Consider the following 115,343-nt stretch of genomic DNA (forward strand, 5'->3'; position numbering starts at 1 on the left):
AAAGGGTTACAAAAAAGAAAACAGCGCTCTGCCGATGTAGAACCTGTGTTCGCACATCTCAAACACAATAACAATTTTAAGAGGTTTACTTTAAAAGGACTTGAAAAAGTAGAATTAGAGTTCGGATTAATGGCCTTAGCACACAATCTGAGAAAGAAAATAGCGGCGTAAGCCACTTGAAAAATATCCTGACCTGAAAAATATAATAGCCTAATATAATAATGCTAAAAATGAAAAAACCGCCTCAATTGAATATTGAGACGGCTTCTTACTACTATTTATTATAAACGATTATCGTTTCATTGCAAAGTGAGCTTTAAACTCTCTTACTGTATCTCCATCAGGGAAGGTAACAGTAAACCAGTAATCATCTGATGGTAGTGGGTTACCATTAAAGGTACCATCCCATCCTTGTCCTTCTTCAGGGTTACTGCCCGGAGCTAATTGTTTAAGCAATTTACCATATTTATCAAAGATATAGATCCTTGATGATGGGAAGTTAGCAAGCCCAATTATATTCCAGTAGTCGTTATAACCATCACCGTTTGGTGTAAAGTATTTAGGATAATCTATAGTACTTACATCACTTATTGTAATAGGGTCACACGCATCGTTACCGTTAGTAACATCCCTAACGTATATGTTATGGTAGCCTACGCTAACATTTGTAAATACGTTAGAGTTTTGCCAAGGGCCGTCTACATACATGCTGTACTGGTAATCGCCGTACCCTTCAACCAATACAGTTATTGTCTGGCTGTCAGAGAAAGCATTGCTTACTACATACCCATCGCCTATAAGGCTTGCAGGTCCGGACATTGTTACGTCCCATCCCGGTATAGCGTCAGACACACAGAAGTTTGGCGCACCACCAGTTACTACTACAGTGTAAATACCAGACTCAAAAGCCGAGTAATCTGCCGATGTAGCACCTGCTATGGCTACCCCATCTTTAAACCACTGGAAGGTATTATTTGCAGGCGCAACATTACTGTGAAGCACCACATAGCGTAATACAGTATTAGTCTCAAAATCAACACAGCTTGTGTGGCTGTCGTTATCGCTCGATATAACCGGAGCAGGCAATAGGTCTATTGTAACCGGTACAGCTGTGTAAGCAGGACAACCGTAAGGAAGTGTACTCCTTATTGCAGCCCACAACACTGTAGTTGCTGTAGGGTAAGCCGATGGATTTGTAATCGCATTCTGGCCTGCCCTTGCATCAGCTTCAGTCAAGTAATATGTAACTACGTAAGTGTAGGTATTATCTATTGGCACTTGTGTACCTATTATTACAGCATCAGCTTCGGTAAGGTCTACCGTTGTAATACCATCATTAACACCATCATAATCACATTCCCTTATAACGGTATCGTCTACAGGATTAGCGATAGTTTGTGGCTCTACAGATAATACAAGTGGCAATACCACATCACACTCTGTATCTAAATTTTGTGCATAAACCCATATTGTCTGTGTCCTGTATACTGTATTAGTGTAAAGGAATGGCAGCGATGGGTTACCATTAGCAGATCCCGGAGGTGTTACCCTTGGGTCTATTGCATAGAAACGAACAGTATAATCTGTAAGAACAGCACCTGCCGGTAGTATGGTACTACGGTAGTTACCAAGGTCGAACTGTGCAAAACCGGTAAAGTTAGTCTGGCATATTCCGTAAGGTGCTATAGACGTTGCCGGTAACGGGTTCACTATAAGCTCTAACGGCACTACCACTGCACATACAGGGTCTCCCGGTTCACTGCCTGCAAGCTCTGCACGTACATAAATTGTAGTACTCGTACTAAAGTGGCTTGTAAAGTCTAGTATTGGGTTAGTTCCTGCTAATGCATCACTCTCTAACACATAATATTTTAATGTAGTTAGAGTAGAGTGCTGTAATATATTAGCATTTGCCTCAGTAAGGTTAAACTCTGCTATACCATCGCCACTCACGTCATCACACTCTTCAAGAGGATCTGGCGTTGGGTTAGGTGTAGGCAACGGTATTACTTTTATAGTAAGCGTTGTATAACTCTTACAGCCGTTTATAGTTGTAACAACCACCTGTAATGTTTGCGGGTTACTTGTATTAGTATAAGCTGTAAAATCAGGAATAGGGTTATTATTCGTAATATCGGTTAATGTTTCATAGTACTGAACAATGTTATCCTGCCCCTGGCCTGTAGCACCCAATATCTCCTCGTCTTTTTCAGTAAGGTCAAATACATAGCTCTGGTTATTACTTGCATTTGGTGGTGTGGCAGTCAGCTGCTCATAATCACACTTAACAAGTGCTGTAGGCTGTGCTACATCTACAGGAGTATCTATCAACAGTTCAAAACTTGTAACTGTATAACATTCCGTAACCGGATTCTCTATGCGTACCCAAATAACCTGCTCGTTTGTACCCTGGTAAGTAGTTGGCGAGATAATTATTGGCGTGCCCTCTTCTGCTTCAGCTTCAGTGGCATGATATGTTATAGTCAATACAGGGTTAGCCGGGTTTAATGCGCGTATAGCAGCCTCATGGAACGTTAAGTCAAATTCGGCAATACCGTCCTGGTCATCCTGGTCAAGTTCATCATCACACTCCCTTAGTGGCGCAAGAGCAATAGCAGGAAGCGTAGGTGCAGCGTTAAATATAAGATCTAACGGATACACCTGAGAAAGACATCCTGTAATTGTATTTTCTGCCCTCACGTAAACCGTCTGGCCCATTCCCGGGTTTTGGTTTACAAACTCGGCAAGGTTAGTAATTACGCTATTAGGGTTGTTATTCTCGGCACCTATTTGTGTCATGTAAAAACGAACCACAATATTAGCACCACCATTATCTATCATATCTTCAATAAGATCTTCAAGATTAATTTCGCCATAACCATTACCATCGCTGTCGCAAATTGTGCGATCATCGGCTGTAGGCATTAATAGTGTAGGCAAAGGTTCTACCCTTAAATCCATAAGCACTATGCGGTAACAACCACTCGTACCATCTTCTACCCTTACAAAAAGTGTCTGTACTGTAGTTAAGTTAGTATAAGCACGGCTATCTGCATCAGATATTGCATTGTTGTCTGTATCGGCATCCTGGAAACTTGTGTGGAAAGTTACCACCAAGCCATTAACGCCATTAGTAATCTCCGCAATTTTAGTAGTAAGGTCAAACACTTCCCTTTCATCCGGAGTGGTACCCACAGTAGTATCATCACATAGCATGTATGGCGTAGGTGTTACTACCGCCGGCATAGGGTTTACTATAAGTTCAAGTTCTACAATATCATCACAACCTGTAATAATATTAAATACTTTAATATACACTATTTGTCCTGTCGACTCAAAAGTACCCGGATTAGCTATCTCATCTGTAGCCGCAGCATCTCTGTAGTAAGCAACATCAAACTGAGCCGGGTTTAATGTACCAAGCACCTGAGACTCGTATGTTGTAAGATCAAATACTCCAATACCATCGGTATCGCTCACACCATTATCGCAAATGCTGTAAGGTGCTGTAGGCACTATAGCCACCGGCCTTGGATCTACAATAAGCCTTACTTCTACGATAGAGTAGCATTCTACACCACGGGTAGAATAAAGCCTTATGTATAACGTTTGGGTAGCTGCACGAACACTCCTGTAAGCAGTAAGGCTTGTAATAGCATCATGATCAAACTGGGCATCCTCCATTGTTTCATAAATACTCGCAGCAACGTCTGCCTGGTTGTCAAGTGCTTCTGTAAGTGCCGGAGTAAGATCAAAAATACCCTGATTGTTAGCATCGTCTATGGCACATGCATGTAATGCCTGCGGCACTATACCCCTTGGCCTTGCAATAACTTCCACCTCATAGGAGCTTTCATCAGTACAGGCAGGTGTAGTTGCCGTAACACCATATATATAAATTGTGTTTATACCTACAGTAGTAATTGCATCTCCCGCAAACAATGGAGTACCTCCACCATTAGGAGCCGTAAAATAATTACCTATTGTTAATGCAGGTAATGTATAGCTTTCGCAAGCCAAAACATCTGCAGGTTCCGGCACTTCAATACTATTAATTGTAACAGTATAGCTATCTTCTGTAAAACACTGGTTATTGCCGGTAGAAGCATAAAGCCATAATGTCTCTGTTCTTGTTGTATTTCCTGTTGCCGTAAACTCTGTACCTACACGTATAACAGTACCAGTACCGGACGGACCTCCCGGTTGTGTATAATAAGCAGAGGTAACACCAGCGTCTGATGCATTAACGAGTGCAGGAAGCGACGGAACCGTGTATGAAAAACATACACTTTCATTTGCCACATCAGGAACCTGAGGCGTACGGTAAACTGCAATAGGCACTTCTACCACGCTTTCGCACTGGTACCTGCCCTTAAGCTGCTGATAAATATAAACTGTAGTATTTATAGCATTTACAGTAGGGGCTTCGTTAGCAATGTCAAATGTGTAACCTACAGGCAATGGGTTTGATGTATCTCCGGTTACTACAGGATTTGTAAGATAATAATGCTGTGTAAAATCATCTCCGTCAAGGTCTATAGGATTTCCTGATATACCGTTAACTGGAAGCGTAAAGCTATCACAAGCAGTTATACCTGTTTGGCCTGGTGTAAGTATTGTATCTGCATTGGCAGCATAAATATTTACCTGGAAGCTGTTTTCGCTGTAACATTCCGGTCTGTCTACCGGGTTAGGCGATGCACCAAAAATATAAATTCTTTGAGAAGACCTTATTGGGGTACCTGCCGGGATTACAGTGCCACCACCATCTGCAAAGGAAGCTGTGCGGTATTCACCAGTTGTTAAATTACCTAAAACAAATTCATCACACTGGTCTACATTAGAGCGGCTGTCTATCATTGGCCTTGGCGTAATGATTACTTCAAAAGCAGCCTCAACTGAACAGTTAGGGAATGTATTTGTCTCTGCATATACATAAACCGTTTTTGTATAGAACGATGTTGTACCGGCAGGAGCTGTTATAGGCACCGTAATATCTATCAATCCTCCTGTAGCATTCGATCCATTATAATAATTACCTACAGTTAACGCAGGAAGGTAATATTCATCGCACACACTTATCGGACTAACAGGAGCAAGTATTGGTGTATTATTTATCGTTACAGTAAAGAATGAGTTAACTGTACATGCGGCAGCATTTTGTATAAAGTAATAAATATCCTGTGTTGTCCTTATTTCTGTACCGGCTGGTATAACGTTCGCCGATCCTGTGTTTCCACCAGGGCCGTCATAATAAAATTGTCCCGGCAGCAGTTCAGGCAATACATAAACGTCACATATAGTAACTGCATCCGGTGCCTGAGGGTTAACTGTTATATTAAAATCAAGTTCGCTGCTACAGTTAAGGGTACCTCCGCCTTCGGCATATATATAAATAAGCTGAGAAGAATCTATTATAGCACCGGCAATTAATTGCTGTCCTTGTCCGCCACGCTCTGTAAAATAGGCACCGGGGCCGGTTAGCGCAGGTAATGTATAGTTGCCACAGCTAAAGCCCTGTGCAACACCATCTGCATCAACCGGTTCCGGCGAAATAATAGCAGGCGATGGTGTAACCCTAACTTCAAAGCTTGTTTCATCCGTACATAATGGGTTTGACCCTGATGCTTCTGCATAAACATAAACTGTTTGCGGAGTATTTAATACCGTACCAACAGGTATTAATGTACCGTTACCAGCAGGTCCGCCAGTTGCGGTGTAGTAAGTACCCACTTCTAATTGCGGCAGTACATATCCCTCGTTTTCGCAAACAACCCTATCCTGAACAGGATCTATAGTTAAAGGAATGATCTGTACCCTAAATGAACGTTCGATAGGGCAATCTACATTATTATTATGGACATAAATAAAGCGCGACTCTGTAACCACATATCCCGCAGATACAGGTGTCTGGCCGGTAGCGTTAGGGCCACCAGGTAAAAGGTAATAAAAATTACCTGCCGGAAGAGCCGGAAGCGTATAGCTTTGGCAGCGCCCAAGTACATTTGGCTGGTTATTTACTCTGACTACCTGTATAATATTAACATTAAAGTTTGCATCTGCAGTACAATTAGTTCCGGTGGTTACAGGAACAAATACATAAATTTGCTGTGTAGCAGTTATACGAGTACCTACAGGTAATATAGTACCTCCACCATTACGGGCAGTACGGTATTCGCCTATTGGCAGTGCCGGGAGAACATACGCAGCACAAGTAGGTGGAACATCGGCCGGAGCTACACTCCCTGTAATTATAGTTACTGAAAATGCCACTTCATTAACACATGTAGGTATAGGGTCTGTACCCGGGATACTTGCAAAAAGATAGATATCCTGCGTACTCGTTACAGTATAGTTATCAGGCAAAATTGTTGCAGCCTGGCCGCCCGTTGCCGAATAATAATGTGAACCGGCAGGGGGGGCAGGAAGCGTATAGCTTGTACAGACAGTAACATTTGACATATCCGGAAGTACAGGAATAGGCTGTATGGTTACAACAAAGTTATCTTGTGCAGTACAAATTTCGTTTGTAGCATAAACATATATAGTGCGGCTTTGCGTTATCTGTGTTCCGGCAGGCAGCCTTCGCCCACCGCCATTTATCTCTGTAAAATATTCTCCCACAGGTAATTCAGGCAACCCATAGCTATCACAGGCATACTGGTCAGGGCCGGCATCCAGGGTAGCTTCAATAATCTGTACTTTAAAAGGCCTAACCCCTCTGCATCCCTGGGCATTTGCAGGAGTAGTTGCATAATATATATCACTTACAGTCACAAAACTATTAGGCTGATATTCAGTCCCTGTAGCATCAGGATTTGTAAAGTAAGTAATCCCTCCGCCTAAGTCAGGAAGCTGGTACCTTAAACAGGATATAACATCATCAATAGCAGGAACTGTAGGTATTGGATTTATAGATACCAGAAAACTTGCCTCGTTTGTACAAGCAGGGTTATTAGGAACAGATGCATGTACAAAAATTGTTTGCGTTGTATTGATAACCGTACCGGCAGGTATAAGATTGCTTGCATTTCCTCCAGATGCAGAATAGTAACTACCAACATTTAATGAAGGTAATGTATAAGGACCACATGAATTTACAGGAGCAACAGGGTCAAGAGTTGTATTTGTTATAACAATATTAAAATTATTTTCTACAATACACTCTGCATTTAAATTTCTATTATAAATATATATAGTTTGGTTAGAAGAAATAATGGTGTGTGGAGGAATCTCACCACCTGCGGATCCCGCCCTTGGAAAATAACGTGCGCCACCCTGAAGTTCAGGAAGTTCATAAGGACTACATACATTTACCACCCCATTTACAGCTGCAGCAGGTATATTTGCAGTGGTAATTGTAATTGTAAAACTTGTATTTGCAGTACATGCAGCCGCAGCAGGCATATAAAAATATACTGTTTGCGATTCTGTTAAAACATCCCCAGCCTGCAATTGACGCCCACCACCATTAGCAGCAGTACGATATTGCTGTCCTGCAGGCAATACCGGTAATATATAACTTACACACGTATTTACATTTTGCGGCACAGTACCGGGCGCATTAACCGTTACCACAAAGCTTGCCTCGTTAGGACAAGAAAGCGTAGTATTTGAAGCTGCGTATACATATATTGTTTGCGTTGATGTAACTACATAATTTGCAGGAAGCGGGCTTAGGCCTCCCGGCTGACTGTAATAAGCCCCGCCATTAGTTAATGCCGGCAATGTGTAATTAGTACATACAGTTTGGTTTCCGGGTACAGGCCCAATAGGAGGAAGCGGCACCACGGCTACAGTAAACGGGGTCGTTGCAAAACAACCGGGGTTTAAAACACTTTGTACCCTTGCATATAGTGTAGCACTTGCCGATGGATATGTACCTGCACCGGTAATTGGTGCGGTGTTTGTATTTGCATTATCTTGTGAGGTAAAGAACGAAACCGTAAAATCGTTAGCATTCTGGCTACCTAAGATAGCAGGCCTTAACTGTGTAAGGTTAAAACTCGCAGAACCGGTATTTGCCGTACTCTCGCACGCAGATAATGTAGCCGGCCTGGTAGCCGTAGCTGCAGGCAGTGCTAACAAAGTAAATGAAACCACGGTATAACAACTGCTGTTATGGCTTTTTACCCTTGCATAAATAGTTACACCCCCGGTGCTTGTATAACTTAGGGGTAAAGCCGCCCTGTTTAAATCAGCGTCTTCCTGTGTTGCATGGTAGGTTACCGTAGTAGCAGGGTTAAGCCCCAGTTTAATAACCGGGGTATTTTGAGAAAGGTCGTAAACATAACTGTTAGATGAGTTTGTACACGCATAAAGGTTGTTAGGCGTACCAGGCACTAATGCCGGGGCAAACTCTACAACTTCTTCCTGGGTATCTACGCAGCCTGCGGCCGTTTCTATCCGTAATTGATATCTACCCGGCTGTGTAATATCTATGCTCGAAACATCTCCTGCAAAATTTGCTCCATCTTTTGTCCAGCTTAATATATAATCATTAGCATCAAGGTTAGAGTTTAACCTGTAGGTTTCGCCCTGGCAAAGAGCGTTGCCTCCCTCTAAAGTTAGGCCGCCTTCTAAAATATTTTGTCCAAGGTTAAAACCGTCTTTAGGAAAAAACACGGCAGAGTCATACTTTCCGTCGTTACCATTCAGGTTATTTGGGTTACCATTACCATCATCGGCAATAACAATTTTTATATGGTATGTTGTACCGGGAACCAGAACGGCAGATGCGTTCATCACAACTGTTTGCCCTTCATAATTAGTAGCCGAAGGATTTGCAGGGTCTTGTGTACCACCATTAAAGCTGCCAAAATAAGCCTCATTTTGTGAGGTACACCCCGCCGGCGCACTATTTACATAAGCATTATTACGAATAGTGGCAACAGATACGGCATTTGAAGTAGATGGCACAAGGGCTAAATTTCTGTAAGCGCCATTGCCCGTTTTTAAAAGTATGGCAAAACCATCTTTAGAGTTACACTGAAACTGACCATACTCTTCAGATGCAAAAATATAGTCTATAGACAATGTGCTTGTTGCAGCAACAAAATCAAACTCAAGGTATGTTGCATTCATAGAGGTCATGGTTACACCACCTGCTGCAAGGGCAGCTTCAAGATCGGCATCACCTGTCCACGCTATATTTTCGTCGCTTGATACCGTAGTATTAGGTCCTGCAGCATTTATAGCCCTGCCCGTACTAAGTAAAACTCCTCTCGAAAACGCAAAGTTTGGGTTAGCATTAGTAAACGAACCTATACTTTCATAGCCATAGCTAAGCCCTGTAGACTTGGTCATGTTAGATGTCTGGGCAAGACATGAACTACTAATTAGATTGTCACTAACCCACTGGTTAAGAACAGTTCCTGTAGTAGGTGCCGGTGCCGGTGCTACCACAATTGTGTTTTGCGAAAATCCTTTTATTGTAAATAACAGGACTAAAAAAAGTAAATGTTTTTTCATAATACAACTAACTAGCAATCTTTTTGACTTTGGGGCTCAAACTATAAAAACTTAATATACAGTATTTTAATACAGAGGGCAAATATAGAATAAATGTTTATTCGTTAACAAAAATTTATAACAATTTTGTATTGCGCAACCAATTTTTATAACTATTCAAGATTTGGAGGCAATTTACCTAAAAAAACAACGAATGATACACCTATAAACATATAAACGTTATAACATTATTAAAATTAGACAAAATGCAACCTAAACGTAATTTGCGGCAAAAATACACGAATTTCCGGTTTATAAAAGTTCATTATAATTATATAATGTAACAATAACAGGCAACACCATTTTTACCCTAAATATTTAACAGTCGTTGAACATGCGGCCCGTTCTTTACTCCTTATTTTTGTATAAAACACTCCTATATATGTATGACAGGATAAGGGAAAAGCTAAATATATTAGCCGATGCAGCAAAGTATGATGTTTCCTGTTCGAGCAGTGGCGGAAACCGTAAGAACGACAACAAAGGTATAGGCGACAGCAGTAACGGTATATGCCACACCTATACCGAAGATGGCCGTTGTGTATCATTATTAAAAATACTGCTTACTAACCATTGCATTTACGATTGCGCTTTTTGCGTATCGCGGGTAAGCAACGACGTTAAACGCGCTGCCTTTACCGTAGACGAGGTGGTAGACCTTACCATGAGTTTTTACCGCCGCAACTATATTGAGGGCCTGTTCCTTAGCTCTGGTATATTTAAAAATGCCGATTTTACTATGGAGCGCCTGGTGCGCATTGTTAAACGCCTTCGACTCGAAGAACGCTTTAACGGTTATATTCATTTAAAGACCATACCGGGCGCAAGCCAGGAACTGCTAACCGAAGCCGGCCTTTATGCCGACCGTATGAGCATTAACCTTGAAATGCCTACCGAAGCAGGACTGAAACTTTTAGCCCCCGATAAGTCGCACGAGGATGTTAAGAAACCGCTTGCATTTATACAAAGCGGCATTACACAATATAAGGATGAGAAGAAAAATGGGCTTATAAAAAGTGTGCCCAAGTTTGTACCCGCTGGCCAGAGCACCCAGATGGTGATAGGTGCTACGCCCGAAACCGATATGGAAATTATGCACAGTGCCGCCCAGTACTATAAAGATTACTCGCTTAAGCGGGTGTATTATTCGGGGTACATACCTATAAGTTATGATGAGCGTATGCCCGTTATAGGTAGCCAGCCTCCGCTATTGCGCGAAAACCGCCTGTACCAGACCGACTGGCTTATGCGCTTTTATGGGTTTAACGTAAACGAACTCCTTAATACTAAGAACCCGCATCTGGATACCGATATGGACCCGAAACTGAGCTGGGCCTTGCGTAACCTGGACCAGTTTCCCATAGATATTAATACTGCCGAGTACCGTATGATCATGCGGGTGCCGGGTATAGGTGTAGGGTCGGCACGTAAAATTGTAGAAGCACGAAAGTTTGGCAGGCTGCGAAGCGACCAGTTGCAAAAAATAGGCATTGCTTACAACCGTGCAAAGCATTTTATCCGCTGTGCCGATAGCCCTATATTGCTTAACGAACCCGATGCGCCGCACCTTAAAAACATTATCCTGGCCGACAGCAGCAGCAAGTACCTTAAAGTGCCGCAAAACCAATTAAGCCTGTTTTAAAAGGAACGCGGATTACACCGATGCTGCGCAATCGCGGATTTACACGGATTTCTCCGCAAGCGGTCATTGCCAGGCACGAAGCAATCTTTGTTATAGTGGTGATGTTCCATTTCGACCGAAGCGCAGCGGAGTGGAGGGATCTCCTTGTAAAAAAGGCAGCGCGGATTTTGAGTGTGAGTGAAGCTGTTCCCCTCTTGAGAGGGGTTAGGGGTGTGTTTCAGGCAGAAAGTAAAATAACAATACAGCCTCAGCCCCCAACACTATAAACATACTGAATAAAATATTGCTTCGTACCTCGCAAAGACGATACGTGAAGAAAAGACTGTTAGAAATAGGCAGATTGGTCACTGCGAGGCACGAAGCAATCTTTATTATAGTGGTGATGTTCCATTTCGACCGAAGCGCAGCGTAGTGGAGAAATCTCTTTATAAAAAAAGGAGCGCGAATTCTTTTGAGCATGAGTGAAGCTGTTCCCCTCTTGAGAGGGGTTAGGGGTGTGTTATTTTTAAATAATATACTATTTTGCGCAAGACACACCCCCAGCCCCTCTCAAGAGGGGAGCCAGCCCCAAACGCCGAAAAAGCGTTCCGAAAAAAACTTTGCTACTCTGCAACTTTCAAACTTTAGACTTTAAAAATTATGACAACCTATATTTTCGACGGTACTTTTGAAGGCATCCTTACCGCCCTTTTCGAGTTTTACGACCGGAAAGAAACGGCGGTCGATCTTGTTTGGGACAGGTATTACCAACCCGTTATGCTACAGGAAACCGTTGAAATTATAAATGATGAAGCTAAAGCCAAACGTGTATGGGCCGGTTTGCGCAAAAAATTGAGCCCCCAGTGGCAGCAGATGTTTTACAAAACCCACCTTAGCGAAGACCCGCAGGCGTTTAACGATATGTTTAATTTTGCACGCTATATTTTTGACAGCCCCTCCGGTGCCGAAAACAACTTTGGCAACCCACACGTTATGGCTGTAAATAAATGGGAACGCAAGGTAAGCCGCGAACGCCACCGCATGAAGGCGTTTATACGGTTTCAGCAAACGGCAGATGGAATGTATTACTGCCCCATAGAACCCGACTTTAACGTGCTGCCCCTTGTGGCCTCTTTTTTTAAGAACCGCTATGCCGACGAGCAATGGATTATTTATGACGTAAAGCGCAAGTATGGCCTGTACTACAATACCCACACCGTTGAAGAAATTACCTACGACTTTGTTGCCGAAATTGACACCAAGAAAATACTCCTCCCCGCTGCCGTTCTCGACCCTAAGGAGGAACTGGCCTCTATATTATGGAAGGACTACTTTAACAGCACTAACATTCCTGCCCGTAAAAACATGAAGCTACACATTCAGCATGTGCCCAAACGGTATTGGAAATATTTGAATGAGAAAGAGGGGAAGAATTGAGGTATAATGCCAACTTATTTAATCACCAGATAATAATTTATTTGATTTGTCCCATCGTATCTTTTCTCTTCTTTAGGGACTAATACATAGCTATCTAGTATATTATAGTTAAAATTATTTTTTTCTAAAAACCATTTAAAAGATTCGGGCGATTCAAATTTAACACCTGAGAATGTACAATTGGCGAAAAAATTATCTGTAATTACATTATTTTTGTAGAATTCAGATCCTTCGAATTCGGTTTGAATAAATTTGTTTCGTTGTATAAAGCAGGACGAAAAGTTAGCTCTTATAATACAGTCTTCAAAAACATTATTAGATAAATCGCAGCTTGTAAAATCACACAATAAATGGCAATCTAAATATTCATTAGAATCAGAATATCTAATATATGTTGGATCATTTGCAAATATTAAATTTTCAAAAACATACTCTGCGGAAAACATAAATGTAAATGAAAAAAGAAACTCTTCCAACCTTTCACTAACTTCTATAACATTTCCTCTTGATAAATTAGACTTATAATAAAATGTCCAAAAAAGTTCAAAAATTGATATTGATTTTTGGACCGCGCTTATTTGATCGTCTTTCTTCCTATATTCAAGTATAAAATCATCATTTAATAAACTGAGAAAAAGACCATCAGATTGTTCTGCAATCAATATTTTAATATCGTCATCTTCATGACTAATTATATCGACTAAATTTTCATAAACAGCGTAACTTAGAGTTTTGTTACCAATCATCTTTCTCAGATGTTCAAAATATTGCTCGTTAGTTACTTGTAAGAAATCTCCATCTTCATCCTTTTTCAATAGAATTTTTTTGTTTTCCTCCCATAAATATTCAGCCGTTAAATATTCCCAAAGCGAATTATGAAAAAACTCAATAGCAGTATCACTTGACGTATTATTAGTTGACTCCTGAAAATAGAAGCTTATAAGTAAATACTTGCTTATATCTTTTAACTTTTCTGGTGAATTAATCAAATCATCGTTGAAACATTTTTTCACAAAGTTGTTAGTGGAATCCAAACCAGCTAATTTAGTTAAAGTAATATATAGCTTAGGTGATTGATAAACCTCAAATGCAATATTTCTAATGTACTCTCTTAAATATTTTTCATATAATATATGATCTGATTTTACTTTTGACTTAATATAATCAAGCTGCCCGTTTCTATCCCATCCTCGTTTTGATAAAACACTAAATAATTTATCGTAAATTATTGATTTAGAATCCCCTGATTCAACATCTATATCAGCGATCGCAATGAAATAGATGACCACAGCCTGTTTAAGCAATTCTTTTATATGAGAGTACTGATTATCTTTTAATATTGTACTGACTTTTTTTATAAAATTATTCTGAGGATAAAATAATTTAAATTTCTTTACATATTGCCCAATTTGCCTGTCACTAAACGACTCTAACTTTATTACTAAAGACCCATCTATACAAGCCTCGTTCGCATTTAAATAACTTAGTCTTGAAGTGAGTATAATTTTTAAATGTACATTACTGCGACAAGTTTTATTTAGTCTGTCGTATAAGTTCCTCAAATCATTATCGCTGATCCCTCCTCCCATATATGCCTCATCCAGTCCATCGAGTATTAATAATACTTTTGAATTATTAAAATCATAATTAGTTTTTAAATATTTATTTATTTCATCAAAGGGTGTATTTATAAAATCGCTTGCTACTAAATCTCTAATTTTAACAAAACATAAAATTTGATTGGGTAGTCCATAAGAATTTATTAGAATATCATACACCACTTTGTAACATAAAGAAGTTTTACCCTGACCTGGTTGACCCAAAAGAAAAAGCATATTGTAACACTTTTTTAAATCTGGGTGCGCTTTACCTTGCAAGAAATATTCATTAATAAATTCGTGAGCAGTGACACTTTCGTTTCTAAATTCAAAAAAATCTTGGTAATAAGTCGTAAATGAAAGATTATTTGAATAAACTTTGAAATATGGATCTATATATAAATCTTTTAACGTTTCATTTGACTCGCCATCTTGTCTGAGAGGTAAAATGAAATTTGTTTTAATATCTGAATAATATTTAAACAAAGCGTCCATTTTAATATTTTGCTCTCTTACAGGATTATTAAAATGCATTTGTAATTCATCATATTTAGATCTATTATTGTGATATTCTTCACTTAATTTAGATCTGAACGTTTTGTAATAACTATATTCAAAACTCTCTGGGATTTCGATTTTTAAAAGCCTCAAATATTTTTTGAATAATAAGTAAGACTTTTTAAGATAGTCTGGATTATGATTAATTATATCTTCAAAAAAATCAGGCGTGATTGTTATCTCTAGTTCCAAGAAAGATTTAAGTTCATTTTCAATCTCTCTATTAATTGAAATATCACTATTAAGATTTACTTTATCTTGATCTAACTCCTTTACTAATTCAGTGATAGTAGTTTTAGCAGTATTATACAACAAAGTAAACGCTTTCATCTCAATTGATGAATCAATTGAAATCATATCAGTGATCGCTGAGCCCACATTAAAATCGAAGAAGTTCTTAACAACCTCTTTAAAATTTAGTTTATAATTATAATCTGAACTTTTCAACTTGATTTCCATATGATTGGTTTTAATAATATAAATCTAAACTATTTAGATAAATTAACCATAAAAAAACTACACGATTGTTTTGATTTATTTCATTCAGCCCCAATCATCCTATACAAAGTTTTAATTCTCCCGCCCACCCTACCACATTATCCCTTACCTTTACGTAGCCTAAAAACAACCTCGTAAATGGATAATTTAGATGCCGCACGAATGCAAATGGCATTCACCCTTATTTTTCATATTGTGTTTGCCTGTATAGGTATGGTAATGCCTTTTTTTATGGTAATAAGCCACTATAAATGGCTAAAAACCCGCGAGCACGTTTATTTAACCCTAACCAAATCGTGGCAAAAAGGTGTCGCCATATTTTTTGTAACCGGTGCAGTATCGGGTACGGCGCTGTCGTTTGAGCTTGGCCTGCTGTGGCCCAACTTCATGAAGTATGCCGGGCCTATTATAGGGATGCCATTCTCGCTGGAGGGTGCCGCCTTTTTTATAGAAGCCGTGGCACTGGGCTTTTACCTGTACGGCTGGAACAAAATATCAGAGCGTTTTCACCTGTTTACAGGTATCATAGTAGGAGTATCCGGAATACTTTCGGGTATCCTTGTGGTATCGGCAAACAGTTGGATGAACGCCCCTTCGGGTTTTGATTACGTAGATGGTAAATTCATAAACATAGACCCTGTAAAAGCATTCCTTAACGATGCGTGGTTTAGCCAGGCACTACACATGACGCTTGCCGCCTTTGCTGCGACCTCTTTTGCAGTGGCAGGAATCCACGCCTGGCAGATCTACAAAAACCGAAACCCGCAGGTACACAAAAAAGCTTTTAACATTGCCATACTGTTTGGTGCTGTTGCTGCAATGCTGCAACCGTTAAGTGGCGATATGTCGGCTAAAGATATTGCCGCACGCCAGCCCGTAAAACTCGCCGCACTCGAAGCACATTATGAAACCGAGAAAGGCGCTCCGCTATACATTGGCGGTATTGTAAATAACGAAACCCACGAGGTGACCCATAAAATTGCCATTCCTAAAGCGCTTTCGTTTCTTGCCCACGGCGACTTTAATGCCGAGGTAAAAGGCCTTAATGATTTTCCGGTAGAAGACCGCCCTAATGTTGCTATTACACACTATGCTTTTCAGGCAATGGTAAGTTTGGGCATGCTGCTGGTATTGGCTTCTGTAATTTACTTTATCAGCCTTAAAAAGAAACACTGGCAGCTGCACCGCCGCTACTGGCTGTACTTTGCCATCATGGCTCCCGTTGGCTTCCTTGCCCTTGAGGCAGGCTGGATCGTTACCGAAGTGGGCCGTCAGCCATGGATTATCCATAACGTAATGCGCACTAAAGATGCCGTTACGCCCATGCCGGGCATGATATATAGTTTTTATATGTACGTATTTTTATACGCCATACTATCTGTGGCGGTTACCTGGCTTATGGCACGCCAGATAAAAGTGCTTAACAACACCCAAACATTGTAACGTTATGCTGTATGTAGTGCTGTTTTTTGTTGTACTCTCCTTCTTTTTATATGTGCTTCTTGGCGGTGCCGACTTCGGTGCGGGTATCCTCGAGCTCTTCTCCTCTGCCGACCATAAAAAGTCGATCAAGAAAACTGTTTACAGTGTGCTTGGCCCCGTTTGGGAGGCTAACCACATCTGGATCATTATACTTATCGTAATCCTGTGGATTGCGTTTCCCATTTTTTATAACGTGATTATTGTGTACCTGCACATACCCCTCACATTGGTATTGCTGGGTATTACGTTACGTGGGGTTGCTTTTGTTTTTAGGCACTATGATGCCGTTAAAGACAAAACACAGTTTTTGTATGACCGCATGTTTGAGTTTTCGTGCCTTGTAACCCCCATATTTTTAGGCATGACCTTTGGCGGACTTGTTAGCGGTAATATAATTTTACTTGAAGACAATCCTAATGCAGGCTTTGCCGATGTGTATATTCACCCGTGGCTGCAATGGTTTCCTATACTTACGGGCTTCTTTTTCAGCGCGCTTTGCACGTTCCTTTCGGCTACGTTTTTAATAGGCGAAGCCAAAAATTATGAAAAGCGTATGTACATGCGCAAGGCCGGTATTGCAACTATAGTGGTGGTAGTTTTAGGTATGGCAACACTAAGTGCAGGTTATTTGGCCAATAATAAATTTACCCATGACTTTCTTAATAATTATTACGCCTTGGGTGCTGTGGCATTATCTGGAATACTATTATATCCGTTATGGAGGGTTATACAAATAGGCCGTATTATATGGTGCCGCTTCCTTGCCGGTATGCAGGTGCTGCTTATATTATTTGCCGCGATTGGTACACATTTCCCTAACCTTATAATTACAAAAAACGAACAAATAAGCCTGCTCGACGGCCGTGCCCCCGATAATGTTATCAGCGTGCTGGGTATCTCATTAATTATTGGTGGGGCATTGATTATTCCCGGATTACTGCACCTTTTAAAATCGTTCAGAATGATAAAGGTATTGGAGGAAAGGGAATAGGTTTTAATTGAACGCGGATAACAAGCAGACGCGGATTAAAACGGATTAGCTACATTTAGTAAAATATAAAATCCGTGTAAATCCGCGCTTAAAATCCGCGTTCCAGATATATAATTTAGAATTTAAAATTTGTCTTTTGGAATTTCTCCCTAATAACTCATTATAAAATTCTCGCGGTTTAATCCATCGGTAACATAAAGCCAGCTCACACTTAATACATCGGCCATAATTTTTTTAAGAGAAAGAAAATCATCCGGCTTTTTAATGTAAATATTTGCACCTGCAACAAAGGTACCCTCTATATCTTCCGGCGAAGAAGATGTACTGTAAATAGCTACGGTAAGATCGCGAAATTGCGGATTAGCCCTTATTTCGAGCAAACATTCTAAACCGTGCTTACCCGGCATATTAAGATCCAGAAAAACAACATGAGGTGGCTCCTCGGCAGTAGCAAGGTACTCCATAAGCTCGTAGCCATCTTCAAACATAAGCAGTTCGTGCTTTATCCTAAGTTGTTCGAATGCATTTTTAAAGAAAAGGCGGTCATCTTTATCATCATCTGCCAATACCACATGTAATTTTTCCCTATGCATAGTGTTTCCCATAATTGATAATATTAAACAGAATTCTATATAAAATTACGGTAATAGAAAAGCTATCCAAGTAATATTGGCAAGAATATAACAGTTAATTTTTAACTAAATAGCTCAAGAATAGCATTACTACACAGAGTACAACCACTATCAATTTCAAATTAAAACAAAAAGTTGTTTATCTGTTATATAACAAACAATAAACAAAATATATTTAGACAGAATCTTTTATAAAGTGGGTTTTGGCGTCTTCGGGTATAGGAATGTAAAGACGGTGCCAGCTATCGCCTTCCAGCAACAGCCATGTATGCCCTGGCCCGTGAATATCTTCCGCTATGAGCAATATTCCGGGTTCTATTATAAACGAGTCGCCATTGGTAACCGTAAACTGTAGCTTGCCGGTAAGTGTAACCACAAACTGTTTTCGCGGCGCAGGGTGTGCCACCTTTTGATACGCCTCTATATGGGTCTGGGCAAAAAAACCTGTAACAGGTATGTGTGTGGTATTTGGCACAATACCAATTTGAAATGTACAGCTACCATCGGGCAGGTTGTACAGCCGTATGGTTTTTATATGAACGGGGGTATCTAAATTCATAAGTAGGGGGAAAACCGATTATTTAAAAGCTACCGTAATATCTTTTAGTAACTGGTTATCTATAATATTGGTTGGTAATTTAACGTGCAGTATGTTATTTTTTATTGTAGCTGTTCCCGCAACTAAGCGGTACGTTCCTGCTTTACCCCGGCAAAAGCATCTCACGGTAAAAAAAATATCATGCTCCCCTTCGCCTGTAAGGTTAGAGAGTTGGTTATCTGTTTCTACAACAACCTCTTCGCTGTAAAAATCATCCTGGTAAGCTGGGTTTTTTATCTTGTTGTAAGCATACACAAGCACCATTTTGCCCAGAGCATCCTGAAATTCATAATACGTACGGTTAAAACTATCGGTTTTAACAAGCAGGCTTTTGTCTTTCAACACTTTAAAAGTACAGGTGCCATCGGGCGGGCATTCACTCTCTATAGTATGTCTACCAGTTATGCCAGTATTGCCACCCTTTTGAGAAGAGCAGGCAAAGAGGATAACAGGGAGGATAATTAGCGCAAGCTTTTTCATAGCAATGGTTAAGCTGCTAAAATACGAATTTCAGTTTGGGTTGCAGCAAAGATTCCACTTTCTATTTTCTCAAAAATCGAACATGTAATAATCCGGTAGTCCGGATTATTTGCCGTTAAAATTACTCATAGTATCGGCCAGGCCCGATAACGTGAAGGATTTTATAGCCTCTACTGCCTTATCAAGCCTTTCGGGCAGTTTTGTTTTTTCTTCGTCTCCCCATTCGCCAAGCACGTAGCTTATCTGTTGGCCCTTTTTAAACTCGTCGCTTATACCAAACCTAAACCGTGGATAATCGCTGTTACCTAACAACTGCTGAATGCTTTTAAGCCCATTATGGCCACCATCGGTACCGCGGGGTTTAATGCGTATAGTACCAAACGGAATATTAAGGTCATCAGTAACTACGAGCAGGTTCTCTACCGGGATATTTTCTTTATCCAGCCAGTATTTTATAGCCTTACCGCTAAGGTTCATATAGGTATTAGGCTTAAGCAAAATAAGCGTTCGGCCCTTAAGCTTATAATCTGTTACTGCACCCAGTTTTGCCGTTTCAAAACTAAGGCCTTCCTGCTGTGCCAGGCGATCGAGTACTTTAAAGCCTATGTTGTGGCGGGTATTTACATATTCGGCGCCAATGTTGCCAAGGCCCGCAATAAGGTATTTTTTCATGGGGTCAATAGGTTCTGCTTTTTTAGTTGCAAAAAGTTGCGTAAGCCATTTCATGCCACAAAAATAAGATTTATTTTATAAGTAAGAATAGCTATAAAATCAAAAAAGCCCTCCAAACAAATGGAAAGCTTTTCATTGGTCTAACTACTAAACCTACCGCTCTCGCGGCATAAACAACACAACTGCGTTAAAGGCTTTTAAAAACCTTATTGGGGCAAAAAAGCCTTTCTTACGAAAGGCTTCTCCCAATTTAAGCGGTCTGGACGGGACTCGAACCCGCGACCCCGTGCGTGACAGGCACGTATTCTAACCAACTGAACTACCAAACCAGTGCTTTATTGCGGTTGCAAATATACAACACATTTTGAATCCTGCAAACGTTTTTGAAACAAAAACAGAACTTTATTTTATAAAATTATCCAAACTTTTGTTTTTCAACAAGGTACGTAGTTAATATTTTTTCAAATTTTTCATCTACCGATACCGGAACATACTTAATTTGATACTGCATACACGTTTCGGCTACCTTTTTAAAATAAACCGAAACAAGCTTTTCGTACTCTTCTTTTACATTTTCAGCAAAAAGGTTCACCTCTTCTCCACTTTCTATGTCTATAAACTTGCGGGGGGCGTTATCAAAATCAAAACCCAGCTCGGTTTTTTTATCTATCACATGAAACAATACTACTTTATGCTTGTTGTGCTTTAAATGTTGCAGGGCATTAAACAACGCCTCATCATTACCGGGCTGAAACATATCTGTAAATAATATGATCATAGACCGGCGGTGCATTTTTTGCGCTATCTGGTGTAAAAACGTAGTAGTATCGGTAGTTTTATTGTTTTTGGGTGCCGCCAGCATTCCTTCCAGCTTGTCTATAAGCATGCGGTGATGCCTGCCACTGCCTTTCTCGGGTGCATAATACTCGTACGTGTCAGAGTATATGCTTAACCCTACGGCATCGCGCTGGCGTTTAAGCAAATCCATAAGCACTGCCGAAGCCAGTACAGAAAAGCCTATTTTGTTTTCGTAAAACGGCTGCCCATCCTTTAGCTTAGGGTAATGCATAGACGATGAATTATCTATAATAAGGTGGCAGCGCAAGTTCGTTTCCTCCTCATAACGCTTAGAATACAACCTGTCGGTGCGGGCATACAGCTTCCAGTCGATACTCTTAGTGCTCTCGCCGGGATTGTATACTTTATGCTCGGCAAACTCAGCAGAGAACCCGTGAAACGGACTCTTATGCATCCCGGATATAAAGCCCTCCACGATTTGGTTGGCTAAAAGCTCCAGGTTTTTAAAAGCCGATATTTTTTCTAATTGCGAATCAATCTTCATAATTTCAAATGTAACGATTTTGCGCGAATAATTATAAAGAGGTGATATTTTGCGAATCCATCTAATCGCATTTTTGTTGTAGCTATGCTATCAATTGAATTTTCGAAACTATTTCGGCAACAGTTGTCATTTTCGAGGCACGAAGCAATCTTTTTAAGGCTTGAACTTTTTAGATTGCTTCGTGCCTCGCAATGACCAAACAGACCCTAAAAAGTTTCGGCTTGTTGTTGTTTTTCTATGTTAATATTTTTTTTTAAGCCGGCTCCCATAGTTCAATCTTATTTCCTTCAGGATCCAGGATATGTACAAACTTACCATAGTCGTAAGCAACTATATCGTCAAGCACGGTTACTCCGCTTTCTTTAAGCTGGCTAACAAGCCCTTCGATATTTTGCACCGTGTAATTAATCATGAATTCCTTTTTAGACGGCGCAAAATAATCGCTGCCCTGTTTAAAAGGGCTCCATTGCAGTGAATTTATTTGCTCAGAATTATTAATATCTCTCGACTCAAAAGTTGCGCCCCACTCATTGGTTTGTATACCAAGGTTCTTGCTGTACCAATCTCTCGTTTCTTTTGGGTCATTAGTAAAAAAGAAAATCCCTCCAACACCTGTTACTTTTGGTGTTGCATCATGAGTAGAAGCTGTGCTTGCCGTTTCGTTGTTTTGCTCTTCCATAATATTAAATTTTAGATTGCTGTTTTTCTCTTTAAAATTAATGAACTTATTAAGGTTACTATCAACCCGACAGGTAAGATTTCCATATACGTCATCATCGCATTAAAGAACGGGTTTTTATACATCTTTGCAAACTCTGCCATCTCCTGCGTTTCCTGTTTTATTTTTAGCTTGCTTGCACCGCTCGCCCTTAGTTCTTCGAGCGCATGTGCTGAATATTTCTCCATAAAATCAGGGATGAAAAAGAAATAATAAATAAGCCACGCCACTACATAAAAAGTAGAGGCAATTAAGGCAATCATAACCCCCAATTTAAATGCTTTCCCAAAGCTTATGATCCCGGCATTATACTTATCCCTGTAGTTACGGATGCCAACAAATACCAGTGAGAAGGCAATGAGCATTGAGGCATAACCAATGAGCATGCTCGAATTGTAATCGATACCGCCTTCGCAATGGCTTAAATTGTGCATACTAAACAGCATTAAAACAGAAACTATAATTCCTGCAATGACCCCGTAAATGATAATAGTTTTCTTCATTACTTTTTAATTTTGCATGCCCAAAAGTAGAAAATTCATAAGCTTTGCAGGTCATACTTTCGGCTATTTATAGATATACGACTGCTTATTTCATACTAAAGTATGAGACATTACGAAATGAGATGTAGCCGTTTGGCTTTCTCTACGGCCTGTATGCGCCGTTTAACATCTAACTTTTCGAAAAGATTTTGATTGTGTGTTTTTACAGTGCTTAACGACACAAAAAGTGTTGCTGCAATTTCCTGGTTGCTGTGCCCCTGTGCCAGTAAGTTTAATATTTCTAACTCTCTTTTAGTTATTTCGAGTTGAGATATTAGCGATACATCAGGAACAATGTTTTCATTGCTGTTTACACGAACTTCTTTTTCTACTACTATGGTTTCAATTTTTGGCTTTGAAAGTTTTAAGGCAAGCCATATTCCTAAAGCTGTAAAAAGAACCGCAATACATCCTGCGTAAATTTCGAATGAATGTGTAAATATTATATAACGAAGCTCTAACCATTTAAGAAAAAACAGGAGTATTGCCAAACTGATACTGTAAAGTATAGTGGATCTTTTCCTTTTAAATGTATTCTTAAAGTTAGTCATGTATCTATTTGCTTACCCAAATATAATTATTTTACCTTAAAAGAATCAGATTGCTTCGTGCCTCGCTATGACACTTTACCTGATATATATTTCGTGTAATTTGTGGCTAAAAACAAAAAGCCCCAACTTTCGTTAGGGCTTCTGTATAATATATCAGGTAGCTGATTATAGTAATGCGTCTATTGCAGCAGTGTAAGTTTGTTTTGGAGCAACACCTACCTGGCGGCCTACTACTTCTCCGTTTTGGAAAACTAATACAGTAGGAATGTTCCTTATACCGTATTTTGCAGCAAACTCCTGGTTAGCGTCTACATCTACTTTACCTACTACAGCTTTACCTTCGTATTCCTGACCTATTTCTTCAATGATTGGGCCTACCATTCTACATGGTCCACACCATGCAGCCCAAAAATCTACTAATACAGGTTTATCTGATTTCAATACTAACTCTTCAAAAGTAGCATCTGTTATTGCTTGTGCCATTATCGTTGTATGTTAATTGTTGTTGTAAAATTACATACAAAATTAAACAATTATATCTAAATGTAAAGTTAAACCTATTGCTTTTGCTTATAGCACCATAATTAAAAGCAATTTACTAATTCAGCTTAAAGTTAACCTGCAATCTGTCAAGCTCATGCAAAAGGTCTGTCGAAATTTTCACTTTCATTTTGCGGCTTGGCATTACAAGCCTGGTTACTACCTGAACATCTTCTACATCAGTCATTACCGGTTCGTTAACCTCTTCATCGTAATTCTCATCGTTTTCATCGTCCGACACCTCTTTTACCGGAGCCGCAGCCGATTGTACCGCCACCTGCTTGGTAATTTTATTAAGTTCCATAACCTCAAAAGTAATTGGGTTATCGCCGCGGTTTACATTAAATAACTGATGCAAACTGGCAACAAGCTGTTCCTGCAATTCAGCCACGTTAAGCATTATGGTTAGCTTCTTGGCAGCAGTTTCGAGCACATCCTGAAGCTGGCTGATGCCAATAAACTGCAGTCTCGGCTCTCCTTTTTTACCTTCCTGGTTTGTCCAGCCTTCACGCACCATTAATTTGATATGCGCAAAGTTGCTGTTTATTAAAAAATGCCTGAATTTTAGGTATTCCTCCCCATATATTTTAAACTCGTGGCTCTCGTCATAACCTTCAAGCAGGAATGTAGCCCAGCCTTTATTATTCTTGGTTACCCTGTGTTGCACATTAGATATTATACCCCCAAAACTTAAACTCTTGTTTACCTGTTGCTCCAGGTTTTTAAGGGCTTCCAGCCTTGCATTGCAAAAATATTTAATCTCGAACCTGTAATCATCCAGCGGATGGCCCGATATGTAAATACCTACCACATCTTTTTCGCGGGCAAGTTTTTCCATCGTGCTCCATTCTTCACACGGCGGCACTACAGGTTCGGGTATCTGCACATCGCTGGCCTCGCCAAAAAGGCTTACCTGAGATGAATTCTCGTTTTCCTGAAACTTAGAACCATAGCGTATTGCCTTTTCTAAAAAGGTAATATTCTCGCTGTTATCCATGTGGAAATACTGCGCCCTGTGCGTATTGTTAAAACAATCGAAACCACCGGCAAGCGCAAGGTTTTCAAACGCTTTTTTATTAGCTGCACGCAGGTCGAGCCTTTTGGCCAAATCAAATATAGACTTGTAATGGCCGGTCTTTCTGCTCTCTACAATTGTTGCCACCGCTCCGGCACCCACACCTTTTACAGCACCCATACCAAAACGTACGGCATTATAATCGTTTACGGTAAATTTATAGAACGACTCATTAACATCGGGGCCTAAAACCTCAAGCCCCATGCGCTTACACTCTTCCATGAAGAAAGTAACCTGTTTAATGTCGTTCATGTTATTACTCAATACCGCTGCCATATATTCGGCAGGGTAATGCGCCTTAAGATAAGCAGTTTGGTAAGCTACCCATGCATAACAGGTAGAGTGGCTTTTGTTAAAGGCGTAACTTGCAAACGCCTCCCAGTCTTTCCATATCTTTTCGAGCACTTTGGCGTCATGCCCTTTTTCTGCTGCCTGGGCAACAAACTTGGGTTTCATTTTATCCAGTACATCCTTTTGTTTTTTACCCATTGCTTTACGCAAAACGTCGGCCTCACCTTTGGTGAAACCGGCAAGTTTTTGCGACAGGAGCATCACCTGTTCCTGATACACTGTAATACCGTAAGTTTCTTTAAGGTATTCTTCGCAGGCATCAAGGTCATACTGTATGGGCTCCTCGCCATTTTTACGGCGAACGAAGCTTGGTATGTATTCTAACGGACCCGGGCGGTACAGGGCGTTCATGGCAATAAGGTCGGCAAATACGGTAGGCTTAAGGTCCTTCATGTACTTTTGCATACCGGGCGACTCGTACTGGAAAACCCCTACTGTTTCCCCCCTCTGGAAGAGTTCGTATGTTTTTACATCATCAATGGGAAAAGTTTCCGGATCGAGATCTATGTTTCTTTTATATTTTACCAGCTTTACGGTATCCTTAATAAGGGTTAATGTTTTTAACCCCAGGAAGTCCATCTTAAGCAGCCCCGCACTCTCTACCACCGAGTTATCAAACTGGGTAACATAAAGATCTGAATCTTTGGCAACCGAAACCGGAACGAAATTTGTAATATCCGAAGGGGTAATGATAACCCCGCAGGCGTGGATACCGGTATTACGTAAGGACCCTTCAAGCACTTTTGCCTGCTGTATGGTTTCGCCGGTAAGGTCCTGGCCGGTAGCCATAGCAATAAGCTCTACCACCTTTTCATATTCTTCAGATCGCAGTGCCGCCTTTAAGGCATTGGTATCTAACGAAAATATTTTTGCCAGCTTAAGGTTAGGGATAAGCTTGGCTATTTTATCAGCTTCAAATAATGGTAGATCAAGCACACGGGCGGTATCACGAATAGACGATTTTGCCGCCATGGTACCATAAGTAATAATCTGTGCCACCTGGCTCGCGCCATATTTATTAATAACGTAGTCCATTACACTGCTGCGGCCCTCGTCATCAAAGTCGATATCAATATCGGGCATCGATACACGGTCAGGATTAAGAAAACGCTCAAAAAGGAGGTCGTACTTAATAGGGTCAATGTTGGTTATCCATAGGCAATAAGCCACGGCGCTTCCTGCCGCCGACCCCCTGCCCGGCCCAACCGATACGCCCATTCTTCGCGCTTCGGCAATAAAATCCTGTACAATAAGGAAGTATCCGGGGTAACCGCTGTTCTCTATTGTTTTTAGTTCGAAGTCGAGACGCTCCCGAATATCATCGGTAATTTCGCCATAGCGTTTTTTAGCTCCCTCATAAGTAAGATTTCTCAGGAAATTGTTTTCCCCCCTTTTACCACCATCAGCCTCATCTTCAACTACTAAAAATTCTTCCGGAATATCAAATTTAGGGAGCAGTACATCACGGTACAGCGAATACGTTTCTACCTTATCTACAATATCCTGAATATTTACAATAGCATCCGGCACATCGGCAAAGAGCTTTTTCATCTCGCCGCCCGGCTTAAAGTAATATTCGCTGTTGGGCAGCCCAAAACGGAAACCACGGCCGCGCCCCTTAGGGGTAGCCAGTTTTTCGCCGTCTTTTACACACAATAAAATATCGTGGGCATGGCTGTCTTCTTTATTAACGTAATAGGTATTGTTTGTAGCTACAAGTTTTACATTGTTCTTACGTGCCAGCTTTATCAGTGTTTCGTTTACACGGTTCTCGTCTTCCTGTCCGTGGCGCATAATTTCCATGTACAGGTCGTCGCCAAATTCAGCTTTCCACCATAGCAGTGCTTCTTCGGCCTGGTTCTCACCCATGTTAAGCACCTTGTTAGGCACTTCACCATACAGGTTACCGGTAAGCACCATGATATCTTCTTTATACTGCTGAATAACAGCACGGTCTATACGCGGTACATAATAAAAGCCCTGCGTATAGGCTATAGACGACATTTTTGCCAGATTGTGGTAGCCCTTTTTGTTTTTGGCAAGCAACACTACCTGGTAGCCATTGTCTTTACGGGATTTATCTTTGTGGTTTTCGCACACAAAAAACTCCACACCCACAATGGGTTTAACTACAGTCTCCGTAGGCTGTTCTCCAGCCTCTACCGCAGCTTTGTTTTTAGCTTCTGCAGCTTTATTATGATTAAAAACAGCACTCACAAAATGGAATGCCCCCATCATGTTGGCATGATCGGTCATGGCAACGGCAGGCATGCGGTGCTTTGCAGCCGCCTTAACAAGGTCGGGCACGCTAATGGTACTTTGCAGTACGCTAAATTGTGTATGGTTATGCAAATGCACAAAGTCTACATCAGCAAGATCCTGCTTAACAACAGGCGCGGTGTACTGTACGGCTTCGGCTCCTTTAAGTTTTTCAAGTCGTTTACGAACCTCTTCAGATGCCTGCTTAAGATTAATGTGCTTAAGCCCTATAAGCTGTATAGGCTGTGGGTTCTTTGTCCTGAAATCATGAAAATATTCAGGATAGGCATCCAGTTCTTTATGAGTATAGGTTTCCCTCTTTACCAGTTCAAGAAAGCAACGGGTGGTTGCCTCAACGTCGGCAGTGGCATTGTGCGCTTCAGAGAAAGGTTCGCTAAAAAGGTATTCGTGCAGCTCTGTAAGCGTAGGCAGTTTAAACCTGCCGCCACGACCTCCCGGAAGTTTTAGCATCTCGGCAGTAATCTCAGTACAGGTATCCAGCACTTTCATAGCAGCCAGCGGACTATCTACACCATGACGGTGAAATTCGCTACCCATAATATTTACGTCGAAGCCTACATTCTGGCCTACAATAAATTTAGATTTACTAAGCGCAATATTAAATTTCTCCAGCACTTCAGCTAAAGAAATTCCCTGTTCTAATGCAAGATCGGTAGAGATACCGTGAATACGTTCGGCATCATAGGGTATATTAAAGCCGTCCGGCCTTACCATAAAATCGTAGTTCTCTATAAGGCCGCCCATCTCGTCGTGCAGCTGCCATGCTATCTGTATACAGCGGGGCCAGTTATCGGTATCGGTAATTGGGGCATCCCAGCGCTTGGGTAATCCGGTTGTTTCAGTGTCAAATATCAGGTACATACAACTATGGATTTTTTATTATGTAGTAAACAAAAATCAGGCTATAAAGCCTGACATCAAAAATACGATATTTTACAGAAACAGGGAAATTGAATTATGAACAAAGATATAAACCCATGATTGTTTAGTGGACGATTTCACATTCCAGCATTTGTGCAAAACTAAATGCTCTTATCTTTTCATTGCCCTTATTACAGCATTGGTTCGCCTGTCAGCATACATTCTGTTGAGTGCTGTAACAGCCCATATAAAAGCAGGTATCCACCCTATTAGGGTAAGCTGTAATATAAGGCATATTATACCCGATAGTATTTTACCCTGCAAAAACAACGACAGCCACGGGAAGAAAAATGCAATAATGTACCTCATTTGATTTTTTGTTTTGATGATGATCGCTAATGTAGAAAATAAAATGACAGGTGAATTAATCGTAAACAAAAAAATGCCCCGCTGCGAACGGGGCATTTTACTATAACCAAACCTTTTTATTTATCGCGCTGCAACAGCCTCAACAAACGTTTTGTTGTTGTACTTAGTTACAAGCGTGAAATTTTTAGCCGTTGTAGACTTAATGTTGAACCTTTTTGCAAGTGTTTGCTCACCGTTTACAGTTTCGCTGTACACTTCGTTATTGTTATCATCATACATTTTTATTTCTACGGGCGATTTTCCGTTGTTTAGGATGCTTACTGTTACAATACCATCTTTAGTAAATACTACCGGTTTGTAAGTTTCGGCAACTACAGTACCTGCAACCGTAGCAGTAGTACCATTAATTGTAATTTCATGACGTGAAACTTTAGTTGCAGTTTCAGTCTCTAAAAAATAAGTACCTGCAGGTAAAGCAGTAAGATCGTAAGTCCTGGTAATTTTACCGTCTTTGCTTTTTAGTGTTTCGTTAAAAACCTCTCCACCATCAGTATTAAAGATAGAAACATGTACGTTTTTAGCCTCGTTAATTGCAAAGCTTATTACTTTACCAGATTTTACACTTACAGAGAAGTTACCATCATTAGCGCGCATTGTAAACGCAGTAAAAAACACTACCAATGCTAAACCGAATTTCATTACATTTTTCATATCTATATTCTTTATGTTGTTTTCTAAATTTCTATACTGTAAAGTTACACACATACACTCTTTACCAGCACATCTATATTTTCATATATCTATGCTATATTAACTTTACGAAAACGTTTTTTAGTTAAATTAAGTCAATTTACGTGTTATTTAAGTATCTTTGTAGTGCAAATCAGGGAGTAAAATGAAAACATTAAAGCCAAGTTTTGAGGTAATTGAGCCATCTTTTGGCAGTTCGTTTACCTATACAAGTTATGTGCAAAATGCAAACATACGCTCGCATGTATGGCATTACCACCCGGAAGTAGAGTTAGTATTTGTAAACGGAGGGGCAGGCAAACGACAGATAGGCAGCCATATATCCTATTATAATGATGGCGACCTTATACTTATAGGCAGTAACCTGCCCCACTGCGGCTTTACCGACGATACTACCGGCAACACCCACGAAACGGTTATACAAATGAAACCCGATTTTCTTGGTGAGGGTTTTATGCAATTACCGGAGACTAAAAATTTAGCTGGCATTTTTGAACGGGCCAAACGTGGCATTGCCTTTAGCCCCGAAACCCGCAAAGCCGTAGGAGAAAAACTGGAGGCAATGGAAGAGATGATGCCCTTTGAAAGGCTGCTGGGAATGATACATGTGCTTAACGAACTGGAACAGGCAACTGATTATAAAGTACTTAATGCTGAAGGGTTTGCCCTGGAAACACAGGTACAGGATAACGACCGTATTAATATGGTATTTAATTATGTAAAAGATAATTTTAAGAACCCAATTACGCTCGATGATATAGCCGAAAGGGCGAGCATGACCGTGCCTTCTTTTTGCCGCTACTTTAAAAAAATGACACGTAAAACCTTTGTGCAGTTTGTGAACGAATACCGAGTGGTACATGCCTGCAAACTATTGGCAGAAAATACTATGAGCATTGCCGATGTATCTTATGAAAGCGGGTTTAACAACTTTAGCCATTTTAATAAATCGTTTAAAGAAGTTACCGGCAGGAATGCCTCGCAATACAGGCATGAGTTGCGTAATGTAGTGGCAGATTAAAGAAGTGATCAGTATACAGTCGCAGTATTCTGGCAGCACTCAACACCAGCCCTATCCTTAGGAGACATTGCGGGTAAGTTGTCTAAAAATCCAACAATCTAATATCCAATAATCCTTCTAAACCACCTTTAACCCTAAGTCGCGGTAAGGCTGTAGTTTTTCGTTATCGCTGTCGGCCTCCGTTATTAATACGTCTACTTTAGTAATAGGGCAAATAAAGAACGATTCGGCAGTATCAATTTTTTCGAGGGTAGATAGCGCAATAATTTGTTGCGAGTTCTCTACCATATTCCGCTTTACAAGGCTGTCTTCATAACTGCGTGCCGTAAGGCCTATAGTGTGAATGCTGCTTACCCCAAAAAAGTAAATATTAGCCCGCACATTCCTTATAGTATCTATAGCCTGCTGACCTATAGTAGTAAAAGCCGTTTTATAAAGGCGCCCACCTGCAAATATTACCTCGGCGTTAGGGTGGTCTTCCAGTACATCAGCTACCGGGAAACTGTTTGTTACAACCTGTATCTTTAAATCCCTGGGTAGCATTTGCGCTACCGCAAGTACAGATGTACCCCCATCCATAAAAATAGTCTGCCCGTTTTTAAGGAACGGTATTGCCTTCTCTGCCATGCGCAGTTTATGGCTTACATCATATTTTTCGCGGTCGCGGTAATGCTGCGGTATGGTAGATGTGGGAATGGCACCACCCCTTACTGCTTTTAGTAACCCCTGCACATCCAGCTCTTTAATATCGCGGCGCACCGTATCTTCAGATACGTTAAGTATGCGACTCATCTCTGTAAGCTGCACCTTATTATCTTTTGTAAGTTGCTCTAATATTAACTGCAGGCGTTCTTCTTTAACCATGACCCAATATATTTACGGCAAAGATACAGAAATTTAATATTGCAAAACTTTGCAATTTGTTGCAATATATTGCGACTATTGCGTTATCTTTGTTGCAAAATATAGCAATTATGAAATCAGGTAAAAAAACCATCGCAATTGATATGGACGGTGTAATAGCCGATGTTGAGAAACATTATATCGATTGGTACGAAAGAGATTACGGTGTACGAATAGACCGAAAGACAATGGAAGGCTTAATGGAGCATGAAGCTATGCCCGAAAAAGGAGCTATTATGAAATTTTTAACCACGCCGGGATTCTTCAGGACTGTACCGGTTATGGAAGGAGCAGTTGAAGCTGTAAAGGACCTTATGCACGATTATGAAGTGTACATAGTATCGGCAGCAATGGAGTTCCCATTATCATTATACGAAAAACACCAATGGCTTGCAGAGCATTTCCCATTCATCAGCTGGAAGAACATTATTTTTTGTGGTGATAAAAGTGTTATTGATACCGACTTTTTAATTGATGACCACCTCAAAAATCTTGATTTTTGCAAAGGCAAGGCACTTATGTTTACTGCTTTTCATAACGTTAAGCACAATACTCACCAAAGGGTAAACAACTGGAAAGAAATACCAACTGTAGTGCGCGACCTTACCGAGATACGATCTAAGGTTAAAAAAATTGCTGTGCCGCCAGTTCCCGAAAACAGGCCAAGATGGTAATAGCGTAATTACCCGTTAGGACTTTTTATACCGTATACCTTTAAATCTTTATTAAAGTATACCAAGTTGTTTGCTCTTTATTTTGTGTTTATAAGTATTTACTTAAATTTGGTAAAAATATAAACCGAAATGAAAGAGCAGTTTAAAAAGTTCCTAAACGAAGAGCAGGATCCTAAGGCAATAGAGAAAATTACCACTAAGCTTAACGACCTGCTGATGAAGAATGAGGAAGTAGGCTACATCGGTGTACAAAAAAGGCCTGCCATAAATGTTTTTCCGGATAGTATTGTGCTTACCAATAAGCGCATTATTATGTGTAAACCCAAAAACCTGGGGCTTTCTATGGATTTTACAGATTATCCGTGGAGCCTTATATCCGGGGCTTTTGTAAAAGAAAACATTTTAGGTTCTGAATTTTCATTTACTACAAATACAGATATTACGGTATCTATAGAATATATCCCTAAAATACAGGCACGCAAAATTTATACGTTTGCCAAGGAGCAACTGGAGTTACTTAAAGAACCCCAAACGCCTCCTGCTGCTGTTATACCGGAACCTGTAAAGGCTGTTGAAGAAGACCGCGAACTACAAAAACCGGATCCGCTTCCCTTAAATATTAATGATGACATTGCAGATGATGGCGTTGAAGAAGTAGAAACCGAAGAGGTTACTAATTTTGCAGAGATAATTAACTCCGGTTTACAGCCATCGCAGTCTTACTATACCGAAAAGCCTGAACCACCTGTTGCCGAAGAAAAGCCCGCTGCCAAAGGCGGCCTTGCCGAACTGAGCAAGGAAGAGCTTTTTGAAAAACTGCAAAACTATAAGAAGTTATTAGACAACGGCCTTATACTGCAAGGCGAATATGATACTTTTAAGAAAGAAATATTAAGCTATTTGTAATTCAAACATTTTAGAGTAGGCATGTTTGAGTGAAGCTAAGGCCTTAAACTTCGTTGCGTTAAACAAATTACAAGTTGAGGTGTTAAAAATCATTTGCTGTTTGAGCGTAGCGAGTTCAAATGATTTAGCCGAAGCTTATAATTTGTAGCATAAGAAGTTAGAGCCTTGAATTTTTGCTTCTTTTGTTTCAAGACAAAAGAAGATATAAAACATTTCAGGTAGCTAAAGTATAATCAAAAGCACAAAACCAAACAATGGATGCATTTGTAACATCAACCATAAAAAATGGCATAGGTACCATTACCTTTTTTCACCCGCAGGGTAACTCAATGCCATCGGCGCAATTAGCAAAACTTACTGCCGAAATTGAAAAACTGGGTAACGATACTACCGTAAAAGTTATTGTATTAAAAAGTGAAGGCGACAGGGCTTTTTGTGCCGGAGCCTCTTTTGATGAACTTACTGCTATTACAGATATAGAAACGGGTAAAGCCTTTTTCTCCGGCTTTGCCAATGTTATAAATGCCATGCGCAAAACACCTAAATTTGTTATTGCCCGAATTCAGGGTAAGGCTGTAGGCGGCGGTGTGGGCATTGCTGCGGCTGCAGATTATACCTTTGCAACAAATGCCGCGGAGGTTAAGCTGAGCGAGCTTACTATAGGCATAGGCCCATTTGTTATAAGCCCTGCTGTAGAGCGCAAAACAGGCACTACAGCTTTTATGGAAATGTCGCTTAATGCAACCGATTTTTATCCTGCACAATGGGCACAGCAAAAAGGCTTATTTGCAGAAGTTTTCGACTCTGTTGCTGAAATGGATAATGCTGTTGATACACTCGCAACAAAACTTGCCGGTTACAATCCTGATGCCATGCAGTTATTAAAACAGGTTGCCTGGGAAAATGCCAGCCATTGGGATATCCTTTTACAGGAAAGAGCCGAAATGAGCGGCAAACTTGTGCTATCAGATTTTACGATAAAAGCATTAGAGGCTTTTAAGGCAAAATAATTCAACTGGATTTAGCTTAACAATAAACACAAACAACCCCTTATCTAAAATTTAAATAAGGGGTTGTTTGTATAGGCAAAGAAAGCATTATATTATTGTTGCAGTAAAGTAAGTATTTTTTGGTTTACCGCCTCACTGTCCCAAATATGCTCTATATCTTCCATTTTCATAACCTCATCCATAATTGCCTTTTGCCTGTCGCCAAGCGCCAGTGCCTCGCTGTATGGGCGAAAGCTAAACGTAACGCGGCTGTAAAGCGGCAGCCATTTATCGGGGTATTTTTCAGAGAAGTGTTTTTCTATCTTTTTTTGCAGGTGAAATTTATCATCGGCAGTCTTAGAGCTCATTTCCATAAAATTGCGGTATGACAGCTCTGCAATAGCATCGGCATTAGGCTTACGGCTCTTTTCATATTCTTTAAATATGGTAGTCCAGTCGTCGCCATACTGCTGTATCATTTGGTTTAGTATGGTAATATCTTCAAAACCGGCATTCATACCGTGGCCATAAAAAGGCACAATAGCATGGCATGCGTCGCCTATCAGGGCAACCTTATCTTCAAAAGTCCACGGGTAGCACTTCATGGTAACCAGGGTGCTGGTAGGGTTTTTAAAAAAGTCTTCTACAAGGTTAGGTATTACATCAAGCGTAGACGGAAAATGCTCTGCAAAAAAGTCTTTAAGAGTGTCTTTATCTTTTAAGCTGTCGAAAGAATTCTCACCCTCAAAAGGCATAAAGAGCGTACAGGTAAAACTGCCGTCTGTATTAGGCATGGCAATAAGCATAAAAGCCTGCTTGGGCCATATATGAAACGAATTTTTATCAAGCTTATGGGTACCATCTGCATTGGCTGGTATATTAAGTTCCTTATATCCCATATTTAAAAATTCCTGAGAATAGTTAAACATGCTCTGGCGCTGCATGCGGTGGCGAACGCGTGAGAATGCGCCATCTGCCCCAAAAACCTTATCGTATTTTAAATCGCTCCATGCCCCTTTTTCAGTTTCACCGGTTTGTAATGTAGCATTAGGCATGTCTACGTCCCAAACGCGGGTTTCAAAAAAGAACTCTACACCTTCCTCTTCAGCAAGGTCTACCATTTTACGGTTAAGCAGCCCGCGGGATATTGAGTAAATACTCTCACCCTCTTTACCATAATACTGGTAATTAAGTGCCTGCCCCACGTGTATGGCCCGTTTATCCATAGGTATGGCAAGTGGCCTTATTGCGTCGCCCAGGCCTACTTCATCCAGCGCGCGCCAACCGCGGTCTGACATGGCAAGGTTAATGGAGCGTCCTGAAAATTGTATTTTCCTGATATCCGGGCTACGGTCGTAAACATGAACGGTATGGCCCGCTCTTTTAAGGTATATTGCAAGTAAAGATCCTACTAAGCCCGATCCTACAACTGCAATTTTTAAGGAAGTCTGCATGAATGTAACAATTCTGTAAAGCCTTACAAAAATAGGTATTTAATTTTGAGGGGGCTTTTTTTTACCCATTTATTTGCAACATTCTAATTAAGAAAACTTTGGCTATTAAAGGATTCTTAATTAATTAACAACCGTTCCTGCTAATAAGTAATTTTACTGAACTAACTTTTAAATATAAAACATCATGAGAGATTTAATCTGGTTAATCGCTGTAATCCTCCTTATTGGCTGGGCAGTTGGGTATTTCGCATTTGGACAAGTTGTAGGTAGCTTTATCCACGTATTGTTAGTATTAGCTATTATTGCTGTTCTTTACAGACTTGCTACAGGTAGAAGGCCGTAAACATAAATACGCATTACACCTTTAAAACCTTGCACAAGAAAAGACAAAAAATCCCCGATTGGGGATTTTTTTATGAAATCAGGTTACAAAAAAAGCCGCCTCGTGTTGGGGAAACACTAAGGCGGCTTTACGAACAATACAATTAACAAAAACTTTATTCCATTAAATTCTGGTGCTTTTTACGCATTGCCCAGTAAAAGAAGTTGGGGAATACCAACAGTGTAAATACCGTGGCCGTTACTAACCCGCCTATAATGGCTATTGCCAGTGGCTTTTGCGATTCAGATCCTATTCCGGTAGAAAGTGCTGCCGGCATAAGCCCTATGGCTGCCATTAAGGCTGTCATGACCACCGGCCTTGTTCTTGATTTTACACCGTTTATAATAGAATCTGTAAGCGACATCTTTGTCTTAAGATTATTATGAAACTCCGAGACGAGTATTACCCCATTTTGTATACAAATACCCAGCAGCGCAATAAACCCTACCCCTGCCGATATACCAAAGTTTATACCTGTTATTTGTAACGCAAGTATACCTCCTATAATTGCAAACGGCACGTTTATTAGTACTAATAGTGAGTCTTTTATATTGCCAAACATTATAAACAGCAATACAAATATTAATATAAGCGATATAGGCACTACCTGGGCAAGCTTGGCACTGGCTCGTATCTGGTTTTCATACTCACCTGTCCACCCTACAGAGTAGCCTTCGGGCAGTTTAAGTGTTTTTACCTTTGCCTGAGCATCTGCTATGGCACCACCAAGGTCGCGGTCGCGCACAGAGAATTTTACCCCTATAAAACGCTTGGTATTATCCCTGTAAACAAACGCAGGGCCTGTCTCGGTAGTTATACTCGCAATTTCTTTAAGCGGTACTTTAGTGCCGCGCATGGTAGGTACCATAATATCCATAATATCCTGCTCGTCTTTGCGGTACTCGTGCTCATAACGCAGCCTGATATCAAATTTTTTCTCGCCTTCATATTTTTGCGTAGCGGTTTTACCGCCTATAGCCATCTCTAAGATGCTTTGTGCATCGTTTTTTTGCACACCATAAAGTGCCATTTTTTCTTCGTCAAACTTAACACTTATACCCGGCTGGCCAAGGTTGCGAAGCACTCCCACATCTTTAATACCGTCTATGGGTTTTATCTTTTCCATTACCTCATTGGCAATCTTATCTAAAACATTAAGGTCGTCGCCATAAATTTTTACAGCGTTAGATGCCTTAAAACCGGCAACAGCCTCGGCAACGTTATCTATAACCGGTTGCGAATAATTATAAGTAATACCCTGGTACTTGCTAAGCTTTTTATTCATTTGCTCTACAAGCTGGTCTACCGTTAATTTGCTTTTCCATTCTTCATGGGGTTTAAGGTCTACCTGAAACTGCAGGAATCCAAATCCATTAGGGTCGGTACCATCGTTACTACGCCCCGTTTGGGAAAGTACATCGTTAACCTCATCAAAAGTTTGCAGTTCCTTTCGGATTATTGCAGCCATCTTAACACTCTCTGTAAGCGAGTTGCTTATAGGGAGCTCTGCAGTTACCCAAAGGGCACCTTCGTTAAGCGGAGGTAAAAATTCTGTTCCCATAAATTTTGCCGAGAACAGTGTAAGCACTAAAATAACCATAGATATTATTATTGAGGCTTTCTTGTTACCAAATGTTACCCTAAGTCCTTTGCCCACTATCCTGTTAAAGAACTCTACAATAGGGTTGTGTTTTTCCTTAACGTTTTTGTTAAGCAGGATAGAGCACAGTACCGGCACTAATGTAAGTGTAAATATAAGGGCTCCAAGTAGGGCAAAACCAAGTGTCCAAGCCAGTGGCGAGAACATTTTACCTTCTACTTTCTCGAAAGAGAAGATAGGCAGCAGGCCCGATATGATAATTAATTTACTGAAAAATATTGCCACGCCCAGCTTAGTACCTTCTTTGCGAATTAAGCCAAGTTTAGATAATTTATTATACCGCTCCGGGCCTATTTTGTGTTGAAGGTGGTCTAAGGACACAAAGAGCCCCTCGACCATTACGACCGCCCCATCTATTATAATACCAAAGTCTACCGCCCCCAGCGAGAGTAAGTTGGCACTCATGCCCTTTAACTTAAGGCACAGAAACGCAAAGAGCAGCGCCAGCGGAATGATGATGGAAACAATAAGCGTAGTACGCCAGTCGGCCATAAAGAGAAATACAATTACCGTAACTAAAAGTATACCCTCTACAAGGTTATGTGTAACAGTATGTGTACAAAATTCCATTAACCTGTCGCGGTCATAAAATGTTACCAGCTTAACATCTTTAGGCAATACATTTTCCTGGATATCCTTTATCTTCTCTTTAAGCCTGCCCAATACTTCCGACGGGTTTTCGTTCTTGCGCATTACCACAATACCTTCTACCACATCATCATTACCATCAAGCCCTACCTGCCCTACGCGTGGCACGTTAGAGATATTTACCTTAGCAATATTTTTAACCAGTACGGGGTTACCATCTCGCTCTGCCACAATAGTATTTTCTATATCCTGTGTATTATCCAGCAGGCCAATGCCTTTTACCACATATGCCTGCCCGTTCTTTTCTATAACGTCGCCGCCCACGTTTACGTTTGCCTTGCTCACGGCTTCATAAACTTCGGGCGAGGTAAGCTCATATTTTTGCAGCGCAATAGGGTCTATCGCTATCTCATAGGTTTTTTCGCGGCCACCAAAGGCAACAACATCGGCAATGCCGGGCACTGCCCTTAGCTGCCTGTCTATAACCCAGTTTTGCAGGGTTAAAAGGTCGCGGGTATCTTTAGTATCGCTGTGCAGGGTATACCTGTAAATCTCGCCGGTAGGGCCATAAGGCGGCTGCACATCGGGCTCTACGCCATCGGGCAGCTGCACATTGCGCAACTGGTTGTTTACCTGCAGGCGTGCAAAAGTATCGTCTACATCATCATCAAAAATAATTTTTATGATGGATAGCCCAAACATGGTAATACTACGCACATTGGTCTTTTTTTGTACCGAGTTCATGGCTATCTCTACAGGCGCTGTAACAAAACGCTCTACCTCTTCGGCACTACGGCCGTTCCATTCGGTTACAATAATTATCTGGGTATTAGTAACGTCCGGGAACGCCTCTACCGGAATATTTTTATAGCTTATAATGCCCGCTATAACCACTATGCCTACCCAAAAAAAGGTAAACAGCTTATTGCGCAGCGAAAAGCCTATTATGTTTTTTATTAACTTGTTCATCTTCTTTTACGTTTAATCGTTTATAGCATCATAGATTAACAAATTGCTTTTTACTATTACTTTCTCGCCCTCTTTAAGCCCGGCAGATAAGTAAGTAGTTTTATCGAGTGCCCTGTACACCTGTACCTCGCGGGTCTCTATATTATCTTTAGACTTAAACACCATTACAAAATTCTTGTTCTTATCAAACACTACTGCCTCGCTTGGTATAGCAATATATTTATCGGCATCGGCATAATTAATGGTAACGGTAGCATTCATCTCCGGTTTAAGGGCAATGTCATGGTTGTGTACTTTTATAAGTGCTTTAGCAGCCCTTGTATTTGGGTCTATAACATTAAACACCTTATCTATTTTACCGGCAATATTTTTATCGGGGTATGCAATGGTTTGTATAGTGGCTTCCTGCCCTTGTTTTACTTTGCTAAGGTCGCTCTCGTTTACGTTAGCCAGTACCCACACATCGTCAAGCTTGGCAATGGCAAATACACCATCTTCACGGTTAGTAGACAGCAGCTCATTAGGGCTAATGTCTTTAGATACCACATAACCGCTTATGGGCGCATACATATTGTAAACAGAGCCGCTTTTAAGCTTATAGATGTTGTTTATCTCGCCCATCCTTGCTTTTTCTGCCTTTGCTTTTTGCAGTTCTTTTTGTGCCATAACAAGCTCTTTTTCAGATGCCAGTTTGCCCTCATACATATCTTTAACGCTTTGCAGGTTACGCTCTGCAATAGACACATTAGCATCGGCATCGCTGGTCTGGCTCTGAAAACCCGCCACCTCGCTACTGCGAATGCTTGCCAGCAACTGGCCCTGTTTTACAAAGTCGCCCAGCTCTACATTAATTTTTATTACGTTGCCGCCCACAGCCGGGTACACCTGCGCTATGCTGTTATTATCGGCGGTTACCTTACCAAACAACCTAAGCTCATTTTGTGCCAGCTCTGTTTTTGCCGTTGCAAAGGTGCTTTCGTTATACATGGTATCGGTCATTACAAATTTCTTTGCTATATCTTCTTCAACAGCCTCCTTCTTTTTTTCACAACCTGTTAGTACAAAAAGAGAAGCCATTGCTATAAGGAATATATATTGTGGAGTTTTCATTTTTTAAAAGTTTTTAGTTCCGGTTACATAATTAATCTGCGCGGCTGCAAGGGCAAGTTGTTCTTTTACCCTTTCTACCTCTGTTTGTGCCTCATTATATGATTCAAAAAAATCGGCAAACTCTATCATCGATACATTCCCTTTCTGGAAATTGTTTGTTATCCCGGTATATACAGCATCAAAATCCTGATTAATAAGTTTGGTAATACGCTTGTATTCATCTACACTGCGTGTATAATTTTGATACGCCGCCAGTACTTCATTAGTAATTTGCAGTTGTTTGTAGTCGGCATTTTTAAGGCCCTGCTCTACCTGTATTTTTGCAGTTTGTATATTACCCCTGTTCCTGTCGAAAATGGGAAGCGGTATACCAATACCTACATTTGCCTGGTGAAAAAAGGCATCACCCTGCTGGTTGTAACCTGCACGTAATGTAATATCGGGTATGGCAAGTTTTTTTTGTAACGATACATTAAGCTTAGCCGACTCTATTTCCAGTTTTGCCTGGTTAAGGTCTGGCCTGTTGGCTAACGATTTGGCTAAAACATCATCATATAAAATGCCGTTGTTCGCATAAGCATTGGCCTCATCTGTAGTATAAATTGCCTCTGTATTTGCACTAAGCCCCAATAATATATTAAGCTTTTGCTGCTGCTCTATAAGTACAGCGCTTTCTTCAGATTTGTCGTTGTTTATCTTTACATAAACCGATTTTAAACGCACTAAATCTTTTAAGGCAATGTTGTTTTTATCTACCTGTACCTGGTAACTTGTAATAAGATAATCCAGCTTATCCAGCAACTTGTTGTATTTTTCTATAACTTTTTGCTGGTTGTGCAGGGTGTAAAAAGACTCCCATATTTGCAATTGTAAATTGCGGGTAATATCTGTAAGCTCAGCTTCTGCCAGTTTTTTATCCAGTTTGGCAAGTTCTATCTGGGCTTTGCGTTTACCGCCTAAAAGGATAAGCTGCTCCAGGCCTGCGGCAAAATTGCCGTTTTTACCCGTAGGGAAATACTTGTTGTTCTGCCCTTCAAAACCTATCATATCGGCAGTAACCTCAGGGTTAGGGTATACCTTGGCCTGTATTATCTGGGCACCGGCCTTATCTATGTTATATTGCTGGGCAAGCAGAAGGAAATTGTTTTTAAAAAACAGCTCTTCGGCCTGTTTTATTGTAAGTGTAGCCGGCTGTGGGGCCTGCGCTACAGCAACTGCCTGTAATAGCAATAGTGCTATCCAGACAGAGAATTTTTTAAATTCCATGATCTTATTTATTAAATACTATTAAGGATATGGTTTTGCACAATGCAAAACATAACAATACCAAAAGCCGGTAAATGCATAGCACATACAGCACATAACCTTTTAGAAAACTAAAAAGCTACACGTATTGATAAAAAAATAGTATTTAAGCCTGCGGAGGCGGAGAAAATAAAGTGAGTAACGGGGAATTGTAAATTTGGTGCGAATAAAAAGTAGCACTAAAAGCAGGCTTGTAGTTTACCGCTATTGTTTTTTTAAATTGCAGGGGCTGGTATTGCTCAAAAACCCAAACCACTTTTTTAGCATTAAATTTATTTGTAATGGGAGTTTTAGAGTGGTGCTCCGGTATTGCGTTTTCTATATTCAATACATCTTCAAGCACTAACTCTACAACACTGTCTATCTCGTTAAAGTTAGCCTGCACCTTATTGTGCTCAAATAAAGTATGCGGATTATCTATACTAAAATTGAGTATGTGCAAAGCCATAAGCAAGCACAAAACACGATTTCCTATATGATTTTTTATATACTTCATTTTGTAAGCATCCAAAAGTAACTACAATTATGTTAAAGACAGCATAAATCCTGCCAAAAAAAACTGAAAGCCTGTTTTAATAAGAAAAAATATTAACTATAATGTTTTCGTTAACCAATACAGGTTTAATTTAGTTGGCAAAGGTGCTCGAATGCTGACGCTTTCAGGGAAGGCTAAAAAGCAAAAACCCGGTTTGCAAATGCAAACCGGGTTTTGTACTATTATTTTTTCTTGTTTTTAGATTTCGCTTTCTTTTTAGCTTTAACCTGTTTTTTTGCTTTTGCTTTTTTCTTTGCTTTAGCCTTATCTTTTGCTTTTTGCTTTTTTGCGTTGTCTTTCTTTTTAGCCTTTGCTTTCTTAGATTTATTGTTCTTAGATTTTTTAGCTTTTTTCTTTGCCTGGGCTTTAAGCTTATTTTTTTTAGCTTTTTTCTTAGACTTTTTCTCTTTAACAACAGCAACTACTTCATTAATCTCTAAAACTGCTTCTTCAGCAGGAGTTTCTGTAATTTCTGCTACGGCTGGAGTCTGTTCTGCCCTTTCTTCAGTAGCAGGGGCTACTTTAGCAACCGGTTTACGTGGGGCTGCCGGTTTGCGTACAGGTTTAGGCTTTTCTGTAACAACAGGTGCAGTAGCCTCTGTAGTTACAGCAGTTTCAGGAGTTGCGTTTTCTGTAGTTAAATTGTTTTCTTCAGTTTCAGGGTTTGTGTTAACAGGTAGTTCCATTTGTAAATTGTCTTTATTAGTATACTTTCTTCTCTAGTGGGACGATAACTACTGCTTAATTAATAACTTCATCAGTATTAATTAATTGTAAATTTATCATTAACAAAAATACTCAATAAACACATTCGCCAATGTTAAGTTTTTAGTGTTAAAAGCGCACTACACAACCCACCTTAGTATTTGCATTACAAGCGTTTACACTTAAAAGCATACTACACTTTTTGCATGATCTTTTCAATCTGCTCTGCAGATATCTCCGGATTGGCCCCTGCCTCCCCTGCAACCAAAGCACCTAAGGCACAGGCAAAATCCACCGTTTTTTGTGGGTCGGCGCCAGTAAGTAAGCCGGTTATAAGTGCAGCAAGAAAAGAATCTCCCGCCCCTACAGTATCGGCAACGGTAATTGTATAACCATCGTTGCGGTACATAGTCCCGTTCCACAGTAACGTAGCCCCATGCTTACCCTTAGTTACACAAACACCTTTTAACTTAGCTACATTGGCAACAAATACCATATTATCTTCGGGCAATGTGTGCTTAGAACCAAGGCTAACTGCAATTTCCAGCAACTCTTCGTCATTAAACTTTACAAAATCCGAAGCCTGCATAAGGTCTTCAAGCCCGGCTGCGGTATAGTTAGGCTTACGCAAATTAACATCAAAGACTTTATATACATCACTTTTAAGCAATTCTTCGAGCGATTTTTTAGATACCGTATCCCGGCATACGAGGCTGCCGTATATAAGCACATCGGCATTAGCCACAAGGCTGCGGGCATGATCGTTTAAGGTTATTTTATCCCACGCCGACGGATATTTTATTTCGTAAGTGGCACTTCCCCTTTCATTTAATAAAACCTGAACCACTCCTGTAGGATAATCATTATTTATTGTAATAGCGCCGGTATCCAGCCCCTGGTTACTTACATAAGCAATAATATCTTTGCCGTCGTTGTCATTACCCACACAGCTTATCATTGCCGCATTGCAACCCAGTGCCTGCATCCGCAAGGCTACATTAAGCGGTGCGCCGCCTATTTTTTTATCGTTGGCAAAAACATCCCACAGCACTTCGCCATAACATACAGCATTAAGCTTACCTTGGTTATACATAGTTAGTTGGTTTTTATTTTGGCAGTGCCGTTACTACAATTTTGGTAATATGAAATCAAAGTCTAAAGTTATATAAACTCTTACACACAAAAATGTATCCAACTTATATATAGCGTTAACTTAACCTGTAATTTTTGTCTTTTTAACATAAAAAAGCGCAACCGGATTTCCGGTTGCGCCAGTGTATATTTTATATTAGGTTCATGCAATGATTAATTAAATGTTTGCCTAAACTCTAACGGCGATACATTCATTTTCTTTTTAAATAGCTTATTGAATGACTGTGGATATTCGAAACCCAGATGATAGGCAATCTCTGCCACAGAAAGGTTTGTTACAGAGAGGTATTCTTTAGCCTTCTCTATAAGTTTATCATGAATGTGCTGTTGTGCACTTTGTCCTGTAAGCGATCGCAGCATATCGCTTAAATAATGTGGCGATACATTAAGTTTACTTGCTAAAGCTTCAACAGTAAGCAGGCCGTTTTTAAGGGTTTGTTCCTCTTTAAAACTATCATTAAGCAACTGTTCCATTTTAGTGAGTAAATCGTGATTTACGGCTTTGCGCGTAATAAACTGCCTTTCGTAAAAACGGTTGCTGTAGGTTAACAGTAAATCTATTTGAGAGAGTATTACGCCCTGTGTGTGCTTATCTATATGCTGGTATTCTTCATCTATTTTTGTAAAGATATCGGCAATGTTCTTCTCTTCTTTATCCGAAAGGTGCAGTGCCTCGCTAACGCTGTAAGAAAAGAAACCATAGTCTTTAATAGCTGTGGCAAGCGCGTGGGCATATAAAAAATCGGGATGGAACAAAAGGGCAAGCCCAATACCGGAATCCGGGGTAGTATCATCTGGCGTGTCAAGCGCCTGAATTTGCTTAGGCGCAATAAAAGTCATGAGGCCTTTATCATAATCATAATAGCGCTGGCCATACTTTACCTTTCCCACGATCCCTCTTTTTAAAGACACGCAATAAAAATCCAGCGAAAACTGCTCCCTGAAAGTGTCATTGTTAAAACGCATGTCCTGAACACGCACCACACTAACTAACGGATGCAAAGGTTCCGGTAACGATACCAACCTATGAAATTGTGATATGGAATTGATGGTTCTCATTTCAATTTTTTTATAAAGTTACAACAGGCAAATGTTTCTCAATCCAATTGCCTGTACTTTTTAATGCTACCCAAGTATCATTGCCCTTATCTCTTTCCTCGATTCCTCACTGCCTATTTCAAGCCGCCTTGCGTAGGCCGCCTTTGCATCATCTCCTGCTATATAGCGTACCTGGTCTTTACCATCGGTTGCAGCCTCATAAACCACAGATGCAATAGCCTCAACGGGAGATGCTGCTTCCATCATTCCGTCCATAATTGTAAATAGCTTGTCTTCTAACTCTTTATATTCAGGCATAGAATTCCTGTCCAGCGACCTGCCTAAAAAATCGGTAGCAAAACCACCCGGTGCAACGGTCTTAATTTTTATATTGTGTAGGCCAAGCTCGAACGACATACTCTCTGACCAGCCTTCTACACCAAATTTTGTAGCATGGTAAAGGGAATGCAACGGAAACGCCAGCAGCCCGCCCATAGATGTTGTGCTTATAAACACACCATTCCTCTTTTTCCTAAAGTGTGGAATAAATGCCTGCGTAACCCTTAACACACCAAGCAGGTTTGTATTTATTTGCCTTAAAACCTGTTCATCGCTAAAGGCTTCCAGAGCGCCCATCAGTCCATAACCGGCATTATTAAACACCACATCTATACTGTGCTGGGCAATAGCTTTTGCTGCCGTGGTTTTAATTTGCTCCGGGTTTGTAACGTCGAGCGGTAAAAGGGTAACGTTTTCTAATTGTATAAGTTCTGTTTCTTTTTCAGGGTTGCGCATGGTAGCGAGAACATTCCAGCCCTCAGACTGAAACAACTTTGCTGTAGCTTTGCCTAAACCTGAAGATGCTCCTGTAATAAAAATTGTATTTGCCATTTCTTTGTTGTTAAAAATTTACACGACAAAGTTGCAACAAGTAAAACCGCTGCGTGTTTCCAAAACGGGGTTAGTTGTTTCCAAACTAAAGACGGCATTCTCAATTAGGCTACTTAAACCCTCATTTAGGCTAAAAGCAAGACCATGTATAACCAGACCTTTGTTATGTTATTAATTTAAAACATACAACATGTCTAATAGTAGTAAAACAGGAAAAGTTTGGTTCATTACAGGTGCATCGCGCGGTTTTGGCCGTGTGTGGGCAGATGCCGCACTTAAACGCGGCGATAAAGTTGCTGCCACAGCACGCAGCCTTGCAAGCATTGCCGGCCTTAAAGAACAATATGGGGATAATGTACTTACGCTGGAACTTGATGTAACCAATGCAGAACAGGTAAAGGCAACCGTAGCGCAAGCCCACGCCCACTTTGGCAGGCTGGATGTTGTTCTTAACAATGCCGGATATTCGCTCGTGGGTACCATAGAAGAGTGCAGTGCAGATGACATAAGGGCACTGTATGAAACAAATATATTAGGTCCGGTTGCCGTAATACAGGCTGCTTTGCCACTCTTAAGAGCACAGGGCTACGGGCATATTATGGGCACATCGAGCAACCTGGGCCATGTAACGCTGCCGGTTATAGGTTACTATGCCTCTTCTAAATGGGCTTTTGAGGCCATACACGAAAGCCTTGCTACAGAGGTTAAAGCCTTTGGCATTAAAGTTACCATTATAGAACCGGGTGCTTATGCTACCGAGTTTGGCAGTGCAGACTCTTTAAAGTTTGCCGCAGGCCTTGACATTTACACTGATTTTAAAGAAAACTTTTTTAAAGATTTAAGCAATCTTGAAAGAGGAAACCCGGAGGCCACGCCAAATGCCGTCTTTGCAGTTGTGGATGCAGAGAATCCGCCTTTACGTATACACCTGGGCAGCCATAACCTGCCGTGGGTAAAAACAGCGTATGCCGAGAGAATGGCAGAATGGGAAAAATGGGATGATGTGGCATCTGCGGCGCAGGGTATTTAAAAAACAAAATAATATGCAGGATAACCGGTAAATCAATATCGGTTATCTTTGTTATAAAAACCTATGAGATGAATAAGGAAGAAAACATCCCGTTAAATTTTGCCTCATTAACAGAGGCTGCACGTGCCTTTGGCCTGGCACAGCCCCAGCATCCGCTTATAACACTTATAGACAGCGAAAGCAACAAGGTTGTAGAAACTGCCGTACACCAGCCTCATGTACTAAACTTTTACAAAATATCCTATAAGCCAAGCCTTAGCGGCAAGTTAAAATACGGCCAGCATTACTATGATTTTGATGAAGGTGGGTTGCTTTTTGCCGCACCTAACCAAATTATTGGGCCGGATGTTGCCGGTAACGGCAAAATATGTTCGCTTTACACGCTGCTCATTCATCCTGATTTTTTATTGTCGTATCCGTTAGCAAAAACCATAAAACAGTATGGCTTTTTTTCCTATTCGGCTAACGAGGCATTGCATTTATCTGACGCTGAAAAGGACACTATAATCTCTTTATTTAAAATTATTGAAGACGAACTTAACAGCAGGATAGACGATTTTAGCCAGGACGTTATTATATCTCAAATAGAGTTGCTGCTTAACTATGCCAACCGATTTTACAAACGCCAGTTTATTACCCGCAAGGCAGTAAGTAATACCATGCTGCAAAAACTGGAAGAAATTTTAGAAGAGTATTTTAATACCGAAAAATCTGTAAACCACGGAATACCTACTGTACAATACCTGGCCGATACTTTAAATATATCTGCAAGTTACTTAAGCGATATGCTACGATCCCTTACCGGGCATAATACACAGCACCACATACACCATAAATTAATAGAAAAGGCTAAAGAAAAACTATCTGCCACAGAACTTTCTATAAGCGAGATTGCTTATGCCCTGGGTTTTGAGCATCCGCAATCGTTCAGCAAGCTATTTAAAACAAAAACAAGTGTATCGCCCTTACAATTCAGGCAGTCGTTTAACTAATTACAAATAGCTTATCAAAGCTTTAATAATAGCATCTGTTGAAGCTCTTTTACTTTTCCCCGCAGATTGCCCTGCCCATAGTGCAATAAAATCTTTTATATTATTTTGCTGGGCAAAGCTCCTTACAGGTGCCATTAACTGATTTTGCAAAGTATAGTATGGGATTTCAAGACCGGCGGCATCCATCTCTTTCATAAATTCGTTTGCAATGCCCCTTGCCCAACGTCCGGAAAATGCCCTTGTAAGAACTGTAGCAGTATCATCTGCATTAAGCACGGCTGTTTTATAGGCTTCGCTGGCAGTACTTTCGTGTGCTGTGATAAATGGTGTGCCTATTTGCACACCAGATGCTCCAAGCGCAAGCGCAGCATTAATAGTCTTACTGTCATAAATACCTCCCGCTGCAAGCAGCGGTACATTAACCTCATCGGCTATTTGAGGCAAAAGCGAAAACAGCCCAACCTGTGGCAGTACCTCATCGTGCAAAAAAGTGCCCCTGTGCCCCCAGCCTCTATACCCTGCACAGCTATAACATCTACCCCGGTAGCTGCTAAAACCTTAGCTTCGGCAACAGTTGTGGCGGTTCCTGCTAAAATAGTACCTTTGGCTTTTAAGGCGGCAATTACTTCTTCTTTAAGCTGTCCAAAAGTAAAACTTACTACAGGAATGTCTTGCTGCAACAGGATGTCTATTACATCTTCGTAGTAGTAAAAGCGAAATTCGTCAATGTCCTGCCTTTCAAATGGTATTGTATACTTCGCACAAATGCGTTCCAGGAAATCCTGCATTAACGCTAACTTATGGGCCTGTACTTTAGCGGCCGGCAAATGCGCAAACAGGTTAACGGCAAACGGTTTATCTGTCAGGCTTTTTGTTTCTTTAATTAAGGAAGACACCCTATCGGGCGACAGGCCACCTGCAGGCAGCGAGCCAAGTGCCCCTGCATTGCAAACTGCAGCAACCATAGAGGGCGATGTAACCCCAAGCATAGGCGCCTGAACAATAGGGTATTTTATATTAAAAAGCCTTGTAATTTCCTGCATAGCTGTATTATTTGTGCACATACACTCCTTTACTATAAAGTTACAAATAAATGGCATGCCTGCATTTTAATTTTATAAACATAAAAAACGCAACCCAAATTATTGACGGGTAAATAATTACAGTAATTAAATAGCAACGTTTGCTGTAGCTTTCAGGCAGTCGTTTAACTAACACAAATAAACCTATATGCTCATTACATACGCTATGTAAACAGCTCTATTATTTTTGATAATCCCTCCTGAGAGTGCATCCAGTGGGTATTATCTAACGATTCTTGCCCCACCTCTGCAAACCTTTTAAACATTTCCTCTTCATAGCCTGCAATTGCCGATTTTAAATTTGTAAAACTGTTTCCCGTTAGGCTATCACTTAACTGTAGCGCATCAAGCATTGCTATATTTACCCCTTCGCCTGCATAAGGCGGCATCAGGTGGGCGGCATCACCTATCAGGGTAATATCCGGTTGCGCTTTCCAGTACTGGTTTAATGGCATGCAGTATAATGGCCTTGGTGTAAAATAGCTTTCGGTATATTCAAATAGTTCCTGCCACGAGTCATCCCATGCAGCATATTCGTTTTTAAACCATTCTAAAATCTTTATATTGTCTTTAAAATCAGTGCCACTTTCTTTAACCCAGCCATCAACTGCTTTAAAACCTATATAAAAATCCAGGCTGCCATCGCCCTTGGCACTCATGGTTATTGTTTTGCTGTCGCCAAAAGCCATGATCTTGCCCCCCTGTAGCAGCTTGTAAATTTTTGGGGCGTTGTTTTTAGCGTCATAAATATTGCGTTCTAAAATAGTAACGCCGGAATAAAAAGGTTTAACGGGTGTAACAAACGGTCGAATTTTAGAGTTTGCGCCATCGGCACCTACAATAACATCTGCAATGGCAGTAGTCCCGTTTTTAAAAATTATTTGCCAGGCATCGTCAACTTTTTTAAGCGACACAATGTGGCTGTCCCATATAACGGTATCGGGCTGTAACGAATTCAGCAACAGGTCCCTTAATGGCGCACGGTCAATTTCCGGCCTAAACCATTCGTCGCCAAAATTGTCCGCAGGCTCTTTGCCATGTTCGTCAAAAAAAATAACACCATCTTTATTAAGAATACGAATCTTATCGGCACCCGGCCTGTAATTTTCTTTAAAGGCGTCCATTAGTCCTGCTGCTTCGAGCGCCTTAAGGCCCGATTGGTAATGCAGGTCGAGTGTTGCGCCCTGCACGCGCACGTCTCTGCTGCTGTCTCTTTCATATACTTTTACAGTAACTCCTTTGTTTTGCAAAAGCCTTGCAAGTGTTAGCCCGCCGGGGCCACCGCCTATTATAGCTATACTCTTATTATGTAACAACATATTTTTATTATTTATATTACAAAATTAAAAATACCTTTACAGTTAAAATAACCTATTTAGATACTAAAATAGTCGTAAATGAAAATATCGCTTATTGATAAAGGTTTGGGCATCATGTCTCAATTTGCCCAGGCAATTGGGGCAACCGTTAGCGGCCGGTTTATTTACATACCTAAAAGTAAAGGGTCTGGTTATATTACGGGCTTTAACTGGGATAACGGCATGCGCATGCTGCTGCGCAATTACCACCTTAAAGAAAATGTTATTATTGAGCGCACAAATGAACTGACAGACGATCAGGACGACATTGTTTTTATGCTAAGCGGTGTGTTTTCATCGCATATTCAGCCCGAAAAACAGCTATATACAGAACAGGCAAATGTGCTTATATGCAGGCATGCCGTTTCATCTGTAATAGAAATGCCGCCGGATACCATTTTTGGGAGTATTACAATTGCAGTACCAAGACAGTACCTGCATAGATTTTTTAGCGAAGTAAACCACCCTGTAATTAAAAGCATTCTGGAGGCTAAGAATAATTTTGTATTTGAAAGCGGCATATCGTCCGAAATAATAAAAACCGCTAACGACATATTGAACCAACCCGTGCCTGAAAACCTGGAAAACTATTACTACAGGTTAAAATGCGAAGAGTTATTATGCAATGTTTTTAACTTGCTCATGCAGCGTGAGGCTGTGCCGCCAAGCAGTATGCACATAAACGATATAAAAGCTATATATGCTATAAAAGCGCATTTACAGTCTTACCTTAATGAGCCGCCTAATATTGCCTTACTCGCTAAACAGGCTAATATGAGCCAGCCAAAATTGCGCAAGCTTTTTAGGCAAACCTTTGGCAAAGGCATTTTTGATTATTACCAAACTGCCCGTATGCAGGAAGCTGCAAGGTTACTAAAAGAAATGCGGTTATCTGTTTCAGAAGTTGGCTACCAATTAGGCTTTACAAACCTTAGCCACTTCTCAAAAGTTTTTGAAAAGCATATTGGCATGAAACCCAAGAAATATTCGGCCAGTGAAAACTAAAAAAGCGCAACCAAAAACTGATTGCGCTTGTAGCAGTAAAGCCTTGCTATTTAAAATTTTGCAGCAAATTCTTTAGCAAATTCCTCCAGTTTAATTTTTCCTGTTACCGGTGCATTAGTTTTAAGAAAGTGCGATGCAACACTGCCGTTACTAAGCCCTGTTCCCATTTCTGTATATAATCCGGCAATTTCTTCGGGTAATCCTGCCTGTAGCATGCCCTGTAAAGACTGCTCATCTGTAAATTCAACCCAGGGTAGTTCAGGCTTGTTTATGGCAACACCCAATGCTTTTGCAACTGCCCCGGCCTGCACAACATCGCTTACAATATACCTTATGTAATTTCCGCTGGCAGCTTTTTGTAATTCTTCTGCTGCCGCTTCTGCTATATCATTAGGGTGTACTAATGGCAGTACTGCCGTATCTGGAAAATTACCGCCCATAATATCCATTCCTTCAATAAGGGGAATATCATTATAAAAGTTAGTGTAAAAATATCCTGCCCTAAGGTAGGTAATAGCTACACCATTTAGCTGGTTAAACAATTGCTCTATATTGTATAAACCTGCTATTGGGCCATTGCCTGTTGGTAAATCTCCACCTATGCTGCTTAGCATAACAACCCTTTGCACCCCCGATTGTTTTATTGCCTGTGCAAAAGCTTCTCCTGCAAGGGTGGTGTTTTTAATAATATTGCTGCCGCCCATATTAGGCGGGGTCATAGTAAATACAGCATGGGCACCCGTAAATGCATCATTAAGAAATGCACTATCGTTTACATATCCTATTGCTGCTTTAGCGCCCAATGCATTAATATCTGCTTCCCGTGCCGGGCTGCTGCTTATAACGGTTACGTCGTGCCCTGCCTTTACAAGATTCTGGGTTAATGGCCTGCCTATGTTTCCTAACGACCCTGCTATTGTAATTTTCATGATTATTGTTTTTATAATTATAATAACAAAGGTATATTTGTACTTACTTTTATACAAGTACTTACCCTAAAGTATGCATCATGACAGCAATTAAAGACAGCTCTACTATTCAGGAAAACAAGAAATATGCGTTAGATAATTGCCCGGTAACCTATTTAATGGAAAAAATAGGCGGGTACTGGAAACCCATAATATTGTACCACCTTGCCGCCGGCGGTAAAAGGTACAGCGAGTTGAAACGCACGATACCCGCCATAACCGAGAAAGTACTTATACAGCACCTAAAGCAACTGGAAGCGGACAAACTGGTAATCAGGGAAGCAAAACCTGTTGTACCACCCCACGTTACCTACACCCTTACTAAGGCAGGTTACGGGCTGCAGCCCATTATACACGAAATGGCACAATGGTCTTTTAAGGACATAAAAGGCGAATTTGATGCGGAGCCCGGCAAACTATAATACAAAAGCGCAACCAATATTGATTACGCTTTTAAAATAGTGAGGTGTTTAAGCTATTGGTTATTGTTCTACCCTTTTCCATGTAAGCCTATGTGTTACCAGCCTGCCGCTTGCCATAAATGGTTCGCCGCTTTCCAGATGTAAAAAACCGTTAGTAAAATGAACAATGCGGCTTTGTGTATGGCCCATCCAGTCAGAAAATAATGAAACATACATGGTATGACTTACTACTTGTTTGTTATCGTCGGCATGAAAAGCACCTGAGTAAGCAAGATATGTTGCATTACCGTGGGTAAATCCATCTAAGGCAGATGCACCGCCAGATACCTGGCTAAGGTTAATTTTCATTATTTGTGCCGACATATATCCGTCAGGATTATACATAATAACTCCCTTAGGCTCCCTGCCCATAGGGTATGTAATTTCTGTACCATCTACAGGCACTTCAATTAATTCTGTTAAAGTCCACGACCCTATAAGCTGCTCACGTAATGTGATTTTCATAATTACAGGTTTATACGTTAAGTACCAAGTGGTATAAAAAAGCTACGATTAGAACGGTTGGTTATATTTGCCGGTTAACGCTTTGTTCTCTATGCTTTTGGCAAAATTTGGAGTTTCTTCATGATTATGAGCATCAGATGCTGCCTGCCTTGATGCAGCTGCATCGGCAAGGTTAACGCCGTGCTCTTTTAAATACTCAAACATTTGGGGTGTTGCGGTAGCATGAATTTCGTTAGTGTACAGAGTGGTTTTATCGTCAATTTTAGTTGCTTTAAGCTCCCATAAAACCTGAACTTTAGTACGCCCGTTTTTAGTAATAGAGTCAGATATAGATAACATACGGCAATAATCCGGCCTGTGTACGGTAGCCACATAATGCTGTACCATTAAATCATCGCCTATAGTTTCTACATTTATAGACATTGGCTCACCTTCATAAGTAGTGGTAATACCCGCACCAAGGTGTTGGGTAGAGCAGCGTTGGTACTCTGCGTCCGGCAGGTTTAGCAACCAGTCTGCAATATTTACTTTTTCTATTGGGGCATTAATAATAGCAGTTACTGTTGAGTGAGACAATGCATTTTGAGATGTTTGTTGAATTTCCATGATCTTGTTGATTTATTCTGTTATTGAAGCAAATCTACACGGTATGGTTTTCAGCAAAAATCAGAAATAACTAAACAGGCAAAAACTATCGTTAAAAAGGTATATACTATCGTTAACCTATTATACCCTGAAAAACTGGCAAACCGGTTATAACAAAATATAAACCAACACAATGTTGTTACCTACCAATGCATTAAACAAAAATTAATTGTAACATATTTACGAAAATCTAAAAAAGAGCCATCTCAAAACAGAGACAGCTCTTTTATAGGAATGTGTCAGACCATGTCCAGGACAGCTTTTTAGTATTTTATAGAAAACCCTGATTATCAAAAATACCCTGGTTTAGTGTTTCTATATAGCCTAACACAGCATCGCGCCCGGTAGCCTCTGTAGATGAGGTAACAAAATACTGTGGCATCTCTTCCCAGTCGCCTTCGGTCATTTTTTTGCGGTAAGCATTTACATGTGCATCTATTTTACCACGGCTTATTTTATCAGCTTTAGTAAATATTATGCAAAACGGCACCTGTGCCTCGCCCAGGTAAGCCATAAATTCAAGGTCTATTTTTTGGGCTTCATGCCTAATGTCTATTAGTACAAAGGCACATACAAGCTGTTCGCGGCGCTCAAAATAATCGGTAATAAACTTCTGGAAAACCTCTTTGGTAGATTTAGATACACGGGCATAGCCATAGCCCGGTAAATCTACAAGAAACCAGTTGGCATTTATTTTAAAGTGGTTTATAAGCTGGGTTTTTCCCGGCCTGCCAGATGTTTTTGCAAGGCTGTTGCGGTTAGTAAGCATATTAATGAGCGACGATTTGCCTACATTACTCCTGCCGATAAAGGCATACTCCGGCAGTAGCTCCTTAGGGCACAGGCTCGCATCAGAATTGCTTACTACAAATTCGGCAGTATTTATTTTCATGGTATTTGTTATTTTGAGGCTATTGCCGGTAAAGCGGCAAAGATAAGGATTTTTAAATTAGGGCATAAACGGCTTAGAAAACGCCTGTAACCAATTGGCTTTAAATAAAAAACCTGACAGGCATAAACGCGTCAGGTTTTTTTGTTTCAATATATTTATAATGGTAATCAAATTTGAGTGCAGTTCAATCTAAAATCTTAATTCTGAAATTTAATGGTTAGGCCCTAATCCTGTTTTAATAAGCCACTCGTGCATTAAGCGGTTAAACTCATCGGGGTGCTCCATCATGGCGGCATGCCCGCATTTATCTATCCAGTACAATGTGCTGTTAGGCAAAAGCTTGTCAAACTCTACGGCTACATCGGGCGGGGTTACAGTATCGTTCTTGCCCCAAATGATGCCCGTAGGAACATGCATTTTAGGCAGATCCTTAGCCATATTGTGCCTTATGGCACTCTTTGCAATGGTAAGCGTTTTAATAAGTTTAATACGGTCGTTAGCCATGGCATATACCTCGTCTACAATTTCGGGGGTAGCAATGGCAGGGTCATAAAATACCGCTTCGGCCTTTTTTTGTATGTACTCTTTATCGCCGCGGCGTGGGTAGCTGTCGCCCATAGCGCTTTCATAAAGCCCGCTGCTGCCGGTAATAACCAGCCCCAGCATTTTTTCAGGATACATTTTAGTGTGGTATAACGCAATATGCCCCCCAAGAGAGTTGCCCAGCAGTATAACCCTTTCAAACCCTTTATAAGTAATAAAATCTTTTACCCAGCGGGCAAAAGCCTTAACATTTGTTTTAAGTAAGCTTTGTGTATATATAGGTAATTCTGGTATTACAACCTTATATCCATGTTCCGGAAAATATTTTGCAACACCGTCAAAATTACTAAGCCCGCCCATAAGGCCGTGCAGTATAATTATAGGTGTACCTTCGCCGGCTTCATAATAGTTGTATTTGCCTTCTTTTTGAGTGCTCTGCATGATAATTGGTAAACGTTCAAGTCAGCACAAATATATAATATTATATATAAAGATAGGTTTTGGGGCTTATTATTTGGCTTAAATTTCATATACAGTACTCAACAACCTGTAATACAATTCCTGTTTTTAATTATTATTGGTAAATGGCCTTTTAAATCTAAAATTTTCAGGATTATAAAATTTTTCAGGCTTCGATATTTTAAATGTTAAGAAGTCTTAAAATTTTATGGAAATAATATTCAGATTTTTTTTAACCCGAAAAAAATTTAAACAACTCTTACAGCAAAGCTGCACACTTGTGTTATGCGAGTGGTAAAAAAGTGTAAAACTTATCAACAAAGTGGGGTGCGGTGGTAACAAGTGGTAAAAAAATTCTATATTTGCTTTAATAAGACTAAAAACCTAACTACTTGAATACCATTATAGGCACATACGAATGTAAGGCTGATTTAAAGGGAAGGCTCATGCTGCCTGCTCCTTTAAAGAAGCAATTGCATGAAGGCCTGGAAGAAGGTTTCGTGTTAAAACGTTCGGTTTTTCAGCCCTGCCTTGAGTTATATCCTATGGCAGAATGGAATAAAATGATGGAAAAAATAAACAAGCTAAACCGCTTTGTAAAAAAGAATAACGATTTTATAAGGAGGTTTACCGCGGGGGTTAAAGTGGTAGAAATGGATAGTGCCGGAAGGCTGCTTATACCAAAAGACCTTGTGGTTTTTGCGGGAATTAAGAATGATATTGTGCTCTCGTCGGCAGTGAACATAGTAGAAATTTGGGATAAAGATAAGTATGAAACGTCAATAGACGAATCTGCAGATGATTTTGCTGAACTGGCCGAGGAAGTAATGGGAAATTTAAATGACGACGATGGAATATCATAACCCTGTGTTGCTGAAAGAAACGGTAGACGGACTTAATATTAAGCCCGATGGGGTGTATGTAGATGTAACCTTTGGCGGTGGCGGGCATTCGAGAGAGATAATGAGCAGGCTGGGGCCTAACGGTAAACTGTTTGGGTTTGACCAGGATGAAGATGCACAGGCTAATATAATAGATGACGAACGTTTTGTACTGATTCCTGAAAATTTCAGGTTTATAAAAAGGTACCTGCGCTTTCATGGTATTAAAGAGGTAGACGGTATACTGGCAGACCTTGGGGTGTCATCACACCAGTTTGACGTGGCAGAACGTGGTTTTAGTACCCGTTTTAACGCCGACCTTGACATGAGGATGAGTAAAAAAATTGACCTTGATGCCTTTAAGGTGGTTAATGAGTATGACGAGGCCGAGATAAAAAGGGTGCTGTTTGATTATGGCGAACTTAAAAATGCCGGTGCTATGGCACATGTTTTAGTTACTGCCCGTGTAGAGGGTGCTATTAAAAACAGTGAGCAGCTTAAACAGGTGCTTGCGCGTTTTTTACCGGGGCATAAGAGCAATAAGATCATGGCGCAAATATACCAGGCCATACGCATAGAGGTTAACCAGGAAATGGATGTGCTTAAAGAATTTTTAGTACAAACGCTGGAAATCCTTAAGCCGGGCGGCAGGTTAAGTGTTATTTCTTACCACTCGCTGGAAGACAGGCTGGTAAAACGCTATATGCGCAACGGCATGTTTGAGGGGGAGCCTGAACGTGATTTCTTTGGCAACTTCGAAGTTCCGTTTAAAAGCATCGAGAAGCTTATAGTGCCATCTGACGCAGAGATAAAAATAAACAACAGGGCCCGCAGTGCTAAGCTAAGGGTGGCTGAAAAGAAATAAGTTATGAAGGGCGAAAGCGGAGTATACAGTTTACTTAAAGCAAAGTATTTAATAGACCAGGGGTCTATGAAAAACTGGCGATTTATTGTATTTCTCATCCTGGTATGTATACTCATGATTGCAAACACACACAATTATGAGCAAAAAATTTACCGGATAAGCGACCTGAAAAGTGAGATAAAAGAATTACGGTCAACATTTGTAGACCGCCGGAGCGAGTTAATGGGGCTCAAGATGGAAAGTACAGTGGCAGGAAAAATGGAAGAACGGGAAATTTTTCCGTCTACCGTCCCGCCAAAAAAAATAGAGGTCGCCGCGCCTAAAGAAAAAACAATGTGGCAAAAAATATGGGATTAGTAGCAGACGATAAACAAGTTTCTTACAGGATTTACCTGGTAGCCTTTGCAATAGTTGTGATGGCTATACTTGTTTCTATAAAGCTTACTAATATACAGTGGGTAGAGGGTGATTACTACCGTGAACTTGCCCGCCAACGATCTGTAAAAGATTTTACTATACCCGCAAACCGCGGTAATGTTTATTCGGCAGATGGTAGTTTGCTTGCCACGTCTATCCCTAACTATGTTATAAGGTTTGATGCCGTAGCACCTAAAGATGAAGATTTTGAGGAGCATTTAACGGGATTGGCAGATTCACTTTCGGTTATGCTGGGTAAACCTGCAAATCACTATTACCATGAGTTACGCAAAGCACGCAAAACTAAAGACAGGTACCATTTAATTACAAAAGGTCTCACATATACCGAGCTGCTTCGCATAAAAAGTTTCCCGCTGTTTAAACTGGGAGCTTTTAAAGGCGGCATTATTACCGAACAAAAAACAGTGCGCGAGCACCCTATAGGCAGGATTGCAGAGCGTACTGTGGGCTATGAGCGCATAGACGATAGTGGCGAAAAGCTATATGTAGGTATAGAAGGTGCTTTTGCAGATTACCTTAACGGTAAAGACGGCCGCCAGATGATGCAAAAAATTGCAAGGAACCACTGGAAGCCTATAAACGATATTAATGAAGTAGAGCCGGTAGATGGCTATGATGTTATATCTACCATAGATGTTTATATACAGGATATTGCCCACCACGCACTTTTAAAGCAACTGGAATATTATGAGGCAGACCACGGTTGTGTAGTGGTTATGGAAACTAAAACGGGTTATGTAAAAGCTATATCTAACCTGGGCAGGGCAGAGAACGGGTCGTATTACGAAACCGTAAATTATGCAGTGGGAGAATCGGCAGAGCCGGGATCGAGTTTTAAGCTTGCCGCGCTTGTTGCCATGCTTGAAGATAAAAAAGTAGATACCAGCCAGGTGTTTGACAGCCACGGTGGCGATGTAGGTTATTTTGGCCGCCATGTACGCGATTCGCATCATGGAGGGTATGGTAAAGTAACACTCGCCAGGGGTTTTGAACTGTCTTCTAACACAGTTATGGCGCAGGCAGTATATAACAGTTACAAAGGCAACCCTAAGCAGTTTATAGACCGCCTAAACGGATTTGGACTTAACAGCAGGCTGGGTGTGTCTATAAAAGGAGAAGGTAAACCGCGTATACCGCAGCCACAAGACAAAACGTGGTCGCGCACTACCCTTCCATGGATGGGCTTTGGGTATGAAGTAAGCTTAACGCCGCTACAAACACTTACGTTTTATAACGCTGTGGCAAACAATGGCGAAATGGTGCGTCCGCTTTTTGTAAAAGAAATTAAAGAGTGGGATAAAACCATAAAGAAGTACGATAAAGAGGTAATAAACCCTAAAATATGTTCTCAGGAAACAATTAATAAGGTTAAAGCCATTATGGCAAACGTAGTTAAAAAGGGTACAGGCAGCAAGCTGTATTCGCCTAATTTTTCTATGGCAGGTAAAACAGGTACTGCACAGGTTAACTATGGCAAAGGCGGTAAGACCAATGGCGATATGTATTATGCATCTACGTTTGTGGGGTATTTTCCTGCCGATGAGCCCCAGTATTCATGCGTTGTTATTATTAACAAGCCGCACGTTGCAAAAGGGTATTATGGTGCCGATGTTTCGGGGCCGGTTTTCCGCAGGGTAGCACAAAAGATATTTACCGATGTGCCCTCTACCAACAGTATTAAAAAGCTTGATGCCAAGATAAAAGACCAGGAGCAACTCTATGCTTCTTATTATGACAAGGCAAATACGGTAAATAAAAATATGATTCCTAATGTGGTTAGCATGAGCGGTATGGATGCCGTTGCATTGCTGGGTAACATGGGGCTTAAAGTACAGGTTATAGGTGTAGGCAAAGTAAAAAAACAATCGCTTAAGCCGGGAGATGCCTTTAAGAAAAACCAATCTATAATACTCGAATTATCGTGATGTTATTACGCGACATACTATATAAAGCAGCAATAGAAGTGGTTAAAGGCCCTACGGATATTGCTATTGCTAAAATTGAGTTCGACTCCCGCCTTATAAGTACAGGCGATGTCTTCGTGGCCATAAAAGGCACACTTAGCGATGGTCATGACTATATAGAAAAAGCCATTAGCCTTGGTGCAATTGCCGTAGTATGCGAAACAATGCCTGATGTTACTACCGAGGGTGTTACCTACATTGGGGTAAAAAAGGCGAGTTCGGCACTGGCGTATATGGCGTCTAACTATTATGGTAACCCGTCGGCCAGTTTAAAGCTGGTAGGCATAACAGGCACTAACGGCAAAACAACTATTGCAACGCTGTTGTACCAACTGTTCAGGAATGCCGGATTTTCGGCAGGGTTATTAAGTACGGTAAAAATAATGGTTAACGATAAGGAGTATCCGGCAACGCATACCACACCCGATTCGCTTACCATAAATAAATATTTACAGGAAATGGTGGCTAATGGCGCCGAGTATTGCTTTATGGAAGTAAGCTCGCACGGCATACACCAGCACCGTACCGAAGGGTTGCATTTTGTGGGCGGGGTATTTACAAACCTATCGCACGACCACCTGGATTATCATGCAACATTTGCAGAGTACAGGGATGTTAAAAAATCGTTCTTTGACAATTTGCCAAAATCGGCTTTTGCCGTGGTAAATGTAGATGATAAAAATGGCCTGGTAATGCTGCAGAATACCGCAGCTAAAAAACTTACCTACGCCCTTAAAACATACGCTGATTACAGGGCACAAATACTTGAGAACCAATTATCGGGCCTGTTGTTAAAAATTAACGGCGAAGAAGTATGGGTAAAGCTTATAGGCACTTTTAATGCTTACAACCTGCTGGCTATTTATGCCACGGCGGTAAACCTGGGGCTGGATGAGCGTGAAGCATTACGCCTGCTTAGCGAACTGGAGAGTGTATCGGGCAGGTTTCAGTTTATAGTTTCGGATAGTAATATTACCGCGATTGTAGACTATGCCCACACGCCGGATGCTTTAGAAAATGTGCTTAGCACCATAAGTGCAATACGCACCCGCAATGAGCAGCTTATTACTGTAGTAGGCTGTGGTGGCGACAGGGACAAAACCAAACGCCCCGTTATGGCACACATAGCATCGAGCATGAGCGACAGGGCAATATTTACATCAGACAATCCGCGCAGCGAAATACCTGAAGTGATAATTGAGGATATGGAAAAAGGTGTTGAGCCTCAAAACTATAAAAAAACAGTTGCGGTGGTAGACAGGAAACAGGCCATAAAAATAGCCTGCCAGCTTGCCCGCCCTAACGATATTATACTCATAGCCGGTAAAGGCCATGAAACATACCAGGAGATTAAGGGAGTGAAGTATGATTTTGACGATATGAAAACGGTGAAGGAAATTTTAGGGCAATTAAATAAATAACGGGATATGCTGTATTACTTATTTGATTTTTTAGACAGAAAATGGGATATACCTGGTACGGGTGTATTTCAGTACATAACCTTCCGTTCGGGGTTGGCCGTTATTTTATCGTTGCTTATTTCTACCGTGTTTGGTAAAAGGGTTATCAACTTTCTGCGCAGGCAGCAAATTGGCGAAACAGTAAGAGAACTTGGTTTAGAAGGACAGTCGGCAAAAGCAGGAACACCTACTATGGGCGGGCTTATCATTATAATGAGTACCCTTATACCGGTACTTTTATTGGCAAAGCTTGATAATATTTACATCATGCTGCTTATCGTTACCACCCTGTGGATGGGAACCATTGGTTTTCTTGATGATTACATTAAGATATTTAAAAAAGATAAAGAAGGTCTTAAAGGCAAATTTAAAGTAGTGGGCCAGGTAGTATTAGGGCTTTTTGTAGGTTATGTGCTGTACTTTCATCCCTCTGTTACAGTGCGTACAGATACAGGAAGGGTAAACATATTCGAGAATACCCAGAATGTTATTGCCCCGGCTCCTGTTGAAGAGAAATCGACAGCGACTACCATTCCGTTCTTTAAAAATAATGAATTTGATTATGCAGAGGCGCTGTCTTTTATGGGTGGCGATTACCAAAAATATGCATGGCTGATATTTATACCTATCGTGATATTTATCATTACGGCAGTATCTAACGGGGCTAACCTTACCGACGGTATAGATGGGCTCGCGGCAGGAACATCGGCAATTGCAGTGCTCGCTCTCGGGATCTTTGCATTTGTATCGGGTAATATAATATTTTCCAATTACCTCAATATAATGTACATCCCTAATTCCGGCGAGATGACGGTGTATATAGCTGCATTTGTAGGGGCGCTCATTGGCTTTTTGTGGTACAATACCTATCCGGCATCGGTCTTTATGGGCGATACGGGCAGCCTAACCATAGGTGGTATAATTGCGGTACTGGCTATAGCGGTAAGAAAAGAATTACTGATACCGGTATTGTGCGGTATCTTCCTGGCAGAGAATTTCTCTGTTGTAATACAGGTGGCGTACTTTAAGTATACCAAGAAAAAAACAGGTGAAGGCAAGCGTGTCTTTTTAATGGCGCCGCTGCACCACCACTACCAGAAAAAGGGCTACCACGAGAGCAAGATCGTGACACGCTTCTGGATCGTTGCCATATTGCTTGCCATTTTCTCATTAGTATCTTTAAAACTGCGATAACAATATGAGATTAGTAGTATTAGGTGGAGGAGAGAGCGGTGTGGGTACCGCTATTCTCGGGAAGAAAAAAGGATACGATGTTTTTGTATCCGACTTTGGGAAAATTAAAAATAATTATAAAGAAGTTCTTGCACTTAATAAACTGGCCTGGGAGGAAGAGCAGCATACAGAGGAGCTGATCCTTAATGCAGATGTGGTAATGAAAAGCCCGGGAATACCGGATAAGTCGCCCATAATAGTAAAATTAAAAGAAAAGGGTATTCCGGTAATATCTGAAATTGAATTTGCCTCCCCTTTTACTGATGTAGAAACCATAGGCATAACCGGGAGCAATGGCAAAACCACTACCACTATGCTAACACACCATATTTTAAAACAGGGTGGGCTAAACATGGGGCTGGCAGGTAATATAGGTAAAAGCTTTGCATGGCAGGTTGCCGAAAATAAGAGCGAAGGGTACGTGTTAGAGTTAAGCAGCTTTCAGCTGGACGGTATTACAAAGTATCGCCCACACATAGCGGTAATAACAAACATAAGTCCGGACCATTTAGATCGCTACAATTATAATTATGATTTGTATATAGCGGCTAAGTTCAGGATTACAATGAACCAGACTGAAGATGATTACCTGATTTATGATGATGATGACGAGGTAATAAAAAACTGGCTGGAGAATAATAAAGTAAAAGCAAAAAAAATCCCTTTCTCGCTTTCGGGCAAAAATAAAAAAGGGATATACGTGAAAGATAATACAATTGTGAGCAATATTAAAAAAGGAGAATTTACCATGCCAATAAACGAACTGTCTTTAGAAGGAAAACACAATGTTAAGAATGCTATGGCCGCGATAAGTGTTGCACAACTAAAGAATATAAGGAAGAAAACCATTTTTGAAAGCCTTACAAACTTTCAGGGGGTAGAACATCGCCTTGAGAAAGTTCTTAAAATACAAAATGTAGAGTATATAAATGATAGTAAAGCTACCAATACAAACTCTACCTACTATGCCCTTGACAGCATGACAGCGCCAACCGTATGGATTGTGGGCGGTGTAGATAAAGGCAACGACTATAACGAAATTATGCAGCTTGTGCGCGAAAAAGTAAAAGCTATTGTATGCCTTGGGGTAGACAACAGCAAAATTATAAGTGCTTTTAGCAATGTGGTAGATGTTATGGTAGAAACCACAAGCATGACTGAAGCCGTTAAGATTGCACAAAAAATGGCCGAGAAAGGCGATACAGTTTTGTTAAGCCCTGCCTGTGCAAGCTTCGACCTTTTTGAAAGCTATGAAGACCGTGGCAAACAATTTAAGGCTGCCGTGCAAAATTTATAGGCAGAGACGTTGCATGCAACGTATGATAAAAAATACAGGAACGGCTGTTCCATTCCGAATGAAGCGCAGCGGAATTGAGGAATCTCAAATAAGGTTTCTCCTGCGTCGAAATGGAAAAACGGATGCAGAGACGCATTTAATGCGTTTACAGAAATGGGTAATGAAGGAGAAGAATAAAAAAGATAAAAATGAAAGAATTAATTAATAACCTAAAGGGAGACAAAGGGATCTGGTCGTTCGTAATGCTACTGGCCCTAATCTCGTTCATGCCGGTTTTCAGCGCAAGTACAAATCTTGTGTATGTTATAGGCAAGGGCTCTACTATAGGCTATTTAGTTAAGCACCTCGTTCATATAATTATTGGTTTTGGGTTAATATACCTGGTTCATAAAGTGCCGTACCACTATTATCGTGGCCTCTCGCAACTGCTTATGCCTGTTGTAGGGTTGCTGTTAGTGTACACATTTTTTCAGGGAACGGTTATAGACGGTGCCAATGCCAGCCGCTGGATAAAAGTGCCTTTTATAGGCGTTACATTCCAGACATCGGCGCTGGCAATGATTGTTTTAATGATCTACGTGGCACGATACCTGGCTAAGGTAGATGGTAAAGAGGTAACATTTAAATCGTCGTTCATAGAATTATGGATACCTGTTTTTATGATACTGGCATTAATATTACCGTCTAACTTTAGTACTGCCGCCCTAATATTCAGTATGGTAAGCATGCTGGTGTTTGTGGGCAAGTACCCTATAAAGTATTTAGGAATGGTAATAGGTATGGGCGTTACCATGCTGGTACTGTTCGTGTCGTTTGCAAAGGCATTCCCGGATGCTATGCCTAACAGGGTAGACACCTGGATGAACCGTTTAGAGCGTTTTACATCTGACGAAGAAAATGAGGACGATTACCAGATTGAGAAAGCCAAGATAGCAATAGCATCAGGAATGGTGTACGGTTTAGGGCCCGGCAAGAGTGTACAAAAAAACTTCCTGCCACAGTCTTCTTCCGATTTTATCTTCGCTATCATCGTAGAAGAATATGGATTGGTAGGCGGCCTTGCAGTATTAATATTATACCTCATGCTGTTTTTCAGGTTCCTGGTAACGGCACATAAGGCACAATCGCTTTTTGGCAAGCTGCTTATCGTTGGGCTTGGTTTCCCTATAATATTCCAGGCACTTATTAATATGGGTGTAGCGGTAGAGCTGTTGCCGGTAACAGGGCAAACGCTTCCGCTGATAAGTAGTGGTGGTAGTTCTATCTGGATGACGTGTATCTCTATAGGCATCATTATAAGTGTAACCAAGAAAGAAGAAGAAATAGCGCAGGAACTTCAGGAAAAAGAAGACCGTGAAGCTGCCCTGCAACAATTGATAGATGAACACATACTCCGCGAGAAAGCCCGTGAAGAAGCCGAAGCCGAAGGGCTGGAGCAACCCGCAGCGTTCTCTATAGAAGACAGGTCGGCAAACCCGATGAGTGCTGTTTTTGGGAAGTAATTTCAGATTATTAGACAAAAGATAATAGATAATAGACGAGGTGAGAAGCACCTAAGTTCCTAAGGGACTAAGGCTCTAAGAACCTCAAAGTAATAATGAGCATAAAAAAATTCATATTAAGTGGTGGTGGTACAGGTGGGCATATCTACCCTGCTATTGCTATTGCAAATGAGTTAAAGGTTAGGTTTCCGGACAGCGAGATCCTTTTTGTGGGCGCAAGCGACAAGATGGAAATGCAAAAGGTACCGCAGGCAGGCTACAACATAAAAGGCTTATGGATAGCAGGCATACAACGCAGGTTAACGATTGATAATGCACTGTTTCCGCTTAAACTGTTAAGCAGCCTGGTAAAGTCGAGAAAGATAATAAAAGAGTTTAAGCCGGACGTGGTTATAGGCACCGGTGGTTTTGCCAGCGGGCCATTGCTTAAGGCAGCAGCAGGAATGGGAGTGCCCACCGTAATACAGGAGCAAAATTCGTTTCCGGGCATAACCAATAAATGGCTGGCGAAGCAGGCAAACAAAATATGTGTGGCTTACGATAATTTAGAGCGCTTTTTTCCGGCATCTAAAATTGTTTTTACAGGCAACCCTGTACGCCAGGACCTGCTCCATACAAGCGATAACAGAGAAGAGGCAATGCACCGCTTTAAGCTGGACCCTGATAAGCAAACGCTTTTGGTTTTGGGCGGAAGCCTTGGTGCAAGGCGCATTAACCAGTTAATTGCAAAAGAGCTTACATGGCTGCAGGCGCAAAATGTACAGGTAATATGGCAGTGTGGTAAATTTTATTTTGAAGAGTACCAGCACTATGGCGATAAAGAGGGAGTACAGGTGCTATCGTTCATAGACAGGATGGATTTAGTGTATGCCGCCGCAGATGTGGTTATATCACGTTCGGGTGCATCATCGGTTTCAGAATTGTGTATCGTGGGCAAGCCGGTAGTGTTTATCCCCTCCCCTAATGTATCTGAAGACCACCAGACTAAAAATGCCCAGGCTGTAGTAGATAAAGTAGGGGCAATATTGTTAAAAGAAACACAATTGGACACTCAGTTTCAGCCTGTTTTTGCAGATTTGCTCTCGAATAAAGAGAAGCAGAAAAGCTTAAGCGGGAACATTAAAAAGCTTGCTAAAACACATGCCACGCAGGACATTGTTGATGAGATAGTGAAGTTGTTGAAATAGGTGCTGAGTGGCTGGGAAGCTTAGGTGCTAAGAAAAGATAATAGAGAGTAATATCTTAAGAAATTAGAAAATATAAGTTCAGAGATGGAAATTTAAATGTGCTAACAAATCTAAGCACCTAAGTTCCTAAGCAACTCAGAACCTCACAAAAAAGAATGGATTTAAACCAGATACATAACGTCTATTTTATTGGCATTGGCGGCATAGGTATGAGCGCCCTTGCACGTTATTTTAAATTTATAGGCAAAAATGTAGCAGGGTATGACCGTACGCCAACCCATCTTACCGATGAGTTAAAGGCAGAGGACATCAGCATCCATTTTGACGATAAAACAGAGCTTATAGGCCTGGAATATCTTAATAAAGAAAACACACTGGTAGTAGTAACCCCGGCGGTGCCTAAAAACCACCTGCAGTGGAACTATTTTACCGATAATGGTTTTGAGATAAAAAAGCGTGCTGAAGTTTTAGGCATTATAACCAAAGATACCTTTTGCTTTGCAGTGGCAGGTACCCACGGCAAGACTACAACATCGAGCATTTTGGGGCATGTATTGTTTGAATGTGGTGTAGATGTTACAGCCTTTTTAGGCGGAATTGTAGAGGGCTACAACTCTAACCTTATTGGCAGTGGTAAAACGGTTACCGTGGTAGAGGCAGATGAGTTTGACCGCTCGTTCCTGCACCTGCACCCGGATATGGCCTGTATAACATCTATGGATGCCGACCATCTTGATATTTATGGCGACGTAGCCTCTATAGAGGCGTCGTTCAGGGAGTTTGCAGATAAGGTTCAGGATAAAAACCACCTGTTTGTAACAGATGGACTTCCGCTTGACGGTGTTACGGTGGGTGTTGGCACAGGGCAGTTCTCTGCACAAAACATCCGTATAGACAACGGCTGGTATGTGTTCAATGTAGTTACGCCACACGAAACATTTAGCAATGTAAGGTTCGGGTTACCGGGCCATCATAATATTACAAATGCGCTATTAGCTTTGGCAATGGCAAATGTATACGGGCTTGCATTAAGCGATATTGCTAATGCATTGGCAACTTTTAAAGGTGTGAGGAGAAGGTTTTCATACCAGGTAAAAAAAACAGGAATGGTGTATATAGATGATTATGCACACCACCCTACAGAGATTGACGCTGTTTATCAGGCGGTAACAGAGCTGTACCCTGATGATAAGGTGCTGGCAATATTTCAGCCGCATTTGTTTAGCCGCACGCGCGATTTTGCCGATGGTTTTGCAAAAAGCCTGTCTAAGTTTGAGAACATAGCGTTGTTAGATATTTATCCCGCAAGGGAGCTGCCTATGGAAGGCATTACAAGCCAGTGGCTGCTGGACAAGATAGAGAACCCTGAAAAGAAACTGGTAAGCAAGGCACATTTGCTACCTTTTATAAAAGCAAGCGATGCCACGGTTATTGTAACCATAGGCGCTGGAGATATAGGAGAAATGGTACCGGATATTAAACAATTGCTGGATGAAAAATATTAACTGGAACAACATAAGGCTGGTAGTTATACTATGCGTGGTGGTCTTTTTATATGCATTTACAGGCAAGCGTAATGAGGGCAGAAAGATGACCGAAGCCGATATTGAATTTACTGGTAATGAGAATTTTATTACAAAAGAGAAGGTTAATAACTTGTTAATACAAAGTTATGGTGCTGTAACAGGTATCCAAAAAGTTGATTTAGATTTGAGTAATGTCGAAAAAATCCTGAATGAAAACCCTATGGTCGAGAAGGCAGAGGTTTACGCTACGGTAGATGGTAAATTAAAAGCCGTTATTACTCAGCGAAAGCCTGTTGCAAGAATATTTGAAGGGTCGCAATCGTATTACCTGGACAACAGGGGCGGGAAAATGCCACTTAGCGACAACGAGACAGCAAGGGTGCCACTGGTAACAGGCGACATAGAAAAAGCGGATGCAAAGAAAATGCACAAGCTGCTGGCTTATATTTATAATGATGATTTTTTAAATAAAAATATTATTGGTTTAACGGTTTCGCCTGTCGGCAACATGATACTGCGCAGCAGAGGAGATGATTACGATATCGTGTTTGGCAAGCCTATAAACATAGAAAAGAAGTTTGAGAATTACAAAGCATTCCTCCAGGATGCAGCAAAAGACACATTGATTAAAAATTACAAAACAATTAACCTGAAGTTTACGCAACAGGTGGTGTGCACCAAAAAATAGAGTTATGGAAAAAGACAGCATTGCAGTAGGTTTAGATATCGGTACAACAAAGATCGTTGTTATGATAGGCAAGAAAAATGAGTATGGTAAGCTGGAGATCCTTGGCCTTGGTAAATCCAAAAGCCTTGGTGTGGCAAGGGGTGTTGTAAACAACATTACCCAGACTATACAGTCTATACAGCAAGCCGTGCAGGAGGCAGAGCAAAATTCGGGCTACCGCATTAACGATGTGGTGGTGGGTATTGCCGGCCAGCACATACGCAGTATGCAGCACAGCGATTACATAAGCAGGAACAATCCTGAAGAGGTAATAGGCGATGCAGATATTGACATGCTTATTGGCCAGGTGCACAAACTTGCCATGCTGCCGGGTGAAGAAATTATACATGTACTCCCACAGGAGTTTAAAATAGACGGACAAAGCGAAATTAAAGAGCCTATAGGTATGTACGGCGGCAGGCTGGAGAGCAGTTTCCACATTGTTGTGGGGCAGGCTTCATCCATCCGTAATGTGGGCCGTTGCATTAAAAGCTCGGGCCTTGACCTTTCCGGCCTTACGTTAGAGCCATTGGCATCTGCCGATGCTGTACTAAGCCAGGAAGAAAAAGAAGCGGGTGTAGCCCTTATAGATATAGGTGGCGGTACTACAGACCTTGCCATATTTAAAGACGGTATTATTCGCCATACGGCAGTAATCCCTTTTGGTGGTAATGTTATTACAGAAGATATTAAAGAGGGATGCTCTATTATAGAAAAACAGGCAGAACTGCTTAAGGTTAAATTCGGGTCGGCATGGCCGGGAGAAAATAAGGATAACGAAATTGTTTCGATACCGGGCTTACGTGGCCGCGAACCAAAAGAGATATCGCTTAAAAACCTTAGTAAAATAATCCATGCCCGTGTGGTAGAGATTATAGAGCAGGTATTTGCAGAGATTAAGGCGTATGGCCATGAAGACCCTCGCAAAAAACTAATTGCAGGTATAGTGCTTACAGGTGGTGGTGCGCAATTGCAGCACATTAAGCAACTTGTAGAGTACATTACCGGTATGGATACCCGTATAGGTTACCCTAACGAGCACCTTGCAGGCAACAGTAATGAGGATATTTCGAGCCCGCTTTATGCTACAGCAGTAGGCCTTGTAATGAACAGCCTTCGTAACAATACCAAGAGCGCAACGCCACTGGTAGAACTACAAAAACCTGTAGTGCCGCAATATGTACCAAGACAGGCGCCGGTTGTTAACCATGTACCCGAACCGGAACCGGAACCCGAGCATGAACTGGAAACTGTAGCTGCACATGTGCCTGAAAAAGTGGTACAAGAAAGCACAGAGAAAAGGGTAAAGAGGTCATTTTTTGACAAGTATATAGATAAGATTAAAGATTTTTTAGATAACGCAGAATAAAAACTTGATAGATATGATGAGCAACTCAGAATTTGGAAGTATTTCGTTTGATCTACCCAAGAATCAATCAAACGTCATCAAAGTGATAGGTGTAGGCGGAGGCGGGAGCAACGCGATCAATCACATGTTTAAACAGGGAATAAAAGGTGTAGACTTTATTGTTTGCAACACCGATTCTCAGGCATTACAAAGCAGCCCTGTACCTAACAAGATACAACTGGGCCTTGGCCTTACAGAGGGGCTTGGCGCAGGTGCTAACCCGGAGGTAGGACAGCAGGCAGCCCTTGAGAGCATAAACGAAATAGAAAAAATGCTTGACACCAATACCAAGATGATATTTATCACGGCGGGTATGGGTGGCGGTACCGGTACCGGTGCTGCGCCGGTTATTGCACAACTGGCAAAAGAGCGCGATATACTTACTGTGGGCATTGTTACCATACCTTTTCAGTTTGAGGGTAAGGTGCGCCAAGAGCAGGCTTTAGCAGGTGTAGACAGGCTAAGGAGGCAGGTAGACTCGCTTATAGTAATTAACAACAATAAACTTAGGGAAGTGTATGGTAACCTTGGCTTTAAAGCCGGTTTCTCTAAAGCAGACGAAGTTTTGGCAACAGCCTCTAAAGGTATTGCCGAAGTTATAACGCACCACTATACCCAGAATATCGACCTTAAAGATGCCAAGACCGTATTGTCTAACAGTGGTACGGCAATAATGGGATCGGCAATTGCAGCGGGCGATTCGCGCGCTAAAAATGCGATTGTAGATGCGTTGGATTCTCCGTTGCTAAATGATAACAAAATCACAGGCGCTAAAAACGTATTGTTACTAATTGTATCGGGTACTACAGAGATAACCATAGATGAGATAGGCGAAATTAACGACCACATACAAAACGAAGCAGGCCACAACGCAAACATCATTATGGGTGTGGGCGAAGATGAATCGCTTGGCGATGGTGTTGCAGTTACCATTATTGCTACAGGCTTTAATGTAGAGCAGCAAAATGAAATTGTTAATACAGAACCTAAAAAGATAGTTCACGCGCTGGAAGACGACCAGAAAATGGTACATAACCTAACGCAAAAAGCATTGTCTTCTTTTGATTTTTCTGCCGCTACAGAGCAGTATAAACCAGAAGTGAAAGCTGAACCGGTTGTTGAAGAAAAAATTGTTTTTGCGCTTGAGGAGGAAGTTGCCGAAAAAAAGCCCATAGCTGAAGCGGACACCGTTTCCACTTCGGAGCATATTAACAACCTTGATGTGTTTTTTGAAATAGTTGCCCCGGTTAGCGAAAGGCCAACACCAGCTCCGGTTGCGGTTGCACCAATTGCTGCCCCTGCACCGACACCGGTTTTTGAAGTTGCCCCTGCAGTACAGCAAATACCAGTTACACAGCAGCCTATTGCACAACAATACCAGGCACCCGTTATTAAGGATGTAAGGGAAATTGAAGTTAGGGATCCTGAGTTTGTAATTGTAGAGAAAGCTGTGGAAGACCAGTATGCTTTTTCGTTCGACCTTTCTATAAACAATGTAAAGAGCGAAGAAAAGTTACTGTTTAACCTTAACGACGAAACGCGTAACATAAAAGTACAGGAGCCTGTACAAGTAGTACCGGTTACAGAACTTAACCAGGGTGGTGTTATTCGCTACTCTCTTGAGGAGTACCTTGAAAAAGAAAATGAGTTTTTAGATGCAAAGCCGGTAGCCAAGGTGGAAGAGCCAATTGCCGAAGAACTTAAGTTTACACTTAGGCAAACGCCAACCCCTCAGGTTAACCAGGCTCCTGTAGAAGAACTGTCTCCTATGGAAATGACCATTGAAGACACACTTCGCCAAAGGGCTGAAGAGCGCAGGAGGAAAATGAAAGAGTTTAATTATAAATTCCACAATAATACGGCGAGGATAGATGAGTTCGAGAAAGAACCGGCCTACAAAAGGATGGGGATTGACCTTCATGATTCGCGCGTAGACAATAGCAAATCGCGACTGTCTTTAGGAACAGATAGTAACGACGACTTACAGTTGCGTTCTAATAATTCGTTCCTTCATGATAACGTAGATTAACTAACCCAAATGTGAACCTTAACCCGAAAATACTATGGTATTTTCGGGTTATTTTTTTTATCTTCGCAGGCACAATTAAACGCAACTATGAGTTTACTATTAGATATTAACGAGGGTATTAAAACTGCCATGAAGGCAAAAGATACAGTTTCATTAGAATCGCTTCGTGCTGTAAAATCGGCAATTTTGCTGGCACAGACAGAAACAGGCGCTAAAGAAGAACTGTCTCAGGATGACGAAATAAAACTGTTGCAGCGACTGGTAAAACAGCGTAAGGACAGTGCTAACATATACATAGGCCAGGGCCGCCAGGACCTTGCCGACCCCGAAATTGCACAGGCTGCAATTATAGAGCAATTTTTACCAAAACAACTTACCGAAGAAGAAGTAGAAGCTGTGGTTAAAAAGATCATTGCTGATAATAACTTTGCCGGCATGGCCGATATGGGTAAGGTTATGGGCATAGCCAGTAAAGAACTTGCCGGTACTGCCGATGGTAAGACTATATCTACGGTAGTAAAAAAATCATTAGCATAATTTTAATTTCAGATTTCAGAATGTAGATTTCAGATTCCATGCTCATGGCAATCTTAAATCTGAAATCAAAAATCTGAAATAATTTGGCCGCGTAGTTCAACTGGATAGAATATCAGATTTCGGCTCTGAGGGTTGGGGGTTCGAACCCCTCCGTGGTCACTATAAAAAAATGAAAGCCTGCAAAGTGTATATTTTGCAGGCTATTTTTATGGTTCGGCAAAATCTTTCTTGATTTTTTACTTTTACAAAGCTCCCATTGTTTGCAAGTAATTTTGGATCGAATCCCATTACGGTTTTTATTTTTTTATCTATTGATCGGTTGAAATTACGACCATTCTTTGGTTTATCGACGCGAATGATAGCGAACAGGCAAAGCAAATCATCCCAGATAGAAAAGCAAATTTCATTAATCAAATTTAACACTGAATTAATACAACCACTTCATGAAGATCATCATTTACTTCATCATAATCTATTAGTTGAGCGAGCATTGGTAAATCTATATCACAAGCTTTAGGTTTTTTGAATTATTTATACAGAAAACTACAAAACTATTTCTAACATCAGTTTCGGTGGCAACTCTTCCAGAAATAATTTCGTTTGTTTCCAATTTTTAAAATCAAATGAAACTAAATTATCAGCATTATTTTTATCCATATTTAATTTTTAGATAGATGCTGATTTTGCTCGCGCATAACGCTCCGGCGCTTGGTGAGGTTGCGGAGTTCGGAACCGATTATTTCATGTTGAAGATAAAATCCCTTGCGAAACGTAATGTGAATTTACTGCAAAATTAGAAATCTTGCCAAACGCCTGTTGTGCGATAGTATTTTTTATTTATTCTGTCTTTTACTTTTACGTTTTTCTTTTTTATACTTTCTGTATTCTTCTTGTGTCATAATTTTGCTGACAACCATTGAACCACCATTGTATGAATAACTTCTAAATGGAATTTCTTTAGAAAATTGTTTGGATAGATTTTCAGAGTCACATATTCGATAAATCTCATCTACAAATTTTTGAATTCTTTTCGCCTTTTCTAAATTTTCATGTGAGTTTGGTGACCAATAATTTTTAAAAGAATATTCAGTTTTGGTTTTGTATTCAAAAATATATTCTATTCCATCAAAACCGTGTTGCCAACCTTTTATAAATTTGTCACTCGGAATTTTATTTATTTCGGTCTTTTCAATGAGATTAATTATCTCTTTTGCAGTTTCACCTTTTAGATTAAAAGTCTTTTTAAAGTGTTTTTTTGAAAACTCGTCAACTTCATCTACAAAGTAGGTTAAATTTCCATTTATTAAAGTATCGTTTTTGGTAATTTCAATACAAGTCCCAAAACTCCAAAATTTAAAAACTATTTCATCTTTTTTACTTGAAATATCCTCAAAGTTATATTTTGTTATTAACTCATTTTTGTATTTATTCCAATATATTGTATCACTATCTTTTGTGAGAATTAGCTTTTCAACTTTCGATTGTGAGAAAAGAAAATTTGAATAAATTAGAAGTAGTATTTCAAACGTAATTTTTTTCATAATATGTCGTACAAGTTCTCGCGCTATAGGCAGTTTGGGATTAAAATCAGCGTTATCTTTCGGATTTACCAAATCTGCCAAATACAAAACCAATTTTTTCATTAAGCCTAATACCCAAATTGCTCGTAGCGTGTGTTTGCAGTAATTTATTGTGTCTTCATAGGTTGTATTCCAAGTATTTTATTCGCATCGTCAAAAATTACTTTTATGATTGATTTTGGAACTTCATTTTGATCGTTTTCATATTTATATTGTAGCATTAAATAATTTTGTTCCGTCATTGTCATTTGAAATCCTTTAAAAAATAGAATAAGCTTATTGTTAAAATCAATCATTTTCCTTAATTCTAATAATTGATTTTCAGTAACAATTTGAACAACAAAGTCTGACAGATATAATTTTGCTTCAGTAAAATTGTTCTCTTTTAATTTTGTAATAAAATTTTCAAAGTTTTGGTTTGAATTTGATACAGTTTTCTCATCTAGTTTTGGTTCTACTTTTTTCTTAATATTTTTTACGTAAAGTCTTATTCTATGAGTCGGATTTCTTGTAACAGAACCTTCTTTTTTAAAATAATTGGAAATAGCAGTATACATTTCGATTTCCAAACTGTCATTTGGTTTCCAAATATCTTTTCTATTTAAACCTTTAATACTTTCTATTTCTTTTATATCATCAAGATTTCCTTCAACTTTGCTTTTGCCATATTTATTAGTCAAAGTTTTTAAAAGGGCTTTATATTTGTCAATTAAGGCTTTATTGAACTCTTCAGATTTTACGTTGTTATCATTTTTTTCAAAATTGTAAACATCCCATTCATATAAAACTTGATTAATTGTAGAATCCTTTTTACTAAAAGAGTATTCTACTAATAAATCTGGAATATTTTTCTCTTTTCTTTTATATATAAATGGCTGTGCGGAATCGTCCATCGCTATATAAGTTTGATTTGTATCAAATAATTCGCTGTTTAATTTATTTTCAAAACTTACAAAGTAATCAATTTTCTTTCCTTGTATTTCGGTTAAAATTTCTTGAGAAAAAGTTTGATTAAATTGAAAAACCACTAAAGCTAAAAATATTATTTTCTTCATTTTTGTACGCATTTGTTTAAATTACCGCCAACTTGTATATATATCTGACAATGATAGACATATATACTCTAAATTGGATCGCTATGTCTGACAAATGTCAGTGTTTTTTGTTTCAAAATAGGATATTATTTCATAAACCATCAAACGGACTTTTTGTTTATTGATTACTTTTCGTACTAATATTAGATATCATTTAAAATCTTCAAATCCTTCATTAAATGGTTCGAATTCTGCACCAAGGTGGTCACAAAACAAAACCGTATAACATTTATCAACAATGTTATACGGTTTTTTATTTAGGTGTATTCTACTTAAGACTGATGTTGTAAAACAATGTTATTTACAACTAAAACACAAAGATCATAGTGCCCTAAGTGCTTTTTATACTATGTATTAATGCTTTTTAAGCTCAAGTTTTTCGGCAAAATAATCGCAGAAATCCTTCATGGTTTCGCTCATTTTTTTGTCGCCTGTAGCGCGCTCAAACGTTTCAGACATTGAAACCAGCGTTTGATGAAAAAACAATTTCATTTCGTCTACCGGCATATCTTTTGTCCACAAGTCTATGCGCATACTTTCCTGCGGTTTACTGTCCCAAACAGAAAGCATTATAGCTTTAGTATCCTGGTCTACCACCCCACCATCACGGGCGGTCCAGCTTAGTTTTTCGGGTACGCGGTTTTCGTCCAGCGCTACATCTATGTTTATTACCGATTTAAATATCGTATCTGCCATTACTTCTTAGGTTTGTATTTAGAATTATCAAAAATTGTTTTGGCATCGGCTGCCAATAGCTGCGGCAAAGTTACAGCTTTATTGTTTTCCATGTATGCCTTTACAATCTGCCAGCCCAGCCACTGCCCTATCCTACCGGGCGACTCTTCGTCAAAACCCAGGTAAAACTTACTAAAGGGCGCAGGGCTTATAAACCTGCCAATTAGCTTAGTATCGGTACTGTAAAACACTTTATTCTCTACAAAGTACTTCCATACTTCACTTTCGTTAGCCACAGCCCAGTCATACTTCTCTTTAGTATAGCCTATCTTATTATTATCGGCAACATCCGGTATAAGCAAATCTTTTATATATAACTCTTTACCAAAATATATCATTGCAGAGAGTAATGTATGGTCTCGCGGAGGTGCTATACTGCCCTGAGAAAATGCGGTAACCACATCGGGCATTATTTGCGATGGTTCAAATTCTTCTTTTTGGTAAGCCGGGAAATCAACATAAAAACGATGGTTTTTACCAAGATAAAGGTCTAAAGATATAAGTATAAGTGTATCGGCATAAATGGCACGATTGGCATAATCCATTTCAGATATAAGCGTTATAACCTTAGGCGTGGGTGCCTGCGGGTAATAATATTTAATGTGCTGCATAAGCGCAGCCATATCTTCTTCGAGAAAATTGGTGTTGGGAAATTTCTTATCCACTTCAGCATGCAGTTCCTGCAGCAATGGGTTTTTAATTTTGTTAGTCCATACAGTATCGGCATTACCGGCCGGAAATAAATATGGGAACTGCTGCTTTACCTTAGGTAAATCCTGCGGGCTGCTGTTGTAAAAAATATCATCAAAACGCTCTATAGCTATTTTGCCCACCTTTACGCCGGCTACCTTTTCTTCAACAACATTTTCTTTTTTACACGAAACGGCCAGCAGCACAACGGCTATAAACAAGATATATTTTTTCATTTTAAGACTATATTGCTGATTTGTTTTAACAGGATTATTTAAATTTATGGCAAATATACATAACACAATTTTATTATATATAACAGCATGAGCACAGATACAAATTTTAAGGCAGAAGCCATTAACGAACATATAGTAAACTGGCTGCGCACCTATGCAGATAACGCTAAGGTTAAGGGTTTTGTTGTAGGGATATCGGGCGGCATAGATTCTGCCCTTACCTCATCATTATGCGCCCAGACCGGCCTGCCTACACTGTGTGTAGAAATGCCCATACACCAGGCCGAAAGCCACGTAAGCCGCGCTAAAGAGCACATTAAGCTGCTTAAGGAGCGTTTTAGCAATGTATCGAGTGCAGAGGCTAACCTTACTACTGTATTTGAAGACTTTAAAAATATGATGCCACAGGCAGAAAACCAGCATACTACAGATCTTACCCTTGCCAACACCCGCGCGCGCCTGCGCATGACCACACTTTATTACTTTGCGGGGATAAACAATGCACTGGTAGCCGGTACAGGTAATAAGGTGGAAGATTTTGGTGTAGGCTTTTATACAAAATATGGCGATGGCGGTGTAGACCTTAGCCCTATTGCCGACCTTACCAAAACCGAAGTGCGCAAACTGGCGCGACACCTTGACGTGCACGATGCCATACTTGTGGCTAAACCTACCGATGGCCTTTTTGGCGATGACCGCAGTGACGAAGACCAGTTAGGGGCATCTTATGAGGAGCTGGAGTGGGCTATGGACCAGGTAAAAGCCGGGAAGACAAAAAACGACTTCACAGGCCGTGAAAATGAAATTTTAACAATTTATACAAGGCTAAACACTGTTAATCAGCACAAAATGCAGCCTATACCGGTATGCGAGATACCCTTAAATTTGAAATAAAATTCTTTCATTCACAATACTTTAAGAAACTAATGGCTAACTTTACTGGTAAGTAAACCCTAAAAAACCTTAGTTATGATTAAATTATGCCTTGCGGATAATCACCCTGTGGTGCATTACGGGATGAAGTCGTATTTTAGCGATAATCCGCAGATTAGTTTTGTAGGGGTGGTAAATAACCTGGAGAGCCTCCTGGATGTCCTGAGCAAGAAAACGGTAGATGCTGCCGTGATAGACCTGGAACTGGATGGGCTTACCAGTATAAGCTCTGTAAAATCCCTGATTAAGGAATTTCCTGAAACCAAGGTAATTATATTTACCAACCTTGCCGAGCAAATTTATGCCCCTAATGCTCTTAAAGCAGGTGTTAGTGCATACGTGCACAAGAGCGCCAAAATGGAAGAGCTGGAAAGCGCCATTAAAAAAGTAAATGAAGGCGAAGTGGTATTTAGCGATACCGTTAAAAAGAACCTCGCGCTTCTTAACAAAGGCAAAAAATCGGAAAGATTGTACCGTAAACTGTCATCGCGCGAAATTGAGGTATTGCGATACCTTAGTGAGGGCAAAAAAAACAAAGAGATTGCAAGGCTGCTGGACCTCAACGAAAAAACCATTAGTACTTACAAACTTCGCCTGCTTACTAAACTTCATGTTACCAATCTTGTAGACCTTGTTAACAAGGCAAAAACGCTTGACATTGTTTAATTAAAACATTACCATCGCAACACACAACTACATTAAAACAATCAAAGAAAAGCATTAGGTAACTGCTATGATTACCACACAAAAAACACCCCTAAGCACTAACGGGGTGTTTTTTTTTGCCTGTGAATCTACCAAACAGCCGTTAAATAATTTTATACCTGCAAGGTCTTCGAGATCTTGCAGGTTTAAATTTTAGTTACTTACTAAAAATAACTACTCCTTATACGGCTTAGCTTGCGCGACAGGTAATTTACAAGTGTGTTATAATCGTTTACACTTATAAGTATCTCCATATTATCGGCATCTGGGCTTACCTTCATTTTTAGATCCTGAATAAGCCTGCCCAGCAACAGCCAGCGCATATCTACAATATGCTCATTAGTGTATGCAGCTACTGCCATAAGCTTGCTCTTAACTGGTATTTGCTGCTTCTCTTCCCATTCATGCAGCTGGTAACGTTCATCCTGCATAAAAATATCAGTAGCTACCTGTTGCAAATCAGGATTAAGAGCATTTAAAAACACATCCACGGCAAAGCTTTCATTTGCCAGGTAGTGGTCTATAGCCGCTTTGTAAAGATCTTTAAAAACCGGGTTAGTAAATTCTATCTCATCTTCCTGCAGGTTAAGGTAAATACGTTCATAAACCTTATATGTCTTCTGTTCAGTATCTTCATATTCTTTACCAAATTCGTCATACTTAATGTACACATCTTCAAAATCCTGTTCAGTACTTCCGTAAAGCAAAAGTATTTCCAGTATGCGCCGTTCCAGTCCATCAAGAATATTTAAACGTTGCGGCTGCATATCTATAACGTTCCCTTCATCATCAAATATTGGCTCGTCATGTTCAACCACCGTCATGGCATTTTGTTGCTGCTCCTGCTGCATTTTCTTACTCACATCGGCAACTTCTTTGCTTACAAGTTGTGCCAGTTCGCTTGCCAGTACTTTCTCTGAAATATCCATGATGCGGGCACATTCCTGAATGTACACCTCCCGCTGAATCCTGTCGGGTATCTTGGCAATACTGCTTACCATATCCCTGATAAGTCCTGCTTTTTTAACAGGGTCGTTTTTAGCTTCGTCCATAAGCAGCGATGCCTTAAACTGTATAAAGTCTTTCGAGTTAGCATCAAGGTATTCCACAAGCTCATCATGGGGCGTTTTCCTGGCAAAACTATCGGGGTCATCGCCATCAGGAAAGGTGCAGACTTTTACATTCATACCTTCCTCTAATATCAAATCGATACCACGGATGGAAGCACGCAAACCCGCAGCATCACCATCAAAAAGTACCGTAATATTTTTTGTGAGGCGGTTTATTAGTCTAATTTGGTCGGGCGTTAATGCCGTACCCGATGACGAAACTACATTTTCTATACCTGCCTGATGCATCTGTATCACATCAGTATAGCCCTCAACAAGGTAACAGTTATCTTTTTTGGCAATAGATTGCTTGGCAAGGTTAATACCATACAGCACTTTACTTTTGTGGTAAATATCACTCTCGGGAGAGTTTAGGTATTTTGCGGCCTTTTTATCGTTAGTTAAAATACGCCCGCCAAAACCAAGCACGCGCCCCGACATACTTTGTATGGGGAACATAACGCGCCCGCGAAAACGGTCTACATGGCGGCCGTCATCACGCACAATGGTAAGTCCGGTTTTATCTAAATAATCTAAATTATAAGCCTTACCCAAAGCTTCTTTTGTAAAAGCATCCCATATTTCGGGCGAATATCCTAAGCCAAATTTCTTAATGGTATCGCCGGTAAAACCACGTTCTTTAAAATAAGAGTAGCCTATGGCCTGCCCTTCGTCGCTATTAAGCATCGTGTCCTGAAAGTACTTTTGGGCAAATTCAGACACGAGGTACATGCTTTCCTTTTCGTTAGCCTGTTCCTTCATTTGCTCACTTTGCTCAGTTTCCTCTATCTCTATGTTGTATTTTCGGGCGAGGTAACGAATGGCTTCAGGGTACGAAAAGTGCTCATGCTCCATAAGGAACGCTACAGAGTTGCCCCCTTTACCAGAGCTAAAATCCTTCCATATCTGCTTTACGGGCGACACCATAAACGATGGCGAACGCTCGTTGCTAAAGGGGCTCAGGCCTTTGTAGTTAGTGCCTGATTTTTTCAGGTTTACAAAGTCGCCTATTACCTCCTCTACACGGGCAGTTTCAAAAACGGTATCTATAGTGTTTTTAGAGATCAAATCGTAGTGGAAGTTGCAAAGTTAATTATCTGCAAAGTTACGAAGATTTTGTTGTAATAAATTATGAGGATTATTTGTTGCTACTATTAACCTTTTTACCACAAAGACCACGAAGTTTTTCACAAAGGGCACGAAGTTGCATAATTAAAAGCTTGTTCCAAGCATAAGAACACAAAGCTGTAACGAAAAGCCTTGTGTTCTTAATTCCGATTTTAGGGATTCCTACTTTGTGTCTACACTGTTTTGTGAACCTTGTGAAAAACTTTGTGCCCTTTGTGGTAAGTAGTATAATATTTCAGCACCCAACTTATTAAACAACCTTCTTCTCTACATCCTCGACCAAACTATTTATTAGCCCATTAAAAATAAAGTAATGAAACGGCAGCACAGAATACCAGTATAACCTGCCCCATAACCCTTTTGGCCGAAAAACAGCATGCTGATACAGTTTGTCGTTCTTTATCTTAAATTCGAGCCATGCCTCTCCCGGCATTCTCATTTCGGCGTAGAGGAGTAAGCGTTTACTTTTCCTGTCGGCAGATATTACCCTCCAGAAATCGAGTGCATCTCCTGCCTCTATTTTAGACGGATGGGTACGCCCCCTGCGCAGGCCGGTACCACCAAAAAGCCTGTCGATAAAGCCACGGGCTTTCCACAAAGTATTACCATAATACCAACCGGTAGAGCCGCCTAAAGCCCAAATCCTGTCTAATACCTTTTCTTCATTTTTAATGTCGCGCTCTTTGTTGTCCTGAAGCACCCCATACTTGGGTACCTTTACATACTTTGACAGCTTACCTGCAAAATGGCTGCTTACCATAGAATCCTTCCAACTCGAGGCAATGCCATCCTGATTGATAACTGCAAACGCATTAACCACCGCATCATGATAATTTACCGGAAATACCTGCAGCATTTCCGAAAGATGATTGGGCCGCGCTACAACCTCCACCTTCATGCTTTCTACCAATGACGATGCCAGCCTGTATGATGTAGATGTTACAAAATACAGCCAGTATGACGATAATTTTGGTGTCATGATAGGCAGCGTGATTATTGTGCGTTTAAGCCCGCGAACCTCGGCAAAAATTTCGAGCATTTGCTTATAGGTCAGCACATCGGGACCATAAATATCATAGTTGTTATTATACAGGCGTTCGTCTCCGGCAGCTTTACTAAGGTATGCCAAAACATCGCGGATGGATATGGGCTGCGTTTTGGTATTGAGCCATTTTGGTGTGATCATTACAGGGAGTTTCTCAACAAGATCGCGGATGATCTCGAACGATGCGCTGCCGCTGCCCACTATTATCCCTGCACGAAAAGTAGTCAGGGCATAGTTACCACCTTCTAACGATTCTTCTACCTCTTTGCGTGAATTAAGGTGTTTGGAGAGTTCTTTCTCGTTAATGATACCACTTAGATACACCACCTGCTTTAAGTTTACGGGTGCAACATATTTTTTAAAATTCTCTGCACATTCCAGTTCCATCTTACCAAAATCGCCGGAAGCCGACATGGAGTGCATAAGATAATAGGCACAATCGATATCTGTGGGAAGTTTAATGGCAGGGTCATATTTTAAAAAATCTATTTCTATAAAGCTGACGCGTTCCTTGCCTTTAAATGGCGCACGCTCAATATCGCGCACGCAGCAAACGAGCTCATGCCCCGCTTTAAGCAGAAACGGAATAAGCCGTTTGCCTATGTAGCCTGTGGTACCTGTTATAAGTATTTTCATGTAAGAATTTGTTATTCTTAAAGATACTCATAATCCTGTCGAGATAACTTTAAACAACTGTTATATAACGCAGTGCAATTTTAACAGTTACCTAATTATTATTTCTACATAATATATGGAACACACCCCTAACCCCTCTCAAGAGGGGAACAGCTTCACTCATACTTAATTTACATGAGTAAACAGGTTTAAGTGTTCCCCTATTGAGAGAGGGTTAGGGGTGTAAATCGCATGTATTAACTTGGCGTAGCATCGCCACGCAATAGCCTGAACTGCTTACGCGCCTCTATAAAGTAAATACTGTCCTGATGTTCAAAAAGCATCTTCTCGTAGAATGGCTTGGCCTTTTCGGGCTGCTGTAGTTTTTTATTATATATCTCTGCCGAAAAGAACAGGGCTTCATCTACATAAATGCCCTCTTTGTAAGTGTCTATTATCTGCTGGTAGTTTTGCAGGGCAAGGTCATAGTTGCCCATACTCTCATATATTTCGCCAATGCGAAGCAAAGTAACATCCTGTATACTTGCTGTTTTATCTGTAGCCTGTATGGCTTTAAAACCTGCCAACGCTTCATCTTTTTTGTTTTGGTACAGTTTAAAATCTGCGCGGGCAAACTTTTTAAGGGCAGTTTGGGTACTGTCCTCAACCGTATTGTCTATAATAAGCAGGTACAGCTCCAGCGCATCATTAGCAATAAGCTGGGATGAGTTGCTTTTTAATACCTTAAGTTGTTTTTGTGCCCATGTAAAATCGCCTTTGTAATAACTCGCCTTAGCCATTTTAAGGCTGGCTTCGTGGGCAACAGCATCATTTTTTAAATCTTCCTCAACCTGTGCATAGTAAATAATAGCCTGGTTAAACTTTTCGTCTATAAGCAGTACATCGCTTAGCTTCATTTTTACTTTAGCTACTTCAAACTTATTTAGTTGCAGCTCTAAGGCCCTGTTAAGCGTAGCCGTGGCAGCCTTAGTGTCTTTTAAATGAAACGCCTCAAAATCAGCTTTAAGCAGTTGTAAATCCAATGAATAGGGTGTAATACCATACTCTGTAATCAGTGCATCTATACGGTTTTTAATAGCTGGCAAATCTTTTGCAGTTGCCTTATCAATATCCATGGTAAGCACATAATAATTAGCTTCCATGAGCAGGTCGGGGTCTGTAGTGTTTTGTAAAACAAAGGCAAAAATTTCGCGGGCGGTAGCTTCCTCATTTTCATCGGTAGCAATTTTAGCAAGGTTTACAATATTCATAAACATTTGCGGGTCGCGCTTAAAAATAGCTTTCTCCTGAATAAAAGCCTTACCATAATCTTTTTGCTGCACAAAGAACCAGCTTAAAAACTGGTTCCAGAAGATATCCTGCGTTTTCTGGGTATTTAGCAGCAACGCTTTGCGCAGTGCGCCGTTAAAACTTTCTTCGCCCTCCTCGTTCATAAAACGCGACAGTTGGTTTTGCACCATAATAAGGTTTTGAGGGTTAGCATAGGCATAGCTAAGCAGCCTGTCTATCATTAATCCCGTATTGCCCAGCTGGCCCTGCAGGAGTGCCATTTGGTAGTCAAAATTCATGCTTTTATTAACTGCAGATGCTGCCTCATAGGTTTGCAATGCCTGCTGTACCAATACTTTTTGCTCAAAGTTATTGGCAACTGTGTACACGTTATTAGGGTTTTCTGTAACGGCAGCTATCGCCTGTTTATAATATTTATCTGCTTTACCCTGGTCTTTTTGCAACTGGTAATTGTAGCCAATCTCGACCAACAATATCGGTTGTTTTGTTTTTTCATAACGGTCTAAAAGCAATGTCGCTGCCTTATCATACTGCGTAAGCTGCTGGTAGGAAGCAGCAATTTTTTGAACATAAAACGTATTGTTAGGCTGCGCCTTAAGAAGGTCCTGGTAAATGCTGAGTGCTTTTTCAAACTCGCCTTTTTCAAAATAATTATAGGCAAGCTGGTCGTTTTGCGCAAAAGTGGCAAACGATGTAAGCAGGAATATATAGATAAATAATTTTTTCATATTTAAGAAACATAAACAACAGTGCTTGCAGTTGCTTTTTTGTTATAACGCAAATTACGCAGATTTAGCAGATAAGGATGCATTTTTAGTGCAAAATTATTTTTAGTAATTCATTTCGGTAGTCCTGTTAACGTCTTCAAGGCGCAGAAGATTTGTAATATTTATATCTGCCCAAACGGTTTTAGGCTTAGCGGTAGTGTCTGCCAGCACATTATCGCCCGTTGTTACGCTTTTCTTTTTAGTAACAAAATTAATACTTGTCTTATTTTGTTCACCCGATGCCCTGTTATATTCTGATGTATCGTATCCTATAAGCATAAAACTCCCCTGCTGATACCGGAAAATGTATGTAACATGGCCTACCCAGTAACTACCACAGCTTACCCAGTCATGAAAATCTACAATCAGGGTTCCTCTTTTAATATCTATTCCTCCATCTTGCAATAACGGGTCGGCAAGGCAGGGGTCTTCCTCACTGTTTGCTTCGGGAATAAAGGCATCCTGTAAGACAGCAAGAGTATAAGAATCAATGGCCTTATCCTTAAACAAAACCAACAACTGCCTTGGGTTTACGTTTAAAATTTTAGATCCCATATTTTCATTAGGGATAAAGTTCTTCTTGTCTGTATCTTCTATAACCAGCGCCACATCTTCTTTACCATCTTTGTTAAGGTCGCCTTTTGCAATGGTAATTTGCTTCCAGCCTTTAGGCACAAAATCCTCTATGGTTTTAGCATGGGTTACGGGTGAAGCCGTTTGCCCCAAAACCACCGTATAAACAAATAGTATTACGATTGTAAATATCTTTTTCATAACCTGTAATTATACAAAACGCGGATAATACTGTTAAGTATCATCCGCGTTTCATCATCCTAATTATAAATTTACTAATTTATTATATCAAAACCTGTATATGGCCTTAAAACTTCGGGTATTACAATACCTTCCGGAGTCTGGTGGTTTTCTAAAAGGCCTGCCAGTACGCGTGGTAATGCAAGTGCACTGCCGTTAAGGGTATGTGCCAGCAGGTTCTTGCCCTCTTTATCGCGAAAACGCAGCTTAAGGCGGTTTGCCTGGAACGTCTCGAAGTTAGAAACCGAGCTTATTTCCAACCAACGGTCCTGCGCAGTAGAGAATACTTCAAAATCGTATGTTAATGCCGATGTAAAGCCCATATCGCCACCACAAAGGCGCAGCACGCGGTACGGCAGGTTAAGCTCGCGCAATAATGTTTTTACATGCTCTACCATACCATCTAAAGCCTCATACGATTTGTCAGGGTGCTCTACACGTACTATCTCTACCTTATCAAACTGGTGCAGGCGGTTAAGGCCACGCACGTGTGCCCCATAAGACCCTGCCTCCCTGCGGAAACATGGCGTATATGCTGTACAAAGTTTTGGCAATTCACTTCCCGGTATAATTACATCCCTAAAAATGTTGGTAACAGGCACTTCGGCAGTAGGTATAAGATACAGGTCATCTGTAGCATCATGGTACATTTGCCCCTCTTTATCGGGCAGCTGTCCTGTTCCATAGGCCGATGCTTCGTTTACAAAGTGCGGCACCTGGTATTCATTATAGCCTGCGGCAGTATTTTTATCTAAAAAGTAAGCTATAAGCGCGCGTTGCAGGCGGGCTCCCTTGCCTTTGTAAACAGGGAAACCGGCACCGGTAATTTTTACGCCAAGCTCAAAATCTATAAGGTCGTATTTTTTTGCCAGTTCCCAGTGTGGCAATGCACCTTCGTGCAGTACCGGAATTTCGCCTTCGGCAAAAACCTCCAGGTTATCTTCCGGGGTTTTCCCTTCAGGAACAATATCGGCAGGTGTGTTAGGCAGTTTGTACAGTACCTGTAAAAGCTCTTCGCTAACCGTAGCAAGCGTGTCGGCAAGCTCTTTGCTCCTGTCTTTAAACTGAACCGTTTTTTGCTTAATGATGGCTGCTTTGGCTTTTTCGCCGGCCTTCATCAGTTCGCCAATATCTTTAGACAGCTTATTGGACTCCGAAAGCAGTGTATCAAGCTCAACCTGTGTGTGCCTTCTTTTTTCATCAAGCGCTATAACATCGTCTACCAGTTGTGTAGCGTCAAAGTTGCGTTTTGCCAGCGCCTGTATTACTTTCTCCCTGTTTTCCCTAATAAATACTGTCTGTAACATGGTTATGTTTTTTTATAAGTGAGCAAATTTAATAATTTGTTTTAACTATTGCATTTTAACAGTAATTAATTGATGGGTTTTATGTAAAGGCTAAATTAAGCCCTCCAAGATTTCAAGCTTATATCCTTTTCCGCGAATTACAATAATATTGATATTCGGGTCAAATTCCAGTTTTTTCCTGAGCTTAGAAATAAACATATCCAGGCTGCGACCCACAATAACACCTTCATCTTCCCAAATTTCTTTTTGCAACCTGCTTCGCTCAACGGTCTTATTGGGAGACAGCGCAAAAATGAGCAGCAAGCGCGATTCGGTTGCGGTAAGGTCTATAGTTTTTTCATGTAGTATCAGCTTCCTGTTTTTCGAATCGAAAAACACCGAGCCTAAAGTTAAAACATCAGTATACTGATGGTCAGGCAAAACTCTTTGTGGTTTAACCGATCTGAAAAACATAAAACCAACCAATGCAAAAAATGGCAGGCTCCCCAAAAGGTATGCGTTATTTACTATATGTAAGCCTGCGGGTTTAAATTTAATGTTGATCTTATAGCAAGCTCTTGGCTGTTCCCTACCTATACAGGCTACAATATCATCTTTTTTATTTTTAGATACAGCATATCCATAGGCTATACTTAAGTTTTCACAATTTAAAACATTTACAACATAATCGCTGGCCAGCGGGTCATTGGCTAACAAACGCCGGGTAGTATTTACCAGAAAGGCAGGTTGAAAAGTAAGATCGTTCTCAAAGCTTATCTGGTATTCATTTTCTGCAATCTTTGTTATAGGGAGTACCCTTGATGTGCTATCGCCCGACTGTAAAAGCATTTCATGCCCTATCCTGCGGAGTAAGACTTCCCTTCTGGAACTGTCAAAATCTTCATTATCTGCCATACTGAAAGCTACACAAAATGCAGAGGCAAATAAGAGCAGCAATAACCCAAACAGTTTTTTCTGTTTTCCGGAGAGGGGAATTTGGCTATTAAACATACTGTTTACTATTTATTTACAAAGTTTACATTTTTATTTACAATCTAAATCCATCTGGCTGAAAGATCTCAAATAATTTCGCTGTACCAATTAAATAAGATATGAAAAATAAAAGAAATGTTTTGTACAGCATGGTAATCATGTTGGCAGGGGTAATTAGTTTTTCGGTACAATGCCAACAAAAAAACGGCATTCAGGATGCCGTTAAAACCGAAGGCGCATCTACCTCTCAGGGCCCCAATAGCATAGTCCGTACCGTTAAGCAGGATAAAAAAGGCAGTATCTGGATTGCCTCATGGGAGGGTATTTTTAAATATGATGGGAAATTGTTTACCAATATTACTAATAAAGTCAGTTCTGCCCGCTTCTTTTCTGTTTTAGAAGATAGTAAAGGAAATTTTTGGTTCGCTTCTGTTGGTTCAGGTGTTTACTATTACGATGGGAAATCCTTTAAAAATTTCACAACTAAAGATGGGCTTGCTAATGACCGCGTTACCAATATTTATGAAGACAAAACCGGCATTATCTGGTTTGGCACTGAGGGTGGAGCAAGCCGCTATGATGGGAAATCGTTTAAAAATTTTAAGATGAGTGAAGCCTCTCCCCTTACTGAGGGTGATTCTGTACATAGTTCAGCTTACCAAAACCCTATACCTAAAGATAGCTGGATGCATAATGATGTGAATGCCATTATTGAAGACAAAACAGGAAAATTTTGGTTTGCTACAAGAGGCAATACCTTTACGTATGACGGAAAGGTATTTACTGCTGTAACCAGTAAAGACGGTAAACCTTTTACAAACGTTCGTTCAATTATCAAAGACAAAAAAGGTAACATCTGGCTTGGTGGGGCCGATGGCCTTTGGCACTATGACGGTAAAACATTTACAAATTTTACCCAAAAGTTTGTTGGCTATATTTACGAAGATAAAGAGGGAAATATATGGACCAGTTCAGAAACGGATAATAATCAGGTCTGGGTGCTTTCCCGGTATGACGCCAAGTCCTTGTATAATAAAAAACCAATAGTAACCGAAATAGCAAATAAACCCATGATTTTCGGGATTTTAGAAGATGATAAAGGAAACATCTGGTTTGGCGCTTTTGATGGGGTGCATCGTTATGATGGCAAGACCATTACAAACTTTAATTTAAATAGCGGGCATTAGGTTTTACCACAAAGGTTCTTAGGTGTTGTTTTTTCAGCTATAAGCAGTAGCTATCTAACTAAGCCACAGCTTACGGTAACCACCATCTGCGTCATAATCAGCCGCTTGTTTTTGTATATTAAAATAGCGGTTTTGGCGCGGGTCGTTGCCCACGCCGGCTATGTAGGCCCAGTTGCCCCAGTTATTGCACACATCATAATCTATAAGCTGCTGCTCAAAATAAGCTGCGCCATAACGCCAGTCTATTTTAAGGTCGTGGCACAGGTAGCTTGCTACATTTTGCCTGCCGCGGTTGCTCATAAAGCCGGTTAACTTAAGCTCCATCATATTGGCATCTACAAAATCGTTGCCGGTTTCGCCATTAATCCACTGCCTTAATATGCGCTCATTATGTGGTGGGTTTACGGGTGGCTCGTTTTTAATGCCGCCTTTGTTAAATAGTTTAGTATGGTGCTTACACATCATAAAGCAAAAATAATCCCTCCACAACAATTCAAAAAACAGCCATTCTGTACCTTCATTAGCACCAAATTCTTTTTCATATTCTTTTAAATCATTGTACACCGCCCGGGATGACAGGCATCCCTGTGCCAGGAAAGCACTAAATTTAGACGAATAATTCTCGCCCTTAAGTTCATTACGGGTATCTTTATAATGGACAATGGCATGGGTTTCATAAAAAAAGGTGTTTATGCGTTTAAGCCCTTCCCCCTCCCCGCCTTTAAATTGTATCGATGCACGGGAGTCCTGTTCGGTGGGTTCTAATCCCAGTTCGCTTAATTTGGGCAGAATGGCAGGAGGCAGTTTAGGCGATGCTATTACTGTGGGCCTCGCCACCACATGGGGCACTACACAGTGTTTTTGTACCTTAACCCTAAAGTTTGTAAATACATCAGGAATGCTTTCTATACTAAACGGCAGGTCTTTTTCATGAAATAAAGTGCTTTCGCCTACAGAATGCAATTCGCAGTTTGCCGCCTTTAATGCCTGCTTTATTCTTTTTTGTGTCATAATTTCCTCAGGGGCCACCTCTTTTTTTGCATAAATGGCCGTTGCATTATACATGCGGGCAATCATGGCCAGTTGTTTTTCCGGGTTGCCCTTCACTACTATAAGGCCAGATCCTGTTTCGCGCAGGCGTGTATCAAGGTCGGCCACTGCCTCAAGTATAAATTGTGCCCTAAAAGATCCTGTTTTTTTAAATCCGTAAGAAGCGGTATTGTAATGGTTTTCATCAAAACAATACACGGGTATTACATGGTCGCTTTCTTTAATTGCTGTTACAAGGGTTTCATTATCATACAGCCGCAAATCGGTTTTAAACCAAATTATAGAAGTTTTCATAGCGCAACAGGTATAGGGGTGGTTAGTAAAGTTATGGTTATTTAAGTTAAAATTTACAGATTAATATAATTTTTGTGATTAAAAATCAAATAATTATATTATGTGTTATAATACTTACAACTACTGCTCTTGTAGATTTTGCGATGTTTGTATTTGTGCTATTTTATGCACAGCAATGTAGTGTCTATCTTAAAAAACAGGTATTTTTACAACTCTAAATTTTAAAAAATGAAAATAGAAATCTGGAGTGATATTATGTGCCCGTTTTGTTATATAGGCAAGCGCAAGTTTGAGGTGGCACTGGCGCAGTTTGAACATAAAGATACTGTAGAGATAGAATGGAAAAGCTTCCTGCTTTCGCCTGAAATGCAAACCGACCCCTCAAAAACCATTCACCAGTTCTTAGCCGACCACAAAGGCATTAGCCTTGATGAGGCTACAGGAATGAATGACAATGTGGCCCACATTGCCGCACAGGTGGGACTGCAATATAATTTTGACAAGACCATTCCTGCAAACAGTTTTAATGCCCACCGCTTTTTGCATTTTGCAAAACAGCATGGCAAACAAAACGAAGCCGAAGAGCATTTGTTTAAGGCGTATTTTACCGAGGGTAAAAATATAGACGATGCCCCAATACTTATGGATATGGCTACAAGCCTTGGCCTTGATGCCAAAGCCTTTGCGGCTGCCATGGGTAACGGCGATTTTACAAACGATGTTATTGCCGACATACAAGAGGCGCAGGCACTTGGCGTACGCGGTGTACCGTTCTTTGTTTTCGACAGGAAGTATGCGGTATCGGGAGCACAGGACCCTGCTGCGTTTTTAGAAACACTTGAAACAGTTGCGAGTAGTCAGTAGATAGTAATCAGTTTTCAGTCGCAGTCGCACAAAATAGTCGGCAGTTAGTACCACAGTTTCAAGTTTCAACCGTAACTGCGACTGCGACTGAAAACTAAATATACTCAGGAAAACCCGTACAAAAATACATTTACCGTTTTTTATAAGCTATGTGCCTGATATTATTGCTACATAAATAAGTTAAAATTATTATAATAGTGCCAAAACAGTTATATTTGGCACTTTTAAAACAAACAACAAAACAAAATTTATGTCTATCTGGAGAAAGAAACCATTGCATATTTTACTGGCTGAGTCGGCAGAGTCAGAAAAAGGCTTAAAAAGAACCTTAACGGCCTGGTCGTTAATTGCTTTAGGAATCGGGGCCATTATTGGTGCAGGTTTATTTGTAAGAACGGCAACCGCCGCTGCACAAAATGCCGGTCCATCTGTAACTATTGGGTTTATAGTGGCCGCTATTGGCTGTGCCCTTGCGGGTTTATGCTACGCCGAGCTTTCTTCATCTATTCCTATTTCGGGTAGTGCCTACACCTATACGTATGCCACTATGGGCGAATTCCTTGCATGGATAATAGGATGGGACTTAATATTAGAATATGCTGTGGGGGCAGCTACCGTGGGCATTGCCTGGAGCGAATACCTCAATAATTTACTGGTCACGGTGCTGCATACCAGCCCTATACCTTATGAGTGGTGCCACTCGCCGTTTCAAACTTCGGCCGATGGTGTTTCCGGAATTATGAACATCCCTGCACTTTTTATTGTTGCGGCTATAAGTTTACTTCTAATAAAAGGTACACAGGAATCAGCATTTGTTAATGGCCTGATCGTACTTGTAAAAGTGGCAATTGTAGTGCTTGTAATAGTTTTAGGCTGGCAGTTTATTAACCCTGTTAATCATGCAACATATATCCCGGAGCCAAGTAAATATATTGATGATTCTGGTGTGAGCCACAGTTTTGGGGGTATTATGGGTATACTTGGTGCGGCCGGTACAGTATTCTTCGCCTTTATAGGTTTTGATGCCGTGAGTACCGCAGCGCAGGAAACAAAAAACCCTAAGCGCGATATGCCTATAGGTATCCTTGGGTCGCTTGCTGTGTGTACCGTGTTGTACATACTTTTTGCCCACGTGCTTACAGGTATTGCCACCGTAGAAGATTTTAGGACAACGGGCAAAGAAGCATCTATTGCATTTGCCATAAACAAATACATGATAGGGTATGAATGGCTGGGTAGTTTTGTAACCATAGCTATTATTGCCGGTTTCTCATCTGTAATACTTGTAATGTTATTAGGCCAAAGCCGCGTGTTCTATGCTATGGGTAAAGATGGTTTATTACCATCATTCTTTAGCCACCTGCACCCTAAATTTCAAACACCGTACAAAGCTAACCTTGTCATTCTTGTAATTGTAGGCCTTTTTGCTGCCTTTATTCCCGGAGATATAGTGGGCGATATGTCGAGTATAGGTACATTGTTCGCTTTTATATTGGTATGTATATCTGTAATTGTATTGCGTAAGACAGAACCGGATATGAAGCGTGAATTTAAAACTCCTTTGGTGCCTTTTGTTCCAATACTTGGTGTTATTGTATGTTTCGCTATGATTTATGGCTTAGGCTGGCTTAACTGGCTAAGGCTTATAGTATGGATGGTACTGGGTGTAATTGTTTATTTTTCATACAGTAAAAACAGCAGTATACTTGGTAAAAAAGAAAAAGAATAACAAACACAAATAAGTTATTCGATGTAAAGTCCCAACAGTTGTAAGGCTGTTGGGACTTTTTTTATGCGCTCTTATTTAGTTTGTATTCTTACATTTGTAAAACCTACCTTAACCCAATGACAAAACAGGAACTCCGCAAAAAATATAAAGAATTAAGACAGGCTATGCCGCTGGATGTAACCCAGGATGAAAGCCTCGCAATAGCCAATAAGCTCCTTACGCTTGACATTTGGAGCAAAACGTACTTTCATATTTTCCTGGCTATGGAAAACCAAAAGGAGGTGCATACCGATTTTATACTGAATATACTTGCCGGAAAAGATAAAGAGGTTATTGTATCGCGGTCGGATTTTGAAAGCTGCAGCATGGTGCACTACCTCCTTACAGATAATACCAAACTGGTACTTAGCAGCTATGGTATTCCTGAACCTGTAGAGGGTATAGAAGTCCCGCCTGCTAAGATGGATGTAGTATTTGTACCTCTTTTAGCTTTTGATAAAAAAGGGCACCGGGTAGGCTACGGCAAAGGTTTTTACGACCGGTTTCTTGCCGAATGCAAGCCTGATGTTATAAAGATAGGACTGTCTTTTTTTGAAGCCGAAGCCGAAGACATTCCGCATAACCCTACAGATATAGCGCTGGATTATTGCGTAACGCCTAAAAGGGTTTATGCATTTTAGGCGTATCTAACTTTGGTAATAACTATCCTTTTATAAACTTTAACTGCTGCGTACCCTCGTTAGTTATTAGTGTTATAAAGTGCATGCCTGTGGCAAGACCGCTAACATTAAACGATGTTTGGTTACCGGTTTGCAGCACCTTTTGGCCCAATGTGTTAAAAAACGTTGCGCTCTCTACTGTAACACCTTGTGGCAATTGCAGGTTAAGTACATCTTTTGCAGGGTTAGGATATAGTGTTATAGTTTTATCTGCATTAAAAGTCGCGGTGCCCAGCGTTACCTCATTAAAGGCTATTATATCATAAAACGGATTAAAATCTACACTGTCAAGATTATTAAAAGGCAGGGCAACATCTATTTGCTGATGGTTAACGGTATTGTCTAAAATGGTGTCAAAAAAAGTTCCATCACTACTGTAAAAGCGTATGGGCAAAGGTGATTCAAAGAAAGTAACTGATGCATCCGATTGCGTTTGGTGCAGTGTTACCGTAACGTGGCCTGTTGCTGCCGGGGTAACAATAACATTATAGGTAGGAAAACCCTGATTGTACACCCAGTCGTTAAAAAACTCCGTAAGGTCTAAGCCACTCGCGGTTTCCATGTGTGCTTTAAAATCGGGTGTCTTAGCATAGGCATAAGCGAGGTTGCTATCTGCCAGGTAATTTTTTACACCCTGAAAAAAGTTGGCATCCCCCATTTTTATGCGCAGCATGTGCAGCACCATAGCGCCTTTATCATAAGACAGCCTGCTGCTAAAAATACGGTTTACAGATAGTGTATCGGCATCGGTAAGGTAAACTGCGCCTCCGGGTTGCGAAGTAATGTTATACAGGTTTTCCAGTTTCCAGTCGGTAAAGCTGTCGGCTCCATCCTGATGTTCTACAACAAGCCCCGAAAGATACGTGGCAAAACCTTCGTTAAGCCAGATGTCTTTCCATGAACCACAGGTTATTTTGTCGCCGAACCACTGGTGGGCCAGCTCGTGTGCAATAAGGTCGCGGTTAAAACCTCCCATAAATGAAACCGTGGTATGTTCCATCCCTCCGCCAAAACCACACTGTGCATGGCCATATTTTTCGGCGCTAAAAGGATAAGTTTCAAATGTAGATTCGTAAAAATCTATAATAGCAGGAGTAGCCATTACCTGGGTATGTGTAAGCTCATACATCTCGGGGTATAGATAGTTTACAACCGGGAACGTGTTAGGTGCTGTACCGGCAGTTTCGGTAAAAACGGTATAGTTACTAATGGCAATGGCTACAAGGTAAGCCGGTATGGCATAATTGTGGGTAAAATGCGTGGTCTTGGTGCCATCATTATTAATTACTGCATCCTGCTCTACGCCATTACTTACAGATACATATTGTTGCGGGGCAGTAATGTATACATCTACACCGTCAATCTTATCTACAAGGTCTTGTTTGCAGGGCCACCAGTCTTTGGCACCATAAGGCTCAGACAGTGTCCATAAAATAGGCGATCCGCTGTGGGTACTGGTAACAAAAGAATCAAACCCGCTTGCTAAAGGGGCTCCTTCATAAGTAACCACTACTGTACTGCTGTCTCCCGTTGCCATAGTTTGCTGCAATGTAATAATAAGCTGGTTATTACTGTCCTGTATAAAGCCAAGGCCTGCACCATTTTGTGTAACAGAACTTACTGTTAAATTATTATTAAGGTCAAAAGTTATGGTGCTCATGCTTTCTTTTGCCGTAAACTCTGTAGTAATAACTCCGGCTATATATTGTACTGTAGGGGTTGCCGTAAGGCGCAGTGTTACATGGCCAACATCATAACTGCCGGTATTAAGGTTAGCCACAAAGTTAGATGTGCGGTAGGCAGCCTTCATTTCGGCTTCAGCCAGATTTTGCCGTATAGTGTGGTTATTGGGGTTTACTAACTGCTGTGCAAAAGCATTGGCAAGGCAAAGCAACGTAAGTAATAAAAGTGTATTTTTTTTCATGGGAACCGTAAAAAATTTATCAAATATAATTATTAATCCCTGTTGTTTTAAAAATTGAGGTAAGTAACTGTTATATGCAGGTATATACGATAAAAGTTGAGGTGTGGTAAGACTTATATGGATTATTTTCTCTGGTGCTTTAATTACTGGGAATTAATCAATCCCATGATTTAAATAAAAGAGATTTATTGGCTCCGCTACTCTACTGTCCGAATAGCAGCGTGTGAAGAGGAGTAAGTATCAAAAAAAATCTTTGTTAAGAATATGCTAAAAAAGCCGCTAAAAATGTTATTTTTGAAAATCAAATAACACTAATGAGAATCATTTCTTACAATGTAAATGGCATTCGCGCTGCATTTACAAAAGGATTTATAGAATGGCTGCAACAAGCCAACCCCGATATTATTTGCCTTCAGGAAATTAAGGCCACCCACGACCAGGTTGCCATTGCCGAAATTGAAGCTGCGGGCTACCCATACCACTACTGGTTTTCGGCACAAAAAAAAGGCTATAGCGGTGTGGCTATATTCAGTAAGCACAAGCCCAACAATGTAGTGTATGGCACCGGTATAGAGCACATGGATTTTGAAGGCCGCAACCTGCGCCTGGATTTTGACACGTTCTCTGTAATGAGCCTTTACCTTCCATCTGGCACAAACATAGACAGGCTGGGTCATAAGTTTAAGTACATGGACGATTTTCAGGAATATATTACAAACCTTAAACAGGAGTTGCCCAATCTTGTAATTTGTGGCGACTACAATATTTGCCATGAAGCGATAGACATTCACGACCCAATTCGTAATGCAAAGGTATCGGGTTTCCTGCCGGAAGAAAGAGCATGGATTAACACCTTTATAAACAATGGTTTTGTAGACAGTTTCAGGCACTTTAATAAAGACCCGCACCATTACAGCTGGTGGAGCTACCGCGCCGGTGCCCGTGGCAATAACAAAGGCTGGCGTATAGATTATGCCCTTGTTACAGAACCTATGAGGGAACGCCTTACCCGCGCTGTAATACTGCCCGAAGCCAAACACAGCGACCATTGCCCGGTTATGGTAGAATTTGAATAGAATATTTTACCACGAATTACACAAATTTACACTAACTGATGGTTGGAGTTTTTATTACCCGATTTTACCAATTAGTAGTTTAACTATATTGAAAAGAATAAAACAAATACAAAAATGATTAAAAGAGTATCTATTGGCCTTTTGGTACTGGCATTAACCACGTCTTCGTGCGTTTCTAAAAAAGTATACAAAGACCTTGAAAGTAAGTATGCCGACCTTAAAAAAGAAAACCGCGCCACGGCCGATGAAAACAGTAAGCTAAGTAAAGAGCGCAATGCGCTCGACCTTAAAAATAAAGACCTGCAATCGCAGCTTGATAAGGCTAAAGCCGAACGCGACAAGCTGTCTGCCGATTATGCAGCTACAAAAACAACGCTTGATAATTTAAAAACATCGTATGCAGCGCTTGAAAAAGACAGCGGCGCGGCGTTAGATACCAACGTGAAAAAGAACCGCGAGCTTCTTGCCCAACTTGAAGCTAAGGAGAAGGCCCTTGCTGCCGAACAGGAAAGGCTGAACAAGCTTAAAGCTGAATTACAGGAGCGCAGTGCCCGTGTAGATGAGCTTGAAGGTAAAATGGCTGCTCAGGAAGCCGGTATGACAGCCCTTAAAAATAAGCTAAGTAAAGCGCTTAACAGTTTTGAAGGCAAAGGCCTTACCGTAGAGCAAAAGAACGGAAAGGTTTATGTGTCTATGGAGAACAAACTACTATTTGGCTCTGGTAGCTGGATCGTGGGCCCGGAAGGTAAAAGGGCAGTTGTTGAAGTGGCTAAGGTTCTTGCAGATAATCCTGATATTGCCGTGCTTATAGAAGGCCATACTGATAATGTGCCTTATGCAGGCGGCGGACAAATTGCAGATAACTGGGACCTGAGTACCAAGCGTGCTACTGCTATTGTTACCATTATTAAGGATAACAAAAAGGTAGACCCTAAAAACCTTACCGCAGCAGGCCGCAGTGAGTTTGCCCCTGTAGCATCTAATGATACTGCCGAAGGTAAATCTAAAAACAGGAGGATAGAGATTATCCTTACTCCTAAACTGGATGAAATTTCTAAACTGCTAAACGAGTTGTAGTGGTTTAATTTAAAGATACGTAAAGACCCGCAGGACTATTTCCTGCGGGTTTTTTATGTAATACCATTTGTAGATTTAATGTAGACTTATTTAAAAATAGTATTTAATAAATGCTACTCACAAAAGTTATACTCACCTTTAGCACAAGCTTTTCCGGTATTTATAATAGTGTGCGATTGTTCTTTTTCGCCGCGAAGTACACGTGCCATAAAAGATGTAATTTCCTGTGGCTGTTTGGCAAAAAGTTCGTCGCTGTACTCATGCCCACCGCCGCAAAACGTATACAAATTCGCAGTACCGTTTAAATCAACAATATGATTATAAATAGAATATGACCCAAACAGCATAAGCCAGCCTGTAGACCCCGGCGGGCAGTAATGGTGCGAAGCTGTGGCATAAGGCACCGTAACGTCGCAACTGCCATGAAAAAAGAGTGCCGGGATTACATTCTTTTTAGTAATAAGGTTAAGATCCATTATGGCTCCTGAGCCTGATATTATACCGGCATATTTAAAACTTTCGGGTAATTTTTCGGGGTATAATGCCATTGCGTTCCTGTCCCAAAAAGCAGCGTGCAGGGCAGTCTCGGCACCGGCACTGCTACCCGATATAAATATCTTATTAGTATCTATACTATATTTTTCGCTGTTCTTAATAAAAAACAGGGTAGCCTGCCATAACTGGTTGGCCGCTATCTGGAATGCCTTAACTTTTTCGGGCAATTTGCCATCGCAGCTAAACTTTTTACCCTTCATGTACAGCGTATAAGTAATAGAAGCTGCGGCATAGCCCTGCGTTGCTGCATATTTGGCAATATGGTGACCGTCTTCGCGCTTACCTCCAGAAAATCCACCGCCGTGTACATGTATAAGCAAAGGCAATTTTTCTTTACTTTTAGTTTTAGGTAAAAACAGGTCGAGTTCCAGTTTTGTGCTGTCGTTTACAAAATAAGTAAGTGTTTTAAAATCCTGCGCATTTAAAGATGATATTGCCAGGAAAGCAAGGAGGATAAACAATTGTTTTTTCATTATAATTTTAGATAGATGGTGTTTTGGACAAACTAAGTTACTAAAATAGATAGCAATGCAATTGAAATCCTGAAATTAAATTCGTTTTTGCAACTTACTCTACAGAGTTAACCACCAACAGGGTGTTTTATAATGTGATCTGGAAAAATTATATTATACCCTCAAAGTAAACAATTACTTCTTTATTTATACTCCAGCTTAGATGCTTTAAATACTTTAACCCATTTATTTTCAAAAGCTTTATCAAGCGTTGGCGATTTAACAGCAACGTAGTTTACAAACAGCTCGCTATCGCCCTGTACAATGTAATACAGCCGCGACTGTGGCTGTGGGTCGTAATGAAACCTGGGTATCTCTACCTTAAAAATTACATAAACACTTTTGTCCTTTACTTTAGGCTTGCTTTCTATTACGGTAAACCTGGCATTTGAGGCTTCTTCCCTGGTCGATTTTTTATACATTTCTATTATACCTGTGGGCGTTAAATCGCTTATATGCTTAATAACAGTATTATTTAAAAGAAGCGTCCATTTGTCGGGCTGCTCATCCTGCGGGATAGACTGAATTACGTGCATGTTGCCAAGGTTTTCGTCAGATCCTACTTTAAAAGTATATTCATCGGGCAGCGGTGTAACAATCGTTTGTTTTCGCGACTGCGCAAAAGATGTTGCTGCTAATAAGAACAGCAAAGTAACTAAAAGATTTTTTTTCATGGGGAATGAATTTTGTTGTCAAATATATTGCTTTATCACATTAGTTATTGCCCTCAAAACAAATTTAAATTCAGCATCATGTAGGGTAAAACACAATATGATTGTTACCTTATTACAACAATTAAACCACTAATTATGAAACCATTACTTTTAACATTTTTGTTATTGTTAACATTTGGCTGCAGCGATGATGATGCTGTAACTACTCCCGAACCTCAAAACATAAGCCCTGCACTGGTTGCAAAAGGGGTTTTGGCCAACACACAAAGCTTTGCCGTAGAGAACCGTGTTATAACGACCAATGCACAATGGCAGCAATTGTTAACCCAAATGCGGGAATCGCGCGAAGACATTACCGACATTTTTACAGAGACCACTATTGATTTTAATGAGTACCAGGTTATAGCTTCTTACATTATAAGCAGCAGTGGCACTACAATAGATGTTACGGCTGTAGTAGAAAATGCCGATAACATTACTATAACCCTCGAAAATTTGCGCAAAGGCGCCACCCAGGATGTTACACACCCGTTTAACATTATTAAAATACCACAGTCGGACAAACCAATAATCTTTGAAGACCTGACAGATCCCCATAATTAAGCCTTTAATATATTTAAAACAACAACGCCCGCGATTGCGGGCGTTTGTAATTACAATAATTGATTATTAAGAAACACAAATATTCTTCCTGCTAACCACATCTCACCCCATTTTTACCATAACATAAAAAAAATCATTACTTTCGCAAATCGATTTTTACAAGCATATACTAATGAGCACTAAGTTTACTGAATACAAGGGGCTTGACCTGCCTACAGTGGCCAGCGAAGTCCTTGATTTCTGGAAGAAAGAGAATATATTTGAGCAAAGCGTAACCACCCGCGAGGGCAAGCCGCAATATGTGTTTTACGAAGGGCCGCCCAGCGCAAATGGCCTTCCCGGAATTCACCACGTTATGGCCCGCGCCATTAAAGATATTTTTTGCCGCTACCATACCCAAAAAGGCTATCAGGTAAAACGTAAAGCCGGATGGGATACCCACGGCCTGCCGGTAGAGCTTGGTACAGAGAAAGAACTTGGCATTACTAAAGAAGATATAGGCAAATCCATTACTGTAGAAGAGTATAACGAGGCGTGTAAGCGCACCGTAATGCGCTATACCGATGTATGGAACGACCTTACCGAAAAAATGGGCTACTGGGTAGATATGCAAGACCCGTATGTTACCTACAAGCCTAAATATATGGAAACCGTATGGTGGCTGCTTAAGCAAATTTACGACAAGGGTTTGCTGTACAAAGGCTACACCATACAGCCGTATTCGCCTAAAGCGGGTACAGGGTTAAGCAGCCATGAGGTTAACCAGCCGGGTGCTTATAGGGATGTGACCGATACTACTATTGTGGCACAATTTAAAACTTTGCCTGATACTTTGCCCGAATTCCTTAAAGGTTTTGGTGCTATAGATATCATGGCATGGACTACTACACCGTGGACACTTCCATCTAACACCGCATTAACCATAGGGCCAAACATAGACTACGTTTTGGTACGCACGTTCAATCAATATACATTCGAGCCTATTAATGTTGTACTTGCTAAGAACTTAGTAGGTAAACAGTTTGGCAAAGCGTATTTTGAAAGCAGTGAAGAAACCGATTTTGCTAACTTTAAAGAAGGTGATAAAAAATTCCCGTACCAGATATTAGCTGAAGCTAAAGGAAAAGACCTTGTAGGCATTCGTTACGAGCAGCTGCTTCCTTATGTATTGCCGCATCAAAATCCGGAAAATGCCTTTAGGGTAATTGCCGGCGACTTTGTTACTACAGAGGATGGTACCGGTATAGTGCACACTGCCCCTACTTTTGGTGCAGATGATGCCAAGGTGGCTAAAGAGGCTAAGCCCGAAGTACCACCAATGCTTGTGCTGGATGATCTTGGTTTCCCAGTGCCATTGGTAAACCTTCAGGGTAAATTTACCAGCCATGTAGGCAGCCTTGACAACCCTAACGGGAAACCGCTGGAGCTTGCAGGCAAATATGTTAAGAACGAATATTATGATGCAGGAACGGCTCCGGAGCGTTCGGCAGATGTAGAGATATCCATTTACCTTAAAGAGAACAACAAAGCCTTTAAAGTAGAAAAATACGTACACAGTTACCCGCACAGCTGGAGGACCGATGAGCCCCTGCTGTATTACCCTCTTGACAGCTGGTTTATAAAGGTGACTGATGTTAAAGAAAAAATGTTCGAGCTAAACGAAACAATTAACTGGAAGCCTAAGGCTACCGGTGAGGGCCGTTTTGGCAACTGGCTTAAAAATGCCAACGACTGGAACCTTAGCCGTTCGCGCTACTGGGGTATCCCGTTGCCTATATGGAGGACAGACGATAAGACCGAAGAGGTACTTATAGGCAGTGCCGAAGAGCTTTACAACGCCATCGAAAAATCGGTTGCTGCGGGAGTTATGGAGAGCAACCCGTTTGCAGGCTTTGAGCCGGGCAATATGAGCGACGAAAATTACGACCTTATAGACCTGCATAAAAATGTGGTAGATAAAATTGTACTGCTTTCGCCAACGGGCAAACCTATGAACCGCGAAAGCGACCTTATAGATGTTTGGTTTGATAGTGGTGCTATGCCCTATGCACAATGGCATTACCCTTTTGAAAACAAAGATTTAATTGACAACCACAAGGCTTTCCCTGCCGACTTTATTGCCGAAGGGGTAGACCAGACGCGTGGGTGGTTTTATACACTGCACGCTATTGCTATATTAGTATTTGGCGAAGTGGCTTATAAAAATGTAGTAAGTAACGGACTTGTGCTGGATAAGGCCGGACAAAAAATGAGCAAGCGCCTTGGTAACGCGGTAGACCCTTTTACCACTCTTGCAGAGTATGGCCCAGATGCTACACGCTGGTACATGATAAGCAATGCCAACCCGTGGGATAACCTTAAGTTTGATATTGAAGGTGTGGCCGAAGTGCGCCGTAAATTCTTTGGTACACTATATAATACGTATTCGTTCTTTGCGCTATATGCAAATATTGACAACTTTACCTATGCCGAGCCGGAAGTTCCATTGGAAGAGAGGCCGGAGATTGACCGCTGGATATTAAGCGAGCTTAACACGCTTATAAAAGATGTTGATGCTTTTTATGCCGAATATGAGCCTACTAAAGCTGCCCGTGCCATAAGCGATTTTGTACAGGAAAACCTAAGCAACTGGTACGTGCGTTTATGCCGCCGCCGTTTTTGGAAAGGCGAGTATGCGCAGGATAAAATTGCAGCTTACCAAACCCTGTATACCTGCCTGGTAACAGTGGCTAAACTTAGCGCACCTATAGCGCCGTTCTTTATGGACAGGCTGTACAAAGATTTAACACAGGCTTCACAGTCAGAAAAGTATGATAGTGTACATTTGGCCGAGTTTCCGGTATATGCTGATAACTTTGTTGATAAATCGCTTGAAAGCCGTATGCAGAAGGCACAAACCATATCATCATTAGTATTATCTTTACGTAAGAAAGAGATGATTAAAGTGCGCCAGCCGTTGCAAAAGGTAATGATTCCGGTACTTGACGCAAAACAGAAGGCTGAAATTGAAGCCGTTGCCGAGCTTATAAAAGCAGAGGTAAATGTTAAGGAAATAGTGCTTATGGATGATGCCAGCGGCGTTCTTGTTAAGAGCATCAAGCCGAATTTTAAAGCTCTCGGCCCACGCTTTGGCAAAGATATGAATCTGGTTAGCAAAGAGATACAAAACTTTACCCAAGAGCAGATAGCAGCTATAGATGCAGCAGGCGAACTGGATATTGTAGTATCGGGAAAAAGTATTACTTTAACCGCCGAAGATGTAGAAATAGCATCGCAGGATATACCGGGATGGCTGGTGGCAAATGCAGGCGGTATTACCGTAGCCCTGGACATTACCCTTACCGATGAACTTAAAAAAGAAGGCGTTGCCCGCGAGCTTGTAAACAGGATACAGAACATTCGTAAAGACAGCGGATTTGAAGTGACCGACAGGATTAAGGTATACCTTAAGGATAATGCAGTCTTAGAACAATCCGTTAAGGCAAACGAATCGTATATTAAGAGTGAAACACTTACAGATGAGCTTATTTTTAGCCCTGATGTAGAAAATGGAATAGAAATTGAGTTTGACGATATAAAAACCCTAATATTAATTTCAAAATAGATAATTGACAATGGTAGATGAGCAGCAAATAAGATACTCTGACGCAGACCTTGCAGAGTTTAAGGAATTAATTGGCAAAAAGATTGAGAAAGCAAAGGCAGATCTTGACCTGATACGCAGTGCATACATGAACGACCTTAATAATGGTACAGACGATACTTCGCCTACATTTAAAGCGTTTGAAGAAGGCAGCGAAACAATGAGCAAAGAAGCGAACTCGCAACTTGCCATCCGTCAGGAAAAGTTTATCCGCGACCTTAAGAACGCCCTTATACGTATAGAGAACAAAACGTATGGCGTTTGTAAAGTTACCGGCAAGCTTATCAATAAAGAAAGGCTAAAACTGGTTCCCCATGCCACTATGAGCATCGAGGCAAAAAACCTACAACGATAACAACAACAAGAGCTGCCCTTAAACGGGTGGCTTTTTTTATGCATCTTATTAAGGGATGTTGCTTTGTCGTGCACTGTAGTTTTTGGGTAGGACGCATTGCATGGCGTCTAACCTATTTTAAAAGCAGGAGTGAGAGACGCATTCAATGCGTCTCTACGGCGACATGGCGAAGATGACCTTCTTAGTAAAACAAGGAATAAACAAATGTTTATTTACTGCTTAGCTTTGTCCCACAACTCACAGGCTTCATCTTCCAGTTCTACCTCTATGGTATAATGTGTAAAAGGGTACTGCTTTAGTATCGCTTTTACATCGCGTTTAACCTGTATCATTTCAGGAAAAGTATCTACACCTTTTGTAGTAATATGGGCGGTGTACACATGGTGCTCCCCCTCCAGCGACCAGATGTTTATATGGTGCATAGAAACCACATGGGGTATCTGCAAAATTTTAAGTTTAATCTCTTCGGCATCAATATCAGCCGGAGAACCCTGTAATAATATTACAAGCGTTTCCTTAAGCCTGCCTATTACATTATAAAGTATAAAAAGTGTTATGCCTAAAGATAGTGCAGGATCTAACCACGGCGCATCAGTAAACATCATTACTACAGATGCTATTAATACCGCTGCCCAGCCCAGTACATCTTCTATAAGGTGCCAGCTTACCACGCGCTCGTTTAGCGATGTACCGCCACTAAGCCTAAAAGCTGCATAACCGTTTACCGCAATACCTAACAAAGCAAAATAAAGCATACCCTGCGCATCGGCAGGTTCGGGGTGCATAAGCCTGTTTACGGCCTCATAAATTACAAACCCCGAGCCTACTACCAGTATTACGCTGTTAAGCAACGCCCCTAACAATGAAAATCGGCTGTAGCCAAAGGTAAACTTACTATCGGCACCGGTTTTAGATTTGTTGTGCAAATACCACGATATACCCAGCGATAAGCTATCGCCCAGGTCGTGCAGTGCATCAGATAATATAGAGACGCTGTTTACATAAAACCCACCTATAACCTCTAAAATGGTAAAACCTAAATTAAGGAAAAAAGCAGCTTTAATATTCTTTGCCGAAACATTATGGGAGTGGTCATGGCCGTGCGAATGGCTATGGGAATGATCGTGAGGCATGAGGCAGTTTAGTTTCGTATAAATTTACGAAGGATTATGTATAACGCCGATAATAAAACATTAAAAAACAGTCAATATTATCTATAAAACAGCTAAAGAAATATCATCGGAATCTCCTCTGCTCCTACATTATAATCTGTACAATATGTATTAAAAACCCAAAGATGATTATCTATAAGTATAAAGTCCTGCGGTTTTTCTACTTGCAAAATATTTAATGCCTCCACAAACTCATTATATTTAGAATGCTTATCAAAATAAAAATGCACACCTTTAATAGTATCGTTTGCAGCAGAAATATCTCTAACAGCGTCCTGAGCCTTTTGCATTTGCGCAGTGTCCCACTCTTTATCACCAGTAATTTTTATAGTAATGTAATCTCTTTTATGATTATCTAATGCATGTTGCATTTTATCGTCATCGACCCATACAGGAATTGCGGTTTCATTAGTTACGATATTTACTTTGTATAAATAATAAAATAATAACACCGGAGTAAGCAGCGTTATTGCCGTTAGCCCCTGTAATGCAAAATGCCTTCTATGTGGTATCATAATTATCTATTTTAGTTATACAACATTTGATGAAATACTAAAACCTACAACCATAAACACTGCAATGATTATAAAAAATATCAGGAACTTTTTTACATCGGCAATGGTATAACCGGGCTTTAAAACTCCCGATGCGAAATAAGGTGATGCCAATGTAACCACTGCAAATAATATAACTACAACAAACGCCAACTGCATGGCAGAAAGAAACGCCACTAAGCTACCTGTTAGCGACATATTAACAGCTCCATAAATAACTATGGCAAGCCATAAGGTAAGCAGCATAACAAGAGGCTTTGTTTTCATGGCAAAACCTCCCTGAGTTTGCAGCTCCCTTACCTCTGTTTGTGCGCGGTGCCCTATGGCATCAGTATTTGCCATAAAGCCGGTAGCCTCTATTTGCCTTAGTAATTCGGCGGGGCTTTTAGACGACCAGAATACCACCTCATCTTTATACTGCGGTACTTTATGATGAATTTTAATGCCCGCACCCATTTTATAACCTCGAGGATGAGGCATTAAAGAAATAATATCGCCGGGTAAAAAAACAAGTTTACCAATAAGGCTAACATTAAGTTCCAGCTTATTGCGGGTTACATTTAGTGTAGCAAATGGCCACGACGATTTTAAAGCTCCAATTTTTGCCCCACCTGTATTTTTAAACTCGTTCATAAAACGTTAGTTATGTTAACTACTTTAAAAGTAAAACAAAAAAACATGCGCTAAACTATAGAACATAAAAAAAGGTGCTCCCCTTGCCGGAAGCACCTTTTCATCAAAAGTACAAAACTAACCCTTATACATTAATTGAAATCAAAACGTATGCCAAGAGACAAATTATTCTGATCTATTTCATTATTTGAAAAAACAGGCTGTAAATCGTACTTTGCATACAGGCTAATATCACGATAACCCACATAAGCGCTTACACCATATACAAAATCGTTTACATTATAATTACCTTTTGTCCTGTCTTTAACGTTGTTGCCGTTATCATCTTCAAATTTAATAATCTGTTTTTCTTTTACATTGAGGCCTACATAACCACCTACGCCTAAACGGAAACCCCTTTGTATAGGAAAATAGGTTTTATCGCCGTTTACTTTCTTTTTGGCAAAATCAAACTCTAAGTGTGCAGGTATTACAAGGTTTACATAGCGCAGGCGGGCAACATCTATATCGCGGCCGGCATCTACAAGTATTGTCCTGGCGCCATCTTTTGCAAAAACCCTGTCTCCATCCGGGCGAAGGTTATTGTACTGTAACGACAAGCCATATTTAGCATGCAGCAGGTTGTTCTCTTTAAGTATCCTTGTGTTCCAGCTTACGCCCCACTCATAAAAATCGCTCCTCCATTTAAAATTTTTATCTGCATTACCATCGTTCATAAGCCTGTTTACACCTATTGCAAACACCAGTTGCGATTGTGTTCTCTTATACTCATATACTTTTTTAATAGAATCCTTCACAGAGCGCGACTTGGTATCATACTTAAAAGTAAATCTCCTGCCATTTTTATCCTCTTCAATTTTACCGTCTACCTTATCTTTTACAAGGTCGTCAAGTTTTTGCTGCTCCACCGCAACAAGGGTTTCTATATTGTTTGCGCGTTTTTGGGCAAGTTCCTGCTTTTTCGAATCGGCCTGGGCAGTGGTAATCTCATTTTTTTCTAACTGAACGTTAACCGCCTCAACCTCTGTTTTAAGCGAGTCTTTTTGCTGTTTTGTAATCAGTTCTATTTTATCGCCTATGGCGTTTGCACGGTCGCTAAAAGTTTGTGCACATAATTTTGTAGCGCAAAGGCATAGCAATGCCACTACATAAAAAGTAATAGTTTTCATGTTGTTTTGATTTTAGTAAAAAAATTGTTTTTGATTGATGTTTATTCGTGGTTTCTTGACGCTACCGACGATTTTATTATATTATAATTTTTAGCTACTGATTGCAGCACCTTACCCCTGAAACTCTCGTTAAGCTCTCCCTCTACCGATGTAAGCAGCGAATTAGAATCTACCTTAACCGATTGTTTTTTTGGTTTGCCTGTTGCTGCCATTTGCTCTGTTACTGCCGTACTCTCTACCGATGCCAAAAGATTAGCCGCATCTACCGTAATTTTAGCAGGGCCTGTTTTAACTTTTACAGCATCGTTAACACCTATTGTAGCAGCAACGGCATCTTTGTTTACCATTGGTGCAATTTCATTTTTTGCAGTCTCCTTTTTAACTACAGTTGTTTTGTTATTTACAAAGGCCGCAGGTTTATTATTAGAGACTGTAGTAGTTGTTACAGCAACCGTTTCCTCCTGCTTAATACTTTCACTGTCAATTACCGTGGGTTTAAAACTTTCGCCTACAGATGTTTTTTGCTCACTTTTACCTTCTGTAATCCTGTTATCGTCAGTAGTAATCCCGTTTTTAGTGTTTTGGCTTTCCTGGTTTAAGAATAGCGACCCAACCAGTAACAGGGCCAAAAAACTTGCCGCCATATACATCCAGGTACGGCTGGGTTTCTTTTTCTTTTCTTCGGTAACCGATAGCATGGCATCCAGCCTGTCCCACGCCATCTCTGTGGGCTGTATGGTGCGCTGCTCCAGTTTTTGTTTAAAGTCCTGTTCTAATTTATTCGGTTCCATTTACGTAGTTCTTTTGTTTGTTAATTTGCTCCTGAAGCATCTTGCGTGCATGGCTCAGTTGCGATTTGCTCGTCCCTTCATTTATCCCCAGCATTTTTGCAATTTCCTGGTGTTTAAAACCCTCTATACAATACAGGTTAAAAACCATTTTGTAACCATCCGGCAGGCTGTCTATAAGGCTTTGTATATCATCTACACTAAAGTGGCTCTCTATGTTATTAAACGTGTCCTCTACATAATATTCATCTTCCAGAAAACCCACTTTTTTTTGAACCCTCAGGTACGATATGCATTCGTTTACCATGATCCTGCGTATCCAGCCCTCAAAACTACCTTTGTGCTCAAAATTTTTAAGGTTTGTAAACACCTTCATAAAAGCAGTTATCATTACATCTTCGGCCAGGTGCAGGTCTTTTATATACTGCCTGCAAATACTTAGCATCTTTGGTGCATGCTTAGCATAAATTTTTTGCTGCGCATGCCGGTTGTTATCGGCGGCGAGCTTTATAATGTCTTTCTCTTCCTGGTGTAAATTAATTACTTTCAAAACGGTTCGTGTTGGTTGGTGTGTTGGTCGTTATTGGTTCTCCTTTTCAGTTACAAACCTCCTTCTATAAGCATAGACGACAAGGATTGCAAAATGGTTGCATGAAAGGTAATTATTTTTTTAAAAATATTTTAAACACCTGAAATGCAATTAGATATTTTTTTTATTTTTTTTATCTGATATAGCAATTGCTAAAACATAACTCCATTTAAAAACATGTATCGAAATTTTCTTATTCCGAAAAAAATGTTAATTTTAACAACAATCACCAATATCAACAATTATTTATGAAAAAGACACTCTTAATGTTTGGACTTATCATCGCTACTTCATTTTTTGCCCCTGCAGCCGCACAGATATCTGTAGGGCGCGATAAAGTTGGCTCTCTCGAAAAGTTTAAAAAGGGAGAATATGATATTATTAAAAGCAAGACCAGCATTTTTGTAAACGACGATTTTACCATAGACGAAATGGAAACCATACTAAAACAGGTATGGACAATTAATCCTTATAAAGTAATTTCGAGAGAAGAGTTTGAAAAAAACGCGTCTAAATATGTTACAGAGAACAATGCTATTTGGAAAATGAATGCTCTCTTAAAAACTAAAACAAGCCAAAAAGGTTTTACATCAGAATATCTATATGTGTATTACGAATATTTTTACCCTACCGATATAAAAGAAAAGAAGAAGAAACTGGATTATGATACTAACGAGATCGCAGCAATATTTATGGGTGGTAATACCGATGCCATGTGGGAAATGGTTAGAAAGGTAAAATTTGGCGACCTTCAGGAAGACCTATACAATTACCAGTTAGGATATGTTAAAAACTATTTGCAATATGTAAACAACCTTTTAGTAAACCAGGGCACATCATGGGTATATGATACCGATTATGACAAGGCCAAAGTAAAAGAACTGGCAACAAAAACCATATATGTTCCTGAATATTTAAAAACTAAGAGTATATGGGGATATAAAGATAAAGACCGCCTCAACCCCGATGAACTTTTTGAGAAGTATCCTTATAAATATGAATGGATAAGCGACGAGGCACTAAACAAAAAAATACTTGCCGGTGGCAGCGAAGATTTTTACTACGTATTTTACACAAAAGTAAATGGACAGAAAATGGTAACCGTCACTAATGGTAAAAATGGCGATGTAATTTATAAAGATTACCAAACCATGAGCTACCAACTTAAACCCAAGGACCTGGGAGAACTGGCAGATGCTGTTAAAAAGAGTCTAAAGAAATAATTTTGTATATATATTGATAACGCTGTTAAAAAAGCTTACTTTTTAATAGCGTTATATTTTTTATACTGCCATATCTGTTTACAGATAATGTTATCTGTGATGTATTGTCCTGTATACTTTCGAAATAATCAAGGCAATCACAAAGGGTATTGCAGGTTATAGCATCACCATTAATTGCTACTACAATATCATCCAGGAGTAAACCGGCTTTTTCAGCATTGCTGCCTTTAAAAAGGCTTAGGATTTTATGTTGCCCATTTTCAAACTTAAGCCCAAATCCATAACGCTCCCAACTCTCATTTGACAACTCCTTAAAAGGTTTTAAATACATTTCATTATCAGGAAAATTCAGTGTTACTATGTAATTTTCGATGATAGGGCAACCCAATAATGTAGCCTCAAAATCATTCCCAAAAAACACAGGTTTATTTTTAAACTGTAAAACTCCTATAGAATAATTTGCTTCCATTACTGTAACAGTATTAAGTTTTCTCCCGGCAGTAGTTTCTGAGGCCGCACCTGTTATAAATATCTCTTTACCTGTATTCTTAAATTTTAGGCCGTCTGTTTTGCCCAATTCTAACAAAATATTACTCCCTGTATCAAAAAGCGTTTTTTGTTTCTTACCGTTAATTTTCAAGTCAATGTAAGGCTGTTTAAACTTGTCTAAAGAAACAGGTATTTTAGTAGCACCTTTTAAGCCCGGCAGTTTACGTTTGTCATTAGTTACTATAATTTTACGGCTGCCATAATCTATTTGCCATATACATTTACTTATAATATTAGCACCAATAAAACCTCCGTTAATTTTGCATTTAAGTGCAGGAAGGTTTGTCAGGTTTAATGTACGCATTGCTACATTTTTAAAAGCAAGCCCTGCAATAACAATACTATCGGCATAAAAATTACTATTTTTACCCGATTGCTGTGTGCCAGCTATGGGATATACAGACTTTATCTCATTGCTTATTAATGACAGGGCGCCGGTATCAAAGAGAAAATTATATGTCTCATTACCCAGTCTGGCTTTTATTATAATAGCTCCCCGATCGTATTCAAAAGGCAGTTCATAATAAAAATCATCTTTGGGGATAATCGCATCGTTTTGCTGAGCGTTTAAATTGATGCTATAAAATAACTGGAATAAGAGAAAAGTAAAAAAGAATCGCATTGCCATTAGTTGTTGAGCAATTAATGTATGAATATTATAAATAACAGCCTTCCTTAATTATAGATACCCTGCAAAAAATAAGTGTAAAGATATAACTTACTTCTTCCTCTCTATAACGTAGTTAACCATAAGCATAAGTGCCTCTTTATAGGGCGATGCCGGGTAGCCGGATAGCAGCAGTAAAGCCTCTTCGCGAAACTGTCCCATTTTTTGCTCGGCATAAGTAAGGCCGCCTTTTTGTTTTACAAAATCGATAACCTGCTTTACGCGCTTCTTATCTTTGTTATGGTTTTTAACCGAATTTATAACCCATTTTTTTTCGTCTTTAGAGCAGTTGTTAAGGGCATAAATAAGTGGGAGTGTCATTTTTTGTTCCTTAATATCTATACCTGTAGGTTTACCTATGGCATCATCGGTATAATCAAAAAGGTCGTCTTTTATCTGGAAAGCCATCCCTATCAGCTCGCCAAATTTGCGCATCTTCTCTGTGTCATCCCCTTCAGGGTTTACAGAGCAGGCACCAAGCGAGCAGCAGGCAGCTATTAGTGTAGCGGTCTTTTGGCGGATAATTTCGTAATAAATATCTTCGGTTATATCCAGCCTGCGGGCTTTTTCTATTTGTAGTAATTCGCCCTCGCTCATTTCGCGCACAGCCACAGATATAATGCGAAGCAAATCAAAATCGCCATGATCTATAGAAAGCAACAGGCCTTTACTAAGCAGGTAATCGCCCACCAGTACGGCTATTTTGTTTTTCCACAAAGCATTTACCGAGAAAAACCCACGGCGGCGGTTGCTGTCGTCCACCACATCGTCATGAACTAAGGTAGCCGTGTGTATAAGCTCTATTACAGCAGCACCGCGATAAGTACGCTCGTTTACTACGCCTCCACTTACCATCTTGGCAGTAAGAAACACAAACATAGGGCGCATTTGCTTGCCCTTGCGATTTACTATATAATGGGTAATGCGGTTTAACAACGCCACTTTAGACGACATGGACTCACGGAATTTTTTTTCAAAAATTTCCATTTCCTCTGTTATAGGCTGCTTTATTTGCTCAACGATTTTCATGCGCCTCAAAGATAACAAAAGAGATTGATTACAGAATACAGATTATTCACAATTCCTACAAACTGAAAACCGGGGCTGCGGCCGGAAACTGGTTAAACTGTTTCGGCCTTATTGGCTAATTGCCCGCACGCGGCATCTATATCTTTACCACGGCTGCGGCGCACTTTTGCCACAACACCATTGTTTTCTAATGCACGAATGTAAGCATCGGTAACCTCGGGGGCTGCCTGCTGAAATTCGCCATCGTCAATAGGGTTATATTCTATAAGGTTAACCTTGCAGGGCACATATTTGCAAAAGCGCACAAGGGCATCAATATCTTCTTTTTTATCGTTTATGTCTTTCCAAACCACATACTCATAAGTAACGCGGCTTTTGGTTTTAGCATACCAGTACTCTAACGATTCGCGCAAATCTGCGAGCGGAAAATTAGCACTAAAGGGCATAATGCGCGCACGAACTTCATCTATTGCAGAGTGCAGCGATACGGCAAGCTTAAACTTAACCTCATCATCGGCAAGTTTCTTTATCATTTTAGGCAATCCGGATGTAGATACTGTAATCCTGCGGGCACTCATGCCCAAACCTTCGGGCGAAGTAATTTTATCTATAGCCTTAAGCACGTTATTATAGTTCATGAGTGGTTCGCCCATACCCATAAATACAATATTGCTTAGCGGCCTGTTGTGGTACAGTCGGCTCTCACTATCTATGGCAGCCACCTGATCGTAAATTTCGTCGGGGTTAAGGTTACGCATGCGCTTTAGCCTTGCCGTAGCACAAAAATTACAGTCCAGGCTGCACCCCACCTGGCTGCTTACACAGGCAGTAGTACGGGTCTTGGTAGGTATAAGTACGCTCTCTACCACAAGGCCATCATGCAGGCGCACAGCATTCTTTACAGTACCATCTGTACTTTGCTGCATCTGGTCTACGTGAATGTGGTTTATAACAAAGTTATCCTGAAGCATCTGGCGGGTAGCCTTGCCTATGCTCGTCATATCATCAAAGGTATGTGCACGTTTGTTCCACAGCCATTCGTATACCTGGTTGCCACGAAATGCTTTATCGCCATTTGCCACAAAAAAATCACGAAGCTGGTCTTTTGTTAGCGCCCTTATATCTTTCTTCTCCATTTGCATGCTGCAAAGGTAGTAACTATTTGCGAATAATTTATTTAAGCATTTAAAGAGGTTTGGATCAGGTTTAATGTAACTAAAAAAGCCTGCAAATTTCTTTGCAGGCTACATAGTGAAATTATTTAATTTCAGCACATGCTGAGTTAATTGCTTTTGCTTATAAAATAATCCCATACCGATTTAGACACATCTGCAATCAGTCCTTCAGCAGTTTCCTTATTTTCAGTTATATTATTTAAGTAAATAGCTACTGCATAGTGCTTTCCATTAGGCAAAGTAATGATACCTACATCATTTAAGGCAATTTGCAATCCTTTATCGTCAGTTCCTGACATTCCTGTTCTGTGGGCAACCTTAGTACCAGTAGGAAGCTTTCCTTTTATCAGTGCCTTTCCTCTTGAATTTTGCTCCATTAACTCATTTAGGTATCGGGTAGTTTTTTTCTCAAGCAACTTATAATTATAAAAAAGGCTTAACAATTTAGTTGTTGCCAGCGGAGTTGTTGTGTTTACTTTTGCAAGTTCGCCACTGGCCATTTGCTCCTCATTATACCTTATAACAAAGCTCCCGATATTGAGTGTGTTTATATACTCCTGTACTACCTGAGTTCCCCCAATAAGCCTTAACAAAACATCACAACCGTTGTTATCGCTGTGAGATACCGTATACATAAGAATTTCATCGAGCGTAAGTGTAATATTGCCTGCAGGATATTTGTCTTTTATAGGGCTCCACGTATCCAGCAATTCTTTACTGCTAATAAATATTTTTTGTTTTAATGATAACGCACCATTGTCTACCTTTTTGAGTACTGTTAAGGCAATATGAAATTTAAATATACTCATCATTGGGAAATTTCTATCTCCATTCATGCTGAGTGTATCTCCATCTTCCAGGCCTAAAACCGAAATTCCAACAGTCGCCTTTTTATCGGCAACGATCTTCTCTAATTGTTCACGAAGCTCAGTAGTAGTAGTTTGCGCTTGCAATTGGTTTGCAGGCAGCATACAAAATAAAACGAAAATATATAATTTAGCCGTTACTGCCATGGCTATATTACTCTTTAACCAACTTATAGTTAGCCGATTTGCCCGATGCCTGCTCTGTGACCTTAAGCATATATACACCATTTGCAGCACCGGTAATATTAATAGTGCCCTGGGTAGTAATTTTACCACTTGTTACGGCCTGCCCAAGTACATTGTACAACTGGTAGGTAAGTGCCTGGTTGCCTGCTGCCGAAACTGTAAACACTCCTGAAGATGGGTTAGGGTACACAGTAACCGCATTTTTAAGCGCACTGTTACTTACAGACAATTCCTCTTCCATCCTGAATTTTGCAACAAACTCGGCTCCATATTCAGCACCTTCGGCAATAACTGTTCCGTTTGCAGTAATAAGGCTAAAGCTGCCTTCGCCATAATCGCAGCAAATACCATCGCCTTCTTCATCATAAATACCAAAAATATAACAGCCCTCTGCAGGTACAGTAAACGTAGTATTAATGGTTTCCTGCTGCATAAAACCGTATGGCCCGCCGCTGTATAAAACAGTTCCCGCAGCATCTTTAAGGTTCCATGTAGTTTCGTAGCCAAATTGATCTGTAACAAGGCTAAAGTTAATGTTTGCCAGTGCATATACCGGAATTTCTTCCACTACAAAATTAGCCGATGTGGTATTATTATTTGTATTACCATCTGTAGCACCATTGTTTACATTAGTAATTGTAAACGTAAAAGTATTGGTACCCTGTATGCCCTGCATTTCGGGGAGCGTTACTACGTAGCTTTCGTTAGTGGCAAGGTTGCCGGTAAACGGTAATACTCCTGCTTCGCCA

General features: G+C 40.5%; 96 protein-coding genes, 2 tRNA genes and 1 pseudogene (1 of these 99 running past the window's edge). 42 read left to right on the forward strand and 57 right to left on the reverse strand.

All coding sequences use genetic code 11. The features are described from left to right. The coding region (locus F565_RS22695) for a transposase (RefSeq protein ID WP_020213685.1) at positions 1–171 on the forward strand (171 nt) is incomplete at its 5' end. Between the two features lie 120 nt (positions 172–291). Here the strand turns inward: F565_RS22695 and F565_RS21625 are convergent. Further along, the gene (locus F565_RS21625) at positions 292–9,471 is read right to left on the reverse strand and encodes a T9SS type B sorting domain-containing protein (protein ID WP_020213686.1); all 9,180 of its coding nucleotides are present in this window, start codon (positions 9,469–9,471) and stop codon (positions 292–294) included. A 421-nt stretch (positions 9,472–9,892) separates the two neighbouring features. On the opposite strand from F565_RS21625, the gene F565_RS0113060 reads away from it, so the two are divergent. Together F565_RS0113060 and F565_RS0113070 are read left to right on the forward strand one after the other, a co-directional pair. Next, a complete protein-coding gene (locus F565_RS0113060; protein WP_020213687.1) occupies positions 9,893–11,152 on the forward strand; it encodes a putative DNA modification/repair radical SAM protein in 1,260 nt (419 codons plus the stop codon). Between the two features lie 639 nt (positions 11,153–11,791). Further along, entirely contained in the window at positions 11,792–12,568 is a 777-nt protein-coding gene (locus F565_RS0113070) for a TIGR03915 family putative DNA repair protein (protein WP_020213689.1), read from the forward strand. A 14-nt stretch (positions 12,569–12,582) separates the two neighbouring features. Here F565_RS0113070 and F565_RS0113075 read toward each other — a convergent pair whose 3' ends face one another. Further along, positions 12,583–15,183 (reverse strand): NACHT domain-containing protein, encoded by a 2,601-nt coding sequence (locus tag F565_RS0113075; RefSeq protein WP_020213690.1) that lies wholly within the window; start codon positions 15,181–15,183, stop codon positions 12,583–12,585. 177 nt (positions 15,184–15,360) lie between these two features. Between F565_RS0113075 and F565_RS0113080 the strand changes: the two genes are divergently transcribed. Together F565_RS0113080 and F565_RS0113085 are read left to right on the forward strand one after the other, a co-directional pair. Next, positions 15,361–16,665, forward strand: coding sequence for a cytochrome ubiquinol oxidase subunit I (locus tag F565_RS0113080; RefSeq protein ID WP_020213691.1), 1,305 nt, complete (start codon positions 15,361–15,363; stop codon positions 16,663–16,665). Positions 16,666–16,669: 4 nt separating this feature from the next. Next, entirely contained in the window at positions 16,670–17,695 is a 1,026-nt protein-coding gene (locus tag F565_RS0113085) for a cytochrome d ubiquinol oxidase subunit II (RefSeq protein WP_020213692.1), read from the forward strand. A 149-nt stretch (positions 17,696–17,844) separates the two neighbouring features. On the opposite strand, the gene F565_RS0113090 is transcribed toward F565_RS0113085, so the two are convergent. The 13 genes from F565_RS0113090 to F565_RS22415 all read right to left on the reverse strand — a co-directional run bounded on the left by F565_RS0113090 (position 17,845) and on the right by F565_RS22415 (position 29,417). Next, positions 17,845–18,300 carry a response regulator gene (locus tag F565_RS0113090; protein ID WP_020213693.1) on the reverse strand — a complete coding sequence of 152 codons (456 nt, stop codon included), beginning with the start codon at positions 18,298–18,300 and terminating at the stop codon, positions 17,845–17,847. 202 nt (positions 18,301–18,502) lie between these two features. Continuing rightward, a complete protein-coding gene (locus tag F565_RS0113095) occupies positions 18,503–18,886 on the reverse strand; it encodes a cupin domain-containing protein (protein WP_020213694.1) in 384 nt (127 codons plus the stop codon). An 18-nt stretch (positions 18,887–18,904) separates the two neighbouring features. Next, entirely contained in the window at positions 18,905–19,405 is a 501-nt protein-coding gene (locus tag F565_RS0113100; RefSeq protein WP_020213695.1) for a hypothetical protein, read from the reverse strand. Positions 19,406–19,510: 105 nt separating this feature from the next. Continuing rightward, positions 19,511–20,131, reverse strand: coding sequence for an aminoacyl-tRNA hydrolase (pth, locus tag F565_RS0113105; RefSeq protein WP_020213696.1), 621 nt, complete (start codon positions 20,129–20,131; stop codon positions 19,511–19,513). A gap of 201 nt (positions 20,132–20,332) precedes the next feature. Beyond that, positions 20,333–20,406 (reverse strand) — tRNA-Asp (locus F565_RS0113110). 86 nt (positions 20,407–20,492) lie between these two features. Next, a complete protein-coding gene (locus tag F565_RS0113115; RefSeq protein ID WP_020213697.1) occupies positions 20,493–21,419 on the reverse strand; it encodes a DUF58 domain-containing protein in 927 nt (308 codons plus the stop codon). Between the two features lie 253 nt (positions 21,420–21,672). Continuing rightward, entirely contained in the window at positions 21,673–22,098 is a 426-nt protein-coding gene (locus tag F565_RS0113120; RefSeq protein WP_020213698.1) for a VOC family protein, read from the reverse strand. Between the two features lie 11 nt (positions 22,099–22,109). Then, complete coding sequence (locus F565_RS0113125; protein ID WP_020213699.1) at positions 22,110–22,640, reverse strand: DUF4199 domain-containing protein; 531 nt, start codon at positions 22,638–22,640, stop codon at positions 22,110–22,112. 110 nt (positions 22,641–22,750) lie between these two features. Then, positions 22,751–23,230, reverse strand: coding sequence for a response regulator transcription factor (locus F565_RS0113130; RefSeq protein ID WP_020213700.1), 480 nt, complete (start codon positions 23,228–23,230; stop codon positions 22,751–22,753). 165 nt (positions 23,231–23,395) lie between these two features. Further along, a complete protein-coding gene (gene trxA, locus F565_RS0113135; RefSeq protein WP_020213701.1) occupies positions 23,396–23,713 on the reverse strand; it encodes a thioredoxin in 318 nt (105 codons plus the stop codon). Positions 23,714–23,828: 115 nt separating this feature from the next. After that, a complete protein-coding gene (dnaE, locus tag F565_RS0113140; protein WP_020213702.1) occupies positions 23,829–28,337 on the reverse strand; it encodes a DNA polymerase III subunit alpha in 4,509 nt (1,502 codons plus the stop codon). 171 nt (positions 28,338–28,508) lie between these two features. After that, positions 28,509–28,706: a YqaE/Pmp3 family membrane protein gene (locus F565_RS0113145; protein WP_020213703.1), complete on the reverse strand. Its 198-nt coding sequence runs from the start codon at positions 28,704–28,706 to the stop codon at positions 28,509–28,511. 120 nt (positions 28,707–28,826) lie between these two features. Beyond that, the gene (locus F565_RS22415; RefSeq protein WP_020213704.1) at positions 28,827–29,417 is read right to left on the reverse strand and encodes a T9SS type A sorting domain-containing protein; all 591 of its coding nucleotides are present in this window, start codon (positions 29,415–29,417) and stop codon (positions 28,827–28,829) included. Positions 29,418–29,601: 184 nt separating this feature from the next. On the opposite strand from F565_RS22415, the gene F565_RS0113155 reads away from it, so the two are divergent. Further along, positions 29,602–30,477, forward strand: a complete 876-nt coding sequence (locus F565_RS0113155) for an AraC family transcriptional regulator (RefSeq protein WP_020213705.1) — start codon at positions 29,602–29,604, stop codon at positions 30,475–30,477. Between the two features lie 117 nt (positions 30,478–30,594). Here the strand turns inward: F565_RS0113155 and F565_RS0113160 are convergent, their stop codons facing one another. Further along, a complete protein-coding gene (locus F565_RS0113160) occupies positions 30,595–31,341 on the reverse strand; it encodes a DeoR/GlpR family DNA-binding transcription regulator (protein ID WP_020213706.1) in 747 nt (248 codons plus the stop codon). Between the two features lie 110 nt (positions 31,342–31,451). On the opposite strand from F565_RS0113160, the gene F565_RS21635 reads away from it, so the two are divergent. The 3 genes from F565_RS21635 to F565_RS0113175 all read left to right on the forward strand — a co-directional run bounded on the left by F565_RS21635 (position 31,452) and on the right by F565_RS0113175 (position 33,970). Then, a complete protein-coding gene (locus tag F565_RS21635) occupies positions 31,452–32,054 on the forward strand; it encodes a 5' nucleotidase, NT5C type (protein ID WP_020213707.1) in 603 nt (200 codons plus the stop codon). Between the two features lie 129 nt (positions 32,055–32,183). Next, positions 32,184–32,960, forward strand: a complete 777-nt coding sequence (locus tag F565_RS0113170) for a PH domain-containing protein (RefSeq protein ID WP_020213708.1) — start codon at positions 32,184–32,186, stop codon at positions 32,958–32,960. A 254-nt stretch (positions 32,961–33,214) separates the two neighbouring features. Then, positions 33,215–33,970 carry an enoyl-CoA hydratase/isomerase family protein gene (locus tag F565_RS0113175; protein ID WP_020213709.1) on the forward strand — a complete coding sequence of 252 codons (756 nt, stop codon included), beginning with the start codon at positions 33,215–33,217 and terminating at the stop codon, positions 33,968–33,970. Positions 33,971–34,062: 92 nt separating this feature from the next. Here F565_RS0113175 and F565_RS0113180 read toward each other — a convergent pair whose 3' ends face one another. Further along, complete coding sequence (locus tag F565_RS0113180; RefSeq protein WP_020213710.1) at positions 34,063–35,403, reverse strand: FAD-dependent oxidoreductase; 1,341 nt, start codon at positions 35,401–35,403, stop codon at positions 34,063–34,065. A gap of 184 nt (positions 35,404–35,587) precedes the next feature. Between F565_RS0113180 and F565_RS22870 the strand changes: the two genes are divergently transcribed. Beyond that, a complete protein-coding gene (locus F565_RS22870; protein ID WP_020213711.1) occupies positions 35,588–35,746 on the forward strand; it encodes a lmo0937 family membrane protein in 159 nt (52 codons plus the stop codon). A gap of 154 nt (positions 35,747–35,900) precedes the next feature. Here F565_RS22870 and F565_RS0113190 read toward each other — a convergent pair whose 3' ends face one another. The 8 genes from F565_RS0113190 to F565_RS0113225 form a co-directional block, all read right to left on the reverse strand. Then, the gene (locus tag F565_RS0113190; protein WP_020213712.1) at positions 35,901–39,002 is read right to left on the reverse strand and encodes an efflux RND transporter permease subunit; all 3,102 of its coding nucleotides are present in this window, start codon (positions 39,000–39,002) and stop codon (positions 35,901–35,903) included. Positions 39,003–39,014: 12 nt separating this feature from the next. Continuing rightward, positions 39,015–40,112: an efflux RND transporter periplasmic adaptor subunit gene (locus tag F565_RS0113195; RefSeq protein ID WP_020213713.1), complete on the reverse strand. Its 1,098-nt coding sequence runs from the start codon at positions 40,110–40,112 to the stop codon at positions 39,015–39,017. Between the two features lie 3 nt (positions 40,113–40,115). After that, complete coding sequence (locus F565_RS0113200) at positions 40,116–41,378, reverse strand: TolC family protein (protein WP_020213714.1); 1,263 nt, start codon at positions 41,376–41,378, stop codon at positions 40,116–40,118. A gap of 145 nt (positions 41,379–41,523) precedes the next feature. Next, positions 41,524–41,913 carry a hypothetical protein gene (locus F565_RS21640; protein ID WP_154652607.1) on the reverse strand — a complete coding sequence of 130 codons (390 nt, stop codon included), beginning with the start codon at positions 41,911–41,913 and terminating at the stop codon, positions 41,524–41,526. Positions 41,914–42,134: 221 nt separating this feature from the next. Beyond that, positions 42,135–42,638, reverse strand: coding sequence for a hypothetical protein (locus F565_RS21645; RefSeq protein WP_020213716.1), 504 nt, complete (start codon positions 42,636–42,638; stop codon positions 42,135–42,137). A 212-nt stretch (positions 42,639–42,850) separates the two neighbouring features. Beyond that, positions 42,851–43,750 carry a carbohydrate kinase family protein gene (locus F565_RS0113215; RefSeq protein ID WP_020213717.1) on the reverse strand — a complete coding sequence of 300 codons (900 nt, stop codon included), beginning with the start codon at positions 43,748–43,750 and terminating at the stop codon, positions 42,851–42,853. Between the two features lie 212 nt (positions 43,751–43,962). After that, on the reverse strand, positions 43,963–44,868 hold the full coding sequence (locus F565_RS0113220) for a helix-turn-helix domain-containing protein (RefSeq protein ID WP_026300049.1): 906 nt from the start codon (positions 44,866–44,868) through the stop codon (positions 43,963–43,965). A gap of 66 nt (positions 44,869–44,934) precedes the next feature. Then, positions 44,935–45,738 (reverse strand): SDR family oxidoreductase, encoded by an 804-nt coding sequence (locus F565_RS0113225; RefSeq protein ID WP_020213719.1) that lies wholly within the window; start codon positions 45,736–45,738, stop codon positions 44,935–44,937. Positions 45,739–45,928: 190 nt separating this feature from the next. Here F565_RS0113225 and F565_RS0113230 point away from each other — a divergent pair, with 190 nt between their 5' ends. Next, the gene (locus F565_RS0113230) at positions 45,929–46,768 is read left to right on the forward strand and encodes an SDR family NAD(P)-dependent oxidoreductase (protein ID WP_020213720.1); all 840 of its coding nucleotides are present in this window, start codon (positions 45,929–45,931) and stop codon (positions 46,766–46,768) included. A 68-nt stretch (positions 46,769–46,836) separates the two neighbouring features. Next, positions 46,837–47,760: a helix-turn-helix domain-containing protein gene (locus tag F565_RS0113235; protein ID WP_020213721.1), complete on the forward strand. Its 924-nt coding sequence runs from the start codon at positions 46,837–46,839 to the stop codon at positions 47,758–47,760. On the opposite strand, the pseudogene F565_RS23420 reads toward F565_RS0113235, so the two are convergent. Continuing rightward, positions 47,761–48,860: pseudogene (locus F565_RS23420) on the reverse strand (NAD(P)H-dependent flavin oxidoreductase). A gap of 146 nt (positions 48,861–49,006) precedes the next feature. Next, positions 49,007–50,161 carry an FAD-dependent oxidoreductase gene (locus F565_RS0113245; protein ID WP_020213723.1) on the reverse strand — a complete coding sequence of 385 codons (1,155 nt, stop codon included), beginning with the start codon at positions 50,159–50,161 and terminating at the stop codon, positions 49,007–49,009. Positions 50,162–50,239: 78 nt separating this feature from the next. Between F565_RS0113245 and F565_RS0113250 the strand changes: the two genes are divergently transcribed. Then, positions 50,240–51,205: an AraC family transcriptional regulator gene (locus tag F565_RS0113250; RefSeq protein WP_020213724.1), complete on the forward strand. Its 966-nt coding sequence runs from the start codon at positions 50,240–50,242 to the stop codon at positions 51,203–51,205. Between the two features lie 50 nt (positions 51,206–51,255). On the opposite strand, the gene F565_RS0113255 is transcribed toward F565_RS0113250, so the two are convergent. Continuing rightward, a complete protein-coding gene (locus tag F565_RS0113255) occupies positions 51,256–52,134 on the reverse strand; it encodes an NAD(P)H-binding protein (protein WP_020213725.1) in 879 nt (292 codons plus the stop codon). A gap of 80 nt (positions 52,135–52,214) precedes the next feature. Between F565_RS0113255 and F565_RS0113260 the strand changes: the two genes are divergently transcribed. Next, on the forward strand, positions 52,215–52,595 hold the full coding sequence (locus F565_RS0113260; RefSeq protein WP_020213726.1) for a winged helix-turn-helix transcriptional regulator: 381 nt from the start codon (positions 52,215–52,217) through the stop codon (positions 52,593–52,595). A 60-nt stretch (positions 52,596–52,655) separates the two neighbouring features. Here the strand turns inward: F565_RS0113260 and F565_RS21655 are convergent, their stop codons facing one another. From F565_RS21655 to F565_RS0113280, 4 genes are all read right to left on the reverse strand, one after another. Beyond that, the gene (locus F565_RS21655) at positions 52,656–53,099 is read right to left on the reverse strand and encodes a lipocalin-like domain-containing protein (protein WP_020213727.1); all 444 of its coding nucleotides are present in this window, start codon (positions 53,097–53,099) and stop codon (positions 52,656–52,658) included. Positions 53,100–53,147: 48 nt separating this feature from the next. After that, entirely contained in the window at positions 53,148–53,705 is a 558-nt protein-coding gene (locus F565_RS0113270) for a hypothetical protein (RefSeq protein WP_020213728.1), read from the reverse strand. A gap of 310 nt (positions 53,706–54,015) precedes the next feature. Next, the gene (yihA, locus tag F565_RS0113275) at positions 54,016–54,636 is read right to left on the reverse strand and encodes a ribosome biogenesis GTP-binding protein YihA/YsxC (protein ID WP_020213729.1); all 621 of its coding nucleotides are present in this window, start codon (positions 54,634–54,636) and stop codon (positions 54,016–54,018) included. Positions 54,637–54,846: 210 nt separating this feature from the next. Next, a complete protein-coding gene (locus F565_RS0113280; RefSeq protein ID WP_020213730.1) occupies positions 54,847–55,620 on the reverse strand; it encodes an alpha/beta fold hydrolase in 774 nt (257 codons plus the stop codon). A gap of 410 nt (positions 55,621–56,030) precedes the next feature. On the opposite strand from F565_RS0113280, the gene mraZ reads away from it, so the two are divergent. The 16 genes from mraZ to F565_RS0113360 all read left to right on the forward strand — a co-directional run bounded on the left by mraZ (position 56,031) and on the right by F565_RS0113360 (position 72,851). Then, positions 56,031–56,501 carry a division/cell wall cluster transcriptional repressor MraZ gene (gene mraZ / locus F565_RS0113285; protein ID WP_020213731.1) on the forward strand — a complete coding sequence of 157 codons (471 nt, stop codon included), beginning with the start codon at positions 56,031–56,033 and terminating at the stop codon, positions 56,499–56,501. Further along, entirely contained in the window at positions 56,479–57,384 is a 906-nt protein-coding gene (rsmH, locus tag F565_RS0113290; protein ID WP_231559623.1) for a 16S rRNA (cytosine(1402)-N(4))-methyltransferase RsmH, read from the forward strand. Before mraZ ends, rsmH begins: the two co-directional genes overlap by 23 nt. Before the next feature lie 3 nt (positions 57,385–57,387). Then, the gene (locus F565_RS0113295; RefSeq protein ID WP_026300051.1) at positions 57,388–57,741 is read left to right on the forward strand and encodes an FtsL-like putative cell division protein; all 354 of its coding nucleotides are present in this window, start codon (positions 57,388–57,390) and stop codon (positions 57,739–57,741) included. Further along, positions 57,732–59,747, forward strand: a complete 2,016-nt coding sequence (locus F565_RS0113300; RefSeq protein WP_020213734.1) for a penicillin-binding protein — start codon at positions 57,732–57,734, stop codon at positions 59,745–59,747. Before F565_RS0113295 ends, F565_RS0113300 begins: the two co-directional genes overlap by 10 nt. Further along, positions 59,747–61,207, forward strand: a complete 1,461-nt coding sequence (locus F565_RS0113305) for a UDP-N-acetylmuramoyl-L-alanyl-D-glutamate--2,6-diaminopimelate ligase (protein WP_020213735.1) — start codon at positions 59,747–59,749, stop codon at positions 61,205–61,207. The genes F565_RS0113300 and F565_RS0113305 overlap by 1 nt, the downstream gene beginning before the upstream one ends. A 6-nt stretch (positions 61,208–61,213) precedes the next feature. Next, positions 61,214–62,440 carry a phospho-N-acetylmuramoyl-pentapeptide-transferase gene (mraY, locus tag F565_RS0113310; protein ID WP_020213736.1) on the forward strand — a complete coding sequence of 409 codons (1,227 nt, stop codon included), beginning with the start codon at positions 61,214–61,216 and terminating at the stop codon, positions 62,438–62,440. 4 nt (positions 62,441–62,444) lie between these two features. After that, the gene (murD, locus tag F565_RS0113315) at positions 62,445–63,776 is read left to right on the forward strand and encodes a UDP-N-acetylmuramoyl-L-alanine--D-glutamate ligase (protein WP_020213737.1); all 1,332 of its coding nucleotides are present in this window, start codon (positions 62,445–62,447) and stop codon (positions 63,774–63,776) included. A gap of 22 nt (positions 63,777–63,798) precedes the next feature. Next, entirely contained in the window at positions 63,799–63,981 is a 183-nt protein-coding gene (locus F565_RS23035) for a hypothetical protein (protein WP_156113883.1), read from the forward strand. Beyond that, a complete protein-coding gene (locus F565_RS0113325) occupies positions 63,965–65,278 on the forward strand; it encodes an FtsW/RodA/SpoVE family cell cycle protein (protein WP_026300053.1) in 1,314 nt (437 codons plus the stop codon). Before F565_RS23035 ends, F565_RS0113325 begins: the two co-directional genes overlap by 17 nt. Before the next feature lie 95 nt (positions 65,279–65,373). Next, complete coding sequence (gene murG, locus F565_RS0113330; RefSeq protein WP_020213740.1) at positions 65,374–66,465, forward strand: undecaprenyldiphospho-muramoylpentapeptide beta-N-acetylglucosaminyltransferase; 1,092 nt, start codon at positions 65,374–65,376, stop codon at positions 66,463–66,465. 155 nt (positions 66,466–66,620) lie between these two features. Beyond that, complete coding sequence (gene murC, locus F565_RS0113335; protein ID WP_020213741.1) at positions 66,621–67,970, forward strand: UDP-N-acetylmuramate--L-alanine ligase; 1,350 nt, start codon at positions 66,621–66,623, stop codon at positions 67,968–67,970. Then, entirely contained in the window at positions 67,957–68,679 is a 723-nt protein-coding gene (locus F565_RS0113340) for a cell division protein FtsQ/DivIB (protein WP_020213742.1), read from the forward strand. Before murC ends, F565_RS0113340 begins: the two co-directional genes overlap by 14 nt. A gap of 4 nt (positions 68,680–68,683) precedes the next feature. Further along, positions 68,684–70,087: a cell division protein FtsA gene (gene ftsA, locus F565_RS0113345; protein ID WP_020213743.1), complete on the forward strand. Its 1,404-nt coding sequence runs from the start codon at positions 68,684–68,686 to the stop codon at positions 70,085–70,087. 13 nt (positions 70,088–70,100) lie between these two features. Continuing rightward, positions 70,101–72,155, forward strand: a complete 2,055-nt coding sequence (gene ftsZ / locus F565_RS0113350; protein WP_026300054.1) for a cell division protein FtsZ — start codon at positions 70,101–70,103, stop codon at positions 72,153–72,155. 87 nt (positions 72,156–72,242) lie between these two features. Further along, positions 72,243–72,692: a GatB/YqeY domain-containing protein gene (locus F565_RS0113355; protein WP_020213745.1), complete on the forward strand. Its 450-nt coding sequence runs from the start codon at positions 72,243–72,245 to the stop codon at positions 72,690–72,692. A gap of 85 nt (positions 72,693–72,777) precedes the next feature. After that, positions 72,778–72,851 (forward strand) — tRNA-Arg (locus F565_RS0113360). Between the two features lie 674 nt (positions 72,852–73,525). On the opposite strand, the gene F565_RS0113375 is transcribed toward F565_RS0113360, so the two are convergent. The 4 genes from F565_RS0113375 to gldB form a co-directional block, all read right to left on the reverse strand. Beyond that, complete coding sequence (locus tag F565_RS0113375) at positions 73,526–74,335, reverse strand: hypothetical protein (protein WP_020213747.1); 810 nt, start codon at positions 74,333–74,335, stop codon at positions 73,526–73,528. A 44-nt stretch (positions 74,336–74,379) separates the two neighbouring features. Beyond that, entirely contained in the window at positions 74,380–75,327 is a 948-nt protein-coding gene (locus tag F565_RS0113380; RefSeq protein ID WP_020213748.1) for a hypothetical protein, read from the reverse strand. 393 nt (positions 75,328–75,720) lie between these two features. Next, positions 75,721–76,062, reverse strand: coding sequence for a gliding motility protein GldC (gldC, locus tag F565_RS0113385; protein WP_020213749.1), 342 nt, complete (start codon positions 76,060–76,062; stop codon positions 75,721–75,723). Further along, on the reverse strand, positions 76,062–77,027 hold the full coding sequence (gldB, locus tag F565_RS0113390) for a gliding motility lipoprotein GldB (protein WP_026300056.1): 966 nt from the start codon (positions 77,025–77,027) through the stop codon (positions 76,062–76,064). The genes gldC and gldB overlap by 1 nt, the downstream gene beginning before the upstream one ends. An 87-nt stretch (positions 77,028–77,114) precedes the next feature. Here gldB and nadE point away from each other — a divergent pair, with 87 nt between their 5' ends. Together nadE and F565_RS0113400 are read left to right on the forward strand one after the other, a co-directional pair. After that, positions 77,115–77,921 carry an NAD(+) synthase gene (nadE, locus tag F565_RS0113395; RefSeq protein WP_020213751.1) on the forward strand — a complete coding sequence of 269 codons (807 nt, stop codon included), beginning with the start codon at positions 77,115–77,117 and terminating at the stop codon, positions 77,919–77,921. Between the two features lie 75 nt (positions 77,922–77,996). Next, on the forward strand, positions 77,997–78,626 hold the full coding sequence (locus F565_RS0113400) for a LuxR C-terminal-related transcriptional regulator (RefSeq protein WP_020213752.1): 630 nt from the start codon (positions 77,997–77,999) through the stop codon (positions 78,624–78,626). A gap of 203 nt (positions 78,627–78,829) precedes the next feature. On the opposite strand, the gene dnaG is transcribed toward F565_RS0113400, so the two are convergent. The 6 genes from dnaG to F565_RS0113430 all read right to left on the reverse strand — a co-directional run bounded on the left by dnaG (position 78,830) and on the right by F565_RS0113430 (position 87,750). Beyond that, positions 78,830–80,842, reverse strand: coding sequence for a DNA primase (gene dnaG / locus F565_RS0113405; protein ID WP_020213753.1), 2,013 nt, complete (start codon positions 80,840–80,842; stop codon positions 78,830–78,832). A gap of 310 nt (positions 80,843–81,152) precedes the next feature. Then, the gene (locus F565_RS0113410; RefSeq protein ID WP_020213754.1) at positions 81,153–82,583 is read right to left on the reverse strand and encodes an SDR family oxidoreductase; all 1,431 of its coding nucleotides are present in this window, start codon (positions 82,581–82,583) and stop codon (positions 81,153–81,155) included. A 236-nt stretch (positions 82,584–82,819) separates the two neighbouring features. Beyond that, the gene (locus tag F565_RS0113415) at positions 82,820–84,601 is read right to left on the reverse strand and encodes a tetratricopeptide repeat protein (protein ID WP_020213755.1); all 1,782 of its coding nucleotides are present in this window, start codon (positions 84,599–84,601) and stop codon (positions 82,820–82,822) included. Positions 84,602–84,703: 102 nt separating this feature from the next. Beyond that, positions 84,704–85,414 carry a hypothetical protein gene (locus F565_RS0113420; protein WP_020213756.1) on the reverse strand — a complete coding sequence of 237 codons (711 nt, stop codon included), beginning with the start codon at positions 85,412–85,414 and terminating at the stop codon, positions 84,704–84,706. A gap of 74 nt (positions 85,415–85,488) precedes the next feature. Beyond that, complete coding sequence (gene serS, locus F565_RS0113425) at positions 85,489–86,760, reverse strand: serine--tRNA ligase (protein WP_020213757.1); 1,272 nt, start codon at positions 86,758–86,760, stop codon at positions 85,489–85,491. Positions 86,761–86,850: 90 nt separating this feature from the next. Next, a complete protein-coding gene (locus F565_RS0113430; RefSeq protein ID WP_020213758.1) occupies positions 86,851–87,750 on the reverse strand; it encodes a winged helix-turn-helix domain-containing protein in 900 nt (299 codons plus the stop codon). A 101-nt stretch (positions 87,751–87,851) separates the two neighbouring features. On the opposite strand from F565_RS0113430, the gene F565_RS0113435 reads away from it, so the two are divergent. Continuing rightward, positions 87,852–88,919 carry a ligand-binding sensor domain-containing protein gene (locus F565_RS0113435; protein WP_035642436.1) on the forward strand — a complete coding sequence of 356 codons (1,068 nt, stop codon included), beginning with the start codon at positions 87,852–87,854 and terminating at the stop codon, positions 88,917–88,919. A 54-nt stretch (positions 88,920–88,973) separates the two neighbouring features. Here the strand turns inward: F565_RS0113435 and F565_RS0113440 are convergent, their stop codons facing one another. Continuing rightward, on the reverse strand, positions 88,974–90,263 hold the full coding sequence (locus F565_RS0113440; protein WP_020213760.1) for a DASH family cryptochrome: 1,290 nt from the start codon (positions 90,261–90,263) through the stop codon (positions 88,974–88,976). Between the two features lie 228 nt (positions 90,264–90,491). On the opposite strand from F565_RS0113440, the gene F565_RS21660 reads away from it, so the two are divergent. The 3 genes from F565_RS21660 (at position 90,492) to F565_RS0113455 (ending at position 93,536) form a co-directional block, all read left to right on the forward strand. Next, positions 90,492–91,127: a DsbA family oxidoreductase gene (locus tag F565_RS21660; RefSeq protein ID WP_020213761.1), complete on the forward strand. Its 636-nt coding sequence runs from the start codon at positions 90,492–90,494 to the stop codon at positions 91,125–91,127. A 250-nt stretch (positions 91,128–91,377) separates the two neighbouring features. Next, entirely contained in the window at positions 91,378–92,856 is a 1,479-nt protein-coding gene (locus tag F565_RS0113450) for an amino acid permease (protein WP_020213762.1), read from the forward strand. 116 nt (positions 92,857–92,972) lie between these two features. Then, complete coding sequence (locus tag F565_RS0113455; protein WP_020213763.1) at positions 92,973–93,536, forward strand: 5-formyltetrahydrofolate cyclo-ligase; 564 nt, start codon at positions 92,973–92,975, stop codon at positions 93,534–93,536. Positions 93,537–93,558: 22 nt separating this feature from the next. On the opposite strand, the gene F565_RS0113460 is transcribed toward F565_RS0113455, so the two are convergent. Then, entirely contained in the window at positions 93,559–95,499 is a 1,941-nt protein-coding gene (locus tag F565_RS0113460; RefSeq protein WP_020213764.1) for a M1 family metallopeptidase, read from the reverse strand. 314 nt (positions 95,500–95,813) lie between these two features. On the opposite strand from F565_RS0113460, the gene F565_RS0113465 reads away from it, so the two are divergent. Further along, on the forward strand, positions 95,814–96,575 hold the full coding sequence (locus tag F565_RS0113465) for an exodeoxyribonuclease III (RefSeq protein ID WP_020213765.1): 762 nt from the start codon (positions 95,814–95,816) through the stop codon (positions 96,573–96,575). Between the two features lie 114 nt (positions 96,576–96,689). After that, a complete protein-coding gene (locus tag F565_RS0113470) occupies positions 96,690–97,652 on the forward strand; it encodes an OmpA/MotB family protein (protein WP_020213766.1) in 963 nt (320 codons plus the stop codon). A gap of 113 nt (positions 97,653–97,765) precedes the next feature. Here the strand turns inward: F565_RS0113470 and F565_RS0113475 are convergent, their stop codons facing one another. Together F565_RS0113475 and F565_RS0113480 are read right to left on the reverse strand one after the other, a co-directional pair. Next, positions 97,766–98,680, reverse strand: coding sequence for an alpha/beta hydrolase (locus F565_RS0113475; RefSeq protein WP_020213767.1), 915 nt, complete (start codon positions 98,678–98,680; stop codon positions 97,766–97,768). A gap of 182 nt (positions 98,681–98,862) precedes the next feature. After that, positions 98,863–99,393, reverse strand: coding sequence for a hypothetical protein (locus tag F565_RS0113480; RefSeq protein ID WP_020213768.1), 531 nt, complete (start codon positions 99,391–99,393; stop codon positions 98,863–98,865). Between the two features lie 135 nt (positions 99,394–99,528). Here F565_RS0113480 and F565_RS0113485 point away from each other — a divergent pair, with 135 nt between their 5' ends. The 3 genes from F565_RS0113485 to F565_RS0113495 all read left to right on the forward strand — a co-directional run bounded on the left by F565_RS0113485 (position 99,529) and on the right by F565_RS0113495 (position 103,994). Beyond that, positions 99,529–99,996 carry a hypothetical protein gene (locus F565_RS0113485; RefSeq protein WP_020213769.1) on the forward strand — a complete coding sequence of 156 codons (468 nt, stop codon included), beginning with the start codon at positions 99,529–99,531 and terminating at the stop codon, positions 99,994–99,996. 172 nt (positions 99,997–100,168) lie between these two features. Further along, on the forward strand, positions 100,169–103,600 hold the full coding sequence (ileS, locus tag F565_RS0113490; RefSeq protein WP_020213770.1) for an isoleucine--tRNA ligase: 3,432 nt from the start codon (positions 100,169–100,171) through the stop codon (positions 103,598–103,600). A gap of 10 nt (positions 103,601–103,610) precedes the next feature. Continuing rightward, complete coding sequence (locus tag F565_RS0113495) at positions 103,611–103,994, forward strand: TraR/DksA family transcriptional regulator (RefSeq protein ID WP_020213771.1); 384 nt, start codon at positions 103,611–103,613, stop codon at positions 103,992–103,994. Between the two features lie 212 nt (positions 103,995–104,206). Here F565_RS0113495 and F565_RS0113500 read toward each other — a convergent pair whose 3' ends face one another. The 6 genes from F565_RS0113500 to F565_RS0113525 all read right to left on the reverse strand — a co-directional run bounded on the left by F565_RS0113500 (position 104,207) and on the right by F565_RS0113525 (position 108,860). Next, the gene (locus F565_RS0113500) at positions 104,207–105,127 is read right to left on the reverse strand and encodes a cation diffusion facilitator family transporter (RefSeq protein WP_020213772.1); all 921 of its coding nucleotides are present in this window, start codon (positions 105,125–105,127) and stop codon (positions 104,207–104,209) included. Positions 105,128–105,219: 92 nt separating this feature from the next. Continuing rightward, a complete protein-coding gene (locus tag F565_RS0113505) occupies positions 105,220–105,681 on the reverse strand; it encodes a hypothetical protein (protein ID WP_020213773.1) in 462 nt (153 codons plus the stop codon). Between the two features lie 15 nt (positions 105,682–105,696). Further along, entirely contained in the window at positions 105,697–106,353 is a 657-nt protein-coding gene (locus F565_RS0113510; protein ID WP_020213774.1) for a hypothetical protein, read from the reverse strand. Between the two features lie 131 nt (positions 106,354–106,484). Then, a complete protein-coding gene (locus tag F565_RS0113515) occupies positions 106,485–107,522 on the reverse strand; it encodes a hypothetical protein (protein ID WP_020213775.1) in 1,038 nt (345 codons plus the stop codon). A 41-nt stretch (positions 107,523–107,563) separates the two neighbouring features. Continuing rightward, positions 107,564–108,313, reverse strand: coding sequence for a hypothetical protein (locus F565_RS0113520; RefSeq protein ID WP_020213776.1), 750 nt, complete (start codon positions 108,311–108,313; stop codon positions 107,564–107,566). Continuing rightward, positions 108,300–108,860, reverse strand: coding sequence for an RNA polymerase sigma factor (locus F565_RS0113525; protein ID WP_020213777.1), 561 nt, complete (start codon positions 108,858–108,860; stop codon positions 108,300–108,302). Before F565_RS0113525 ends, F565_RS0113520 begins: the two co-directional genes overlap by 14 nt. 287 nt (positions 108,861–109,147) lie before the next feature. Here F565_RS0113525 and F565_RS0113530 point away from each other — a divergent pair, with 287 nt between their 5' ends. After that, complete coding sequence (locus F565_RS0113530) at positions 109,148–110,122, forward strand: hypothetical protein (RefSeq protein ID WP_154652608.1); 975 nt, start codon at positions 109,148–109,150, stop codon at positions 110,120–110,122. A gap of 25 nt (positions 110,123–110,147) precedes the next feature. Here F565_RS0113530 and F565_RS0113535 read toward each other — a convergent pair whose 3' ends face one another. From F565_RS0113535 to F565_RS0113555, 5 genes are all read right to left on the reverse strand, one after another. Then, positions 110,148–111,293 carry a hypothetical protein gene (locus tag F565_RS0113535; protein ID WP_154652609.1) on the reverse strand — a complete coding sequence of 382 codons (1,146 nt, stop codon included), beginning with the start codon at positions 111,291–111,293 and terminating at the stop codon, positions 110,148–110,150. A gap of 96 nt (positions 111,294–111,389) precedes the next feature. Further along, positions 111,390–112,367: a polyprenyl synthetase family protein gene (locus tag F565_RS0113540; RefSeq protein WP_020213780.1), complete on the reverse strand. Its 978-nt coding sequence runs from the start codon at positions 112,365–112,367 to the stop codon at positions 111,390–111,392. Positions 112,368–112,459: 92 nt separating this feature from the next. After that, positions 112,460–113,509, reverse strand: a complete 1,050-nt coding sequence (gene rlmN / locus F565_RS0113545) for a dual-specificity RNA methyltransferase RlmN (RefSeq protein ID WP_020213781.1) — start codon at positions 113,507–113,509, stop codon at positions 112,460–112,462. Between the two features lie 140 nt (positions 113,510–113,649). Then, positions 113,650–114,495 carry a class A beta-lactamase, subclass A2 gene (gene bla, locus F565_RS0113550; RefSeq protein ID WP_169336027.1) on the reverse strand — a complete coding sequence of 282 codons (846 nt, stop codon included), beginning with the start codon at positions 114,493–114,495 and terminating at the stop codon, positions 113,650–113,652. 67 nt (positions 114,496–114,562) lie between these two features. Further along, positions 114,563–115,343, reverse strand: the 3' portion of a protein-coding gene (locus F565_RS0113555) for a T9SS type A sorting domain-containing protein (RefSeq protein WP_020213783.1). 1,502 nt of this gene lie beyond the right edge of the window; 781 of the gene's 2,283 nt are visible here — the last part of the coding sequence; its start codon lies beyond the right edge, outside the window — the gene reads right to left on this strand; its stop codon occupies positions 114,563–114,565.

This window comes from Flavobacterium rivuli WB 3.3-2 = DSM 21788 (genome assembly GCF_000378485.1).
In the GTDB taxonomy this organism is placed as follows: domain Bacteria; phylum Bacteroidota; class Bacteroidia; order Flavobacteriales; family Flavobacteriaceae; genus Flavobacterium; species Flavobacterium rivuli.

Coding starts and splice junctions, on each gene's coding strand:
- F565_RS21625 (WP_020213686.1), bottom strand. CDS start 9,471: ATGAAAAAACATTTACTTTTTTTAGTCCTGTTATTTACAATAAAAGGA.
- F565_RS0113060 (WP_020213687.1), top strand. CDS start 9,893: ATGTATGACAGGATAAGGGAAAAGCTAAATATATTAGCCGATGCAGCA.
- F565_RS0113070 (WP_020213689.1), top strand. CDS start 11,792: ATGACAACCTATATTTTCGACGGTACTTTTGAAGGCATCCTTACCGCC.
- F565_RS0113075 (WP_020213690.1), bottom strand. CDS start 15,183: ATGGAAATCAAGTTGAAAAGTTCAGATTATAATTATAAACTAAATTTT.
- F565_RS0113080 (WP_020213691.1), top strand. CDS start 15,361: ATGGATAATTTAGATGCCGCACGAATGCAAATGGCATTCACCCTTATT.
- F565_RS0113085 (WP_020213692.1), top strand. CDS start 16,670: ATGCTGTATGTAGTGCTGTTTTTTGTTGTACTCTCCTTCTTTTTATAT.
- F565_RS0113090 (WP_020213693.1), bottom strand. CDS start 18,300: ATGGGAAACACTATGCATAGGGAAAAATTACATGTGGTATTGGCAGAT.
- F565_RS0113095 (WP_020213694.1), bottom strand. CDS start 18,886: ATGAATTTAGATACCCCCGTTCATATAAAAACCATACGGCTGTACAAC.
- F565_RS0113100 (WP_020213695.1), bottom strand. CDS start 19,405: ATGAAAAAGCTTGCGCTAATTATCCTCCCTGTTATCCTCTTTGCCTGC.
- pth (WP_020213696.1), bottom strand. CDS start 20,131: ATGAAATGGCTTACGCAACTTTTTGCAACTAAAAAAGCAGAACCTATT.
- F565_RS0113115 (WP_020213697.1), bottom strand. CDS start 21,419: ATGAAGATTGATTCGCAATTAGAAAAAATATCGGCTTTTAAAAACCTG.
- F565_RS0113120 (WP_020213698.1), bottom strand. CDS start 22,098: ATGGAAGAGCAAAACAACGAAACGGCAAGCACAGCTTCTACTCATGAT.
- F565_RS0113125 (WP_020213699.1), bottom strand. CDS start 22,640: ATGAAGAAAACTATTATCATTTACGGGGTCATTGCAGGAATTATAGTT.
- F565_RS0113130 (WP_020213700.1), bottom strand. CDS start 23,230: ATGACTAACTTTAAGAATACATTTAAAAGGAAAAGATCCACTATACTT.
- trxA (WP_020213701.1), bottom strand. CDS start 23,713: ATGGCACAAGCAATAACAGATGCTACTTTTGAAGAGTTAGTATTGAAA.
- dnaE (WP_020213702.1), bottom strand. CDS start 28,337: ATGTACCTGATATTTGACACTGAAACAACCGGATTACCCAAGCGCTGG.
- F565_RS0113145 (WP_020213703.1), bottom strand. CDS start 28,706: ATGAGGTACATTATTGCATTTTTCTTCCCGTGGCTGTCGTTGTTTTTG.
- F565_RS22415 (WP_020213704.1), bottom strand. CDS start 29,417: ATGAAAAATGTAATGAAATTCGGTTTAGCATTGGTAGTGTTTTTTACT.
- F565_RS0113155 (WP_020213705.1), top strand. CDS start 29,602: ATGAAAACATTAAAGCCAAGTTTTGAGGTAATTGAGCCATCTTTTGGC.
- F565_RS0113160 (WP_020213706.1), bottom strand. CDS start 31,341: ATGGTTAAAGAAGAACGCCTGCAGTTAATATTAGAGCAACTTACAAAA.
- F565_RS21635 (WP_020213707.1), top strand. CDS start 31,452: ATGAAATCAGGTAAAAAAACCATCGCAATTGATATGGACGGTGTAATA.
- F565_RS0113170 (WP_020213708.1), top strand. CDS start 32,184: ATGAAAGAGCAGTTTAAAAAGTTCCTAAACGAAGAGCAGGATCCTAAG.
- F565_RS0113175 (WP_020213709.1), top strand. CDS start 33,215: ATGGATGCATTTGTAACATCAACCATAAAAAATGGCATAGGTACCATT.
- F565_RS0113180 (WP_020213710.1), bottom strand. CDS start 35,403: ATGCAGACTTCCTTAAAAATTGCAGTTGTAGGATCGGGCTTAGTAGGA.
- F565_RS22870 (WP_020213711.1), top strand. CDS start 35,588: ATGAGAGATTTAATCTGGTTAATCGCTGTAATCCTCCTTATTGGCTGG.
- F565_RS0113190 (WP_020213712.1), bottom strand. CDS start 39,002: ATGAACAAGTTAATAAAAAACATAATAGGCTTTTCGCTGCGCAATAAG.
- F565_RS0113195 (WP_020213713.1), bottom strand. CDS start 40,112: ATGAAAACTCCACAATATATATTCCTTATAGCAATGGCTTCTCTTTTT.
- F565_RS0113200 (WP_020213714.1), bottom strand. CDS start 41,378: ATGGAATTTAAAAAATTCTCTGTCTGGATAGCACTATTGCTATTACAG.
- F565_RS21640 (WP_154652607.1), bottom strand. CDS start 41,913: ATGAAGTATATAAAAAATCATATAGGAAATCGTGTTTTGTGCTTGCTT.
- F565_RS21645 (WP_020213716.1), bottom strand. CDS start 42,638: ATGGAACTACCTGTTAACACAAACCCTGAAACTGAAGAAAACAATTTA.
- F565_RS0113215 (WP_020213717.1), bottom strand. CDS start 43,750: ATGTATAACCAAGGTAAGCTTAATGCTGTATGTTATGGCGAAGTGCTG.
- F565_RS0113220 (WP_026300049.1), bottom strand. CDS start 44,868: ATGAGAACCATCAATTCCATATCACAATTTCATAGGTTGGTATCGTTA.
- F565_RS0113225 (WP_020213719.1), bottom strand. CDS start 45,738: ATGGCAAATACAATTTTTATTACAGGAGCATCTTCAGGTTTAGGCAAA.
- F565_RS0113230 (WP_020213720.1), top strand. CDS start 45,929: ATGTCTAATAGTAGTAAAACAGGAAAAGTTTGGTTCATTACAGGTGCA.
- F565_RS0113235 (WP_020213721.1), top strand. CDS start 46,837: ATGAATAAGGAAGAAAACATCCCGTTAAATTTTGCCTCATTAACAGAG.
- F565_RS0113245 (WP_020213723.1), bottom strand. CDS start 50,161: ATGTTGTTACATAATAAGAGTATAGCTATAATAGGCGGTGGCCCCGGC.
- F565_RS0113250 (WP_020213724.1), top strand. CDS start 50,240: ATGAAAATATCGCTTATTGATAAAGGTTTGGGCATCATGTCTCAATTT.
- F565_RS0113255 (WP_020213725.1), bottom strand. CDS start 52,134: ATGAAAATTACAATAGCAGGGTCGTTAGGAAACATAGGCAGGCCATTA.
- F565_RS0113260 (WP_020213726.1), top strand. CDS start 52,215: ATGACAGCAATTAAAGACAGCTCTACTATTCAGGAAAACAAGAAATAT.
- F565_RS21655 (WP_020213727.1), bottom strand. CDS start 53,099: ATGAAAATCACATTACGTGAGCAGCTTATAGGGTCGTGGACTTTAACA.
- F565_RS0113270 (WP_020213728.1), bottom strand. CDS start 53,705: ATGGAAATTCAACAAACATCTCAAAATGCATTGTCTCACTCAACAGTA.
- yihA (WP_020213729.1), bottom strand. CDS start 54,636: ATGAAAATAAATACTGCCGAATTTGTAGTAAGCAATTCTGATGCGAGC.
- F565_RS0113280 (WP_020213730.1), bottom strand. CDS start 55,620: ATGCAGAGCACTCAAAAAGAAGGCAAATACAACTATTATGAAGCCGGC.
- rsmH (WP_231559623.1), top strand. CDS start 56,479: ATGACGACGATGGAATATCATAACCCTGTGTTGCTGAAAGAAACGGTA.
- F565_RS0113295 (WP_026300051.1), top strand. CDS start 57,388: ATGAAGGGCGAAAGCGGAGTATACAGTTTACTTAAAGCAAAGTATTTA.
- F565_RS0113300 (WP_020213734.1), top strand. CDS start 57,732: ATGGGATTAGTAGCAGACGATAAACAAGTTTCTTACAGGATTTACCTG.
- F565_RS0113305 (WP_020213735.1), top strand. CDS start 59,747: ATGTTATTACGCGACATACTATATAAAGCAGCAATAGAAGTGGTTAAA.
- mraY (WP_020213736.1), top strand. CDS start 61,214: ATGCTGTATTACTTATTTGATTTTTTAGACAGAAAATGGGATATACCT.
- murD (WP_020213737.1), top strand. CDS start 62,445: ATGAGATTAGTAGTATTAGGTGGAGGAGAGAGCGGTGTGGGTACCGCT.
- F565_RS23035 (WP_156113883.1), top strand. CDS start 63,799: ATGATAAAAAATACAGGAACGGCTGTTCCATTCCGAATGAAGCGCAGC.
- F565_RS0113325 (WP_026300053.1), top strand. CDS start 63,965: ATGAAAGAATTAATTAATAACCTAAAGGGAGACAAAGGGATCTGGTCG.
- murG (WP_020213740.1), top strand. CDS start 65,374: ATGAGCATAAAAAAATTCATATTAAGTGGTGGTGGTACAGGTGGGCAT.
- murC (WP_020213741.1), top strand. CDS start 66,621: ATGGATTTAAACCAGATACATAACGTCTATTTTATTGGCATTGGCGGC.
- F565_RS0113340 (WP_020213742.1), top strand. CDS start 67,957: ATGAAAAATATTAACTGGAACAACATAAGGCTGGTAGTTATACTATGC.
- ftsA (WP_020213743.1), top strand. CDS start 68,684: ATGGAAAAAGACAGCATTGCAGTAGGTTTAGATATCGGTACAACAAAG.
- ftsZ (WP_026300054.1), top strand. CDS start 70,101: ATGATGAGCAACTCAGAATTTGGAAGTATTTCGTTTGATCTACCCAAG.
- F565_RS0113355 (WP_020213745.1), top strand. CDS start 72,243: ATGAGTTTACTATTAGATATTAACGAGGGTATTAAAACTGCCATGAAG.
- F565_RS0113375 (WP_020213747.1), bottom strand. CDS start 74,335: ATGAAAAAATTGGTTTTGTATTTGGCAGATTTGGTAAATCCGAAAGAT.
- F565_RS0113380 (WP_020213748.1), bottom strand. CDS start 75,327: ATGAAGAAAATAATATTTTTAGCTTTAGTGGTTTTTCAATTTAATCAA.
- gldC (WP_020213749.1), bottom strand. CDS start 76,062: ATGGCAGATACGATATTTAAATCGGTAATAAACATAGATGTAGCGCTG.
- gldB (WP_026300056.1), bottom strand. CDS start 77,027: ATGAAAAAATATATCTTGTTTATAGCCGTTGTGCTGCTGGCCGTTTCG.
- nadE (WP_020213751.1), top strand. CDS start 77,115: ATGAGCACAGATACAAATTTTAAGGCAGAAGCCATTAACGAACATATA.
- F565_RS0113400 (WP_020213752.1), top strand. CDS start 77,997: ATGATTAAATTATGCCTTGCGGATAATCACCCTGTGGTGCATTACGGG.
- F565_RS0113410 (WP_020213754.1), bottom strand. CDS start 82,583: ATGAAAATACTTATAACAGGTACCACAGGCTACATAGGCAAACGGCTT.
- F565_RS0113415 (WP_020213755.1), bottom strand. CDS start 84,601: ATGAAAAAATTATTTATCTATATATTCCTGCTTACATCGTTTGCCACT.
- F565_RS0113420 (WP_020213756.1), bottom strand. CDS start 85,414: ATGAAAAAGATATTTACAATCGTAATACTATTTGTTTATACGGTGGTT.
- serS (WP_020213757.1), bottom strand. CDS start 86,760: ATGTTACAGACAGTATTTATTAGGGAAAACAGGGAGAAAGTAATACAG.
- F565_RS0113430 (WP_020213758.1), bottom strand. CDS start 87,750: ATGTTTAATAGCCAAATTCCCCTCTCCGGAAAACAGAAAAAACTGTTT.
- F565_RS0113435 (WP_035642436.1), top strand. CDS start 87,852: ATGAAAAATAAAAGAAATGTTTTGTACAGCATGGTAATCATGTTGGCA.
- F565_RS0113440 (WP_020213760.1), bottom strand. CDS start 90,263: ATGAAAACTTCTATAATTTGGTTTAAAACCGATTTGCGGCTGTATGAT.
- F565_RS21660 (WP_020213761.1), top strand. CDS start 90,492: ATGAAAATAGAAATCTGGAGTGATATTATGTGCCCGTTTTGTTATATA.
- F565_RS0113450 (WP_020213762.1), top strand. CDS start 91,378: ATGTCTATCTGGAGAAAGAAACCATTGCATATTTTACTGGCTGAGTCG.
- F565_RS0113455 (WP_020213763.1), top strand. CDS start 92,973: ATGACAAAACAGGAACTCCGCAAAAAATATAAAGAATTAAGACAGGCT.
- F565_RS0113460 (WP_020213764.1), bottom strand. CDS start 95,499: ATGAAAAAAAATACACTTTTATTACTTACGTTGCTTTGCCTTGCCAAT.
- F565_RS0113465 (WP_020213765.1), top strand. CDS start 95,814: ATGAGAATCATTTCTTACAATGTAAATGGCATTCGCGCTGCATTTACA.
- F565_RS0113470 (WP_020213766.1), top strand. CDS start 96,690: ATGATTAAAAGAGTATCTATTGGCCTTTTGGTACTGGCATTAACCACG.
- F565_RS0113475 (WP_020213767.1), bottom strand. CDS start 98,680: ATGAAAAAACAATTGTTTATCCTCCTTGCTTTCCTGGCAATATCATCT.
- F565_RS0113480 (WP_020213768.1), bottom strand. CDS start 99,393: ATGAAAAAAAATCTTTTAGTTACTTTGCTGTTCTTATTAGCAGCAACA.
- F565_RS0113485 (WP_020213769.1), top strand. CDS start 99,529: ATGAAACCATTACTTTTAACATTTTTGTTATTGTTAACATTTGGCTGC.
- ileS (WP_020213770.1), top strand. CDS start 100,169: ATGAGCACTAAGTTTACTGAATACAAGGGGCTTGACCTGCCTACAGTG.
- F565_RS0113495 (WP_020213771.1), top strand. CDS start 103,611: ATGGTAGATGAGCAGCAAATAAGATACTCTGACGCAGACCTTGCAGAG.
- F565_RS0113500 (WP_020213772.1), bottom strand. CDS start 105,127: ATGCCTCACGATCATTCCCATAGCCATTCGCACGGCCATGACCACTCC.
- F565_RS0113505 (WP_020213773.1), bottom strand. CDS start 105,681: ATGATACCACATAGAAGGCATTTTGCATTACAGGGGCTAACGGCAATA.
- F565_RS0113510 (WP_020213774.1), bottom strand. CDS start 106,353: ATGAACGAGTTTAAAAATACAGGTGGGGCAAAAATTGGAGCTTTAAAA.
- F565_RS0113515 (WP_020213775.1), bottom strand. CDS start 107,522: ATGAAAACTATTACTTTTTATGTAGTGGCATTGCTATGCCTTTGCGCT.
- F565_RS0113520 (WP_020213776.1), bottom strand. CDS start 108,313: ATGGAACCGAATAAATTAGAACAGGACTTTAAACAAAAACTGGAGCAG.
- F565_RS0113530 (WP_154652608.1), top strand. CDS start 109,148: ATGAAAAAGACACTCTTAATGTTTGGACTTATCATCGCTACTTCATTT.
- F565_RS0113535 (WP_154652609.1), bottom strand. CDS start 111,293: ATGCGATTCTTTTTTACTTTTCTCTTATTCCAGTTATTTTATAGCATC.
- F565_RS0113540 (WP_020213780.1), bottom strand. CDS start 112,367: ATGAAAATCGTTGAGCAAATAAAGCAGCCTATAACAGAGGAAATGGAA.
- rlmN (WP_020213781.1), bottom strand. CDS start 113,509: ATGCAAATGGAGAAGAAAGATATAAGGGCGCTAACAAAAGACCAGCTT.